Below are 115,343 nucleotides of genomic sequence, written 5' to 3' on the forward strand. Positions count from 1 at the left end.
TCCGATGCTGAACCGTTCCGGGTAAAGCAACGCAAACTGCGTCATCGCGCTTTTCCAATCGTGCCGGGAGCCGGTCCACTTGGCAACGACGTTGCGCAGCGCCAGCCAGATCAGCTTAAGCGCGGCCTCGTCTGACGGGAAGTGACCGCGTGCCTTGATGATCTTCCGAAGCTGCATGTGCAATGACTCGATCGCGTTGGTCGTATAGATAATCTTCCGGATGTCCGGCGCGAACGCGTAAAAGGGGATGACCTGTTCCCAGGCCCGGCGCCAGAGCGCGGCGATCGGCGGGTATTTCGTGCCCCACGGGCCGGCGTCGAAGGCATCCAGCGCCACGGCGGCTGCCTCGGCCGTCGGCGCCCGGTAGACCTCCTTGAGCGCGGCGGCGGCCGCCTTGCGATCTTTCCAGCTCACGAAGTCCAGCGAGTTCCGGATCAAATGCACGATGCAGGTCTGAACCGTCGTTTCAGGGAACACGGAATTGATCGCTTCCGAAGCCCTTCAGGCCGTCGACCACGGCAATCAGAATGTCCTGCACGCCGCGCAGTTTCAGGTCGTTGACGACCCGCAGCCAGAACTTGGCGCCTTCGGTCTGCTCGATCCAGAGACCGAGTACGTCGCGTGTGCCATCGCGGCGCACGCCTAGCGCCAGGTAGATCGCCTTGTTGCGGACCACGCCTTCGTCGCGGATCTTCACGCGCAAGGCGTCGAAGAACACGACCGGATACATCGGCTCGGCGGGCGCTGCTGCCATTCACGCACTTCGTCGATCACCGCGTCGGTCACCGTGCTGATGAAGTCCGGCGATACCTCGATGCCGTACATCTCCAGCAGGAAGCCCTGAATCTCCCGCACGCTCATGCCGCGCGCGTACATCGCGATGATCTTGTCGTCGAACCCGGTGAAGCGCCGCTCGCCCCTGGCAATCAATACCGGATCGAAGGTGCCTTCGCGGTCGCGCGGAATCTCGACGTCGAGCAGGTCGTCGTCAGTTGCAACGCGCTTGCGGCTCGTGCCGTTGCGGTGATTCGTGCTGCCAGCCGGCTTGACTTCGCCCTTCTCGTAGCCCAAGTGGTGGGTCAACTCACCGCCCAGTGCGCGTTCGAAGATCGCCTTCTTGAGCGCGGCAAGCTGCTCGTTGATCGTCGCCCGGTCCAGCGTCCCGGGCACCAGTTGCTTGATCAGTTCCGGGTCAAGGTTCAAGCCCTTGCCCGGTTCTATCGTCACTTCTTCCTTGCGTTTGCGTGGCATAAAGTGGCTCCTTGGCCATCAGTTTATGCCTCACACACAAAAGATCGGATAGGCTCGTTGCTGCCGCAACTTCCCCTTCGAATTGCAGTAAGCGTTGTCAGTCTATCGCTCGTTGCGGTTCACTTGTTCTTTCCTGGGATCGTCCTTGATGGTGTCACTTTGGCGCTCGCCGTTATCGCTCTTCTGCCTTGGCTTCAACCGATATTCAAGACGGTCAAGCTGCCTGGTGGAATTGAGATAACGCTTCAGGACATGAAGCAAGAGATCCAAGCCGCTGTTGGCGCCGCACAAAGCGCCGAGCGAAAGGCTGATCTCGCGGTTTCAGGAATCGTCAATCCTCACAGCGTTAAGTCCGATGCAGCATCCCCGGGCACACATCCACTGGATACACTTGCGCGACGCTACGAAGATATTCGCGCGACCATGAACAGCGGGCCTGCGCGAACAGCTTCGATGACGGCGATTGTTCGCGAGATGGTTGAATTCGCCGGCGAAGTGCCAGATGAGACGATTCCTGAATTGCTACGGTCCGCGAAGGCAGGCGATCGTCTGGCTGCATACGCGTCGCTCTACGGACGCCCGCGCCCGTTGCTTGTAGAAGCTTTGGTCTCAAGCGTAACGTCCCGCGAGGATAAGCCTTTTGGGCAGTACTGGGGCCTGCAAGCCATTGGCCGAAACCTGCCAAGTACAGCTCGAGACATTCCTGATAGCGTAGTTCAGGACCTATCCGCCTTTGCGAGCAGGGTACCCCCAGGCACGGACCGTGATCACGAGGTGCAAAGGCTACTCGTCCAAATACGTGGGAGGTAGCCAATGCGCCCTAGTAGGTCGATCGATACGGACGTCCTATCGGCAGGCTTCGCCTGCCTACTGTTCGCCGGTCGAGCCTATCCGAACTTTTGTGTGCTCGGCGAGTCGACAACGGAAGGGTAATGGTTTTCTCGTTACGTGTACTTGTCCCCAGCAGCTTTACAGAGGTCAATGCAGCGCTTGATCCAGCTTTCATACCAGTACCAGGCGCCTTCTACCTGCACGCCATACCCTTTGCTCGGATTTTTTGCGTCTTCGCTCCTCCACATGTTTACGTGGTCCGGCTGCACTCGGAATTTTTGAAAGCCGGCCTTGCGAATTTCTTCGACAACCCGAGTTGGGAGATACTTCGCGCGCTCCACGTCCTTCTTGACCCAGTACTCCTTGTCGATCGTTTTGGCGAGCTCGGAATTGGGGTCAATAAATTCGATCACTCGATCCGCTTGTCCGGCCTTGTTCACTAGTTTCTTCTTGAACAGTAGACGATATGAGAACCTGGGGTTGTTGTATTCGTCGTGTGTGAGCGCGGCATCAAATTCCGCGACATAAGCTCGAAGTTTCTCTGGAACTTGGCCGTGCGCTGACGTACCGGAAACCTGCTCTTCGGACAACTCGATAAACTGTATGCTGTACGTAAGATACGAGTCGAGCCCATATCGTTTGCCGAACAGCTTCTTTACATACTCGTTGTAGTTCAGCGAGCAAGCTTGGTAGCGTCCACTGAGGAAGTTGTCGAGCGATCTGGTCATCTGATGTTCGATTTCGTGACGAAGTCCAACGAGAAATCGAAGATTGTTAGCAGTATCTTTATCGATCGGGGATGCCTTTTCGTTCAGGCAGCGCTCAAGCTCCCAGTATTTGAATGCTCCGCGTTTTGTTCGGTCGAATTTACGTCTGGCTCCTTCCCGGGTGAAGTATCGGTACTCAACTCTTTTTCGTCGATAGTGCGCGTGCAAAAGATATGTCCATGCAATAACCATTAGTACGATAAATGTTTCTGATTTAAATGAAACGTGAGGGTCGTTAAAGACACGAATTGCACAAAGCGCCGCCTCACGCGATTTCGCGAGGAGCTCCAGTGCCAAGGACCCTACTGTTCGATTGCGCGTGCTCATGAGGTCAGCAGACAACGATCGATTCTAATAGAATTTTGGGGGCTGCCGTTTACCCTTGAATTTGAGGTGCCACCCTGCTTTCAGACAGCGAATCACAGTATCCGTCTAAGAACCTCCGTCCCCCTCATTCTGATCACTTCGACTACGTAATGTGCAATATCCGGGACGCCATGATCAACTACCAGCTCTGCCACTGGCTTTAAAGGCATCCCTGAACGACCGACTGGATAATCCGAAATGCGTCGAAAAGTGTTCGTGCCGCGCGGGTGTGGCATGGGCCAAGTGTTCCCTGAATTCATGTGGCAAAGCCAGATCTGATTCGCATACTCGCTAATGAGCGGTGCCGAATCGATGACGAGAACGTCGTGTTCCAATGTACGGTAATCCCTAGCATTGAGAAGACCGAGGAGGCGTGTCTTCGTCGCCCAAAAAAATACCTTGGCATTGATGATACGATACCAGTCCTCGGGGGTAATGCCATCTTGCAATGCCGTTATGAGCCGTGCGCGGGGCATTGGCTTCTGATCACGAAGTACAATGCTGTCCGGATGATTGAGGATCACCTCCATCTTAACCGGACGCTGTTGGCTTTCATATCTTACTCGATCTGCTCCTACCACTCCGAAGTGATCCAGCACTGCGCTTGTGCTCAGCAATCCATGCCTTCTTATGCTTTCCCACGTGTCTCGTTCAGCCATATGATAGAGGCGCGGATATTGATCAATCAGCTTAGATATTTGCATATGTTGTCATCAAGCACGGGAGAGGGTCGTCCAATTGCGACGGTCGATTAGCGAACGCAAATCGTCTACACCGTCCTCCTGGCGCGGAAAGCGGGTATTTATAAGTGAAACAGGTGCCTGCGAAACACGCTCGAGCTCTTCGACAAACTTGATGGTCTCTTGCGTCAGTTGTTCAAACCGCCGCGCATTTCGGTTGCTGGCGTGGATATAGTCCGCAAACGTCAGCACAATATCTGTCGGCGCATTAAGGGCACAGGCTCTGCGGAACTGGTCCCATTCAAACCAACCGACACGACGCTTTCGTTTGGTGGTCGAGGTCTTTTCGGCGCTATGCAACGCAGCGGCATCAAGTTCCGCGTATTTCGCAATGGCGTCGAACGACGTCTCATGTTTGAGTGGACCCGAAGTGTGCCCTTCATTGCCGTCCGGGTCGCCCACCCGAATGGGCATCGGACGGATCACCATCAGAATTTTGCGCACGCGGCTCGGTGAGATGCCAGCTTCCGCGAGGCAACCGGCAACGTTGGTATCGCGCGAGGTCACATAAGGGTATGTGCCATGAAAGAGACTCAGTCCACTACCTTGGGTACCTTCGAGTAGGATAGATTGCCGTTTCCGGTAGGCTTCTTCCAAGCGATCGGCGGTTGCGCCGTGGTAATTACCAGGTACACCGACATAAGGCGCGAGTGCGGGGACGTCCCGTGCCATACGAAAATGAGATCTGCCACGACTAACGATACGCCGAGCTGTTGCAGCACCGCTGCCGCTGCCAGTCGACGCAATAGTCGAGACGAGATGTCGACCTTCACTCTCGACATCCTCGTCCTCGATAATCGTCGCCTGTGGATCGATAAACAATCGGTCCGGGCCAATGTTGCAGTCGCGGATCTCATCGAATAGACCTTTGAGACGAATGGTCATACCTGGACCAAGAAGCAAGCGAGAATCCACATCGCGAGCCCCAGAGGGCAAATGATGATATGTATAAGGTCCGTTCGTGCTGGCTACAGTATGTCCTGCGTTTGGCCCCCCGACCCGCACCATTACGTCATATTCGCGAGCGAGATACGAAACTACATTTCCCTTGCCCTCACTGCCATACTGACCACCGATCAACACGTCGACGCACCGAATATCAGGCGGAGTGAACAAATGTAAGCGGGCGGCGACGCGAATTAAGGTATCTTGGGCATCGGAACGAGTCGTGTAGATGCGGACATCGGCATCGTTCTTGAATGCGGCAATGTCCTTCTCATCTTTTAGGCGATCTATTTCATCATACGAGAGAGCATTCGTCTTTGGCGCCTTCCTTTTGGCGTACCGCTCCTGCAACGTTTCCTTACTTGCGTATAGATGGACATGAATGAGGTTTTCCCCAAATACTCGCCGAAATTGAGCTACTTGCGAAGGGCTACCGACATGGTCCACGACCACTGACTTAGTCGAGTCCAGACCTTCGAGTACGCCAAGCGTGGCATCCAGCAGCCACCTTGAATCGGTGGCTTCATCTGCTTCCTGTCCCCGTGCTGTCAATGTTTCCCCTTCATTTGCATCGACTTCGGTATTGCAAAAGTCGACCGATACCTGCCTAGCACGGACAACGCAGAACTGAAATTCCTGTTCAAGTAGATCGGCAAGTCCTGTCTTGCCGCTACAGGGCTTCCCGCTAATGACGACAATTTGACGGTTACTCATGCGTTACCCCCAACCAGGCGTCGATAATCCGAGCAGCGATGTCGCTTGCACTAATCACGGTGGTATCAAATATTGCATCTGCCATCGCGCCAAGTGACCGAGCGACAATTTCGTTGGGATGTGTAATCGCGGTAACGTAGGGCGCATCGCCTGGTGCGACTCCAACTGCATAGCGCTCGCGCAGAACATCCTCAGACGCAGAGAGATGGATATGTCTGACAACTTGTCCGAAGTGGGCGCGGAAGTGCTCGATCTGGCGAGGCTTGCGAACCGCATCAAAAAGCCAATTCTCGACTGAAGGGTTTGCTGCTATAGCCGGAATGGCGACCGAGTCAACAACCCATGCAAAGTCCGTTTCGATGTCGAGCTGGTCACCCGTTTCTTGTAACCACGAGCGCACATCCAAAACGGCGCCCCGCGTGCCACAAGCCCGCAAATATCCGCCGCTACTGATTCCTGAAAAGTCGTAATTTTTTTTCAGTGCATGAGCAACGGAACTCTTGCCGGCGCGCATGGCTCCGCTCAGTAGCAGTAATCGCTTAACCATCATTGCAGCCCCCGTGTCGCAACGAACAGCATGTTGGTTGCAGACCTGATATTTGTCACAGATTCTGCGATCGATTTATAAGCTTATAAATTTACATATTATCTACCGTTGCAAAATTAGTGCCTTATATCGATTTTATGAATTTCAATTCGAAAGCATTGGCGATGCATCAATGTGCGCGCGCAAAGCAGCCCGCCATCGAATATACGACGTTCTCTCCGGCGATGGGTTCTCTCCACGCAGTGGTGTCGCAAATCAGTTTCTGATGCCCCCGTAGACATCGCTTGGCGAATATTTATCCAGACTATATGGCAAATATTTTCCAATGGTTAGGCAAATTCGGATAGGGAATTCATCATTATCGATAACCCTGCTTTGCCCCTCTCAATCATCGACCGCAGATTTTCAAGTCGATAGTGCGCCACTAGCGTGGCGGTTGGCTCTTGGTCAATCGGTGATAATTTTCAGAAATCCCGTGAACCCGCCGTTCTTTCTTTGATATCAAGCGCATCAAAGGTCCAAAGCAGCCGCTGAGGCACCACCACGTTCACTTGCGAAATCCAGCCGCCGCTTACTGAGACGAACCGCCGTCTGAAGGTCCGAGCGACGTTACCGACGAATGACACTTGCTGTCCGAACTCGGACAGACGCTCCCGCAGCACCGCTCGGACGGTCCGTCCCCGGTTGCTGCCGACGCGCAACCCAATGCCCCCTGCGAATCACCTAAACTACAGAACCAACGGCCCCGGCCATTCCCACTCGGCCATCCCGTCGGTTCCCCGTCATGGCGCACATCTTCTTCTCGGCCTCGATTCAGCGACACATCGCAACGCCCGAGCGCGAGATCGACGCGCGCACGCTTGGCGAAGTGCTCGAAGCCGTGTTCGCCGAACAACCCCGACTGCGCGGCTACATCCTCGACGACCAAGGCGTGCTGCGCGCGCATCTCGCCGTGTTTGTCGACGGCCAGCGGATTCGTGACCGGCAACGTTTGTCCGACGCGCTCGGCAAGGAAAGCCGGGTCTACGTCGTACAGGCTTTGTCAGGCGGCTAAGGGGAGCCATCGTTACCCGAAGACGAAGAGGCACGCGAATGAACGATCGATTGCTTGTCGCGACCCGCAAGGGACTGTTCGTTCTGCACGCAGACGGCAAGGGCGGCTGGATGCTCGGCGACCCGTATTTCGTCGGCGAGCCGGTGAGCATGGTGCTGCCCGACCCGCGCGACGGATCGCTGTACGCCGCGCTCAACCTCGGCCACTTCGGCGTGAAGCTGCATCGCCGGCGCGCGGGCATGGCGGATTGGGATGAGTGTGCCGTCCCCGTGTACCCGCCGCAGCCCCCCGACGAAGCGCGTACCGATGGCAATGCGAACGCGAGCACGACCGCAAATGCGGATGCGGACAACGCAAGCGGCACCGCCGCCCCCGTGCCCCCATCACCCCCCTGGACGCTCCAGCAAATCTGGTCGCTCGAAACCGGCGGCCCGGACGAGCCGGGCGTTCTATGGGCCGGCACGATCCCCGGCGGGCTCTTCCGTTCCGACGACGGCGGCGACACGTGGACGCTCAACCGCGCGCTATGGGATCGCCCCGAGCGCCGCGAATGGTTCGGCGGCGGCTACGACGCGCCGGGCATCCATTCCGTGATGGTCGATCCGCGCGACAGCCGGCACGTGTCGATCGGCGTGTCGTGCGGCGGCGTCTGGCAGACGGAAGACGGCGGCGCGACCTGGCGCGTGAGCGCCGACGGCATGGAAGCCGACTACATGCCACCGGAGCGGCGGGGCGACGCCAACGTGCAGGACCCGCACCGCGTCGTGCAATGCGCGGCCAACCCGGACGTGCTGTGGACGCAGCATCACTGCGCGATCTTCCGCTCGACTGACGGTGCGGCGCATTGGCAGCGAATCGACGCGCAGCCGTCGAGCTTCGGCTTCGCGGTCGCCGTGCACCCGTGCGAGCCGGACACCGCATGGTTCGTGCCCGCCGTGAAAGACGCGTGCCGGATTCCGGTGAACGGCCAGTTCGTGGTCACGCGCACCCGCGACGGCGGCCGCACGTTCGAGCGTTTCTCCGACGGATTGCCACCGGCGCCGGCGTATGACCTCGTGTATCGGCACGGGCTCGCGGTGGACGAATCCGGCACGCGCCTCGCGATGGGATCGACCACCGGCGCGCTATGGACGTCCGGCGACGGCGGCGAAAGCTGGCAGTTGATTTCCGCGCATCTGCCGCCGGTTTATTGCGTGCGGTTCGGATGAGGGCGGGCGGGTGAACGCGTTGACGGCTGAATTGGCGCTTCATCGCCGCCGCAGGTTGACGCGACGTCGCCCGGCCATGTTGACGCCATCGTCGCCCGCCACCTAACATCACACAAAACGATCAGGAGCATTCGAACATGAGAGCGGCCCTTGTCATCGTAGCAGGCAGTCGGCGCATGGTCCGGTAGCGGCACCAGGCCGGTACCCCGTGCGCCCCCGACTCGGTCGGGGGTTTTTTTTGTCCGCAGCGACCTTGCTTTCGATCGACGATGCCGACCACTCTCGAATCCTCGCCACCCAAGCTCGCCACACTGATCCTGCTGTGCGCGGTATCGGTGCTGCCCGTGAGCCTGTTCCTGCCGTCGCTGCCGAACATCGCTCGCACGTTCGCTACCGACTATGCGCTCGTCAGCCTGTCGCTCGCGGGATACGCGGCCGTCGCGGCAACGCTCGAACTGGTCATGGGGCCGTTGTCGGATCGCTTCGGGCGGCGGCCGATCGTGCTGGCCGGCCTCGCGGTCTTCGTCGTCGGGTCGGTCGGCTGCGCGCTGGCCACCGACATCCGGATTTTCCTGGCTTGCCGGGTGCTTCAGGCGGGCATTACGTCGGGCTATCCGATATCGATGGCCGTGATCCGGGACACGGCCGGCCACGAGCGGGCGGCGAGCCGGATCGGCTATGCCGCGATGGCGGCGGCGATCGCCCCGATGCTCGGTCCCATGGTGGGCGGCGCGCTGGACGAAGCGTGCGGCTGGCGCGCGAGCTTCTGGTTTCTCGCGGTAGCCGGCACCGCGCTGTTCGCGTGGTGCTGGCGCGACCTCCGCGAGACCAACTTGAATCCGTCGGACACGTTGAGGCGGCAGGTCCGTGCGTATCCGGCGCTGCTCCGCGCACGTCGCTTCTGGGCCTATGCGTCGTGCATGGCGTTCTCGACGGGCACCTTCTATGCATTCCTGGCCGGTGCGCCGCTGGCCGCGAAAGTGGTATTCGGCATCCCGCCGGCGACGATCGGCTTCTACATGGGAAGCGTCACGGTCGGATTCATGTTCGGCAGTTTTCTGTCCGGCCGGCACGCAGGTCGCTTCTCGAGCGCGACGATCATCGTCACGGGGCGCATCATCGCGTGTGCCGGCCCGCTGATCGGTCTCGCGCTGTACTTCTGCGGCGTACGGCACGTCTTTGCGTTGTTCGGACCGTGCATGCTGGTCGGCGTGGGCAACGGTCTGACGAATCCGTGCGCCCATGCCGGCGTGCTGTCGGTGCGGCCCGACCTCGCGGGAAGTGCCTCCGGCCTCGCCGGCGCGATGACCATCGCGGGCGGCGCCGCGCTGTCGTCGGCGACGGGCGCGGTGCTGACCGACGGCAATGCGGCTGGTGCGTCGCTCGGCATGATGCTGGCGTCGTCCACGCTCGCGTTGCTGGCTGCGGCGTATGCGCGTTCGCTGGATGCGCGCGACGGCCCTCGATGATTCCTGGCGATTCGCGCGCCCGCTCGGGGCGGCCGGCTTCGGCCGGGATTCAAGCGGGCGCATCGGCGCACGTGGCGCTTACGCCTTCGCCCCCACCACAAACTCGAACTGTGCAACCCCATCGACCCCGCCGGTCACGCGGTCCCCCGGCTGCAGCGCGCCGACGCCCGCCGGCGTGCCGGTGAAGATCAGGTCGCCGGCCTTCAGCTCGACCGCGCGCGATACCGCCGCGATGACGTCAGGCACCGGCCAGATCATGTCGGCGAGGTCGCCTTGCTGTCGGGTTTCGCCGTTGACCGCGAGCCAGATGCGGCCCGCCGCCGGATGGCCGGTCGCGGCGGCCGGCCGCAGCGCGGTCACCGGCCCCGACGCGTCGAAGCCTTTCGCCCAGTCCCACGGCCGGCTCAGCTTCTTTGCGTCGGCCTGAAGGTCGCGGCGCGTCAGGTCGACGCCGACGCCGTAGCCCCACACGTGCGACAGCGCGTCGGCGGGGGCGATCGCGCGTCCGCCGCGGCCGATCGCGACCACGAGCTCGATTTCATGGTGCAGGTCGTTCGTCAGCGGCGGATACGGGACGGCGCCGGCCGCGGGCACGATCGCATCGGCCGGCTTCGTGAAGAAGAACGGCGGCTCGCGGGTCGGATCGGCGCCCATCTCGCGCGCGTGCTCGGCGTAGTTGCGGCCGACGCAGAACACGCGGCGCAGCGGAAAGCGTGCGGACGACTGGTCGACTGCGACGGAAGGACGCTCGGGAGCGTCGATGACGTATTCGGACATCGGGTGGCCTCGTTCGGGTTGAAGACGGAGCCGGCGCACACGTCGCGCGGCGGCCGGCATGCGTGAACGATACCCGACGCGCGCCGCGCGGGATGTGACGCAACTGCGTTTTTCCGGGACAAAACTACGCGTCGCCGTCCGGCAGCGTGGCGTTCGCGTCGCGATACGCCTTCGGCGACACGCCGACCCGCGCGCGGAACCGCCGCGCGAAATACCCCTCGTCGCGGAAGCCGACCGCGCGCGCGATCTCGGCGATGCGCCGGCTGGTATGCGCGAGCAGCGACTGCGCGAGCGCGATGCGGCGCTCGGTCACGAGATCGGTGAACGTGCTGCCGGTTTCCTTGCGGATCAGGTGCGCGAGATAGTTCGGCGACAGGAACGCGGCCTCGGCGGTGGCGGCGAGGGTCAGGTCTTCGCGGGTCAGGTTCGCGCGCACGTGGCGCAGCACGCGCGCGAGCGCGTCGCGCCGGCCCGCGCGGTGCGCGCCGCGCTGCGCGAGCTTGTCGAGCGCGCCGGCGTACTGCGTGCAGACGAGCCCGATCAGCTGCAGCAGGTAGCCGCGCAGCAGCGTCGTCGAGCCGAACGTGCGGACGCGGTCGGCGTCGATCATGCACAGCGCGAGACGGCGCGCCTCGTCGAACGCGTCGCCGGTGAGGATGAAATCCAGATGCTCCTGGAAGCGGAACGGCGTCAGCTCGGGAAAGCGGTGCGCGGGCACGTCCTCGAGGTCGAGCGGATCGACGTCGAGATCGGCGCGCAGGAACGCCTGGCTGAAGTTGATCACGATGAAGTGCGCGCCTTCCGGATGCGGAATCAGGTGCTCGCGGTACGGCAGCACGAACGCGAGCGCGCCGCGCGGAAACGGCCGCGTGACGCCGCCGATCCGCTGCTCGGTGTCGCCGCCGAGGTTGAACTGGATCTGGAAGTACGCGTGCCGGTGCGGCTCGGTGATCGCCTGGCGCGACGCCTGGTCGCGGATGTAGAAATCGAGCCGGTCGCTGCGTTCGGGCATCCCGTACAGGCGCGGCGGGGCGGAGGAGGACATGACGGATTCGGCGATTCGTGACGCGGATGAAGCCGCGATGGTACAGCGAATGGCGCACGGCCGGAATCCTGGCCGGCGGGAGCCGGCGAGGGTTCCGGCGGATTCGGGCGACCGCCGGCTGACTTGTACGACAGGCCCCGCGCGCGTCAGATCGGAAAGCTGAACTGAACCCAGAGCTTCTCGCCCTGCGGCCGGTTGCGCACCGCGAACTCGTGCTGGAACTTCACGACGACGCCGGACGCCGGTCCCCACATGTAGCGCAATTGCGGTCCGATCGCGACGGCTTGGCCGCGAAAGCCGTCGGATGCGACCTTGATGCCGTCCTGCGTATCGTCGGTGTACTGTTTCAGAAACGTGCCCTGGACGCCGAGCTGCAGGCGCGGCGTGACCGAATAGCCGATCAGGTAGTCGAGCACCGCGACCGCGCCGGAGTGGTAATGCGTCGCATGGTTCGGCGAATTCAGTTCGAGCACGGTCGTCGTCGAGATTTCCCAGTCGCGATGCGGGGACCACGTGGTGCTCAGGTACGGCAGGAACGCATAGGTGTTCAATCCGGTGTTCGCGATCCGGTTGGGCGCGTACGCGCCGCTCGGCACTGCGAACGACGGCGAGAAGAATGCGAAGAAGGTCTTCGACGCATTCACGTAGTTGATCATCAGCGGCTCGAGGATCACGTCGCCGAGCGAGGTCCGGTTGCCGGCGCCGCCCGGCGTCGACAGGTGCAGGTGCACGATCGGCACGATCGCGCTGCTCGAGATCGAGAACGGTCCGAGCGTCGCGTCCCATGTGTGGACGACGCGCGGCGTTTCCGCGACGACGCTCAGGTGGAAGCCGGGCACCGCGTTGCCGCCGTCCGGGCCGGCGAACTTGCTTGACGCGTAGTACAGCGAATAATTGAAATACTGCGTATGGCCAGGGGGCGGCAGCAGGCCGTTCAGCACCGTGTTGACGCCGAACGGGTAGCTGATCTGGCCGTTTTCGGTGGCCGCGGCGGGCGTGGCGATCGCGCAGGCGATCAGGGACGCGCCGAGGGCGCGCGGGAAGGTGAATCTCATGACGTCTCCAGACCGTGTCTTCGTTTGTTGTCGTGTGCGTAACCAGCGGCACACGGGGGCCGGTTCGTTCGGGTGCGCCGCTGCGCGCAGCGGGAAGCGAACGAGGCGAGACGAAATGTAGAGCGTGCGATGAACGCGAAAAAGTTGGCCGGCGGGAGAACAGTTCTCCGTCGCGCGGAGGAATGCGCGGCGGCGTCACGCCAGACGCATCCCCCGCGCGCTCATCGCCCGACTTCCATCCACTTCCGCGCGAGGCCGAGGCGTTCGAAGCGCTCGATCAGGAATTCGGTGAACACGCGGATCTTCGCCGGTTGATGGCGGCGGCTCTGGTACGCGATGTTGACGGTGAGCGTCGGCAACTGCCAGTCGCCGAGCACCGGCACGAGCTTGCCGGCGACGATGTCGCCGTGAATGATGTAGAGCGGCTGGATCAGGATGCCGAGCCCGGCGAGCGCCGCCGCGCGGATCACCTGTCCCTCGTTCGCGTCGAGCACGCCCTTGATCGCGACCGACTGTTTCTTCGCGCCGCGCCGGAAATGCAGCACATTGGGATCGTTCGCGAGGTTGTAGACGAGCAGCGCGTGGTCGCACAGCGCGTCGGGGGTGGCCGGCGCGCCGTGCTTCGCCAGGTAGCCGGGCGAAGCGGCCAGCACGCGCCGCGTCTCCGCGAGCCTGCGCACCGTGATGCCGGAATCGGCCTCATGCTCGCGCGTGCGGATCGCGACGTCGATGCCCGCTTCGATGAAATCCGGGTAGCGGTTCGCCGCGATGATCTGCACGCTCAGGTTCGGATAGCGCTTGTGGAATTCGGGCAGCGCGGGCGCGATGTAGATCGACGCGAACGACACCGACGCGGTCACGCGCAGCGTGCCGGCCGGATTGACGCTCGCCTCGTTGACCGCGGCGTCCGCTTCGGACAGCTCGGTCAGGATCGCGACGCAGCGCCGGTGATACTCGCGCCCGGCGTCGGTCAGCCACAGGCGGCGCGTGGTCCGCTCGACGAGCCGCGCGGACAGGCGCTCCTCCAGCGCGTTCAGGCAGCGGCTCGCCGCCGCGCTCGACATGCCGAGCCGCTCGGCGGCTTTCGACAGGCTGCCGAGCTCGGCGACCTGTACGAAGAATTCAATTTGCGTCCACTTGTCCATGACTTCGATTTCTCCGCGCAGCGGAGAACAAAACTCCGCTGGCAGGTCTTTTTTCCTGAAAAAGAAGGAATTAATGTTACGCCAACATGTGTTCGAACAACACCCGGAGACAACCCAGATGCGCAATCTCAACGAAGACACGATTACGCAGGCGGTGATCGCGTCGCTGGCCGGCTGCCGCGACGAGCGGCTGCGCACGATCATGACGAGCCTCGTCCAGCACGTGCATTCGTTCGCCCGCGAGACGAAGCTGACGGAAGCCGAATGGGAGGCCGCGATCCGCTTCCTGACGGCCGTCGGCCACATCACCGACGACAAGCGCCAGGAGTTCATCCTGCTGTCCGACGTGCTCGGGCTGTCGACGCTCGTCACCGCGCAGAATCACGCGAAGCCGGACGGCTGCACGGAAGCGACCGTGTTCGGCCCGTTCTATGTCGAAGGCAGCCCCGAGTACGGCCAGTTCGACGATATCGCCAACGGCGCATGCGGCGAGCCGTGCTTCGTCAACGGCCACGTGCGCTCGCTCGACGGCACGCCGGTCGCGCATGCGCTGCTCGAGGTCTGGCAGGCCGATCAGGACGGGCATTACGACGTGCAGATGCCGGCTGGCGACGACGGGTCGATCGCCCATCGCGCGCGCGGCCGGCTGCGCGCCGACGCGAACGGGCGCTTCGCGTTCCGCTCGATCCTCGCCGAGCCGTATCCGATTCCGCACGACGGCCCGGTCGGCGCGTTGCTCGAATCGCTCGGCCGTCATCCGTGGCGGCCCGCGCACCTGCATTTCATGATTCAGGCGCCCGGCTACGAAACCCTGATCACGCACGTATTCCGCGCCGGCGACCGCTATCTCGACTCCGACGCCGTGTTCGGCGTGCGCTCGACGCTGGTGGCCGACTGGGTCCGGCATGCGCCGGGCAGCGCGCCGGACGGCTCGCGCGTCGATACGCCGTATTACACGCTCGACTTCGATTTCGTGCTGAACCGGGCGGGGCGCGGCGCATGATCCGGCACATCGTGATGTGGAAGGTGGCAGGCGAAACCGGCGGCGAGCGCGCGCAGGCGAAAGCGCGGGTGAAGGCCGCGTTCGAGGGCCTGCGCGGACGGATTCCGGGGATGACGCACGTCGAGGTGGGCGCGGATGTCAGCGGGGCTGATTACGCGTGCGATCTCGTGCTCGTCACGGAGTTCGACTCGCGCGAAGCGCTCGCCGGGTATGCGACGCATCCGGAGCATGCACGCGTGCGCGAGGAACTGGCGGGCCTGCGCATCGCGCGCCACCAGGTCGATTACGTGACGGAATGACGAAAGACATCATGCAGACGATCATGGATTTCATCTATCAGGCGCGACCGGCGCGCGTGATTTTCGGCGCGGGCAGCCTGCGCCATCTCGAACGCGAAGTGCTGGAGCTGGGGGCGCAGCGCGCGCTCGTGCTCTGCACGCCGGAGCAGCGCCCGCTTGCGCAGGCGGTTGCCGACCGGCTCGGCGCGCGCGCGGCGGGCCTCTATGATCGCGCGACGATGCACGTGCCGGTCGAGATCGCCCGCGACGCGCGCGCATTCGCGAACGCTTGCGACGCGGATTGCGCGATCGCGATCGGCGGCGGTTCGACGGTCGGGCTCGGCAAGGCGATCGCGCTCGAAAGCAGCCTGCCGATCCTCGCGATTCCGACCACGTATGCGGGCAGCGAAATGACGCCGATCTACGGCGTGACCGACGGCGGCATCAAGCGCACCGGCACCGATGCGCGCGTGCTGCCGAAGACGGTGATCTACGACCCCGAATTGACCGTGACGCTGCCCGTCGAGCTGTCGGTGACGAGCGGCATCAACGCGATCGCGCACGCGGCCGAAGGCCTGTATGCGAACAATGCGAACCCGGTGATGAGCCTGATCGCGGAAGAAGGCATTCGCGCGCTCGCGCACGGCCTGCCGGGCGTGCGGCGCGACCCGGCCGACCTCGGTGCGCGCGGCGACGCGCTGTACGGCGCGTGGCTGTGCGGGATGGTGCTCGGCAACGTCGGCATGGCGTTGCATCACAAGCTGTGCCACACGCTCGGCGGCAGCTTCAACCTGCCGCATGCGCAGACGCACGCCGTCGTGCTGCCGCATGCGCTCGCCTACAACGCCGCGCATGCGCCCGACGCGATGGCGCGGATCGCGCGCGCGATTGGCGCAAGCGGCGCGGACGATGCGGCGCGCGGCCTCTACGCGCTCGCGCGCGACAACGGCGCGCCGGTCGCGCTGAGCGCGCTCGGCATGCGGGAAGCCGATCTCGACCGCGCCGCCGACCTCGCCGCGGCGAATCCGTACTGGAATCCGCGGCCGATCGAGCGGCACGCGCTGCGCGCGCTGCTGCAGGATGCGTTCGACGGCGCGCCGCCCGGCACGCATGCGCAATGACACAAGACCCGCCATCCGAGCGGGGAACGCACAACCGATCCATACCCATACCAGGAGACAGAAGATGGAGCCCGATCTGAACCAGGGCGGCGAACGCGCCGCCGAGCACTACGACGTGGCGATCGTCGGATACGGTCCGACCGGACTCGTCGCGGCGTCGATGCTCGGCCGCGCGGGCTACCGGGTCGTGGTGGTCGAGCGCTGGCCGACGCCGTACGGCCTGCCGCGTCTCACGCACATCGATGGCGAAACCGCGCGCATCGTGCAGGCGAGCGGCGACGTCGATCGCGCGCTGCGCAGCGCGAAGGCGGTCGACACGTATCACTATCGCGACGCGCGCGGCGACCTGCTGCTCGAACTGAACTGGACCGGCCGCGCATGCGGCTACCCCGCGCACATCTCGATCTACCAGCCCGACATCGAGGATGCGATCGATGCGCGGACGGCCGCCTATTCGAACGTCACCGTGCTGCGCGGCTGGGAAGTCGAGACGCTGAAACAGGGCGACGACGGCGTCGTGCTGTCCGCGCATCCGCGGCGCTGCGCGCAGGACGCGCAATGGACCGCGCCGCCGCGCACGTTCCAGGTCAGGTACGTGATCGGCGCGGACGGCGCGAACAGCTTCGTGCGCCGCACGCTCGGCATCGAGCGCACCGATTACGGCCACAACGAGCGCTGGCTGAACCTCGACTCGGAGAACCGGCGCGATCTCGGCGACGCCTGTTCGCGCACGACGATTTTCTGCGACCCGGCGCGTGCCACCATGCACATGCCGATCGGCACGAAGCGCACGCGCTTCGAGTTGCGCGTGCTGCCGCACGAGTCGACGTCGGACTGGGAAACGGAGGAAGCCGGCTGGCGCTGGCTCGAGGCGCACTATGGATTCGGGCCGGACGACCTGACGCTGCTGCGCCATGTCGTCTACACGTTCGAGACGCGGATGGCCGACCGCTGGCGCGACGATCGCGTGCTGCTCGCGGGCGACGCGGCGCACTCGATGATGCCGTACATGGGACAGGGCGCGTGCTCGGGCATGCGCGACGGGATCAACCTCGCGTGGAAGCTCGACCTCGTGTTGAGCGGGCGTGCGTCGCCCGCGCTGCTGGATACGTACGAGGCCGAGCGCCGGCCGCACGTGAACGCGATCATGCAGATGTCGCTGTTCCTCGGCCAGGTCGTCAACGAAGACGATCCGGCGAAAGTGGCCGAGCGCGATGCGGCATTCCGCGCGGGCAGCGTGCCGCCGATGCCGCCGTTCCCGAAGGTCGAGCAGGGCGTCGTGCACCGCGAGGCGGACGGCGCGCTGCTGCCGTCGACCGGTGCGCTCGCGCCGCAAGGCCGCGTGCGCCAGGGCGCGGCGGAGGGGCGGCTCGACGACGTCGTCGGCTACGGGTTCCAGCTCGTCGCGCGCGACCATCCGGCGCAGCATCTCGACGCCGTCCAGCGCGCATTCCTCGAACGGCTCGGCTGCCATCTCGCGGTGCTGTCGGACGATTCGGGCGCGCGCGATGCGATCGTCGATCTCGACGGCGACCAGCGCGCGTTCATGGACGCGCACGGAATGCATGCGTACCTCAGCCGGCCCGATTTCGTCGTCTTCGGCTCGGTCGCCGACCCGCGGGATCTCGGCGCGCTGGTCGACGATCTGCGCGACAAGCTGCACTGGCGCGTAGCGTCCGCCACGCCGAACGCGGCGCAGGCGTCGTGAGAGGGCGCGAACGATGACGGACAACCTTTCTTCCTTCACCCTGGCGCTGCAGCGCGCGATGCCGCTGACGCGGCTGCTCGACTGCAGGATGGACTATGCGGACGCGACGGCGCTGCACGCGCGGACGGCCGCCGGCGAGCCGTGGGACGCGGCCGCGGAAGCGCTCGCCGACGCGCAGCTCGCGCGCGCCGCTCAGGCGGCCGACGCCGGGCACCTGACGACGGCGGCGGAGGCGCAGGCGATGGCGATCGCCGGCCTGCTGTTCGCGCAGATGGCGTTCAACGACGACGTGCCGCGCAAGCGGCAACTGTATGCGCGCATGAGCGACGCGGCCCGCCGCCTCGCGGACTGGGCGGACCAGCGGATCGAACGCGTCGAGCTGCCGTTCGCCGGCGCGAACCTGATCGGCTGGCTCGTCCGGCCGCCGGCGGCCACGGTGCGCGGCACGGTCGTGGTGTTCGGCGGGCAGAGCGGCTGGGGCTTCGCGTACTGGCCGATCGCCCGTGCGCTCGCGGTGCGCGGCGTCGCGACGCTGCTCGCCGAGGGGCCCGGACAGGGCGAAACCCGGCTCGAGCAGCGGATTCATGTCGACGTCGATGTGGCCGCCGCGTACCGGCGCTTCGTCGACCGGATCGCCGACGATGCGTCGCTCGGCCCGATCGGCATCTGGGGGAACAGCGTCGGCGGATTGTGGGCGGCGTCCACCGCCGCGTCGGACCCCCGGATTGCCGCGTGCTGCGTGAACGGCGCGCTCGCCGCGCCGACGCTGCTGCCGTTCCGCACGTTCGTCGAGCAGGCCGCCGCGATGCTCGGCAACCGGGACCCGGACGCGATCTCGGCGAACTTCGAGCGGATGCGTTTCCAGCCGCGGCGCGACCGGATCGCGTGCCCGCTGCTGGTGCTGCATGGCGGCGAGGATCCGCTGGTCCGGATCGACGACCAGCAGCCGTTTCTCGATGCGGCGACGTCAGGCGACGCGACGCTCAGGATCTGGCCAGACGGCGAGCATACGATCTACAACCATTCGGCCGAGCGGACCGCGTTCGTGTGCGACTGGTTCGTCGAACGCCTGACGCGTGCCGGGGCGGTGCGCCGGTGATTGCGCAGCGGCGCGGCGGTCACGCGACGGGCGCGGCCGCGTCCGGGAAGAACCCGAGGTAGCGGAACGCCCGGGCGTCGTCGACCGCGCTCGCTGTCAACCCGGCGGCAGCGCCCGTCGACGCGAGCGCATCCACCGTCGCCGCGCGATTGGACAGCAGGGTCCATTGCGCGCCCGCGTCGTCCGCCTCGACCGCGGCCGGCGCCGCTCGCACACCGTTCAGCGCGGCGAGCAGCGCGTCCGGCGCCGGCGCATGGATCACGAAGCCCTCGTTCGCGATCGCCGCCGTAGCCACGCCGAGCGCCGCACACACGTGCGCGCGCAGCGGCGCCTCGGCCACGTTCGCTGCGCGCGACCGCTCGATGTCGCGCCGCGTGACGTCGTCGACGATCATGCCGCCGCGCAGCAGCGGCGTCGTCTGCCATGCGTCGGGCGGACAACTCTTGCCTTCCGGCGACAACTCGACGAACGAATTGATTTCGGCCGGATAGATCCGGCACACGAGCGGCCGTTCGTCGTAGATCCCGCAGCGCATGTCGGCGCGCAGGTTCGGGCACGGCCCCGCGTAACACGCGGTGAGCAAGGTCGTCACGCGCACCGGCAGCGCGCCGCTGAGCGCGGGCGTCGAGCGGGCCCGCTTGTGCGCGGCGAGTGCGTTGTCCGGCTCGGGTTCGACCGGCCACGGGATCGCGTCGCACAGCAGTTCCACGCGGCCGCCGCGTTGCAGCCACGCGATCGCTTCGTCGATGGTCAGCAGGAGGCGCAGGTCATGGCAGCACTTGCCGCAGGACGTGCACGCAAAATCGATGTCGTTCACTCAGGGTTCCTGGTCGGATTCGGGGTTGGGGTCACGGCTCGACGAGAGCGGCAACCCGGCGGCGCAGTTCCGGCACGACGTCGGCGTCGAACCACGGATGGTGCTTGAACCATCCCGTGTTGCGCGGCGACGGATGCGGCAGCGGCAGCACCGCCGGGCCGTAGTCGCGCCACGCGCGCACGGTGTCCGTCAGCGTCGCCTTGCGCGTGTCGCGCAGGAAATGCCGCTGCGCGTACTGGCCGACCAGCAGCGTCAGGCGGATCGCCGGCAGTTCGGCGAGCAGGCGGTCGAGCCACAGCGGCGCGCATTCGGGGCGCGGCGGGTTGTCGCCGCTCGCGCCGCGGCCCGGATAGCAGAAGCCCATCGGCACGATCGCGAAGCGCGATGCGTCGTAGAACGTGTCGGCGTCGACGCCGAGCCAGTCGCGCAGCCGCTTGCCGCTTGCGTCGTCCCACGGGATGCCGCTCGCATGCACGCGCGCGCCGGGCGCCTGCCCGACGATCAGGATGCGGGCGTCGCGGTGCGCGCGCAGCACGGGGCGCGGGCCGAGCGGCAGCTCGGCTTCGCACACGCGGCACGCGCGGATTTCGGCAAGCAGCGCGTCGAGCGGCGCGTGCGGTCGGTTCGGCATCGGGGGTATGCGTTGCGGGGGATGCGGTTTTGCGGCGAGTCGCGCGCGGATCGGATTCTAATTGGGAACCGGGGCGGGCGCGCGGCACGCGCGCCGTTCATGGAACCCATTCGGGGGACTTACCCCGAACGCCTGGCTCAGTCGGCGCGCGTCGCGCCCATTTCGGCGACGGCTGCATCATACATCGCGGTTTGCGCGACCGCAGCAACGCGCGCCCGGTCGTCGTCCTGCGCGCCGTCGCGCATGCCCCAGCGCCGGTACTGCGACAGGAACCACAGGCCGTCGTCGGCGCACGGCCGGTTCACCGTGCCGTTCGCATGAAACGCGACCGGCAGCGGCGGCGCGGCGAACGGCCCCGCGCCGTAGTCGCCGAGCAGGCGCGGCGCGATCAGCGCGGCCGGCACGCCGATCGCGTCCGGCGACGCGAGCCAGTCCGCGGCTTCGCTGCGGTGCGCGGGGCTGTCGAGCCACGCGCACGCGTCGACGAGCGTGCGGATCAGCGCGCGCGCGGTGTTCGGATACAGCTCGGTGAAATCGCGCCGGCACGCGAGCGCCTTTTCCGGATGATCGGGCCAGACTTCGCTCGTCACGGCGACGGTCCGGCCCGCGCGGCACGCCTGGGCGACTGCATGCCACGGCTCGCCCGCGCAAAAGCCGTCGAGCTCGCCGTTCGCGAGCGCGGCGACCATCTCGGGCGGCGGGATCACGACGCTGCGAATCTCGCGCATCGGATCGACGCCGTGCGACGCGAGCCAGTGATAGAGCCACATCGCGTGCGTGCCGGTCGGGAAGGTCTGTGCGAACACGGGCGGGCGGCCGAGCGTCGCGAGCGCGTCGCGCAGGTTGCCGCGCGCGCGGAACGCGTCGGCGAGCGGCCCGGAGAACGTGATCGCCTGGCCGTTGCGGTTCAGCACCATCAGCACGGCCATGTCGGCCTGCGGGCTGCCGATGCCGAGCTGCATCCCGCAGACGAGGCCGTACAGCGCATGCGCGGCGTCGAGCTCGCCGGACAGCAGCTTGTCGCGCACCGCGGCCCACGACGGCTGGCGGCTCAGTTCGAGCGTGAGGCCGTGGCGCGCGCCGAGGCCGAGGCGCTGCGCGACGATCAGCGGGGCGGCGTCGCTCAGTGCGACGAAGCCGAGACGGAGATGCGCGCGTTCCGGCGCGGCGGCGGTCGAAGAGGTCATGGCGGTGACGGTCATGGTTGCGGGTCGGCTGCGAGCACCTGGCGCGCGGCGTCGACGATGCGGATGCCCTGGTCCATCGCGCGCTTGCGCAGGGTCGCGTACGCATCGTGCTCGGACAGGTGGCGGCGGTCCATCAGCAGGCGTTTCGCGCGATCGATCAGCTTGCGGTCGGCGAGTTCGCGCTCGACGTCGGCGAGCCGCTGGCGCAGCGCTTCGTCGTGCGAGAAGCGGGCGAGCGCGACTTCGAGGATCGGTGCAAGCCGCTCGGCCGACAGCCCTTCGACGAGATACGCGCTGACCCCCGCGCCGACCGCTGCGCGGATCAGCGTCTGGTTGGCGTCGTGGCTGAACATCAGCACCGGGCGGGGCGCGGTCGCGTTCATCACCGCGAGCTGCTCGAGCGTGTCGCGCGACGGCGATTCGGTGTCGATGATCACGACGTCGGGCCGCTGCGCCTCGACGACGGCCGGCAGCCGCGCCGGCGTCGCCACTTCGTTCAGCATCTCGTAGCCGAGGCGCGCGAGCGCGTCGCGCAGGTCGCCGATCGGTTTCTGCGTATCGGTGACGAGCAGCACGCGCAGCCTGGCAGGTGTAGCGGACGCACTCATGATGCAAGCCGACGAAACAGGAGAGCGGCGTCCCGGCGGGACTTCCGTCGGCCGCCGCGCGGGCGGCCGACGCTTTCAATATAGATCGGCGGCATGGGCCGCATTGCGCGCCGCATCCTACGCCGCGCGCCGGGCGGCGGACTCGGCATCGGCGCTGGCATCGACATCGCTCGCTCCCGTGCCCGCGCCCGCCGCGGCTTCGCCGAGCGCCGCGCCGACCAGGATCACCGCCGGGCTGCCGAGCCCGGCCTGCGCGACGCCTTGGGCCAGCGCGCCGAGCGTGCCGGTCCAGCGGCGCTCGGCGGGCGTGCCCGCCCATTGCACGGCCGCGGCCGGCGTCGACGCGGGCAGCGCGGCGAGCAGGCCGGCGGCGATCCGCTCGATGCGGGTCATGCCCATGTAGATCGCGAGCGTGGTGCCGGTTGCCGCAACGCGCGGCCAGTCGGGTTCGCCGTGGTCCTGCAGGTGCGCGGTGACGAACGTGACGCCCTGGCAGTGGTCGCGATGCGTGAGCGACACGCCGAGGCTCGCGGCCGCCGCGAAGCCCGACGAGATGCCGTTGACGATCTCGACCGGAATCGCCGCGTCGCGCAGCGTCTTCAGTTCCTCGCCGGCGCGGCCGAACAGCAGCGCCTCGCCGCCCTTGACGCGCACGACGTGCGCGCCGCGCAGCGCGTAGCGGCGCATCAGCCGCTCGATGAACGCCTGCGGCGTCGAGCGGCAGCCGCCGCGCTTGCCGACGCGCACGACGCGCGCCTGGGGCGCGAGCGTGACGATCTCCGGGTTGACCAGGTCGTCGAGCAGCAGCACGTCGGCGGCGGCGAGCGCCTTCACGGCCTTCAGCGTGAGCAGGTCGAGATCGCCGGGGCCGGCGCCGAGCAGGGTGACCTTGCCAGTCGTCATGATGAATTCCAGTGCCACGCGCGCGTGGCGGTCAAGTGTGCGAAGCGGGTCCCGCTACGGTTCCGATGCGGTCACCCGCATGCGCATGCGCGCGCGCGTCGAAGCGACAACGGCATCCGCCCGTGCGTTCGGCACGGAGGGACGCCGTTGTCCTGATGCGTCCCCGTCCGTGACGGCGGGCGCGCGCGTTGCGAGTACCGCACATCGGCGCCGTTGCCGATGTCTTCCGACGTTTCAGCAATATCCGGGCCAGCCTTTGAACGCGGCGTGTTGCGCATCGCACCCCGCCGCGCATGGCCGCCGGAGGCGCATGCGGGCCGCGTGCGCGCACGCCGGTGCAATGCCGCAAGCCCGTGCGCCATTCACCACAAGCGTGCACCGCGATGCCGCACGGCGACAGTGCTGCGTCGCACCACAACTGTGCCTCGCTGCATCACGACGCGTCGCTGATCTGGCGCAAACGCGGGTCGGGAACCGCTTGAACACGCCGCAAGCCGTCATACGATGGGATTGAGCCCGGGTTGGCACGGCGCTTGCGTTATATCGATCGAGTCAATCAACGACGATTGGCCCGCAGCACCGATTACCGACATGCCCGGCAACGGGCTCCCTGGGCAACGGCGTCCTTCGCATCGGGTCTCGACACGAGACCGGGTTCGCAGGACGCCGTTTTTGTTTGGTGAATGAGATATGTCCGACAAGGCTACCCGCATCGATCTCTTCAGTTTCGGCAGCGCGCCGATGCGCGCGTTCCATCTGACGTGGATGGCGTTTTTCGTCTGCTTCTTCGCATGGTTCGCGTGTGCGCCGCTGATGCCGCTGATCGCGCGCGAATTCCACCTGAGCGCCGCGCAGGTGGCGAACATCAACATCGCCGCGGTCGCCGCGACGATCGTCGTGCGGCTGGTCGTCGGCCCCTTGTGCGACCGATTCGGCCCGCGCCGCGTCTATGCGGGGCTGCTCGCGATCGGCGCGATTCCGGTGATCGCGGTCGCGTTCAGCCATGACTACCTGACGTTCCTGATCTGCCGGCTCGGCATCGGCGCGGTCGGCGCGAGCTTCGTGATCACGCAGTACCACACGTCGGTGATGTTCGCGCCGAACGTCGTCGGCACCGCGAACGCGACGTCGGCCGGCTGGGGCAACGCCGGCGCGGGCGCGGCGCAGGCGTGCCTGCCGCTGCTCGTCGCGGCCGCGATGCTGCTCGGCTTCGGCGACACGTCCGCGTGGCGCGTCGCGCTCGTCGTGCCGGGCATCGCGATGCTCGTGATGGCGTGGGTCTACTGGCGCTACACGCAGGACTGCCCGCAAGGCGACTTCATCGCGCTGCGCAAAGCGGGCGTGACGATCGACAGCGGCAAGAAGGGCGGCTGGGCGAGCTTCTTCGCGGCGTGCGCGAACTATCGCGTGTGGATGCTGTTCGTCACGTACGGCGCGTGCTTCGGCGTCGAGGTGTTCATCCACAACATCGCCGCGCTGTACTACGTCGATCACTTCCACCTGTCGCTGAAGGACGCGGGGCTCGCCGCCGGGCTGTTCGGCCTGCTCGCGCTGTTCGCCCGCGCGCTCGGCGGCTGGCTGTCGGACAAGGTCGCCGCGCGCCGCAGCCTCGACGTGCGCGCGATGCTGCTGTGCGCGCTGATCGTCGGCGAAGGGCTCGGCCTGATCTGGTTCTCGCATGCGGACAGCATCGGGGTCGCGCTGGCCGCGATGCTGACCTTCGGCCTCTTCACGCACATGGCCTGCGGTGCGACCTACGCGCTCGTGCCGTTCATCGACCGCAAGGCGCTCGGCGGCGTCGCGGGCATCGTCGGCGCGGGCGGCAACGTGGGCGCGGTCGCGGCGGGCTTCCTGCTGAAGGGCGTCGGCGACGTGCAGCACACGCTGAGCCTGCTCGGGCTCGTCGTCACCGCGTCGGCGCTGTGCGCGATGGCGGTGCGCTTCAGCGAAGAACACAAGGCCCGCGAGGCGGCGCTGCGCGAACGCGCGCTGGCCGCGAGCGGCGTCGCGAACTGATTGAACGTCCGAGGATAACCATCATGAAACTCATCGTCATCGGTCACGGCATGGTCGGTCACAAGCTGCTCGAGTGCGTCGCGGCGGAACCCGTCGGCGCGCTGCAGGTGACCGTGCTCGGCGAGGAGCCGCGCCCCGCGTACGATCGCGTGCACCTGTCCGAATTCTTCTCGGGGAAGTCGGCGGACGACCTGTCGCTCGTCGCGCCGGGCTTCTTCGAGCAGCACCCGCAGTTCGACCTGCGCCTGAACGCGCAGGTCGCGTCGATCGACCGCGACGCGCATACGGTCACGCTGGCGTCGGGCGAAACGCTCGCCTACGACAAGCTCGTGCTGGCGACCGGCTCGCGGCCGTTCGTGCCGCCGGTGCCGGGCCGCGAGCGCGCGGACTGCTTCGTGTACCGCACGATCGAGGACCTCGAAGCGATGCAGGCGTGCGGCGCGCACGCGAAGCGCGGCGTCGTGGTCGGCGGCGGGCTGCTCGGCCTCGAATGCGCGAAGGCGCTGCGCGACCTGGGGCTCGATACGCACGTCGTCGAATTCGCGCCGCGCCTGATGGCCGTGCAGGTCGACGACGGCGGCGGCCGGATGCTGCGCGCGAAGATCGAAGCGCTCGGCGTGACGGTGCACACCGGCAGGAACACGCTCGAGATCGTCGACGGCGAGGAAGGCACGCACCGGATGAAGTTCGCCGACGGCTCGCACCTCGACACCGACATGATCGTGTTCTCGGCCGGCATCCGCGCGCGCGACGAGCTGGCGCGCGCGTGCGGGCTCGACCTCGGCCCGCGCGGCGGCGTCGCGATCGACGACGGCTGCCGCACGAGCGACCCGGACATCTACGCGATCGGCGAATGCGCGGCGTGGAACGGCATGGTGTACGGCCTCGTCGCGCCGGGCTACGACATGGCGCGCGTGGTGGCGAAGCAGCTGGCGGGCGTTGCCGCGGCGTTCGCCGGCGCGGACCTGAGCACGAAGCTGAAGCTGATGGGGGTCGACGTCGCGAGCATCGGCGACGCGCACGGCGCGACGGCCGGCAGCCGCACCTACCAGTACGCCGACGAGCGCAAGCAGGTGTACAAGAAGCTCGTCGTGTCCGACTGCGGCAAGTTCCTGCAAGGCGCGGTGATGGTCGGCGACGCGGCCGAATACGGCACGCTGCTGCAGATGATGCTGAACCGCATCGAGCTGCCCGAGTCGCCGGAATTCCTGATCCTGCCGTCGTCGGACGGCGCGGCGAAGCCGGTGCTCGGCGTCGACGCGCTGCCGGCGCTCGCGCAGATCTGCTCGTGCAACAACGTGTCGAAGTCGCAGATCTGCGCGGCGGTCGGCGACGGCGCGACGAGCATCGCCGCGATGAAGTCGTGCACCGGCGCGGGCACGTCGTGCGGCGGCTGCGTGCCGCTCGTCACGCAGATCATGAAGGCCGAGATGAAGAAGCAGGGCCTCGCGGTCAACAACCATATTTGCGAACACTTCCCGTATTCGCGCCAGGAGCTGTTCCACCTGATCCGCGTCGAGCGCATCCAGACCTTCGGCGCGCTGCTCGCGAAGCATGGCCACGGCCTCGGCTGCGACATCTGCAAGCCGGCGGTCGCGGGCATCCTCGCGTCGTGCTTCAACGAGTTCGTGCTGAAGAAGGAGCACGCGGCGCTGCAGGACTCGAACGACTACTACCTCGCGAACATCCAGCGCGACGGCACGTACTCCGTCGTGCCGCGCATGCCGGGCGGCGAGGTGACGCCGGAAGGGCTGATCGCGGTCGGCCAGGTCGCGAAGAAATACGGCCTCTATACGAAGATCACGGGCGGCCAGCGGGTCGACCTGTTCGGCGCGCGCGTCGAGCAGCTGCCGCTGATCTGGGAGGAGCTGATCGCCGCGGGCTTCGAGTCGGGGCACGCGTACGGCAAGTCGCTGCGCACCGTGAAGTCGTGCGTCGGCTCGACGTGGTGCCGCTACGGCGTCGACGATTCGGTCGGCCTCGCGATCGACCTCGAGAACCGCTACAAGGGCCTGCGCGCGCCGCACAAGCTGAAGTTCGGCGTGTCGGGCTGCACCCGCGAATGCGCGGAAGCGCAGGGCAAGGACGTCGGCATCATCGCGACCGAGAAGGGCTGGAACCTGTACGTGTGCGGCAACGGCGGGATGAAGCCGCGCCACGCGGAGCTGCTCGCGGCCGACCTCGACCGCGCCACGCTGGTCCGCTACGTCGACCGCTTCCTGATGTTCTACATCCGCACCGCGGACCGGCTGCAGCGCACGAGCGTATGGCGCGACAACCTCGAAGGCGGGCTCGACTACCTGATCGACGTCGTCGTCAACGACAAGCTCGGGCTCGCGGCCGAACTCGAGGCCGACATGCAGCACGTGGTCGACACCTACGAATGCGAATGGAAGAAGGCCGTCACCGATCCGGACACGCGCAAGCGCTTCCGTCACTTCGTGAACAGCGACGCGCCGGACGCGAACATCGCATTCGTCGAGACGCGCGGCCAGATCCGCCCCGCGACGCCCGACGAGCGCATGCGCGGCAAGCCCGTCGAGATTCCGGTGGTGGTCGAAACCGTCTGAGCGGCAGTTATCGTCACAGTCATCGTCAGCAAGGAGAACGCCATGAGCAACGATCGTATTCCCGTGTCCTGGACCCCCGTGTGCGCGCTCGACGAGATCGTGCCGAACACCGGCGTATGCGCGCTCGTCAACGGCGAGCAGGTTGCCGTGTTCCACGTCGCGCATGCGGACGGCGGCGTGTTCGCGATCGGCAACGTCGATCCGGCGTCGCACGCGGCGGTGATGTCGCGCGGGCTGATCGGCAATCTCGGCGAGCGGATCGTCGTCGCGTCGCCGCTGTACAAGCATCACTTCGACCTGCGCACCGGCGAATGCCTCGAAGTGCCGGAGCAGTCGGTGAGCACCTATCCGTCGCGCGTCGAAGACGGCTTCGTGTGGGTCGCGGGCTGACGGACACGGAGCGAACATGACCGCCACGAACGTGAAGAGCGTGTGCCCGTACTGCGGCGTCGGCTGCGGGATGGTGCTGCACGTCGAGGACGGCGAGGTCGTCAAGGTGTCCGGCGACCCCGACCATCCGACCAACTTCGGGCGGCTCTGCACGAAGGGTTCGTCGGCGCACGTCGCGCTGCGGCAGTCCGGGCGGCTCGAAGGCGCGTTCGTGCGCCGCGCGCGCGACGACGACCTCGTGCCGCTGCCGGTGCGCGACGCGATCGGCGAAACCGGGCGCCGCCTGCGCGCGGTGCTCGATGCGCACGGCCCGGACGCGCTGTCGTTCTACGTGTCCGGCCAGATGTCGATCGAGGCGCAGTACCTGATCAACAAGCTCGCGAAGGGCTTCGTCGGCACCAACCAGATCGAGTCGAACTCGCGGCTGTGCATGGCGAGCGCAAGCAGCGGCTACAAGCTGTCGCTCGGCGCGGACGGCCCGCCCGGGTCGTACGAGGATTTCGATCGCGCGGACCTGTTCTTCGTGATCGGCGCGAACATGGCGGACTGCCACCCGATCCTGTTCCTGCGGATGATGGACCGCGTGAAGGCCGGCGCGAAGCTGATCGTCGTCGATCCGCGCCGTACCGGCACCGCGGACAAGGCGGACCTGTACCTGCCGATCCGCGCCGGCACCGATCTCGCGCTGATGAACGGCCTGCTGCATCTGCTGCACGCGAACGGCAAGACCGACGCCGCGTTCATCGCCCAGTTCACCGAAGGGTGGGACGCGATGCCGACGTTCCTCGCCGACTATACGCCGGAGAAGGTCGCGGAGATCACCGGGCTGGCCGAAGCCGATATCCGGCTCGCCGCGCAGTGGATCGGCGACGCGCCGGAGTGGATGAGCTGCTGGACGATGGGGCTCAACCAGAGCACCCACGGCGTGTGGAACACCAATGCGATTTGCAACCTGCACCTGGCGACCGGCAAGCTGTGCCGGCCCGGCAGCGGGCCGTTCTCGCTGACCGGCCAGCCGAACGCGATGGGCGGGCGCGAGATGGGCTACATGGGGCCGGGGCTGCCGGGCCAGCGCTCGGTGCTGTCGGACACGGACCGTCAGTTCGTCGAGGACGTGTGGCAGGTGCCGCGCGGCACGCTGCGCACCGACACCGGCAACGGCACCGTCGACCTGTTCGAACGGATGGCGGCCGGCGACATCAAGGCGTGCTGGATCATCTGCACGAACCCCGTCGCGACGGTCCCGAACCGGCAGAACGCGATCGCCGGCCTGCAGGCGGCCGAGCTCGTGATCGCGCAGGACGCGTTCCTCGACACCGAAACCAACCGCTACGCGGACATCCTGCTGCCGGGCGCGCTGTGGGCCGAGGGCGAAGGCGTGATGGTCAACTCCGAGCGCAACCTGACGCTGATGCGGCAGGCGATCGAGCCGCCCGGCGAGGCGCTGCCGGACTGGCAAATCGTCGCCGGGGTCGCGCGCGCGATGGGGTTCGGCGACGCGTTCGACTACGCGTCGGCCGCCGACGTGTTCGACGAGATCGTCCGCTTCTCGAATCCGGCGACCGGCTACGACCTGCGCGGCGCGAGCCATGCGGCGCTCGCCGATGCGCCGCTGCAGTGGCCGTGCGCGCCGGGCCTGGTGCGCGACCGCAATCCGGTTCGCTACCTGAACGACGGCGTGAGCCAGACGCTGCGCACGGCGGCGGACGGCGGCGTTCCGCGCCTCGCGTTTCCGACCGCGTCGGGCAAGGCGCAGTTCTTCGCGCGGCCGCACGCCGCGCCGGCCGAGCTGCCCGACCGAGAATTCCCGATCGTGCTGAACACCGGGCGGCTGCAGCACCAGTGGCACACGATGACGAAGACGGGCAAGGTCGCGATGCTCAACAAGCTGAACCCGCGCCCGTTCGTCGAACTTCATCCGGACGACGCGCGCGCGCTCGGCATCGCCGCGAAGGACAGCGTCGAGATCCGCTCGCGGCGCGGGCGCGCGGTGCTGCCGGCGGTCGTGACCGACCGCGTGCAGCCCGGCAACTGCTTCGCGCCGATGCACTGGAACGACGTGTACGGAGACGAGCTGTGCATCAACGCGGTCACGAGCGACGCGATCGACCCGGTTTCGCAGCAACCTGAACTGAAATACTGCGCGGTCGCGCTGAGCCCGGTCGCCGCGGCGAGCGCCGCGCACGCGGACGACGACACCCGGCTGCGCGGCACGGCCGACGCGCCCGCCCGGCCGGAGCCGGCCGACGCGCACGGCGCCCCTGCGTTCGAGGAACTCGACATGGCTGACATCGATACTTTCGCCGCCGCGCTCGGCATTGCCGACACGGCGCCGCCGGCGCTCTCCGATGCGGAGCGCCAGTACGTCGCGGGCTTCGTCAGCGGCATGCGCAGCGACGCGGGCCGCCGCGCGGGCGGCGTGCCCGTGCTGCCGGCGAGCGCGCCGCTCGCCGCGCCGACGCGCCGGTGGCTCGACGGGATGCTCGCCGGGCTGTTCAGCCGCGCGCTGCCCGCGCGGGGCGAGCCGTCCGCGGCGCCCGCGGGCGCGCGCGCCGACGCCGATGCGGCCGCGCCGGGCGGCGTGCGGATCGTGCGCACGCGGCCGAAGGTCGTGCTGCTGTGGGCGTCGCAGACCGGCAACATCGAATCGCTGACCGAGGATTACGCGACGCAGCTGATGAACGCGGGCTTCGAGATCCGCACGACCTGCATGTCCGACTACCCGCTCGCGTCGCTCGCGAAGGCGCAATACGTGCTGCTGATGACGAGCACGTTCGGCGACGGCGATCCGCCCGACAACGGCAGCGAGTTCTGGGACGCGCTGCGGGCCGAAGGCGCCGCGCGCCTCGACGGCGTGCACTTCGCGGTGCTCGGGTTCGGCGATCGCAACTACGACCAGTTCTGCGGCCACGGCCGCCAGCTCGACGCGCGCCTTGCCGAGCTGGGCGCGAAGCGGCTGTCGCCGCGCGTCGACTGCGACGTCGAATTCCAGGCCGACGCCGACCACTGGCTCGAGCGCGTCGTCGCGCGCATCAAGGAAGAGGACGCGGCGCTGCACGCGGTGCCGGCGGAAGGCATGATCCCGTCGGGCGCGCTGCCGACCAAGGCGCATCCGGCGCCGTCGCGGCTCGTCGCGAACCTGTGCCTGAATCACGCGGGCGCGGCGAAGGACACGCGCTACGTGTCGCTGTCGACCGACGGCGCGAACCTCGAATACGAAGCCGGCGACGCGCTCGGCGTGTGGCCGACCAACTGCCCGGCGCTGGTGGACGAGCTGCTCGACATCACCGCGCTGAAGGCCGACACGCCGGTGACGGTCGGCGGCGTCGGCGAAGTGCGGCTCGGCGACGCGCTCGCGCGCCACTTCGACATCACGCGTCCGCATCCGGATACGCTCGCGCTCATCGCCGCGCGCAGCGCGAACGGCGCGCTCGGCGCGCTGCTCGCCGACGAGCGCAAGGCCGACCTGAAGCACTGGCTGTGGGGGCAGCAGCTTGCCGACGTGCTGCACGAATACCCGGTCGAGCTGTCGGGCGCGGAGCTCGTCGGCATGCTCAAGCGCATGCAGCCGCGCCTGTACTCGATCGCGTCGAGCCCGAAGGCGCATCGCGACGAGATCCACCTGACGGTGTCCGCGGTGCGCTTCCACAACGGCCGGCGCGCGCGCAAGGGCGTCGCGTCGACGTTCCTCGCGGATCGCGCGGAAGACGGCCGCGTGCCGGTGTTCGTGCAGAAGTCCGCGCATTTCCGGCCGCCGGCGAGCGGCGACGCGCCGATCGTGATGGTCGGCCCCGGCACCGGCATCGCGCCGTTCCGCGGCTTCCTGCACGAGCGCCAGGCGCGCGGCGCGCGCGGCCGCAACTGGCTGTTCTTCGGCGAGCAGCATGCGCAGACCGATTTCTATTACCGCGACGAGCTGACCGCGATGCGCGACAGCGGCTTCCTGACGCGGCTCGACGTCGCGTTCTCGCGCGACCAGGCGGAGAAGGTCTACGTGCAGGACCGGATGCGCGAGCGCGGCGCCGAATTGTTCGCGTGGCTGGAGGAGGGCGCGCACTTCTACGTGTGCGGCGACGCGGCGCGGATGGCGAAGGACGTCGACGCGATGCTGAAGGCGGTGGTCGCCGCGCACGGCGGGATGTCGGACGACAAGGCGAGCGAGTATGTCGCGCGGCTGGCGAAGGAGCGGCGTTACGTGCGGGACGTGTACTGATCCTGGCGGGTCAACGGAAGAAGAGCTCCCGCATGCCGAAGGTGTGATGCGCTTCGGCAGCCATCAGCACCATCAGCACCAGCAGGCACAGGGGCGGTATCAGGATGGCGTACACCAGCGCCAGCCGCTCCCACATCATGTGCATGAAAATCGACACGATCAGCCCGGCCTTGGCGAGCATGAGCACGACGATCAGCGCCCAGCGCAGCAGGCCCTGCACGCGGAAGTAATCCACCAGGTACGACATCGTGCTCAGTACGAACAGCAGGGCCCAGATCTTCAGGTAGACGCCGATCGGATGCTGCTGGCCGTGCGCGGCGTCGGGTCGGTGGGCGGGATCGGTGTGGTCCATGGCTTGCCTCACCACAAATAGAACAGCGCAAAGATGAATACCCACACCAGGTCGACGAAGTGCCAGTACAAGCCGGCGATCTCGACGATCTGGAAGTTGCCGTGCTCGGTGAACCCCGGCCGCAGGATCTTGCGTGCGATCAGCAGCAGGTAGATCACGCCGCAGGTCACGTGAAAGCCGTGGAACCCGGTGATCATGAAGAAGCACGCGCCAAACTGCGCCGCGCCCATCGGGTTGCCCCAGGGGCGGATACCTTCATGGACGATCAGCTTGGTCCATTCGAGGGCCTGCATCGACACGAAGCTCGCGCCCAGCAGCGCGGTCGCCAGCAACAGCGCGGCGGCGCGCGTTGCGTTGCGCCGGTAGCCGAAGTTGACGGCCATCGCCATGGTGCCGCTGCTGGTGATCAGGATGAACGTCATGATGGCGATCAGCAGCAGGGGCACATCCACGCCGCCCACCGTGAGCCCGAACACCTTGGAAGGGTCGGGCCACGGCGCCGTGGTCGAGATGCGCACCGTCATGTAGCCGATCAGGAAGCTGCTGAAGATGAAGGTGTCCGACAGCAGGAAGATCCACATCATCGCCTTGCCCCACGGCACCTTGAAGGCTTCGCGGTCGGCCGACCAGTCCGTGACGATGCCGCGCCACCCGTCAGGCCCGGCGTCGGTGGGCGTGGCGGCGGATTCGGTGGGCAGCGTGGGCGTGGTCATGGCGCGGCTCCATACAGCGGCCCGCAGATGGCGGCGACGAACTCGGGGGTGATCCACCACATCGCCGCCAGCAGCACGAGCCAGACAGCCAGCAGGAAATGCCAGTAGATCGCGCACAGCGCGATGGCGCGCTGGGCCCGGAACGGGTCCGCGCGCCGGAGATGCGCGATCGTCACGGCCCAGGCCGCCAGCCCGCCCAGCACATGCAACCCGTGCAGGCCGGTGAGCAGGTAGAGGAAGCTGTTGGACGGGTTGACGGTGACGGTTTGCCCGGCCGCCGACAGCATGCGCCACGCGGTCAGCTGCCCGATCACGAACACGGCCGCCAGCACGCCGCCGGACACCAGCCATGCCGCGCGGTGCAAGGTCAACTGCCGGGCGCGCTGCATGGCGATGCTTGCCAGCGCCAGCGCGCCGGTGTTCCACCACAGCAGCGCCGGATGCGGGATCGGCTGCCAGTCGGGCTCGCGCATGCGCATTGCATAGGCGAGCAGCAGCAGTGAAAACAGGGTCGTCGCCACCGCGATGAAGACGATCAGGCCGATGCGGCTTGCATTCGGCAGGACCGGCGGCGTGCCGGGAGCGAAGGAGCGGGGCAGGGTGGTCATTCGCGTGCCTCGCCGGGTTGAAGCGTCGGGTGGGCCGGTTCAGGCGCCGTCGCAGGCGGCTGGTTCTGCGGGACGAAGTCTTCCTCTTGTCCCGGCGGGCTGTATTCGTACGCCCAGCGGTAGACGACGGGCGGCGCGGCGCCCCAGTTGCCGTGCACGGGCGGCGTCTGCGGCGTCTGCCACTCCAGCGTGGTGGCCCGCCACGGGTTGCCGTCGGCACGCTTGCCGCGTACCAGGCTCCACGCCAGGTTGTACAGGAACAGCAGCTGCGCCACCGCAACGATCAGCGCAATGACGGTGATGAACGTGTTGAGCGTCTGCGCCGAAGGTGGAATGAAGCTGTAGCCCTCGTACGCGTAATACCGCCGCGGCATGCCCAGGATGCCGAGATAGTGCATCGGGAAGTAGATCGCATAGGTGCCGATGAAGGTGAACCAGAAGTGCGCGCGCCCGAGCGTGTCGTCGAGCATGCGGCCCGTCACCTTCGGATACCAGTGGTAGATGCCGCCGAACACCACCAGGATCGGCGACACGGCCATCACCATATGGAAGTGCGCGACCACGAAGTACGTGTTCGACAGCGGAATGTCCACGCTCACGTTGCCGAGGTAGAGCCCGGTCAGCCCGCCCAGGACGAAGGTGCTGACGAAGCCGATGGCAAACAGCATCGGCACGGTCAGGTGGATGTCGCCGCGCCACAGCGTCAGCACCCAGTTGTAGACCTTGAGGGCGGTCGGGACGGCGATGATGAGCGTGGTGGTGGCAAAGAAGAAGCCGAAGTACGGATTCATGCCGGCGATGAACATGTGGTGCGCCCAGACCACGAAGCTCAGCACGCCGATGATGATGATGGCCCACACCATCATCCTGTAGCCGAAGATGTTCTTGCGCGCGTGCGTGCTGATGAGGTCCGACACGATGCCGAAGGCCGGCAGCGCGACGATGTAGACCTCCGGATGCCCGAAGAACCAGAACAGGTGCTGGAACAGCAGCGGGCTGCCGCCGGCCTGCTTGAGCGTCTGTCCCATCGACACCACGGCCGGCATGAAGAAGCTGGTGCCGAGCGTCTTGTCGAGCAGCATCATCACCGCGGACACGAACAGCGCCGGAAACGCCAGCAGCGCCATGATGGTCGCGATGAAGATGCCCCACACCGTGAGCGGCATGCGCATGAGCGTCATGCCGCGCGTGCGCGCCTGCAGCGTGGTGGTGACGTAGTTCAGGCCGCCCATCGTCGCCGCGATGATGAAGATCGCCAGCGACACCAGCATCAGCACGATGCCCCATTCCACGCCCGGCGTGCCCGGCAGGATGGCCTGGGGCGGATACAGCGTCCAGCCCGCGCCGGTCGGCCCGCCCGGCACGAAGAAGCTCGCCGTCAGCACCAGCACGGCCAGCAGGTAGACCCAGTAGCTCAGCATGTTGAGAAACGGGAACACCATGTCGCGGGCGCCCAGCATCAGCGGGATCAGGTAGTTGCCGAAGCCGCCCAGGAACAGCGCCGTCAGCAGGTAGATCACCATGATCATCCCGTGCATGGTGACGAACTGGTAGTAGTGGTTGGCGTCGATGAAACTGAACTTGCCCGGAAAGCCGAGCTGCAACCGCATCAGGTCCGACAACACCAGGCCGACCAGGCCGATGGCGATGGCCGTCAGCGAATACTGCACGGCGATGACCTTGTGGTCCTGGCTCCAGACGTAGCGGGTCCAGAAGCTTTGCGGAACGTGGTCGGTGTGCGCGTAGGACATTGCGTCTGCTCCGCTAGTTGGCTGCGCTGCCGGCGGCCGGGCCGCCTTGCGATTCGATGTAGGCCACCAGCGCGGTCAGCTCCTGCTCGCTCAGGTCGAAGTGCGGCATGATGGGTGCGAAGCCCTTCACGACGCGGGCCGTCGGGTCGCGGATGAACGCGCGCAGGTAGGCTTCGTCGACCTTCGCGGTGCTGCCGTCGGCCATCGTTTCGGTCTTGCCGTACAGGCCCTTCCAGGTGGGGCCCACGCGCGGACTGCCGTCCACGCTATGGCAGGCGACGCAGCCCTTGGCCGCCGCGAGCGTCCTGCCCTGGTCGGCAAGCGCCTGGGCGCCGCCGCCGGTGGCGGCGGCGGCCTGCACCTTGGCCTGCTGCCGCTGCGCGAACGTGCTCTGCTGCGCCAGCCAGCGCGAGAACGATGCCTCGTCTTCCACCACCACCACGCCGCGCATGTTGGCGTGCCCGAGGCCGCAAAGCTGCGCGCACAGGATGTCGTAACGCCCGGCCTTGGTCGGCGTGAACCAGAAGGTGGTCACCATGCCGGGCACCATGTTCATGCGCGCGCGGAACGGCGGGACGTAGAAGTCATGCAGCACGTCGCGCGACCGTGTCAGGACCTGGATCGGCCGGTTGAGCGGCAGGTGCACCTCGGGCGTCTCGATCAGGTAGTTGTCGCGGCCGTTCGGGTCGCCGGGGTTCAGGCCGAAGGGGTTGTCGTTGCTGATGTAGCGCACGTCCGTCGTGCCCAGCTTGCCGCCGGGGCCGGCAAAGCGGAAGCGCCATTGCCATTGCTGGCCGAGCACTTCCATCTTCAGCACGTTGGGCGGCGGCCGTATGTAGTCCGCATAGACGAAGAGCCCCGGTGCCAGCAACGCCGCGACGCCGACAGCGGTCAGGCCGATCAGCCACCATTCCAGCCGCTTGTTGTGCGGCTCGTAAGCCGCCCGATGACCCCCGCGGTGGCGGTAGCGCACCAGTGCGATCACGATGAACAGGTTGATCGCGATGAAGAGCGCGCCGGTAATGACGATCGTGATCGTCAGCATGTCGTCCATGCGCACCCAGTTCGACGCGATCGGCGTGATCCACCAGGGACTGGCAAAGTGAAACCCCACCGCCAATACGATGATCAGGATCAGGGCAATCGCAAGCGCCATAGGCCGCCTCGTTGCGAGTCACTCGCTGGAGCCGCCGACAAAGCGCTCCTGGCGTCGTTGTGCCGCCTGGTCGTACTTTCGCTGCTGTCTGCGCCGGCACGTGCGCCAGGCCGCTTCGCCGAGTGTTGTATGCGGCCCTAGAGAAAAGGTAGACCTCTCCTCTGCATCGTGCAAGGCAGCGCAAGGGGGAAGCGCGCCCCATATACGGAGCGCGCGAATGGAGGCGTTACTTGCCGCGATGCAGCGCAACACGGCGCGTCACTGCATCGCGTCCTGCCTGCGCCGCGCCAGCATGCCGTAGGCGATGGCGGTGACCACGCCGAACAGCAGGTTGGCCAACAAGGGTCCGGATCCCCGCTCCGAGACGAACCACGGGAACACCGCTGTCATCACATGGAAGTTCCACACATACGCGACGATCCCGAAGGCCACCCCGACGAGCGCCTCCATGCCGACGCTCGAATCGAAGCGGAACGGCGCGATGATCGCCGCGAGAATCATCCCCATGACGGCGCCGAGCACGTAGTGCAGCACCAGCGCCGTCGCCACGATGCCGATGCTGAAGTGCGACATCTGCTCGAGCGCGCTGCGACCCATCACCATCGCCGCGATCTTGTGGGTCGGTTGCCACGGGCTTTCATACAGCACCATGGTCGACCAGAAGAATTCCAGCACGATCACCAGGGCGCCACCCGCGAGACCGGCCACGGCAGCGGCGAGCCAGTCGGGCACGCGCCGTTCCCAATGGTGTGATTGAATGTGCAGTTCCATACGACCTCCTTGCTGGCGGTTCAAATCAGCATCCGGGTACGGAAAGCGCCGCTTGCCTGGCTTCGGCGCCACTCGCGTCAAAAATGCGTCCCTTATCCGATTCAGAATGGCAGATATGGGTGCCAACGCAAGGTACAAAAACCCCGCCCGTCATTCATCCGACGAAAAAATCGCGCCGGTTCCCGGTATGATGCGCATCTCGCACATGCCGGTCGCCTGATTTTTATATCGCGTTCCGACGAACGGCCTGTCCGGCGCGGATCCATCCGACGCGAAAGAATTTGTAATAATGATTCTGTATACTTGTAATTTCTGAATCAGGCGCCGCCGATCGGCACATCGGCGGGCCGCCCACGCAGAACAACCAGATTCGCCGCCGTCCGGTCCACCCGGCGCCGCGGCACGCTACGCACCACCGCCAATAATTTATGTCTTCCCGCCACCCTGGCTCACCCAGCCGTGCCGCGGCAATGTTCGGCCGCGTCTCGGCACTGCTGCGCAACGAGCGCATGCTGTCGCCGCTGCTTGCGCTCGGCATCGGGCTGCTGTTGATCGTGGTCTTCCAGCACCTGTCGGCGTCCGTCGATTACCGGTCGGTGATCCGCCAGCTGCGCCACATGTCGGCCGCCGAATGGGGCGCGTCGCTCGGCGCGACGGCCCTCAGCTATCTCGCGCTCGTCGCCCGCGACGCGGTCGGCCTGCGCTACGTCGCGGCCAAGGTGCCGCGCGCGGCGCTGTGGATCGGCGCGATCGCCGGCTCGGCGCTCGGCAACGCGACCGGCTTCGGCGCGCTGACGGGCGGCGCGGTGCGCGCGCGCGTCTATGGCGTGTCCGGCGTCACGCCCGCCCAGATCGGCCGCATGACGGTGTTCACGAGCGGCACGCTCGCGCTCGCGCTGGTGCTGATGACCGCCGTCGGCATGGTCTGCGAGCCGCAGACGCTGGCCGCGATGCTGCACGTCGCGCCCGGCGCGCTCACCTGGGGCGGCGCCGCGCTGCTCGCGGTGATGGCGGCGCTGACCGCCGCCTGCGGGCGCGTCGCGCGTCCGGTCGAGACCCGCTTCAAGTGGCTCGGGTTCGATATCCCGGCGCGGCGCGATCTCGTTGCGCAGGTCGTCTACGCGGTGCTCGACGTGGTCGCGGCCGGCCTGACGCTGTGGGTGCTGCTGCCCGCCGCGCCGGTCGGCTTCGCGAGCTTCATCACGATCTACGCGGCCGCGCTGCTGCTCGGCATGATCGGCCATACGCCGGGCGGGATCGGCGTGTTCGAGGCGGCGATGGTCTTCACGCTCGGCCGCGACGTGCCCGCGCACGAGATGGTCGCCGCGCTGATCGCGTATCGCGCGATCTACTTCGGCGTGCCGTTCGTGCTGTCGGCCGGCCTGCTCGCCGGCTTCGAGGGCCGCGCGCTGCGCCGGCGCCTCGTGACGCGGCAGGCCGCGCGCGTGTCGCAGCTCGCGCCGCTGTTCCTCAGCCTCGTGACGTTCGCCACCGGCACGATGCTCGTGATCTCGAGCGCGACGCCGGCGTTCTGGCACCGGATCGCGATCCTGCGCGGCATCGTGCCGCTGTGGGTGCTCGAAGGTTCGCAGGTGATCTGCAGCGTGCTCGGCGTCGCGCTGCTGTTCGTCGCGCGCGGGCTGCTGCGCCGGCTCGACGCCGCATGGTGGATGACCTTCGCGCTGACGCTCGCGAGCCTCGCGCTGTCGCTCGCGAAGGGGCTCGCGTTCGTCGAGGCCGGCGTGCTCGGCACGCTGCTGGTGCTGCTGCTCGTCAGCCGCCGGCGCTTCAATCGCCATTCGTCGCTGTTCGCGGAGCGCTTCACGATCGGCTGGTTCGTGTCGGTCGCGATGGTGCTGATGCTCGCGGTGTGGGTGCTGTGCTTCGCGTTCCGCGACGTGCCGTACACGCGCGAGCTGTGGTCGCACTTCTCGTTCGATGCGCGCGCGCCGCGGGCGCTGCGCGCGACGCTCGCCGCGGGCGTGTTCGTCGCGATGTTCGCGCTGTGGCAGATGCTGCGGCCGGCGGCGGGCCGTTTCGTGAAGCCGGCGCCGCAGGACCTGCTCGACGCCGAGCGGATCATCCGCGCGCAGGAATGCAGCGATGCCGGCCTGGCGCTGATGGGCGACAAGAGCTTCCTGTTTTCGGAGTCGCGCGAGGCGTTCCTGATGTACGCGAAGCACGGCCGCACGTGGGCCGCGCTGCACGACCCGGTCGGCCCGCGCAGCGAATGGCCGGCGCTGATCGGCAAGTTCATCGCGCTCGCGCACAAGCACGGCGGCCGCGCGGCGTTCTACCAGGTGCGCGCGAACGCGCTGCCGCTGTACCTCGACGCGGGGCTCACGCTGATGAAGCTCGGCGAGGAAGCGCACGTCGCGCTCGACGAGTTCGACCTGAAGGGTTCGCACCGCTCGCACCTGCGCTATGCGCTGCGCCGCGGCGACAAGGATGCGCTGACCGTCGAGGTGATCGCGCCGAACGACGTGCCGGCCGTGCTGCCCGCGCTGCGCGGGATTTCCGACGGCTGGCTCGACAGCCGCGACGCGCGCGAGAAGAGCTTCTCGGTCGCGGCGTTCCATGACGGCTATCTCGCGACGCAGTCGGTGATGCTGGTGCGCCAGGCCGACAAGCCGATCGCGTTCGTCACGTTCATGACGACCGACCTCAACACCGAGGCGACAGTCGGCGTGATGCGCCATCTGCCGGAGGCGTCGCCGTACGCGATGGAGTACCTGTTCACGCAGCTCGCGCTGCACCTGAAGGAAGCGGGCTTCCGCAGGCTGAGCCTCGGCATCGCGCCGTTCTCGGGGATGGGCGCGGCGAAGATGCCGTCGCCGTGGCACCGGGTCGGGCTGATGGTGTGGCGTTTCGGCGGCCGTTTCTATAATTTCCGCGGCTTGCGCGCGTTCAAGAGCAAGTTCGAGCCGCATTGGGAGCCGCGTTATCTCGCGGCTTCGGGCTCGGTCGGCGTGTTCGTCACGCTGGCGGATCTGTCTTTGCTGGCGGGAGGTCGGCGTTCATGATGCTGAAGAAGGGAATCGCACGGGCGGTGGTCGCCTGCGCGGGAATGATGCTGGCCGGCGGCGCGTTCGCGACGCAGCCGGCGGCGGTGAAGGTGCAGACCGTGTCCGGCGGCCGCTACGGCCCGGTTAGCGTGACGAAGCCGAATGGTCCGATGCGCGGCTTCGTCGTGATGTTCTCGCAAGGCAGCGGCTGGAGCGCGGCCGACCAGCAGGCCGCCGACGCGCTCGCGAAGGCCGGCGCGATGACGGTCGGCGTGGATGCCGAGCGGTACGCGGCGAACCTGGCCGCGACGCAGGAGACTTGCCACCATCTCGACGGCGACGCCGAGGCCGTCAGCCACCAGCTTGAACGGCTCGCGCAGTCGTCGCGCTATTACGCGCCGATCGTCGCGGGTGTCGGGCAGGGTGGCGCGATCGCGAAGCAGATCCTGTCGATGGCGCCGGAGAACACGATTGCCGGCATGGTGTCGGTCGAGCCGGCGCCGAAGCTCGATCCGCGCTTCAAGCCGTGCCCGCCCGATCCGACGATCGTGCGCCGCGCGATGCCGGGCTTCGTCGAAACCGCGGCGGCGGGCGATGCCGCGAAGCTCGTCGCGCTCGTGAAGCCGCATCTGCGCGACGGGACGGCCGACGAGCTCGACGTGTCGGACCTGCCGCTGATCGAGCTGCCGGCCAAGGGGGGCAGCAACCTGCTCGCGATCGTGATTTCCGGCGACGGCGGCTGGCGCGATCTCGACAAGACGATCGCCGAGGCGCTGCAGCGCGACGGCGTGTCGGTCGTCGGCATCGACGCGCTGCGCTATTTCTGGAGCGAGAAGCCGCCCGCGCAGACGAGCCGCGATCTCGCGCGCGTGATGCGCACCTACATGGCGCGCTGGAACGCGACGAGCGTCGCGCTGGTCGGCTACTCGTTCGGCGCGGACGTGATGCCGTTCGCGTACAACCGGCTGCCGGCCGCGTTGCGCGACAAGGTGTCGGTGATGTCGCTGCTCGGCTTCGCGCCGGCGGCGGACTTCCAGATTCGCGTGACGGGCTGGCTCGGGATGCCGGCGAGCGACAAGGCGCTGAAGGTCGCGCCGGAGATCGCGAAGGTGCCGCCGGGCATCGTGCAGTGCTTCTACGGCGAGCAGGAGAAGGAGACGATGTGCCCGGTGATCGCGAACACGGGCATCCAGGTGATCAAGACGCAGGGCGAGCATCACTTCGGCCGCGACTATGTCGCGCTCGAGAAGCAGATTCTCGCGGCGTTCAAGAAGCAGGTGGCGGGCAACTAGCCACTCGCCATGCCGGCGGGACGCATGCGCGTCCCGCCGGTCGGCGTTCGGGATCGGGGCACGCTAGAGCGCCGGGTCGAGCGGCGTGATCCGGGCCAGCATCAACGTGTACTCTTCCGCCGCAATCTGGCGGAATTTCATTTTCACGACCGCTTGCGCCTGCTCCTGCGGTAACGCCGGGTCGGCTTTGGCAAACAGGAGGGTGGCGGCTGCCGCAACGATGGCTTCGGGGGCATCGAGCCGCGGCGCTTGGGGCGCTACACCGGGCGGTACGGGCGGCGGCACGACGGGCGCTGCCCCCCCGGCCGGCGCTTCGGGCTGCGACGTGCCGTTGAGCGCCTGCACGAGCAGGTAGATCGGCACGACGTCCGCCAGGCCGATCGGCAGCAAGTTCGACGCGTTCGGACCGAAATGCCGGCGCACGATCGCTTGCGAGCCTAGCCGCAGCGTGAAGCGAAACGGAAATCCGGTGCGGATCGACAGCGTGACGGGATCGGCCGCGGCCATCTGCTCGATCGACGTGATGCCTTCCGCGTGCAGCGAGGCGGTCACGGACTTCGTGACGCCGCTCAGGTTGAGCAGTTCGTCCGGCGGGTCTTCCTTCTTTTCAAGCTCGGTCACGTTTTTCGCGGCGAGTCGGCGAATCACCTTCATGATTTCCTCGATCGGCAGGATCGTCAGCGTGAACGCGATCAAGACATGCGGCGGGTTGCCGAGCGACGGCGCATAGGTCGCGACGAGTGCGAGCGGTATCGCGAGGAACAGGCGCAGCGAATACCAGTACACGTCGGACGCATTGAGCGCGCGACGCCGGATGCCCAGCACGGAATCGCTGGAGACGTACATCATCGCGCCGGCGATCGAGGCAACGATCACCGACGCGGTGAGCCCGCAAATGCTGGTCGCCTTGTCCGGCGACAGGCAGTCGCCCTGCGTGCAGACCCACGCCGCGATAGCCGTGATCGCGTAAGTCACCGCGAGCAGAATGAGAAACGGCGGCACGAACGCCCACAGGCCGTACTGCTCGTGGTAGATGTTCGCGAACAGGCGGTCGCCCAGCGCCGGCCAGCGTTGCGAGAAGGTGTTCAGGCGCTCGCTGTCGCCGCCCGCCGTCGGCGGTGCGCCGCCCTGTTGCTCCGCGAACTGGATCGTCTGCAGCAGCCATTTCGACCAGAAACGCTTCAGGTAGGCGTCGAGCGCATTGTTCTTGAGGCTGTTCTGGAATTCGTCATAGCGCGCATACCAGCCAAGGCACAGGAACGCGATGAGCGGAGCGCCTACCAGCACGGTGGCGATCGCGCTGACCAGGATGATCGCCCATGGCCACTGGAGCGCCAGAAACCACGTGCGAAAGCTTTCCCAGCTTTCCCAGTTGATCGGTCGATTGGTCGCAAGCGTCGCGATCACGATACCGGCCACGTTGATGAGAATCAGATAGAGACTCAACAAATACGCCCGGCCGCGCGCCGTCTGGTGACTCATTTGCACCGGGGGCCGCTTCAGCAGCGGGATTTCAAACGGGTTCGAGGTAGCCATGTGCATGCTCGCGAGTGATCGCGTCCGTTTCCGCGCGCGACCGGGCGAGCGGAAGGCGGACAAGAGTCACGTACCGCCGGCGCTTGGCGGGACGCGTTGCCTTGCTTCGATGGAGCGAATCAGGAAAGAGACCGCGGAATCAGCCCGGCGGGGCAAGCAGATGCTTTGACGCGCGCACCGGCGGAATGCCGGATGCGCATGCCGGCACGCGCGATCCGTCTCGGAGCGGAGCGCATGCGGCGGTGTTCGATACGCCGAGAGACGATGACTTGTCCATGGCGAGTCCCCTGGTTGGAATGAATTTGTAAGACGTGGTTATCTTGACGGGCATGCGCGCGATAGGCGTGTCTTTATGCGAATCGACCGGGATTCGCCGCGCGTTTGATCCGTAGAGTCCAAGCTAGGTCACGCACCGGGAATGTCAAGCAATGCGAGAATCGAATGCGGGATTGTGCTGATATTGCCGGGTAATGACAGGGCTGGCCTGAGGAATGCTGTCGCGGCGTCTGAATCCTCGGTTCCGGCGCGCGCACGACGGCTAATCGTCCGACATGTCGTTCCGTCGCGAAGTCGGCGCCACCGATCGCGCATCGCGCTGATAGAAGCCGGAAAAACGTTCGAGCTGGCGCCGCGCGTCTTCCGGATCGGCGTCCGCGCCGAGCACCGCGCTCGAGAAGCCGGTGCGCTCCATCAGCAGCACCTGGTCGATCAGCACGTCGCCGGTCGCACGCAGGTCGCCCGCAAACCCGAAGCGCTTGCGCAGCAGGTACGCCTGGCTGTACGCGCGGCCGTCGGTGAACGCCGGGAACTGCAGGTCGATGCGCGTCGCTTGCGCGATCTGCGCGGCATGCGGTTCCAATTCGTCGTCGTTCGTGATCGTCAGCGTCGCGTCGCGCGTTTCGTCATCGTGTTCGGCCGGCGTCAGCAGCCGGATGCGTTGGGGTGCGTTCAATTGGCGTGCGCTCATCATGCGTTCGCGACGAGATGCCGCGCCTGGTTGGCGGCGGCCTTGAAGGGTTCGGGGCCGATGCGGCGCACCGTGTCGATGAATGGCTCGCTGCGGCCGCCGACGTCGCGCCGCGCGTCGAGATAGGTCGCGACGAGCGCGTCGACGACGTCGACGATCTCGTCCGCGGAGAACGACGGGCCGATCACCTTGCCCGGCTGCGCCGGGCCGCTCGCGGCCGAGCCGTCGGAGCCGCCGAGCGTCACCTGGTACCACTCGGCGCCGTCCTTGTCGACGCCGAGGATGCCGATGTGGCCGCTGTGGTGATGGCCGCACGAGTTGATGCAGCCGCTGATGTGCAGGTCGATGTCGCCGACGTCGTGCAGCAGGTCGAGATCCTGGAAGCGCTCGGCGATCGCATCGGCGATCGGGATCGAGCGCGCGTTCGCCAGCGCGCAGAAGTCGCCGCCCGGGCACGCGATCATGTCGGTCAAGAGGCCGATGTTCGCGCTCGCGAGGCCGGCCGCGCGCGCGTCTTCCCACAGCAGGAACAGATCGTCGACATGCACCCAAGGCAGCACCGTGTTCTGCGCATGCGTGACGCGCGCCTCGCCGGCCGAGTAGCGCTCGGCGAGATCGGCGAGCGCGTCGAGCTGGTCCGGCGACGCGTCGCCGGGCGCCTGCAGGCGCCGCTTGAACGACAGCGTGACGATCCGCAGCGCCGGGTCCTGGTGCGCGGCGACGTTGCGCGCGAGCCAGCGCGCGAAGGCCGGATGCCGGTTCGCGTGTGCGGCGACGCGTGCGTTCGCGTCGCGCAGGTCGACGCTGCGCGGCGGGCGCGACGGCGGCACGAAGCACGCGGCGATGCGGTCGAACTCGGCCTGCGGAATCGTATGCGGGCCGCCGTCATGCTCGACGATCTGGCGGAACTCCGCTTCGACGTCGTCGATGTAGCGCTGCCCCTCGGTCTTCACGAGGATCTTGATGCGCGCCTTGTACTTGTTGTCGCGGCGGCCGTAGCGGTTGTACACGCGCACGATCGCCTCGATGTAGTTCATCACGTGCCGCCACGGCAGGAACGCGCGCAACAGCGTCGCGGTCATCGGCGTGCGGCCCATCCCGCCGCCGACGCTCACGCGAAAGCCCAGTTCCCCCGCGTCGTCGCGCACGAGCTTCAGGCCGACGTCGTGCCAGTCGGTCGCCGCGCGGTCCTCGGCCGCGCCGGTGATCGCGATCTTGAACTTGCGCGGCAGGAACGCGAACTCGGGATGCAGCGTCGTCCATTGCCGCATCACTTCGGCGAACGGGCGCGGATCGGCGATCTCGTCCGGCGCGACGCCCGCGCGCTCGTCGCACGAGATGTTGCGGATGCAGTTGCCGCTCGTCTGGATGCCGTGCATGTCGACGGTCGCGAGCAGGTCCATCACGTCGGCCGCTTTCGATAGCGGAATCCAGTTGAATTGCACGTTGGTGCGCGTCGTGAAGTGCGCGTTGCGGGTCGGCAGGCGCGTCGTGCCGAGCAGGGCCTGTGCGTCGCAGGCGGCGCGGTAGGTCGCCGCGTCGGGCACGTCGTAGTCGCGCGCGATCCGGGCGAGCACGCGCAGCTGGGCGCTCGAGAGCTCGCCGTAGGGCACGGCGGCGCGCAGCATCGGCGCGTGGCGCTGCACGTACCAGCCGTTCTGCAGGCGCAGCGGCCGGAACGCGTCTTCGCTCAGCGCGCCGCGCTGCCAGCGTTCGAGCTGGTCGCGAAACTGGGCCGCGCGGCTGCGGACGAGCGCGCGGTCGAATACCGTATATCGATACATGACGTCGGATGCGTGGAAAGCGGCGACGCTCGCCGCTCGTGGGGGAAGGCGCGACGGGCGTTGCGCTACGGAAGGACAGGGTAGGGAAGGCGGGGCGGGCGAACAAGCAGCAGATGCGGGCGCAATCGGCGCAGCAGATGATGGCGGCGCGCTCAACCCGCCTTGCGCACCGGCGGCTGCGCCACCAGCTCGCCCAGCACGCGGATCGCGCGCTCGATCTCGCGGCTCCACGGATGGCCGAAATTCACGCGCACGCAGCGCTCGAAGCCGTGCGCCGCGGAAAACAGCGGCCCCGGCGCAAAGCTGATCCCGCGCGCGATCGCCTGCCGATGCAGTTCCATCGCGTCGATCGCCTGGGGAAATTCGAGCCACAGAAAATACCCGCCTTCGGGCCGCACCCATTCGACGCCCGCGGGCAGCCAGCGCCGCAGCGCGTCGTCCATCCGGTCGAGCTGCCCTTGCAGCGCGCCGCGCAGCTTGCGCAGATGGCGGTCATAGCCGCCGTGCTCGAGATAGTTCGCGATGCCGGCCTGCGCGGGAATGCTCGCCGACAGCGTCGTCATCAGCTTGAGCCGCTGCACCTTCTCCGCGTATCGGCCCGCGGCCGCCCAGCCGATCCGGTAGCCGGGCGCGAGCGTCTTCGAGAACGAGCTGCAGTGCATCACGAGGCCGTGCTTGTCGAACGCGCGCGCGGGCAGCGGATAGTCGGGGCCGAAGTGCAGTTCGCCATAGACGTCGTCCTCGATCAGCGGCACGTCGCGCGCCGCGAGCAGCTCGACGAGCGCGCGCTTTTTCTCCGCCGTCAGCGTGACGCCGGTCGGGTTCTGGAAATTCGTCATGAACCAGCACGCGCGCACGTTGTGCCGGTCGAGCGCGTTCTCGAGCGCGACGAGGTCGAGCCCGGTGCGCGGGTCGACCGGAATCTCGACGGCCCGCAGGTCGAGCCGCTCGATCGCCTGCAGCGCCGCGTAGAAGCCCGGCGCCTCGACGGCCACCACGTCGCCGGGCCGCGTGACGGCCATCAGGCACAGGTTCAGCGCTTCGAGCGCGCCGTTCGTGACGACGATCTCGTCGACCGGCTGCGACACGCCCATCGCGAGATAGCGCAGCGCGATCTGCCGGCGCAACTGCTCGTTGCCGGGCGGCAGGTCGACCACCGTGCTCCACGGGCTGACGAGGCGCGTCGCCTGCGCGATCGACTTCGCGAGGCGCGGCAGCGGAAACAGCTGCGGCGCCGGAAACGCGGAGCCCAGCGGCACGATGCCGGGCTGCGTCGCGGCGTCGAGCACCGAGAACACGAGGTCGCTGATGTCGACCTTGCGCGTCGCGGCGGCGCGGGGCGCGCGCCGCTTCGCGCTCGGGCGCGCGCCCGGCGCGACGTAGTAGCCGGAGCGCTCGCGTGCGCGGATCAGCCCCCACTGTTCGAGCAGGTAATACGCGCGAAACACCGTCGACTGGCTGACGCCGTGCTGCGCGATGATCTGGCGCAGCGACGGCAGGCGCGTGCCGACCGCGAGGTTGCCGTTGCGGATCTCGTCGGCGATCGTGTGGGCGAGGGTTTCGTAGCGTTTCATCGAACAGGACAGGAGCCGGGTGCGGCAAGCGGGCTCATTGTCCAATGGCCGTCGGCAAAAGGAAAGCTTGTCCGGCCGCCGGACCTGCGTTCAGGCCGCGCTCGGCTCGACGTTGCGCGCCGCGGTCCCGCCGCGCACGAGCGGCAGCGGCTCGACCTTGCCGACGACGAACAGGTACGACAGCGCGCCGACGATGCACAGCGCCCCCGCCACGGCGAGCGGCACGACGAACGAGCCCTTCGTGAGCGACAGCATCACGCCGGTGAACGTCGTGATGAAGATGCCCGCGAGATTGCCCGCGAAGTTCTGGATGCCGCCGATCGACGCGACGTGCGCGGGCGTCGGCGCGACTTCGCCGACGAGCGTCCACACGTTCGCGCCGGCGAACGACAGGCTCGCATACGCGAGCGCGAACAGCGCGAGGCAGGCCCACACGTTGTCGACGAACGCCGACAGCGCGATCGACGACGACAGCAGCATGCCGAGCACGAGGCAGGTCTTGCGTGCGGCGGTCGCGCTCCAGCCGCGCCGGAACAGGCTGTCCGACACGTAGCCGCCGAGCCAGCCGCCGGGGATCGCGAGCAGCGCGGGCAGCATCCCCCAGGTGCCGAGCGACGCGAGCGAGAAGCCGCGCGATTGCAGCAGATAGCTCGGGAACCACGTAATGAAGAAATAGATCGCGAAGTTCAGGCAGAACAGGCCGATCATCATTCCCCAGATGGTCCGGTAGCGGAACAGGTCGAGCCACGCTATCTTCGCGCCGTCGGCCGCGGACGTGGCGGCCGGTGTGCCGCGCTGCGCGAGCAGCGCGTCGACCGCCTCGGGCGCGATCGCGCGGTAGCGTTCCGGGTCGCGGTAGATGAACCACCACGCGAGCGCCCACACGATGCCGATGCCGCCCGTGATCACGAACGAGCCGCGCCAGCCGACGAGCGAGATCAGCCACGCGACGAGCGGCAGCGACAGCGCGGAGCCGACCCGCGAGCCGCTGTCGAAGATGCTGCTCGCGAGCCCGCGCTCGCTGCGCGGGAACCAGTTGAACGCGACCTTCGCGAACGACGGGATCGCGGCCGCCTCGCCGACGCCGAGCATCAGCCGCACGCCGACGAGCTGCGCAAGGCCGCGCGCGGCGCCGGTCGCCATCGTGAACAGCGACCACCAGCCGACCGCGAGCGCGAGGCTCACGCGCACGCCGACCTTGTCGATGAACCAGCCGGCGGGCAGTTGCAGGAACGCGTAGGTCCAGAAGAACGCGCTCAGCACGAGCCCCATGCCGACCGCGTCGAGGCCGAGCTCCGCGCGAATGCTCGGCGCGGCGATCGCGAGGTTCGCGCGGTCGATGAAGTTGATGACGTTGGCGAGGAAGCACATGAGGATCATGGCCCATCGGATGCGTGGCATGGGAGGTCTCCGCGCGGAAATGGCGTGACGGGACGCCGGCGATCCGCTGCGCCGGCGCCCTCGGGCGAGCGGGTCAGTGCGGTTGGCGCTCGAGCTTGTCCATTGCTTCCCACAGGCCGTTCAGGTACACGGCGCCGAGCGCGCGGTCGTAGAGCCCGTAGCCGGGCTTGCCGGTCTCGCCCCAGATCATGCGGCCGTGGTCCGGGCGCACGTAGCCGGTGAAGCCCGTGTCGTGATACGCCTTCACGATCGCGGCGATGTCGAGCGAGCCGCAGCTCGACAGGTGCGCGGTTTCCTCGAAGTCGCCGTTCGCTTCCACCTTGACGTTGCGGATGTGCGCGAAGTGGATGCGTCCCATCCCGCCGAATTCGCGCACCAGCGCCTCGACGTCGTTCCGCGGCCCCGCGCCGAGCGAGCCCGAGCAGAGCGTCAGCCCGTTCGCGGGCGTGTCGACGATGCGCACGATCCGCGCGAGGTCGTCGCGGTTCTTCACGATGCGCGGCAACCCGAAGATCGGTCGAGGCGGGTCGTCCGGATGGATCGCCATCTTCACGCCGGCTTCCTCGGCGACCGGGATGATCGCCTTCAGGAAGTATTCGAGGTTTGCCCACAGCGCCGCTTCGTCGATCTCGCGATACTCGGCGAGCAGCGCCTGCAACTGGTCGGGCCGGTAGCTCGAATCCCAGCCCGGCAGCGCGATGCCCTGGTTCGGATCGATCCGGTCGACCGCATCGGTGCTGAATGCGAGGCAGGTCGAGCCGTCGTCGAGCGTCTTCGACAGCTCGGTGCGGGTCCAGTCGAACACGGGCATGAAGTTGTAGCAGACGACCCGGATGCCGGCCGCGCCGAGATGGCGGATGGTCCGCTGGTAGTTTTCGATCAGGCGGTCGCGGCCCGGCTTGCCGAGCTTGATATCTTCGTGCACCGGCACCGACTCGACGACCTCGAAGCGCAGGCCGGCCCGCTCGATCGTCGCCTTCAGCGCGTCGATCCGCTGCGCGGGCCAGACCTCGCCGACCGGCTCGTCGTAGATCGCGGACACGATGTGCGTCACGCCCGGAATCTGCCGGATGTACTGCAGCGAGACCGGATCGGACTCGCCATACCAACGGAAAGACATCTTCACTGGATCGGCTCCTTGCTGGCGGTGATGTTCGCGCATCATGATTGGTATGCCAGTTTGGCGGAATAGTGGTTTACCAGTTGCTCGCGGGCGCGATGGCGCAACCGGGCGATCGGATGGGGCCGGGCCGGACCGGCGTACGGCGCCGGTGGAAATTGGTGTACCATTTTCGCGATCCGGCGCCGTGGGTGGCGGCGGCAAGCCTGTTGCGAGTGTTCGATGACCGATTTATCCAACCTGCCCGGCAACCGCGACGCGGACGCCGCGGACCGCTCCTACATTGGCCTCGCGCGGCAGATTCACGCGATGATCGCGGCCGGCGCGGTCGAGGCGGGCGCGCGGCTGCCGTCGGAGCGCAGCCTGGCCGACCGGTTCGGCGTCAGCCGCACGCAGGTGCGCGAGGCGATCATTGCGCTCGAGGTGCAGGGGATCGTCGAGGTGCGGGTCGGGTCGGGCATCTACGTGTGCGCCGACGATGCGGCGCGGCCCGTGACGTTCGAGGTGCCGCGCGGCCCGGGGCCGATCGAGACGCTGCGCGCGCGCGGGCTGATCGAAGCGGAGATCGCCTCGCTCGCGGCGACCGAGCGCAAGGACGCCGATCTCGACCGCCTGTTCATTGCCCTCACGACGATGCGCGAGCAGATGGACGACAAGGCCGCGTACGATGCGGCGGATCGCCAGTTTCATCTGCGCATCGCCGAATCCACTGGCAATACGGTGCTGCTGCACATGGTCACCGCGATGTGGGACTGCGCGCGCAGCGATCCGCTGTGGGACAAGATCGAGGAGCATTTCCATTCGCAGGCATTGCGCGCGGCGTCGCAGGAGGATCACCAGCGGATCTTCGCGGCGATCATGGCGCGCGATGCGGACGGCGCGCGCGACGCGATGCGCGCGCATCTGTCGCGCGTGATCGCGGAGTTCACGCAGGCGTGGCGTTGAGGTCGGCTCGCGCGACGGGCGATTGCCTAAAGAAAAGAAGCAATTCGCACACGCGCTGCCGATTGATATGTCGACGGCAAGGATGCGATCCGTATGAAGGATGCGCGTTCAATCGCATCGCACACGCCGTCGTGCAATCAAAATGAAGCGGTCAAATTTTCCTGCAGACAATCGTCGCGATCGATTTCGATTCGCTTGCGAGCACAACGAATCAGGATATCGAATTAAATCTGTATCGCGAATCATTCCATCTTCCCGAAAATAATCCGTAAAAATGAATCCGCATGCGGCGAGTGCTTATTGCGTGGGGATTCTTTTTATGGTCTTGTAGCAAGCTCAAGCTATCGCATCGACTAGATAAAAAAGGACAGTCGAATGCAGCCAGGTGGTGCGGACACAGTCCGATTGTTCAGGGGAATCGGCGCATGTTGGCGCGGGGTCAACGTGGCGTGGTGCACGATTCTCGTCATCTTGACGTTGGGGTTGGCGTGCCCGGCGGGCATTGCCGCGCCGGAGTCCGCAAACGAAAACGTGTTGCGCGTGCTCGCGTGGCCGGGTTACGCGGACAACGACGTCGTCAGCGCTTTCGAAACGCGCTTCCATGCTCGTGTCGAAGTGACGCTCGTCGATTCCGACGAAGCGTTATGGTCGCGGATGCATAGCGCGTCGCCGCCCCCTTATGACGTGCTCGCGGCGAACACCGCCGAGATCCAGCGCTATGCGCGCGACAACCTGCTCGCGCCGCTCGATCTGTCGCGGATACCGAACCGGCGGCTGCAACTGCCGAACTTCCAGCACGTCGTGAACATCGGCGGGCTCACGCGCGGCGCCGCGACATACGGGATTCCGTTCACGTATTCATCAATGGGGCTGATCTACGACCGCAAGCAGATTCCGGTCGCGCCGCATTCGATGCTCGAGCTGTGGAATTCGCGCTATCGGGGCAAGGTGCTCGACTTCAACAGCGCGCAGCACAATTTCTCGTTCACCGCGCTGGCGCTCGGCTATGCCGATCCGTTCCACCTGTCGCCGGCGCAGACGCGCATCGTCACGCGCAAGCTGATCGACCTGCGCCGCAACCTGCTCACCTACTACACGCTGCCGGAGGAGGCGACCGCGCTGTTCGTCCGGCATCGCGCGGCGCTGATGTTCGGCAACTACGGCACGCAGCAGGTCGAACTGCTGCGCCGCGCCGGCGCGGATGTCGGCTACGTGATCCCGGACGAAGGCGCGCTCGCATGGCTCGACTGCTGGGCGATGACGCGCGGCGTCGAGCATCCGGAGCTGGCGCTCGCGTGGATCAACTACATGCTCGAGCCCGCGATCGGCACGCTGCTCACGCAGCGCCAGGGACTGGCGAACACGCTCACGCCGCCGCCGGAACTCGACGCGGGCCGGCAGCATCTGGTGTGGATCCAGCCCGTCGAGGACATCGGGCGCCGCGAGGCGCTGTGGGGCCGCATCGTGTCGGGCGACCGGCCGGAGCGTTTCGGCAAATGATGAAGCTCGGCCTCACGTCGAAGCTGTCGGTGCTGCTTGCGTGCATCGGCGTCGTCGCGTCCGGTGCGACCGGCTATTACACGTATCGCGCGAATCGCGCGATGCTCGTGCAGGAAGCGCAGCACAGCCTGCTGATGTCGACGCAGCTGCTGGGGCAGCGTTTCACCGCCGCGCTCGGCGACGTCGCCGACGACGCGCTGGTGCTCGCGACGATGCCGTCGTCGCCGGCCGTCGCAAGCGGCAACGAGGCGGGCGACCTGCATACGGGCGCTGTGCGGGCGGGCGCCGCGCAGCGCCTGCGGCTCGAGCAGGTGTACTACAGTTTCATGACGCATCATCCGGAATACATGCAGATCCGCCTGATCGCGCGCGCGAACTACGGGCTCGAAAGGATCCGCGTCGATCGCGACGAACGCGGCGTCGTCGTGCTGCCGGCGAGCGCGTTGCAGGAGAAAGGGCAGTTCTCCTACGTGTTCGATACGCTCGCGACCGCGCCGGGGCACGTCTACCTGTCGCCGATCGCGATCAACCACGAGACCGGTTCGCATGCGGCCGAGGGGCAGCCGATCCTGCGCGTCGGCACGCCGGTCGTCGATGCGCTCGGCGAGACGGTCGGCGCGCTCGTGATCGACATCGACCTGGCGCGCGTGTTTACGCGGCTCGAGCGCGACCTGCCGGAAAGCTATCTCGTGTACCTCGCGAACGAGTGGGGGGATTTCCTGGTCCATCCCGATCCCGCGCAGATGTTCGGCTTCGATCGCGGGCGGCGCGTGCTGATGCAGGACAGCTTCCCGGTCACGCGGCCGCTGTTCGACGAGGCGCAGACGAACGCGACGATCAACGGCCTCGCGGATCCCGAGCAGGCAACCGGGCAGATGCTCGCGTTCGCGCGCACGCCGTTCAGCCGTGGCGAAGGCAACCGCTTCGTCGTGCTCGGGCTCGCCCGGCCGCTGTCGGACGTGCTGGCGCCGGCCGGCATGCTCGGCGAGCGGATCGTGCGGATGGTGCTGATCTCGAGCGTGCTCGCGGTGATCCTGGCGATCCTGTTCGCGCGCGCGATCACGCGGCCGCTGCAGGTGCTCGCGCGCGCGGCGATGCACGTGTTCGACGATCCCGCGTCCGAGCGGCTGCCGGTCGGGCGCTCGGACGAGATCGGCATTCTCGCGCGCTGCTTCGACTGCATGCGCGTCGAGATCCGCACGCAGGTGACGATGCTGCGGGCGAAGCAGCAGGAGCTCACCCATCTCGCCGGGCACGACATGCTCACGGGCCTGCCGAACCGCATGCTGTTCATGGAGCGGCTCGACGGCGCGATCCGCCACGCGGCGTCGACGAACGAAGGGCTCGCGGTGATGTTCGTCGATCTCGACCGCTTCAAGCAGATCAACGATCAGCTCGGGCATTCGGCCGGCGACCGCACGCTCGTCGCGGTCGCGAAGCGCCTGAACCTGGTGCTGCGCAGCGGTGACATGGCCGCGCGGCTCGGCGGCGACGAGTTCATCGTGCTGATCGCCGGGGTGCGCTCGCCGGAGCTGGTCGGCGACATCGCGTCGCGCATCCAGATCGTGATGGCCGAGGAGCTGGAGTTCGGCGAGCGGCGCATGGCGGTGGGCGCGAGCATCGGCGTCAGCGAGTATCCGGTCGACGGCGCGTCGGCCGAGGAACTGCTGGTCAAGGCGGATGCCGCGATGTACGCGGCGAAGGCGTCGGCGCAGTGCGCGTACGTGCGCTACCAGGAGCTGGTCGCCGGCGTGCGCGCGGACGACGCGCGGCATGCGTCTTCGTAGGCGTCGCCCGTGCGACGAGCCCGTCGCTGGACGGGCTCGTCGCGGGAGCGGGGGCCGCGCGCCGGGCGCGCAGCGTCGGACTTAGTGGCCGAAGTAGACCGAGTCGCGCGGATTGCGCGCGTTGATCGCCGGAGCGCCGCCCTGGACGACCGGCCCGGCCTGCGCGCCGTAGCCGGTGCTGTCGGCGCCCTGCACGCGGGCTTGCGCGGCCAGGATGTCGTCCGGGTAGTGCGGGCTCGCCACGCTCGGCTTGTAGCCGGCCTGCTCGAGCCGGACCAGGTCGTTGCGCACTTGCGCGCGGGTCACGGTGCTTTGCGCGAATGCGCCGAACGAGGCGGACAGGGCGGTGGCGGCAACGACTGCGGTGATGAGCGATTTCATGATGACCTCCGATGTTTGTTTGGCTTTCCGCGTTCGACACCATGTCGTAAGCGGTTGAGTACATCGTAGGCGTCGGGAAACCTAGGGTAAACGTGGATTTCGGCGAAAGATAATTACGCCCAAGTCAATAATTTTGCGAAAAATGCCGTCTGTCCCTAATGATTTGGGCGCGTTTTGCAATGAATTGTGGTGGGCGGCGCGACCGGGGTGACGCAGCGGGTCAGACGCTGTCGGCGTCGTCGATTTCCTTGCGCTCGCGGCGCTCCTCGTTGCCGCGGCGCGCCCGCAGGCGCTGGCGCGACAGCACGGCGATCACCTGCTGGGTGGGGGCGCCGGAAGGGAGTTCGTTGCGGATGAGGTCGGCCACCATCGGCAGGCCCGCGCGCTGCCGGCGCAGCGCCTTCGCGATTGCCCGGCGGCATTCGTCCCCGTGGCAATCCCATTCGTCGCGGATTCTCTGGCAATAACGGCATGTGTCCATGGCGGACAGTCTAACGCGTCTTGCGTTGCCGATCCTTTGGAAAACAAGGGGTTGGGAATCCGCGACGTAGCGCCAGCAAGGGGGCTCGGGCGCAATGTGCTCCGCTGCGCTCATGCTCCCAGCTCGGGCTGGCGCGTGTCCGGCGGCACGGCGAGGGTGTCGGCGGCCGCTTGCGGCGTTTTCGCGTCTTCGCGCTTTTCAACGAGATGCATCGCCAGCGCGGTGATCGTCAGCAACGCGAACGCGGCGGGGCCCGTCATCGCGGCATGGCTGATCTGCAGCAGGTATCCCGCTGCGGCAAGCATGATGCCGAGCACCACGGCGGCCCGCGTGCGCCGGCGCAACCAGCGTTCGAGCCCGACGAACGCCATCGCGAAAAATGCCGCCCACGACCCGGTCAGGCTGATGAACGACCCGACACCGCCCGTCCAGCGGTCGACCCAGAAGTTGTTCAGCAGCGTCGCGATGGCCGTGTGCTGGTCCGGCGTCATCTGCGCGGCGATCTGCAGCAGGCGGCCGAGCCCGATGCCGCCGACCGCGTCGAGCACCGTGTAGGCAACCAGGAAAACGAAGGTCGACAGGCGCGCCAGCCAGGCGATCGGGCCCGGATCGTCGCCGACGAGCAGCCAGAGCCCGATGCAGACGAGCACGACGCACGGCGTCTGGATCATGTGCAGCGCAAACCACCAGGCGGGGCCGAAATACGCCAGCGCGTCGTGGTTGTGATCGTATTCGGGCTTCGACAGGTAATCGAACATGCCGGGGTCATGGGTGAACCCGGCAGGATGAAACAGCTCGATCGTCGCCAGCACGAGCGGCGCGACGAAAAGACACAGCCACCACAGCACGGCCCGGGTTGTCCGGTTCATGTTCGGCTCCTGAATGGCTCATGAATCGCATCGACGACGAACCGCGCGCGGCGCGCAGGCCAGCACGTATGCGATATCGGTCAAGGGATGAAAATGATCGAACGAACGGTATTTTCCATTCGCTCTCAGTCAGCATAGGATACGCGCAGGCGAATGTTAAGAAGTAATCTCGCGTCGATATCGGAATGCTATATGACCTTGAAATTCACCACTTTATTTTCCGGTGCGATTGGGATGTTTGTTATAAGCGACGCGTGAACGCTCCAGTCTTCCCCAATGGTGAGCGATGGATATTCTGTTTTCCATTCGCCATCGGCATCAATCGTCACTTTCCATTCGCCACCCGTCATGATTTTTCCCGCTTTCATGAGGCGAACCTGAACCTTGTGATCGACAGGGCCCGAGCCCCGGATGCGAAGCGGCCCTGGAGGAAGGATCTCGTTCTCCGCGGGATGTGCGATTTCAAAAGGTTTAGACATTTCTGGCTCCGGTCTGGTTGTCAATGAAGTGCTGGACTGCCGCATATATTCACTGCTGATTCAGTATTGTTGCCAGGGGGAATTTTGGCAAGCAAGCTGCCTGATTTGTCAGGTGCGCCGTTGTGTTTATTCGGAGGATTTTTAATGGAAGGGGATGTTTATTTCGTATTTCGGAATGGATTGTTTATCAATGCCTGCATGATCGGGTGGCGCATTCCATGTTTGGAAATCGACCTGGCGACATGCGTTGCCGCAAGACGCGGAAACCATTCGCCACGTCGGCCGCCGGCGGGTTGCGCGCATGATGCCGCGCTACCCGCATGCCGCTTGCTTACCGTTCGCGGCGCTTCTTGCTCATCACGATCGTCTCGAACAGCGCGTATTGCGCGGTCGGCTGCTGGTCCGCGCCCGGCGCGTGGTAGTAGCGCATCGTGATCGTCGTGTCGCCGCCCGGCGTGCCCGGATCGTGGTCGAACACCGCGATCCCGTAGCCGGTGCCCGTATCGCGGCGCGCGGACCAGATCGCGTCCTCGAGCGCGTCGGCCGGCTTGCGCACGAACGTGTTCGGCGCCGCGCCCGGCACCGGCCGGTTCGGCTTCGTGAACACCTTCGCCTGCGCGAAGCCCGTCGCGGGGTTTTCGCCGTACACGTCGAGCGGCGCGCTGGTGCCGCCGCCGCCGAGGATCAGGTGGATCGTCCCGTGGCTCGTGTCGAACGTCGCGCGCGCCGGATCGGCCGTCACGGCCGGACGCGGCTGCAGCGTGTCGACCACTTCGCCCGTCGCGGCGTCGATGCCCGCGCGGTGGTTGCAGCCGCGCACCGGGTAGCTGCGCTCGTAGTCGTGATCGTGGCCGCACAGCACGAGATCGACGCCGTAGCGGTCGAACAGCGGCAGCCACGCTTCGCGGATGCCCTTGTCCGAGCCGTTGCCGGTCTTCGACGAGCTCAGCGCGTCCTGGTGCATCTGCACGACGATCCAGTCGACGTCGTCGTCCTTCGACGCGTGGTGCAGCGTGCGTTCGAGCCAGCGGGTCTGCTCGCCGCGGCTGTAGCCGCGGATGTAGAACGACGTGCCCGGCTCGATCGGCGGATGACCGGTGCTCGCCGCCGGCACGAGCGGGTTCGGGCCGGCGACGAACGCGCCCGCGTCCTGGTAGACGACGTCGTCCGCATCGAGCGAGATGAACAGCACCGAGCTCACGTGGAAGCTGTACCAGCGGCCCGGAAAGTGCGTGCCGTTCTCGGGCAGCGCGTAGCGCGCGAGATACGAATCGAAGCCCTGCGGGCCGTTGTTGAACTCGACCTCGTGGTTGCCGGGGCACGGCATCCACGGGCGATTCGCGGCCGACGTCTGGTTGTTGTTGCCGAAGTCGCGCCACACCTCGGGCTGGTGCGCCGGGTTCAGGTTCGCGTAGCACAGGTCGCCGTTCAGCAGATGGAACAGCGGCTGGAATTGCTCGACCGCCTGCACCGCGAAGCGGCTTTGCGGCGATGACAGCACCCATGCGCCGTTCGGCGTCGCGAGATCGCCGTAGCTCGTGAAGCGGAACGGCGCGCGGCCGCGTGGCGCGGTCGCGAAGCTTGCGGTGAACGGTTGTGCGGCGTTGCTGTCGTTGTCGGCCGTGAGCACGTACTGGTAGCGGGTGCCCGGCTTCAGGCCGTGCACGCGCGCGTGATAGGTGAACACCGTCTCGCCGTTGAGGCCGTCCGTGTACAGGCGCTGCACGCCGTGCACGACGCGCGGATGCTCGCCGTCGGCGCTGATCCGCGCGCGCGGATTGACCGCGGGCGCGAGCGACGCCCACGAGATCACGACTTCCGACGCGGGGTCGCTGCCCCACGTCAGGTGGATCTGCTCGGGCGTGCCGTCCGGGCTCGACGCGGCGGCCTTGCCGGCTGCCGCGAGGCCGCCCGCCGCGGTCGCGAGGCCGGACACGCCGGCGAGTTTCAGGAAGCCGCGGCGCGATACGGCGGCGACCGGTTCGTTTTGGTGATCGGGGGCGTTGTCCTGGTTCGACATGGTCGGGATTCTCGGTGAAAGGAGCACGAGGACGCGAAGCGGCACAGTCCGGCGCAACACGGGCAGGCGCATGCGTGGGCCGGAAACGAGCGGGATCCCGGCGACACGCATTGTTGACGGGGAGTTTTGCCGGGGTGTGACAGTGGAGGGGCGGCATTCGGCGTTCGGCGGGTGACGCATCCCCGTGTGCGCGCTTGGCAAATTATTTGCCGGCGTGGCGACGGATTTTCCGGCCTCTGCCGTTTAACGCTGCAACGGTCATTTCCGGCCGGCGTGAATCGCTTCGGAGCTTCCCGATGAAACTCGCCACTCCGCTGCGGCTGGCCGCAGCCTGCATTGCCGGGCTGGCCGGCTGCGTCGTCGTGCCGGCGTGTCCGGTCCATTACCGGCCCGCGCCGGTCGTCGTATATTGATCGCGCCGGTGGCCGGCCGTGCGGGAACGCACGAGCGGGCCGCCGGCGTGCGTTCGACAGGGTCGACATGCCGCCCGAGCTGGCTGCTGGCGAAAGCGATGCGCGCGATGCCTCGGCGATGCGCGCCCGGTCAGTTGCACGGCGCCGCGTCGAAGTGGCGACACTCATGCAAGGAGAGCACGACGATGAGCATTGGCTGGACGGCGGGCCAGCCCGCCGGACCGTCGCGGCACCGGCGGTGCGCGACGCAGCGGGGCGGCGTGCGTTGAGCGAGCGCGATCCGGACGCGGAACTCGTGACGCGGGTCGGCGCGCGCGATCCGTCGGCCGTGCGTGCGCTCGTCGCGCGCAAGCTGCCGCGGCTGCTTGCGCTCGCGACGCGGCTGCTCGGCGACCACGCGGAAGCCGAGGACGTCGCGCAGGAAACCTTCGTGCGGATCTGGAAGCAGGCGCCGCGGTGGCGCGAAGGCGAGGCCCGATTCGATACGTGGGTGCATCGCGTCGTGCTGAACCTGTGCTACGACCGGCTGCGCGGCCGGCGCGAGGAGCCGGCCGACGAATTGCCCGACCTTCCCGATCCGCAGCCGGAACCGGCGGTGCAGGCCGAGCACCGGGTGCGCGACGAACGCGTGCGGCAGGCGCTTGCCGCGCTGCCGGCCCGGCAGCGGGAGGCGCTCGTGCTCCATTACTATCAGGAGATGTCGAACATGGAAGCGGCCAACCTGATGGGCATCACCGTCGACGCGCTGGAAAGCCTGCTCGCGCGCGCGAGGCGCAACCTGCGCGCGCAGCTGGCCGGCGACCACCCAAGCGAGGACTAGCGATGACACCTGAACGATTTCGCGACATTGTCGCCGCGTACGGCGCCCACGCGCGACGCTGGCCGCACGACGAGCGCGCGGACGCCGAAGCGTGGATGCGCGCGCATCCCGGCGAGGCCGCTGCGGTGCTAGCCGAAGCGGCCGAGCTCGATGCGTGGCTTGCGCTAGACGCGGTTGCGGCACCTGCGCCGGCGCTCGTCGAGCGCGTCGTCGCGACGGCGCCCGCGCCACGGCGGACGCGGCGGCGCGGACGGGGCTGGTGGTCCGGCGCGGCGTTCGCGGGCGTCGGGATCGCGGGCGCGCTCGCGGGCGCGGTCGCCGTGTCGATGCTGATGCTCGGCAGCCCGCCGCCGTCGCACGAAGCCGGCTACCTGACGACGAGTTTCGGCGGACCCAGCGCCGACTGGAGCGATCAATGAACGAACGTTCGTGGAAACGCGCGTTCGTCGGCTCGGCCGTGCTGAACGTGTTCATGCTCGGTGGGATCGTCGGCGGCACGTATCAGTGGATGACGACGCACCGCGACGCGCACGCGGCAGGCACGCCTGCTGGTCAGAACACTGCGCTGCGCTTCGCTGCGGACGAACTGTCGTGGATGCGCCAGCGCGAGTTCGCCGCCGCGCTGAAGCAGGCGCGCCAGGACGGCCGCGATCTCGCGCAGCAAGGGCGCGACGGGAGGTTGATGGTGCTGGACCTGCTCGCCGCGCCGCAGATCGATCGTCCTGCGATCGATGCGGCGCTGGCGCGCACGCGGGCGTCTGACAGTGCGTTGCGCGCGCAGGTCGAGGGCAGCGTTGTTGATTTCGCGGCGACGCTGACGCCGGATGAGCGGGCGAAGTTTGTCGATGGGTTGAAGCGCAGCGGGAATTGGCGGTTGCCGGGGCAGCAGAAGAAGCAGGAGGGGCGGGGGAGTCGGTGAAGGGGCGGTACGGAGCCGGGCGCGGCATATACGGCAAGCCGCTCCGAAAAAATGGTTCATTGCGGATGAGCGGGGGACGCGAGACAGGCCATCCGAGTTCGGCCAGGAGTCGCCGCACAGCGAGCGCGGAAACCCGACGTTTCAACGACTGCACTACATCCGGAAGCTGACGGACGAGTTACGGACACAATTCGGCCATTTTCCGAAGATGGTCGGCGTGACCTGCGGCGGAATTTTGTGACCAATCAGGCAGTGAGTCTCGCGTCGATATTATCGGAATCCAGCGAGGTTCGACGGACCGTAGCGCGTCGGGTGCAGCGATGTGTTAGATGGCATCCTATTTGGCGAGAGTGGCTGCAAGCTTGCCCAGCACCTCCCCGATGGGATTTGCGAAGCCAGGCCCGAAACTTTGAGATGCGTCGGCGACGAAGCAGTGCAACATAGGAAAATCGGCAAGCGCGTTGGTGCCAGGGGCATCTAGAAGTAGGCCAGATTTGTTCTCCCACTCCGATATCAGGGCGCCAAGATACTTCTCTGCAGCGGAAACCCGCTTCAGAAGTTCGTCATGTCCAGGGTAAGCGAGCTTATTCCCGTCTATGAGACGGACGAACGATTCCAGCCGCAGTTGGGCCTCATTGAGCTTCGGGAGCAGCTCTAGGTAGCGTTGCTTTAGGACATGTGCCGATGGGCCCGAATAGACCGGACGAATGGCTTCGGCACGAAGGGACCGCCTTATCGCTTTTACGTCGTTGTAGGCCGTGATGAGATCTGCAAGCATAATTCGGCGCATAGCGCGCTCTGCGTCACGGCGTTCTTTCTGTCTGTTGAGTTCGTTGATTGCGAACGGCGCGAAGACCCCGAACAGGCCAGTGCCGACGAGAGTAGCGATGACCTTGAATACGTCAGCATCCAAGCCAAAGGGAATCCCCTTGCCCACCAGCGAAAGAGTGCCAACGACGCCGAGAAGTAGCGCTACGTATCCAGCCACGTACCACTTTGCCCGGGTCATGCGGATGCTCCAGATTAATGCCATCTAACAGTATTTCTACGGACAGTGGTGTCCGCGTAACAATTGATATCGATAAGAGGATTTATAGACTCCAACCGCTTGGCATGCAAAGGCATTGTCAAGAAAGTGCCCGTAGCTGCAATCAATCATCCTCACGAGCAGCCTGATGCTCCCTTCTCGCTCAGTCCAATGGCAGCAACAAGTTGCTAAGCAGACGCTACTTGGTCAAAGGGGCAAGTGGCCGCTGCGGGTCGAAAACGGCCGGCTGCATCCGTCGGTAATCGGCCAAGAGGAGCCTTTCAAACATCCCACAAAGTCGACATCGGAACGGCCGCTTCACTTCGGAACCCGGGCAACGAGCGGCCACCCATGCTGAGGCGGTCGGTCGTCAATTGATGGCCTCAGCCGTTCGCCGCAAATTGCCCATCCCCACCGGTACATGAGACGGGGCATCATCGCAGCTTCTTTATCGCTGCTTCTCGAATCGGCGGGCGAACCGTTTCTGTGGTTCGAATCGGCGGCCGAACTGTTTCTGTGGTAACCCAGGCCCGTAGTTCGGCGGATTTCCAAAGCCCTCGGGCGGTTGCGGGCTCGGTTGCGAGCCATCGGCATCAAGTGCGCTCAATTGAGGTAATTCACATACGTGAACTTCGATCTGATCTGATTCGGTGTTGCGGCGCTTAACGAAGAAGAAGCCAGCTGCGCCGAACCCAAGCATACCAATCTGGAAGTCGCCATTTGCGTCCTCACTTTGCGGGAAGCAAGTAGCGGTGTGAACCCAGAACTCCTTATACCCAGACTGTGGGGACAAGACATGTAATTCAACCATGTTGGAGTCGGTATTTCTCCGCTTGATGAAAGCGAGTGCGTCGAGAAATACAAACGAGAAATCGCCGTTCTGATCCTCACTTTGCGCGAGCGCGGTATCCGCGTGCAGTGTGAACTCTTGATACCCAGATTTTGCGGAGAGAACGTGTAACTCAATCGTGCCGCTGTCGGTGTTTCTACGTTTGATGAAAACGAGATCGCGCGTCCCATCGCCGTTGAAGTCCGCGATCGCAAAATCGCCATTCTGGTCCTCATTTTGTGAGAGTGGAGTAGGCGTATGCAGCAGGAAATCCTGGTACCCCGAATTTCCAGACAGGACATGAACTTCGATCGTGTTGCTATCAGTATTTCTCCGCTTGATGAAAAATAAGTCAGGACGGTATGCGTTATCATTGAATATGCCTAAGTAAAAGTCACCGTTTTGATCCTCCTGTTGCGATAACGCAGTCGCAGTGTGCAGGCCGAAACCTTGGTAGAGGGTTCTGGCTGAAAGTTCATGGATTTCAATTGTATTGCTTTCGGTATTCCTGCGCTTAAAGAATACGAGATCACTGGCCCACCCGAGCTCAAAGTTGATTACCGAAAAATCGCCATTATTGTCCTCGGCCTGCACAAGCGGCGTTGCAATGTCGACGAATGCCATGGTTGCCTCCTTGCATTCCATTAAACTAGTATGCCTCCGGAAATCGCGTTACTTCCCGCCACCTCGACAAACGAGCATGCACGTGCAAGCAGTGTCTACGCTTTGATGCGCCGGGAGAATCCCGGTGGGGATATCCCGGCGTCTTCGCCGATGGGACTTGTTCCGCGGCCGCGTTACGGCTTCGGCGCTAGCACGAAGCCCACCGGCCGCGGGTTACTATCATAGTTCGCGATCCGGTTCCAGCCGTCGGTCGCCAGAGAGGCGACGTAGAGGTCTTCCGCGAAGCCAGCGACATCGCACACGGTTCCGTCGGGTTCCGTTAGCAGGCTGAGAACGCTCATAGTCACCGTCGCCGGGTCGGTCGCCGCGTTCACCTGCCGCCCGGATGTGGTCGGCGGTGTCAACGGCGTTACGCCTCGAGACAGCCGATAGGAGAAGGTCGCGAAGTTGTCCGGCTGCGCGGCGGTGTACTGAATGGTAACCGTGCCGGATGGTTCCCCGGTGCCCCGCGTGTAGCGCAGGACTCCGCAATCATCGGCCCCATGACCGTCGAGCTGCGGATTTGCCAGCGAACCCGAGGTGGGCCGGTTGTCCACGTGCAAGGTCATGATGAAACTGTTAGCGCTCACCAGTCCGAGCGTGGCGGCGTCGGCCGTATGAATGGTGCCGTCGGGATCGACCGTGGTCGGCACGAAGTACCCGATACCGGCGGCAGCGACGTCCACGGGGTTGCCGGTGGAATCGAACAAATCGAGCTTGAGCTGATACTGGCCCGGCGTGGAAAGACCACTGGTATCGAAAACTGCGTTGGCGAGGTCCACCGGCGGATTCGGGAACGCCCAGTCACCCTCGAGTGGGAGCTCGGGTGGGATCTCGAAGAGGTTTGGGACACCGTTCACAACCTGCGGGCCGAGATTGTAGACAGATGTCACGAGGGTCGTCCCGACAAAGTGATTGAACTTGCGGCTGACTGCGCCTGTGAGGGGCGTGAACGACCCGCTTAGTCCATGGCGATAGGAAATTTGATAGTACGTCGCCTTGTTCAATGCTCGCAGCGAGCTGTCGAATTCCACGCGGGGATATATGGCATCCCCGCTCGGGTTGCCGAACGGCGAATCGAGGCCGGCGCCATAAAGATTTGCGGCCAAGCCGATGTTGGTGCTGTTCGTGACGCCACTCAGTAGTGTGCTGGTTCCATAGATGCCGTTCAACTGTACATTGCCGATGGCGCGGAACAGCACGTAGTTCTCGGGCGCATCCACGGGTGGGCACGGCGTGCACAGGGGTGCAAGAATGCTGTCGGTGTACAGCTCCACTTCGGTGCCGCACTGGTAGTTCCAGTAAGTGAAGCAGCTGACCGGTGTCGGATCGTAGATGTAAATCGGGAAGCCGAAGAAGTTGACGGTCGCAGTAAAGTACAGGTTGACGGATTCATAGCAGCTCAGGATTACGAAGGTCTGGAAGCGGCCGCAGCGGTCCGTCGTGGCGGTGGCGATCAGCCGCGTGAACACCAAAGGCGGGAAGAGCAGACAGATGATGAATCGAATGATCGACTCGTCGACGGTGGTGAGCGCCTGCCGCAGCGATACGATGTCACCGGTTTGGGCCACCGCGCGGAGGCTCAATAGCTCGGGCGACGAGGGCGTGAAGTGCTCGGTTGTACCGACAGGCCGGGCGACTGCCAACTGGCCTAGGCGCGCCAAGGCGACGGGGCCGGGGGTGGGCGGATTCGGTCCGGGCGGCAGCGGCTGCGGATTCAGCAGAAACTGACGGACTTTTTCGAGGTCAACGTCGGAGATCTTGGAGAGGATGAGGAAGATCGGCTCGACCTCCCAGATCTGGATCTCGGCACCGCAGACCGGATAATCCACGGGCAGGCCCGCGCTGAACAGGCGCTTGAGCAGCGTGCCTTGCACGAAGCAAAAGCGAATCCAGCATAACCAGATCTGCGAGGGAATCTCAAAGACGGCCTGCAGGCCTTTCGACTTTACGCTGACCTTCAGGAACTGCTCCTGCGCTCCTCTGCGCGTCAGGTCGGAAACCGTTGCCTGCCGCTCCTTTACTTCCGGCCCAACGACCACGCGGATTTCGCGCGGGCTTTGGCCTGTCGGAATCGTCAGCGTCGCGGTTCCATTTTCGTCGACTGTGGTCTGGGTGATTAAGTGCCCAGTCCCAGTGAATGCATAGGCCACCGTTTTCGGCGGTTTTTCGCCTTTCGGAGACTCTTGAAGCTTGACCTTGACTTGAATCGAAGCATCGGCCGGCGCTGCCCCACTTTCTATTTCTGACATATCGACCTCTTACGATTAAATGATTTTTCTCGAGCATACGTAATTCTGGAGAACAGTAATCAAGCTGAATGTAAAGCTGCATTTGTCCCGTGGACTCGATGGCAAGGTATTTCGGTGAAATCATGCAAACTTAACAAGCGCACCGTGGCGAAGATCGTGACTGCGGCACCCCTGTTGCACTTGACTTGCCTTCTCGGAAGAGCCTCCTCGCTCGCCGAGTTGAACAGGTGCGCTCTGGTTTGAGTTCCTCGTCGTCGAGCACGGCTAGCGCAGACGATAGCCAGGCACACACCGCAATTCGTCCACCCGACAGCCGACCGCAATATTCCCGAATGTGAATTACTTCGGCGTCTCGTACAATTCGCTAGAGGCTCGGAGGGTGCGCACAAATTGCGCCTAAAACCTGTCAAAAACCCGTCAAATTAATTTCGTTTGTTATCAAGCCAAGGCTCGCCGACTTCCCGGATTGACTGTCCGGTTCAATTGAATTTAGGCTAGAACGCTTTTTTTATTAAATCTAATCGTGTTAACCATTACCTGAATTGGCACGCGATAAGCGTGTTCGCGCAAAGCGAGAATAACGTTAGAAGACGTAGCAGCGCCCTGCGGAATATATGGAGGCAATACTTCTGTATCCGTCAGCTCATCCCGTCTTGAACGCACGTCGGCGCCAGATGACCATGAGGTTCGACAACGCCGAGCTTCAGGGAATGAACGCGGCGCAGCGCGCAAGGGCAATTACGCATCTTGCAAGCCTGCTGATACAGTCCGCCGCCGGCGCCACCCAGAATGAGTGTGACGATGACGACAACGAAGGTCGATGACCCGCCTCACGAAGGTGGAATGGCCGTTTCGCGTTGGAAGCTGCCATGGCGCTCGTGTCGGACCGAAGGACTGATGTGGGTTGGTTTGATCCAGTTGCGGACCACCGCGACGGTAGCCGTCCGCAATCGCCAAGCGCCCCTCGCCCGTCGACATCCAATCCCGCCTACGCCATTCAATCGTCGTCGCCATTCGACTCGCGCCGAACCACAAGCTCCCTGAATCCGGTATCGGCATCGAGTTCGCGCGAAAAACGATATTCCGGAAGAAGGGCGAGCAGTATCTCGGCGGTCGTACGAACCGTGCATCCACTCGCGACATGACCGCCGAACACTTGACCGCCTGCGTCGGAGACGGATGCGTGCAAGTGCGCGCCATCGGGGGATACCGACCCGGCCAACGTCAATATTTCAAGATCGCCGCGCAGCGTCACGGGTACTTCGGCACCTGCGAATCGCAATTGCGCGATGCTGAGGCTCCCGATGCCTTGGAGGACGAACGCCGCGGGCCACTTGCGCTGACGCAGCGCGTCCTCGATGGAACCGCGCAAATCGTCGCCGGGAGAAAGGCGCAGCGGATAGGCTTGCATGCTCGGTAACCTGTTCGAGAATCGCGATTTCGACCAAGGTTACGTCCCGGCAACGCCTCCGACAAGTGACTATTGCGCGCCGGCATTTGACGCTGACTCGACGCCGGCGCGACCGACGGAACCGAGCGCACCGGCTTCGGAGGGAAGAATTGGCAAACGCCGTTTCCTCCCCCGTTGGCCCGTTGTAGCAGGTCGCATACCTCGGCGACCTGCCCAGGTTCGGCGCGAAATTCACGCGCCAACCTAAAACGCCTTCAGGAGCTTCCCGCCATCCGGCGTGCCCAATCCGGTGCAGCAGTCCCATCCCTTTTCAGCTCGATAAAAGCCGTTATTGCCCTTCGTGACGTCGTTAAGAACACCGGAAGCGCAGTTTTTGTAGAGGTACGGATTCATGAAGCCGACCGGGGTGCCGATGCCCTGGTTGATTCTGGCGACGAGTGCAGACCAGAGCGGGGCGACCGCGCTGGTGCCGCCGATCGGTTGAGGATCTCCTTGCAGTTGCGGGACGATGACGCCGGTCATCGGATCGCCGTCTCCGGAAACGTCGGGGATGCCGCGACCAATGACATGCCCCGGATTGACCGAGGGCGGCACGTTCGCCCCTTGCTGATAGTCCGGCACCGGAAAGAGATCGCTGACACCGCCGCCGCCGGCGCTGCCCGGGCCGTCATTCCATACGGTTTCGTGTATCTTGCCGGGCGTGCCCACCAATCTGGTTCCACCGCAGCCGGTGACCCAAGGGCTGCTCGCCGGAAAGTCCGCATGGGCAAGAGAATCGCGTTCCCCGTCCGATGAGCCGTTATCGCCCGACGCGCAAAGTATCGTCATGCCTTTGAGCGCGGCGAACTGGAACGTCTGATTGACGTGGGCGATTGCTCCATTCGACCAGATCGACTGGGGATCGGCGGAGAGATCGGTCTCCGCATTGCCGTAGCTGCAAGAGATGATCGTCGGTCCGTGATCCTGGACGATCCGATTGATGACGTTCACCCAACCCTGCTCGGTGAATTCCGAAAAGTACACAACGATCTGCGCGCCGGGTGCGAGCGAGCCAATCATGGTGAGATCGAGCATGATCTCACCGCTCACGTCGTTCGGATCACTCGGATCCGGCTTGTTTCCCGGCCCCTGCACGACGACCGTGGAGATGCTGGGCAACGTCAGGTTCAGTTTGTCTTTGAAGAATGCTTGCAGGATGGCCTCGTCGAATCCTCCTCCCACGATCGTTCCCGTGTCGCCGACTGCGCCATTGAAGGCAAGAACCGCGATGGTCTGGCCGGTGCCGTCGTAAGCCTTCGGAAAGTTGTACAGGTCCACGAAATCGGTCGGCAGAAACGGGCGCGGTGACGCGATCGACCTGCCGAGTGCCGGTGCCAGCGCCTTGCGAAGATAGGAATAGCCGACGCGACGGTTATCCAGTCCGAACACGCCCTGGATCTTGTCGCGCAGGTGGGAGGGGACGCTCAACGGGCCGCTTCGACCGCGGTAAGTGTCTGTTTTGTGCTGCCAGATGGACAGGTGCGTATCGAAGGCTTCCTGGAACTTGCCGATGGGACCTCGCGCGATCACCGAGCGCCGGCATTCTGGCCGGGTGTCGATCTGAAGGCCGCTGCTTTCAATGAACTCATGGATTTGCGCCATGCTGTCGGGGTCGACCGACATGAGTTCGTTGACCTGATTCTCGGTCATGTACTTCCGCGATTTTGGCGGATCCCGAGAAAATTCGGCAGGATCGGGCAGGTTCGCCTCGTGAAGCCGGAGCGCGCCGTAGATCGTGACATCGATGACCTTGTCGGGGTCGGCGTCGCGAGCGATCGACGCACCGGCCATCGCCATGCGAGTACTTCCAGGTAGATGAACCTTATTGCCAGCCATTGTCATTCTCCACTAACGGGTTAACGGGCCCGCGAGCCATCGCTGATGTCCCGCGGGAACTGACTTGCGCTTTGCGACTTGCCGGATTCGGGAGGCGCCCGGAGCGCTTGCCGTGGATGACTTGTGTTGGTTGGCTGCGCTTAATGTGCTCCGCTCGCGATTCTGTCGATCATCGCCTTGACGGCTTTCATCTGATTTCCCGTCTTGGTGGCAAAGTTCGGATCGTCGTAAGCAAACCAGTCCCAGCAACCATTGGGATTGTTCAACGTCTCCGGATCGCCTTGGCCGACAAACAGCTGTGGGTAGAGCACGATGATGTTGTTGGTATCCGCCCACCGGTTGTAGCCGGTATTCCTGACGTACGTCGTGCCGAAAGTGGTTCCGCCTTCCGAAAAGGTGGGGTACTGCAAGCACCCGTGGAACACGACGTGCAGCCTGCAAGCTTGCCCGTTGGCGCAATTGGCGGGCACGTAGATCCAGCCCGTATCGGCCATGCTGTGCTGACGGGGGGTGTCGATGAACTCGCTCTGGTCAAACTCGATAAAGCGTTGATCGTCGAGGCTGCCGGTGTTCCTGGGATTCAGGGGGCCGTAGATCCACTTCAGCAACTCGCCCGATGCGTCGAAGTGGCAGTTGTTAATGAACGGATTGCCCTTGAAATTACAGGTATTCCCAAAGAAATCCGTGGGCATCGCATGTTCGGCCGGGACATTCTTGACGAACTTGATATTGGATGCACCGATGAAGTGCCGATAATAGGTCTGCAGGTCGTTCATCACGGACTGCTTGACGACTGAATCCTGACTGCCCGAGAACATCCAGATCTTCTGGTTGGCCAGATTGGCGGTCGAATCGATCGCCTGGCTGCGCGCATTCGCGTCCGTTATCCGGATCAGGGTGGGAATGTCGGTCGGCATGAAGGCATTCATGCAGGCAATCATGGCGATGACCAGGCTTCCCTGGGAACACGCGTAGGGGCCACCGGCGATGATGCCTGCGCCTTTCACGACCGACGAGTAGGCAACGTCGAATTGAACCGCCATGAATCCACCTGAAGACAGGCCCGAAACCGACGTTTGCTTGATATCGACGTTGAACGCGGGCAGCTTGGCAACTTGAGCGCCGAGCGGCACGGACTGAGCCAAACCCGCGACCAGACCGCCTATACACAAGGCCCGCCGAAAGACTGTGCAATGCGACATGTCTCGCTTCCTTGGGTGATGTGACACATCCACGCACGGCGTGGGCTGATGGGGCGTGACATCGCCTCAACACGTCACTGGGTGTTTGGCTCTTTCGCGGAAAGCCGCGCAATCAACAGGCGCGCAAGTTCACGGGAGCGGGCACGCAAGAGGGGCGTCGCTTGAGGAGCGAACGACGCCGCCCAAATAGGCACCATGGGGCGGCAGTTCAGTGGTCCGGCTAAAGTCTCTTATTCTGAGGATTCCGTGATTGGAATTAAGATTAGTGGCTGCGTTTGGTCAATATGGTTGGTATTTTCCCGGGTGGGGCGAAGATGGTTTTGGGCACATGTCTTGCGCATGATGAGTAATTGAAACGTTTGCGGTCTATATGTGCCGGATCATCATTTATGGCGGCATTGAAAAAATGATGCACCATTGATAAGCAGGCCGCAAATACTGACATTTTTATTTCTTGCGCTTTTCAAGTTTCTGCCGAGCCGGCCAAACGGCATCGGGGCTCGGGCGACACCACCGCCGACCTGCGAGCAACAAAAAAACCTGTTGGCGCACGACGGATTTCCGGCCACCCACCGTTAAACATGGGTACGCACCGCGAGACTCCCGTCATGGACCACCCCAACGACGCTACCCCGGCCGCCATTGCACTGAACCGCTTCGGTCTCGGCGCGCGCGCCGACGACCCGTTGCCCGCCGACCCGAAAGCGTCGCTGCTTGCGCAGTTTTCCCGCTACGAAGCGTTGCCGGCCGCATGGGCCGGCGAACCCGACGCCGTCGCGCTCGCCACCCGCTTCGCCGGTGCGCGCGACGCGATGACCGCCAACGACCCGGCCACCAAACGCGCGACCGAACAGTCGATCCGCCGCGCCGGCTACGACGCCTATCGCAGCGCCGTCTCCGCGCGCGTGACCAGCGCGCTGACCACACCCGCGCCGTTCATCGAACGCCTCGTCCACTTCTGGTCGAACCATTTCGCGGTTTCGATCGACAAAGGCCCCGTATCCGCCTATGCCGGCGCATTCGAGCGCGACGCAATCCGCCCGCACGTGCTCGGCCGCTTCGAGGACATGCTCGTCGCCGTCGAGCAGCACCCGGCGATGCAGTTGTTTCTCGACCAGGCGCGCTCGGTCGGCCCCGACAGTCCGGCGGCACTCCGTGCCGAAGCACGCAACCCCACGAACCGACGCGGGCTCAACGAAAACCTCGCACGCGAGATCATGGAGCTCCACACGCTCGGCGTGCGGACCGGCTACACACAGAACGACGTCACCGAATTCGCGCGCGCGCTGACCGGCTGGAGCATTGCCGGCGGTCGCGGCCCGCAGCCCGGCGACGCCGCACCCGGCGCATTCGTATTCCGTCCGAAGCTGCACGAACCCGGCGCGCGCACCGTAATGGGCCGCACCTACGACCAGCCGGGCGAAGCCCAGGCGCGCGCGATCCTGCAGGACCTCGCGCATGCGCCCGCGACCAGCCGGCACATCGCATTCCAGCTCGCCCGTCATTTCGTCGCCGACACTCCGCCGCCCGCGCTCACCGAACGGCTCGCTCACGCATTCGACTCAAGCGGCGGCGACCTGCCGACCGTCTATCGCGCACTCATCGACGCCGCCGACGCGTGGTCGCCCGTCAACCGCAAGTTCAAGACGCCGTGGGAGTGGGCGGTGTCATCGCTGCGCGGGCTCGGCTGGCGCGATGCAGGCGACCTGAAACCCGCACCGATGATGACGCAGCTCGGCCAGCCGATATGGCGGCCCGGATCACCTGCCGGCTACGACGACGTCGCGGCCGGCTGGGCCGCGCCCGATGCACTCGTGCGCCGCGTCGAGATCGCACAGCGCCTCGCCGCGCGCACCGGCGACGGCCTCGACCCACGCACGCTGGGCAACACGCTGCTCGCCGGCTCGATGAGCACCCCGACCGCGACCGCGCTGTCGCGCGCCGAAAGCGTGACCACCGCGCTCGCGCTGCTGATCGTGTCGCCCGACTTCCAACGGAGATAGAACATGGCCTTGTCCCGCCGCCGCTTCCTCAACGTTGCCGCCGCCGGCGCCGGCGCGATCCTCGTCGCGCCGCAGATCGTCTTCGCGAACGTCGCGACCGACCGGCGTTTCGTGTTCGTGATCCAGCGCGGCGCGGCCGACGGTCTCAACATCGTCGTGCCGTATGCGGAGCCCGCGTACGCGGGATTGCGCGGCGCGCTGGCGATCGACGCATCGGCGGCGACGCGGCTCGACGGCACGTTCGCGCTGCATCCGTCGCTCGCGCAGACCGCGCAGATGTACCGCGACGGACAGGCGCTGTTCGTCCACGCGATCGCGTCGCCGTATCGCGACCGCTCGCACTTCGACGGCCAGAACGTGCTCGAGACGGGCGGCCGCGCGCCGTACCAGGTGAAGGACGGCTGGCTCAACCGGCTCGCGGGGATGCTGCCGGCCACTCGCGAACGGGCGCTCGCGCTTGCGCCGACCGTGCCGCTCGCGTTGCGCGGAGCGGTGCAGGCGGCGTCGTACGCGCCGTCGGGGCTGCCCGCCGCGCCGGACGACCTGCTGACGCGCGTGTCGTCGCTATACGACGTGGACCCGCAGCTCGGCCCGTTATGGCAGGCGGCGATGGCCGCGCGCGGTCTCGCGGGCGACGCCGGCGCGCGGCAGGACCCGGCGAGCGTCGGCCGGCTGGCCGCGACGTTCCTCGCGCGCGACGACGGTCCGCGGATCGCGATGATCGAAACCGGTGGCTGGGATACGCACAGCGCGCAGAACGCGCGGCTCGCCAACCAGCTGAAGGCGCTCGACACGTTGCTCGCGGCGCTGCGCGACGGCCTCGGGCCGGCGTGGCGGCAGACCACCGTGCTGGTGGCGACGGAGTTCGGCCGCACGGCCGCCGCGAACGGCACGGGCGGCACCGATCACGGCCAGGCGTCGGTCGCGATGCTCGCGGGCGGCGCGGTGGCGGGCGGGCGCGTGCTCGCCGACTGGCCGGGGCTGGGTCCGGGCGATCTGTACGAAGGCCGCGACCTGAAGCCGACCGCATCGCTCGACGCACTGATCGCGGGCGCCGCGGCGGAAAGCCTGCGGCTCGACCCTGCGCGCACCGCGTCGGTGCTGTTCGCGCAAGGCGCCGCGCCGCGGCCGATCACGGGCCTGCTGCGCGAATCCGCATGACGCGGCGCGTACCGGCGCGCTCGCGGCCGTCGTCGAAGTCATGTCGCCGCAGCCCGCGCCTGGCTACCACCGGGCGAAAGGGTATTGCCGGCGGGCCGGCAATACCCGGAAGACGTGCCGCGGCAAAGGCGGATTGGGGGCGCCGGAATTCGAACGCTGACGGTCGTGCCATCCGGGCCGGCCGCGCGCCGCTCCCGAACCGCTTCCTTGAAAAGGCCCCGATTAGGCTCTAGTGTTATACACACTGCGCACCCGCTTCTGTCCCCGCTGGATGACGGCGACGACGGGTGCCGCGATCATGCCGGCGTGCCGCGCGCATGATCGTCCAGCGTGACGTTGTTGCTTCCACGACGAGCCGAACGAGGACGCCGGTGATGGTTCGCATGGCCCTGCTCATCGCCGTATTGATCGTGCCTTGCCTGCGATGGAGCGCGCCGGCGTGGGCGGCAGGTCCGGCCACCGCCCCGGCGCCGGATACGATGGAGGCGCGCGTGATGGGCTGCGCCGCCTGCCACGGCGCGCACGGAGAAGGCACCGACAACGACTACTTCCCGCGGCTCGCCGGCAAGCCTGCCGGCTACCTGTACCGGCAACTGCGCGCGTTTCGCGACGGCGGGCGCAAGTATCCGCCGATGAACTACCTGCTCGCGTACCTGCCCGACGCGTACCTGCGCCAGATCGCCGACTATTTCGCTGCGCAGCATCCGCCGTTTCCGCCGCCCGCGGCGCCCGCCGTCGATGCGCAGACGCTCGCGCACGGCCAGGCGCTCGTCATCGACGGCGAGCGTGCGCGCGGCGTGCCCGCATGCGCGACGTGCCACGGCCGCGAGCTGACCGGCATGGCGCCCGCGATCCCCGGGCTGGTCGGGCTGCACGCGACGTACATCAGCGCGCAGCTCGGCGCGTGGCGCTACGGCACGCGGCGGGCGTCGGCGCCGGATTGCATGCACGACATCGCGACGCGGCTCTCCGAGCGCGACATCACCGCGGTCGCCGCGTGGCTCGCCGCACAACCTGCGCCGGCGAACCCGGCGCCGGCCGCCGAAGACCGCTCGAGGTTGCCGCTCGCCTGCGGCAGCGTGTCCAACTAGCCGGAGACGCGCCGTGACCCGCCCGCGATTCCTCGCCACGTTCGCGATCCTGCTGGCCGGCGTCACGATGTCGCTGGCTGGTGCGCAAGCCGCGGATTCCGCGGTGCCGACCGACCACGCGCAACGGCTCGCGCGCGGCGAGTACCTGGCCCGCGCCGGCGACTGCGTCGCGTGCCACACGGTGCCGGCGGGCAAGCTGTTCGGCGGCGGCCGGCCGATGCAGACGCCGTTCGGCACGCTGTATTCGTCGAACATTTCGTCGGACAAGGAAACGGGCATCGGCGGCTGGAGCGCGGACGACTTCTATCGCGTGATGCACGAAGGCAAGTCGCGCGACGGCTCGTATCTGTATCCGGCAATGCCGTTCGGGTCATACACGAAGGTGACGCGGGCCGATTCCGACGCGATCTTCGCGTACCTGCTGTCGACGCCGCCGATCCGCCTGCCGAACCGGCCGCACGAGCTGCGCTTCCCGTTCAACCAGCGCCAGCTGCTGCTCGGCTGGCGCACGCTGTACTTCCGCGAGGGCGAGTTCAAGCCCGATCCCGCGCAATCCGCCGAATGGAATCGCGGCGCCTACCTGGTCGAAGGGCTCGGCCATTGCACGATGTGCCACACCGAGATCAACGCGCTCGGCGGCAACACGCGCTCGAAGGAGTACCAGGGCGGCCTGATTCCGCTGCAGGACTGGTATGCGCCGTCGCTGACGTCGAACCGCGAGGCCGGGCTCGGCGAATGGAGCATCGGCGACATCGTCGACCTGCTGAATGCGGGCGTGTCGAATCGGGGCGCGGTGTACGGCCCGATGGCGGAAGTCGTCTACGACAGCTTCCAGTACCTGAACGAGGACGACGTGCGCGCGGTCGCGGTCTACCTGAAATCGCTGCCCGGCCGCTCCGGCGAGGCCGACACGGGGACGCCGCCGCCGCTCGTGACCGAGGAGACCAACCGTCTCGCGCCGCTCGGCAGGAAGATCTACGAAGCGCAATGCGCGCTGTGCCACGCGAAGGAAGGGCAGGGCATGCCGCCGCATTTCCCGCCGCTCGCGAACAACCAGTCGATCCAGATGACGTCCGCGGTGAATCCGATCCGCATGGTGCTGAACGGCGGCTACGCGCCGGGCACGCGCAAGAACCCGATGCCGTATGGCATGCCGCCGTTCGCGCAGTTGCTGTCGGACGAGGAGGTCGCGGCGGTCGTCACCTACATCCGCACCGCATGGGGCAACCACGGCAAGCCGGTCAGCGCGAAGGAAGTCAACGCGCTGCGCTCGGCGCCGATCTTCTGAGGACACGATCATGCATTCACCCGCGTCGCACGACGGCGCTCCCGATCAGGAAAGCGAACGCGTCGACGAGATCGTGCGGCGCGGCCCGCGCGGCGCGCTCGCGCTGGCCGGCACCGCGACGGCGATCGTCGTCGCGCTCTGGTTCGCGTTCTATTTCCTGGTGTTCCTGCCGCGCGGCGTCATCCAGTAACGCGGATCGTCATGGCGAATTCATCCGTTCAGAACCCGCCGGACTCCGCCGACGTCGCCGCCCGCGTCGAGCGGCGCTGGGCGGCCGTGATGCTGGGCATCGTCGTGGTGTTCGTGTGCGTGGTGATCTTCACCGGCCTGCATTGGGCGATGATGCCGCCGTCGCGCGTCGAGACGATCCGGCCGGAGTCGCTGCACGTGGCCGGCGAGTTCGTCGAAAGCAATCTCGGCAGCGCGCTCGAGCCGGACGGCTCGGTGACGGTGCGCATCGTCGCGCAGCAGTACTCGTTCACGCCGCAGTGCGTGCTGGTGCCGGCCGACACGCCGATCACGTTCCGCGCGACGAGCGCGGACGTCGTGCACGGGTTCCTCGTGACCGACACGAACATCAACTCGATGGTGGAGCCCGGCTACATCGCGACGTTCCGCACGCGCTTTGCCGAACCCGCCGATCACCTGATGCCGTGCCACGAATATTGCGGCACCGGCCACCAGGGCATGTGGGCGCACGTGAAAGTCATCGACAAGGCCGCGTTCCAGCAGTTGGCCGCCCAATCGCGGAGACTGAGCTGTGTTAAATAGCAAACGCCTCGTGCTCGCGCATTTCTGGCTCGCGTTCATCACGTTCGGCGTCGCGCTGCCGCTCGGCGCGTGGCAGATGATCGTGCGCAGTCCGCTGCATGCCTGGCTGCGCGATCCCGAGCTCTATTACCGGTCCGTGACCGAGCACGGCACGGTGATGGGCTACGTGTTTCCGACGCTGATCGCGATGGGGTTCGGCTACGCGGTGACCGAGCTGGCGCTCAAGCGCCCGCTGGTCGGCGCGCGCTGGGCGTGGGGCGGGCTCGCGCTGGTCGCGCTCGGTGCGGTGGCGGCGAGCGTGCCGGTCGCGATGGGGCGTGCGTCGGTGCTGTATACGTTCTATCCGCCGATGATCGGCAACGTGTTCTATTACATCGGCGTCGTGCTGGTCGTGGTCGGCTCGTGGGTGTGGGTCGCGCTGATGTCGATCAATCTTGCCGCGTGGAAGCGCGACCATCGCGGCGAGACGGTGCCGCTCGCGATGTTCGCGAGCGTCGCGGGCGCGTACCTGTGGGGCTGGACCGCGGTGGGCGCGGCGCTCGAGGTGATCTTCCAGATCCTGCCGGTGGCGCTGGGCCTCAGGACGACCATCGACGCGGGGCTCGCCCGCATCTTCTTCTCGTGGACGCTGCACGCGATCGTCTATTTCTGGCTGATGCCCGCGTATATCGCGTACTACACGATCATTCCGCGCGCGATCGGCGGGCGGCTGTACAGCGACGCGATGGCGCGCATCTCGTTCATCCTGTTCCTCGTCGTGTCGATGCCGATCGGCCTGCATCACCTGTTCGTCGATCCGCAGGTCGGCGCGGGCTTCAAGTTCCTGCAGTCGGTGTTCACGTCGCTGGTCGCGGTGCCGACGCTGCTCACGGTGTTCACGATCAGCGCATCGGTCGAGATCGCCGCGCGGCTGCGCGGCGGCAAGGGCGCGTTCGGCTGGCTCAAGGCGCTGCCGTGGGACAACCCGCAGATGCTCGCGCTGGCGTTCTCGTTCGTGATGCTCGGCTTCGGCGGCGCCGGCGGCCTGATCAACATGAGCTACCAGCTCGACGCGACGGTTCACAACACGCAGTGGATCACCGGGCATTTCCACCTGATCTTCGCGGGGGCGATCGTCACGATGTACTTCGCGATCGCGTACGACCTGTGGCCGCACCTGACCGGGCGCGCGCTGACCAACCGGCGCCTGATGCGCTGGCAGCTGTGGCTGTGGTTCATCGGCATGATCGTCACGACGTTCCCGTGGCACTGGGTCGGCATCCTCGGCATGCCCCGCCGGATGGCCTATTACGACTATGGCGATCCGGCGATCGCGGCGCAGGCGGTGTGGGTCGCATTGTCGGCGGTCGGCGGGCTGATCCTCGTCGCGTCGGCGGTGCTGTTCTTCATCGTGCTGGTCCAGGGGCATCGCGCGCCGCGCAGCGAGCCCGACGCGTACCGCTTCAGCACGCCGGTGCACGAGACGCCGGCCATGCCCGTCGCGCTGAACGGCTTCGCGCTGTGGCTCACGCTGATGATCGGCCTCACGATCGTCAACTACGGCTATCCGATCGTGCAGCTGATGGCGCGCGACGACACGTCGGTTCCCGCCATCGCGGTCGGAGCGCGGCGATGAGCGACGAACGCCTGTTCTCGTTGCGCAACCCGTGGTTCCGCGTCAGCGTCGGCGCCGTGATCGGCGTCGCGCTCGTGTCCGCGGCGATCGGGTTCGTATGGCTGCCGTCGGCGCAGCCCGACGCGCAGTTCCGGGGCGTCTGGAACGCGATCTGCAGCGCCGCCGGCGTGCCGCGCAAATGGCTCGCGGGCAGCGACAGCGCGGTGACGCCCGCCTATCCGGTCAGCCGCGTCGAAGTGACGCCGCAATTGCTGGCGAACGCGACACCGCTGTCGATCGGCCGCGGCGCGACGCTGTCGTTGCGCTGCACGATGTGCCACGGCGAGAAGGGGATGAGCCAGGCGAACTCGCCGAACCTGGCCGGGCAGTATGCGATCGCCGTGTACAAGCAGATGCAGGATTTCGCGAGCGGCGCGCGGCAGAACGCGGTGATGTCGCCGATGGTGCGCGGGCTCAGCGACCAGGACATGCGCGACCTGGCCGCGTACTACGCATCGCTGCCGCGTCCGGCATCGACGCATACGGGCGATGCGGTCGCGCCGGACATCGTCGCGCGCGGCGCGCCGCTGCGCAACGTTCCGGCCTGCGCCGCGTGCCACGGCGGCATCGATCACCAGACGGGCAGCCCGTGGCTCGACGGCTTGCCGGCCGCCTATACGAAAGCGCAGCTGCTCGACTTCGCGAGCGGCGCGCGTCGCAACGACACGTCCGAACAGATGCGCAACATCGCGCGCAACATGACGCCGGACGAAATCGCGGCGGCGGCGGACTGGTATGCGGGCGTGACGCGCTAGGTCACCACTCGATCCGGTGCTTCTCCTCGGTCTCCCGGTGCCGCACGTCGTCGTCCGCGTGCAGGTACTGGCTCGTCGTGGTCAGCGACACGTGGCCGAGGTTGTCGCGCACGATGCGCAGGTCGAGCCGGCCGTCGGCCATGTGCGAGCCCGCGCTGTGCCGCAGCCAGTGCGCGGACGCCTGTTCGAGCACGCGCGCCTGCTGTTCGCCCGCGTCGCCTTGCGCGCGCAGCCGGTCGGCCGCGTGCCGGAATACGCTTTTCACGATCGCATGCAGCGCCGCGCGCGTGAGCGGCTTGCGCGCGTGGCCGACCGGCAGCACGAGCGGCGTGTCCTCGTCGGGGCCCGGCAACGCGGGCAGCTCATGCGCGCGCCGGTAGCGCGCGAGCTCGGCCATCATCTCGTCGGTGGCCGGCACGAGCCGCTGCTTGCCGCCCTTGCCGGTCACGTCGAGCCACCAGCGGTCGCGCCCTTCGCCGTCGCGCCGGCAGAAGAACCCGCCCATCGTGTTGTCGGCGGCTTCGGTGATCCGCAGCCCGCCGAGATACAGCAGCGTAAACAGCCAGCGCGCGCGGTCGTAGTGAAAGCACGCGCGCGCATCGTCGCGCGGCATCGCGTCGATCGCGTCCTTGACCGACTGCCACAGCGCGGGCCCGAGATGGCGCGTGACGCGCGGCGCGGGCTTGCGCATGCGCTGCCGCGACAGCGACAACGGATTGCCGGCGAGGTAGCCGGCCTCTACGAGCCACGCGAACATCACGTTCAGGATCACCATCGCCTGCCGCTGGCTGGCCGGCGACAGCGGCCCGTAGAACGGCCGCCAGCGCGGATCGCCGCGCGGATGCTTGCGGCCGCCGCTCGCGCACCAGACGTCGGCCGGCGCGGGCGCGAGCAGGAACTGCCGGTAGACGAGCAGATCCTCGTGCGTGAGCGACGACAGCGGCTTGCCGCACGCGATCACGGCCCACAGCAGCAGGCGCTCGGCTTCCTTCCGGTAGTTCTGGAACGTGGTCGGCGTGTCGACGAAGCGCGCGAGCCAGGCGCGCACCGCGTCGAGATCGTTGGTCGCGGCGATCTGCGCGTGACCCGCGCGCGAGCGGTTGGCGCCGGCGCGTCCGTCGAGCGCGGCCGGCACGGTCAGCGCGTCGATCGGCAGCGGGCGCAGCGCGGAATCGGTGGGGACGGGCGTGGTCATGGAAATCCGGTCTATTCCGCCGTCGTGCCGCCCGGCATTCGGCTCGCGGGTCCGCGCTGCGGCGCGGGCAGGCCGATCCGCCGGAACACGAACGCGGACAGCAGCGTGATCGCGCCGACGCACACGAAGGCCAGCATGAACCCGCTCGCGGCCGAGCCCAGGCGTGCGGCGAACAGGTTCACGAGCCCGCCGCCGATCGACACGCCGAGCCCCATCGCGAGCATCTGCATCATCGTGAACAGGCTGTTGCCGCTGGCGGCGTCCGCGTGCGACAGATCCTTGAGCGTCACGCTGTTCATCGCCGCGAACTGCATCGAATTGGCCGCGCCGAACACGACGAGCAGCGCGCCTTCCAGCAGCGGCGACGACTGCCCGGACACGAGCGCGAACCCGGCGATGGTCACGCCGATGATCACCGTGTTGACGACGAGGAACGCCGGGTAGCCGTAGCGCTTCACGAGCGGCGCGATCCGGTTCTTCGCGAGCACGCCCGCGATCGCGGCGGGCAGCAGCATCAGGCCCGAACGCATCGGCGTGTAGCCGAGCTGCACCTGCATCAGCAGCGGCAGCATGAACGGCACCGCGCTCGAGCCGATCCGGCACAGCAGGTTGCCGAGCAGCCCCGCGCCGAAGTTCGGCTCGTGGAACAGCGCGAGCCTGAACAAGGGCCGCGCGCGCCGGCGCGCGTACGGAAGGTAGGCGAGCGCGGCGGCGACGCCGAGCGCCGCGCAGCCCGCCGACCACGCGGCGTGGTGCGCTTGCGCGGGCGGATCGACCGCGAGCGACAGCAGGATCATCGCGGCCGACAGCAGCGCGCAGCCGATGAAATCGAACGGCGGCGGCTGCGTCGCGTGATCGTGCCGCAGATAGCGTTGCACGGCGACGAAGCCGACCGCGCCGACGGGGGCGTTGATCAGGAAGATCCAGTGCCACGACACGGCCTCCGACAGCCAGCCGCCCAGCGTCGGCCCGAAGATCGGGCCGAGCTGCCCGCCGATCGACACGAACGCGAGCGCCGACACGTACTGTTCGCCGGGCACGCCGCGCAGGACCGACAGCCTGCCGATCGGCAGCAGCATCGAGCCGCCGACGCCCTGCAGCGCCCGCGCGACGACGAGCTGGTCGAGGCTGCGGGCGGCCGCGCAGCACACCGAGCCGAGCACGAACAGCACGATCGCGGCCGACAGCACGCGGCGCGTGCCGAAGCGGTCGGCGAGCCAGCCGGACGCGGGCGTGAGCATCGCCATCGTCAGCGTATAGACGACCACCACCGGCTGCATCGCGAGCGGCGACGCGTGCAGGCTTTGCGCAATCGACGGCAAGGCGGTGTTGACGATGGTCGTGTCGAGCGTCTGCATGAAGAATGCGGACGCGACGATCCAGAGCAGGGCGGGATGTGATGTGGTGCGGGTCATGACGGGGATTCTTTGACGCGCGGCCGCGCCATCTGAAAGCATTTTGTCGGCTTTTGGCGGCGTGGCCGGAAGAGCGTGCCACGAGCGATGTTAGCGGGTTGCAGGGTCATCGTGAAGACGTCTGAAGGTTGGCGCGCTCGATCGGCCGGGCGGCAAGCGGCAATTTCTCCGGACATACCCGGGCAAGTCGACTCACGGTCGCAAGCTATCATTCGAGAGGGAGGCTGTCGCCAAACCGTTGCTGTTCGACGTCTTCACGTGGGCTTAAGTCTGCGCTGCCTAGAATCCGCTTGATCGCCGCTCCTCCCGACGCGCGACCCGTTCATCACAGAGGACTCCCATGAAAGTGACATTCATCGCGCTTGCCCTGGCCGTTCCCGCTCGCACGGCATTGGCCCGATGCACGGGCCCCGCATCGAAGGTGAAGGTCAAGCCGGCCAAGGGCATCCAGTGATCTGGCCGAACGCCTGGCGCGTGTCCGCGCTGTTCGTGCGCGAATGGGTCGACCGTCCCGCCGCGGTGGGGGCGCTGTGCCCCAGCTCGCCGCGTCTCGCTTGCGAGATCGCGTCCGCGGTGCCGGCCGGCGACGGGCTCGTGATCGAGCTCGGCGGAGGAACCGGCGCGGTGACGCGCGCTTTGCTGGAGCACGGCATCGCCACCGAGCGACTCGTGGTGGTCGAGCGCTCGCACGTGTTCGCACGACACCTGCACGCGCGGTTTCCTGGCGTGACGATCGCGCACGGCGACGCCGCGGAACTCGATCGCTTGCTGCCGCCCGATACCCGGGTCGACGCGATCGTGTCGTGCCTGCCGCTGCGATCGCTGCCGCGTCAGGTGGTGTCGACCATCGTCGGGCAATGCCACCGCGCGCTGTCCGGTGACGGCGTCATGATTCAGTTCACCTACGACTTGCGGTCGCCGGCTTACCGTCCATCCCGATACCCGGGTTTCGTCGTCACGCGGAGCCCTATCGTCTGGAGAAACATCCCGCCCGCGCGAATCGACGTGATGCGCAAGCAGGACTGCTAGAACCGCACGGAAGCGCGACCCGGCGCGGGCCCTTTGCCCCGGCTTGGGGCAGATATCTTTCAACAATCCTTCTTTTCCTTCCAGATCGCATTCACGGTCGCGTCACACTGGCCCCCTATCATCCTTTCATTCAGAAAGCATTCAGGTAGGGGAAGCCGAAAACATGAAGCGAACGAGACTGGCGGCGCTGCTGTGTGCAAGCGCCTTGGTGCTGGCAGGCTGCGGCAGCGACGACGGGCCGACGAGCGCGACGGCCGCGCGCAACGTGATCTTTTTCCTTGGCGACGGCATGGGCCTCACGACGCTGACGGCCGCCAGGATCTACGCGGTCGGCGAGGACGGCGAGCTGACGCTCGATACGTTGCCCGAAACCGCGTTCGTGAAGACCTACTCGAACGATGCGCAGGTGACCGACAGCGCGCCGTCGATGTCCGCGTACATGACGGGCGTGAAGACCAACAACGAAGTGATCTCGATGACGCCCGATACGAAGGCGTTCGAGCCGAGCTCGAATCTCACCGGCAACTGCGGCGCGAACAACGGCAAGCCGGCGCCGACGCTGCTCGAGATCGCGAAGGCCAAAGGCATGGCGACGGGCGTCGTGACGACGACGCGCGTCACCCACGCGACGCCTGCCGCGACCTATGCGCACGTGTGCCATCGTGACGCGGAAAACGACATCGCCGCGCAGCTCGTGCCGGGCGGCTCGGGCTACAACGCCGCGCTCGGCGACGGGGTCGACGTCGTGCTCGGCGGCGGTTCCCAATTCTTCGCGCCGAAGGACGGCGGCGGCAAGCGCAGCGACGGCCGCAATCTGCTCGATGAACTGAAGGCAAAGGGCTACGCGGTCGCGCGGAATCGCGAGGATCTGCTGGCCGCCGACGCGACGAAGAGCGGCAAGCTCGTCGGCCTGTTCGCGTCGAGTCACATGAGCTACGACCTCGATCGCACCGCGACGAAGGAGCCGAGCCTCGCCGACATGACGACGCGTGCGCTCGACGTGCTGCAGACGAACGCGAACGGCTATTTCCTGATGGTCGAAGGCGGCCGCATCGACCACGCGCTGCACGACACCAACGCGAAGCGCGCGCTGCAGGACACGGTCGCGTTCGACAACGCGATCAAGGCGGCGCTCGACAAGGTACGCAAGACCGACCCGGATCTGCGCAATACGTTGATCGTCGTGACGGCCGACCACGACCACACGCTGGTGCTGAACGGCTACGCGGCGCGCACCGGCAAGACCGAAACGGGCAAGCCGGGCGTGCTCGGCGTGCTGCGCAGCTATCAGACGGGCTCGATCGCGAAGGACGCCGACGGCGCGCCTTACACGATCATCGGCTTCGGCAACGGCGAGAACCGCGTGCAGGGCAGCCGCGCGGGCACGAACCTCACCGACGCGGTGACCGGCGCGAACGACTACCGCCAGGAAGCGGTCGTGCGGATGGACAAGGGCAGCGAAACCCATGGCGGCACCGACGTGTTCCTCGGTGCGATCGGCCGGGGCGCCGACAACTTTCACGGCGTGATCGAGAACAACAAGGTCTTCGAGCTGGTGCGCAGCGCGGTGCAGCTGTAAGCGCGGTCTCTACAGGTACAGGGGAAAACAGGATGTCGACTATCAAGCGCATCGCAATGGCGACGCTTGCCGCTGCGGGTTTCGCGGGCGGCCCGCTGGGGCAGGCGGCGCATGCCGCCGGCCAGGCGCAGAACGTGATTTTCTTCCTCGGCGACGGCATGGGGCCGACGACCGTGACGGCGAGCCGAATCTACAAGGTCGGCGAGTCGGGGCAGCTGACGATGGAAAAGCTCGCGCGCACGGCGCGCGTCAAGACCTTTTCGAACGATGCCCAGACGACGGACAGCGCACCGTCAATGGCCGCGTACATGACGGGCGTCAAGATGAACAACGAAGTGCTGTCGATGTCGTCCGACACGCGCGCCGTCGCGCCCGGCACCGATGCGAACGGCAACCGGACGGTCAATAACTGCGCGCCGGGCAACGGCAAGCCGGTCGCCACGCTGCTGGAGCTGGCCAAGGCGCGCGGCAAGGCCGTCGGCGCGATCACGACGACCGAGCTCACGCACGCGACGCCCGCCGCAACCTATTCGCACATTTGCCATCGCGACGCGCAGTTCGATATCGCCGCGCAGGCGGCGCCGGGCGGCGCCGGCTACAACGCGGCGCTTGGCGACGGCGTCGACGTGCTGATGGGCGGCGGCCGCAATCACTGGACGCCGTTCGATCTCGCCGCCAACAAGCGCGGGCGGGCGGACGGGCGCAATCTGCTCGACGAGATGAAGGCGAAAGGCTACGTGGTCGTCGCAACGAAGGATCAGCTGGCGCAGGCAGGTGGCGGCAAGCTGATCGGTCTCTTCAGTTCGACGAGCCATCTCGAATATGAGCTCGATCGCGTCGCGGGCAAAGGCGAGGGCGCGACGCAACCGAGCCTGGCCGAGATGACGTCGAAGGCGATCGACCTGCTGTCGAAGAATGCGAACGGCTATTTCCTGATGGTCGAAGGCGGCCGCATCGACCATGCGCTGCACGGCACCAACGCGAAGCGTGCGCTCGAGGACACGGCTGCATTCGATGACGCGATTCGCGTCGCGCTGTCGAAGGTCGATTTGTCGAACACGCTGATCGTCGTGACGGCCGACCATGACCATACGATGACGATCAACGGCTATTCGAAACGCGGCAATCCGATCCTCGACATCAGCCGCAGCTATCGCGACGGCCAGCCGAGCAAGGACGCGGACGGCAACACGTACACGACGCTCGTGTTCGGCAACGGCGCGAACCGTCCGAACGTGCGCGCGCCGGTGGATTCGGCGACGGCGCTCGACAGCGCGTATCTGCAGGAAGTCGGCGTGCGGACGGGCAGCGCCGGCTCCGAGACGCACGGCGGCGGCGACGTGATGCTGTTCGCCGACGGTGCGGGCGCGAAGGCGTTCAAGGGCACGATCGACAACACGAAGGTGTTCGGTCTCGTGAGGTCCGCGTTCGGGTTCTGACCGACGCGCTTCATGGCAGACAGGGACGAGCGATGAAACGAAGCATCGGTGTGATCGCGTGCTGGTTCGCGGTATCGCCCGCATTCGCGGCCGGCGAGCTTGACGCCGTGCTGCTGCACGAAAGCAGTACGGTGACCGCGGACGGCGTGACCCGTACCGTGACGTATCGCGAACGGATGGTGCGGCGCGACGGGCATGTCTGGGTCGAGCGCGTGCGTCCCGTTGCGGCCGCAAGCGGCGGGCGCGACGACGACCACGGCCACGACCCTGGTCACGTTCACCCGGATGCGAGACGCGGTGGCGTGCGGCAGGCCGCGACGCATGCCGGACACAAGCACTTCGACTTCCAGGCTGCGGCGCGGCACGTGACGTACGACGGGAAGACGGTGCGGATCGAGTATGTCGACGCGGCGGACAGGACCGTCGTGCGGGTGCCGCCGGCGGAGTACGAAACGACCGGCTTCGACGGCTCGTGGGACAACGCGTACTACATCACGCCGCCGTCGCAGCTGAAGCGGCTCGGTGTCGCGAGGTCCGGCAACGCGCCCGGTACCCGCTGGTACGAACAGACGATCGATACGCCCGGTGCGCGTGGCGTGAACCGGATACTTTGGAGCGAGCGGCTGCAGGCCCCGCTCACGGTCGAGTATCGAAGCGCCGACGGCCGTGTCGCGCGCAAGCTGACGTTGACGCAGGTTCCTGCCGCGCGTGGCGACGGCCTGCCGTGGCAAACGCTTGAAACCTACGCGCACAAGGAGTACGCGGATTACCTGGATTGACGAATCGCGGCATAACGATAGGTGAATTGCTTGGTTCGGAATCGCCGTCGGCGGTCGTATCGTGTGCGAACCGATCCGAACCAGGGAGCATGCAACGATGAGTCGAGATGTGCTGTTTCTGCTGGAGCCGGGCTTCAGCGATCCGAAGCATCCGGGTGAGCGTTTCGTCTGTCCGCACGGGCTGTCGATCGAGGGGTTGCTCGCGAGCGACCCGGCGCGCGCCGCGTCGCTCGACGTGAAGCGCGTCGGCTTCGCGCGGCCGCGCCACGACGTGATCGCCGCGCTCGACGACGCGCATCAGGGCCTGCCGGCGCTGGTGCTCGGCCGCGGCCAGCCGGCGCCGCCGGACGCGCTGGCGCTCGGCGACGTGCGCTACTTCACCGACCCGCGCCGCATCCTCGAACTGCTCGCGCAGCGGCATGGCTTTCCGAAGGTGCATTGACGGCGGATCGCCGCGAAGCCGACGCTGATCACGCGTGGCGTGCCGCACGGAATCGGCCGACGGTCACAACACCGAATTGCGCCAGTAGATCAGGATGTCGTAATACCAGCCCAGCGTATTGCTGCCTTGCCACGACAGGACGGTGTTCCAGTTCGCCTGATCGTGGGCGCTCCACACATAGACGGTTTCCAGCTCATTGTCCTGCGGCGAGTTGGGGTAACGCTGATGGATCTGGCTGTATTGCGTGATCTGGCCGTGTTCGACTTCCAGCGACGCATTGGCGGCCGCAACCAGGTTCACGTTGCGAATCTGGCGGTAGATCGTATCGAGCTGCGTATCCGACACCTTGAAATAGCCGGCGCCGAAGTCGTTGCCGAACGAGTGGTCGACCGCCGGATAGCCGCCGACGCCCACCGCCGTCTCCTCCTGAAACTCGCGCGCGGCGCCCGCGCGTATCGCTTCGCTGCCTTCGCGCCGGCCGCCGGGCAGCGCATAGTTGTCGGCGCCGTTCAGTGCCTGGCCGTTCCGGACAATACTGCCGGCGTGCGTCGCGGAGTTGTAGAAGAAGTAGCCCTTCTTGAGCTTCCAGCCAAGCAGGAAGCGTCCCGTTCCCGTGTAAAGCACCGCATAGACCTGCATGATGTTGCTCCTCGGAAAATGAGGGAGTGCGCCTGCCTTCCCTCGGGTCTGGATCGATGCAGTCGTGCCGCTTGCATCGCACCGTTGGCCGCCTGCCTGGATCAAGCGGATTCGGTCGGAATCACGACGCCCCGTTTGGTGAGCAAAAGCACCGAGTTCCGGTAGACGTACAGGATCAGGTCGTCGTCGATCGAGTAGCCTGCCGGAATCGGGATGGTGTAATCGGTCCGTCGGGGCTCGGGTTGGATCGTGTCGTTGAACACGGCGGAAAACCTGTTCTCCCCCATGCCGAACGTGCCCGGCGGCTCGCCGTAACGGGACCGCGTGACGATGACGAAATACGGCGCATACGTCACGGGGTTCATCGGCCGCGCGGGCGTCTTGACGAGCGAGTCGTTCACGAGGTAAGTCGCGCTCGACGCGCTCACGTTGGCGATATAGACCTTGCCCGTCATACGATCCGCCGATTACGTCTGCTGCCGGAACGTCGCGGTCTGCTGGCCGCCGCCGGGCGCATGCACGAGTTCGACGACGATGCCGTGATGCGACGGGTCGGAGATGTTGTAGGTATTGCCGACAACCAGGTTCTTGTTGGGATAAGGCGCGATGCCCGGGACGAGATACTGGGTGGGCGGGCCGGCATTCACCTGGATATTGTTGCCGGTCGCAACGACTTTGAAGCCCGGGACTTCCTTCACGGTGGTGGCCATGATCGTCTCTCCATCCAACTGGTCGAGGCTGGGATGGGCGGCCTCGATACGCCCGAAATCCGGTGGGAGCGCCTCGCGCAGCCGCAGGCTCATGCAGGCGGCCACCAGCCGTCCGGCACGGTGACGGCCAGATCCGGCGCGAGCACGATCGGCACCTGCGCGCCGGCGACGTTGGCGAACAGCGTCACGTCGAGATGAAGCAGCGCAACCTGGGTGGACGGCTTGACGATGCCGAACCAGCGCTCGCAATCCGCCGCCAGTTGCGCGGCCAGTTGCGGCAGGCCGATCGCGCGTACGGAAGGCGCAGCGGCGTTGTCGCTCGCGAGTTCCACGTCGGCGGCCAGCAGCACCGGAAGATCGCTCCACAAACCCTTTCCGCCGCCCGCGGGAGCGCCGATCCGGTAGCTGTGCGCAACGGCGATCCTCAGGAGGCGCTCCTTCACGGCTGCGCTGGTCGCCGCGGCGAGCGGCGCGAGGGCGTTTGCGAGCGCGTCGGCCAGCGTGGCGCCGGATGGAAAGGTGTGGGCCGGCACGGTGATGACCGGCACCACCGGCGACGCGAACGACACGTCCGGCGTCTGGTAGACGAGATCCGGATTCGTCTTGACGCCATCGACGCCGGACAGGTTGGCGTTGCGAACGATCCGCCACGACGAATGCCCGGTCTGGCGCGTGGCGACATCGAGGCCGGGCCATGTGAATTCGAGGGTGCCGGTGGCCGCATCGGGCAGCGGCGCGTAATCGTAGCTTGCCGTGAACCAGCAGCCGGTATCGTCAGGCGACGCGCTGCCGGCGGGCGTGACGGCGCCGTGCGTCTTGCCGTTGATCGTCGGCCAGACGATGTCCGACGCGTCGCATCGACCGTCCTTGAGCACGCCTTGCGCGAACAGCCGCACGGTTTTCCGTTCGTCGAACGCATGCGAGAAGTTCAGCATGTACGCATTGCGCATCGGCTTCACCGACTCGGCGGCGGCCCGCGCCGGCAAGCGCGGCAGCGCCACGCCGGCGCAGGCGGCGATGCCGCGGAACGCCGCCCAGGCGTGCGTCACGCGCTGCACCTGCTCCAGCGTCGCGGCGATGACCTGATTCGGCGTCGGCGCCTTGGCTTGCAGCCCGAACGCAGTCTCCGGCAGCGCGAGCACATGAGGCCGCAACACGGGCCAGGCTGTCACGAACGACGCCAGCGCTTCGAACACGGCTTCGATGGTGCCGGTTGCGGTCAGCGGCTTTGCGTCGGACCCGCCGCTGATCGGCAAGTTGTAGGTCACCGTCACCCAGAGCTCGTCTTGCGCGTCCTGCTCCGCGTGCACGAGCGTCGCCGAATAATCCCATTGCAGCCGCATGTCCTGCGGCTCGCCGAAGCCGGTCACGGCCGCTTGTCCGGCACGCTGCCGCTGCAGCACGGGCGATGCGGGAAACGCGCGCATGGGGACGGGCGCGTCGATCTCGCCGAACGGCATCGGCATCTCGCGAACGAAGCGCAGCCATTGCGACGGGGTATAGCCGAACGACGACTCCGCGTTGTCGATCAGGTGTTCGACGAAGCCCGCGCCGTACTTCAGGTCGAGATGCAGGCTGCTTTCGCTGCCGGGCCGGGTGGCCGTCACGATGAAATTGAGCAAGCCGGGATTGGCCGGCGTGCTCGCCACGACGGGCAGCTTTGCGTTCGTCAGCGTGCAGTCGCCCGCGGGCCCGTTCAGCGCGCTGCTGGCCTCGATGCTGCCGAACATGCGCGGTGGCGCCGAGCCCGGTTCCGTCGTGCCCGCCACGGCGATGTCGGCGGGCACCTGGACGATCGACGAGATCGCATAGGCGGTCGACAGCGCGGCAAGGACGCTTTGCTCGAACTGGTCCTGCGCCGCCGCCAGATCGCCGTCGGACAGCGCCGGAAACACCGGCGCGACGCCGCGCGCCAGCGCTTGCGCGATGCAGGCCTTCAGCGCCATCAGCGTGCGATAGGACGTCCCGTCGAGCGCGGCAATGGCCGCCGCGTTGGCGGGCGCGAGGATTTCGTCGAACGCGGACAGGAAGACCTGGGCCCAGGCGTCGATATCGACGCCGGTGAAGGTCTGGGTCGCGTAGGTCGGCTCGAGCGTCGAACTGTAGCTCGGCACGCTGGCCGGTCCGGCCATGAGCTTCGTGTTGAGCGGCAGCAGCGTGAAATAGTGCGCCGCGTTCGCGCGGAACCTCACGTCGATCCCGTTCGTCGCGCTCCAGCGCATGCCCCAGAGCGACGCGCCGCCCTCCGCCGCGGACAGGTTCGCCGCATCGGCGCGTACGGCAAGCCGCGCCGTGCCCCCGGCGCCATCGAAGCCCGCAAAGGTCGCTTCGAACTGGCGGGCGAACCAGGCCAGGCCGACGTCCTCGACCGGCGGCGCGCCGCTCGCCGCGGCGCGGCGTTGCGCGCGAGCCGTCCCTTGCGCCGGCGGATCCAGGTCGGCGGCCAGCGCCATCGCGACGGACACGGCGCGCGGCATGCCGGCGCGCGCCTGTGGATCGACCAGTTCGGGCGGCCGCGCAAAGGTCAGGGCGACCGTTACCGCGAAGAGGTTGTCGGTCCGCCGGGCGAGGTCGGTCTTGTCGATCGCGACCGGCAGTGTCAGCGGCACGACGCTCGGGGTTCCGCCGTCTAGCGCGCGTTTCAGCTCGGTGACGGCGTCGCCCGCAAACCTGGCGAGCGCTTGCTTGATCTCCGCGCCGTTGCCGACCACGCCGCCGTTCGAAGGCAGCACGGATTGCGTCAGCGTCACCGACGTGTGCGGATCGTCGAGCTGCGCAACGACGGTCGCATACTTGCCGAGCGCGGCCCGGACCTGCTGGCGGGCACGATCCGCGTCCGTCGGCGCGGCGCCCGCGGCCAGGCCATGCACCCGCACGTGGGCCAGCGCCGGATCGGTGCGGATCACGAGCGCAGGGTCGAACGTGAACGACAGGCTCAACCGGCCGGGCTCGAAACGGTACGCGCAGCGCACGCCGGGCCACTCCATCGGCGCCAGCAACGCGTCGTTGTAGCGCACCGCGAATCCGGTCGTGAAGGTATCGGCGGCGCTCTCGAGCGCGTTTCCGAACACGTCGTTGACCCGAAACACCAGATTCGGCTCGCCGCCGATTGCCGCGTACGGGTTCGGCGTCGCGCCCGCGCCGCCGTCGACGAAGCGGTAGACGGGCACCACCTGCCGGTACGTTTGCTGGTCGGCGTCGAAGCTTTCGGGACGCGCGTCGTCACCGGCGTCCTGTCCGGAGCTGTCGGACGACGGGCTCAGCGCGAGGCTCCAGAGCGAATGGCCGAAGCGCACCGGACTGCCCGACGTCGCGCCGCCGACCCTGAACTGCATCAGGTGGTAGAGCGCGGCGATCCATTCCTCGTCGTACAGTCCGCCGCCGTCGCGCGCCAGCCTTGCGTTGGCGAGCGACCAGTCGGCTTCGAAGCCGATGCAGCCGGGCGGGTAGGAGGGCTGGAACTGCTGCAGCGGCGCGCCCGATGCGTCGGCCACGCCGAGGTAGAGCGTGCCGTCGACGTCGCCCTGCGGCGTGAAGGCGAACGCGTTGTGCCAGCGCTCGAACGCATTCGACGGCGGGAACGTCACCAGCAAGGTGAGCGTCGCCGTATCGCCGTTCGGAATGCCGTCGGTCGGCGCCGTTTGCCCCTTCGGCGTGAAGATGCGCACCGGAAGCGGCCGGCCGGCCGCGTCCGCGTAGCGCAGGAAGTAGCCGCCCGAGTGGGTGACGCTCACTTCCCACGTCAGTTGCAGCAACGCCTCGAGGCGTTGCAGGCTCTGCGGGTCGTCGGGCTTCTGCGGATCGGGAAACAGCGTCGAAGCGGGGCCGAGCGGATCGCCGCCGGCGCGCAACGCACGCAGGTGCAGCGGCGCATGCGCGAGCCCCGGCTCGCTGCTGGTCGACAGGTTGGTCTTCGCGAGCACGACCGGTTGCGTGGGCAACGAGATCGCATCCGACTGGTAACCGGTCGTGGTCGCGTCGTACAGCACCGAAATCGTGGCGCCCGCCAGCGCGTTCGACGCCAGCGCGTCGTGGATGCGCTCGCGCGTCTCGTCGTCCGCGCCGCCGATGCGATAGATGTCGGCGTAGTACGGATTCGCGGGGCCGCCGCGCGCGTCCACGCTGCCGGCGGCCACACGGTTCACGAGATAGATCGGCACCTGGATCATGAGGGCCGGACAGACGCGTTGCGTGCCCGCCGGTTCCGACGTCTGCGGCCGGCCGGTCTGCACGGTGAGCGTCAGCGGCGCGCCCGCCGATTGTCGCAGCACGGCCGGCGGCAGCGGCACGACGAAGCGGGGCGCCTTGTCAGGACTCGTCCACGGCAGGCGTTCGCGCGCCGCATACCAGACCTGCTCGGCGTGAACCGGCGGGATCGCGGCCACCTTGACGTGCGCCGCCAAGGCGAAGCGTTCGCCATCACGGCTCCAGGCCGGACGCGGCACGGGCGGTACGGCTTCAAGCGGCATCTTCGACGTGACGCCGGCGCCGCCGCCGGCGAAGCGAACCGGGCGCGCCGACGCCGGTGCGGCCGACAGCGTCGCCTCGACGACAGCCGGCGGCGCTTTGCCGTCCTGCTTCACGGTGAACTGCTGCCCGTTCAGCGCGTAGCCCGCGGCGATATCGAGCGTCGCCAGATCGACCTTGTCGAACTCGGGCGGCGTCGTCGCCGGGTCGGGAATGCGCATGCCGTTCATCAGGTAACGCGAGGTCATGCCGCCCAACGTACGCGCCATCGCCTTGTCCGGCATGCCGCCGGGCCGGTTGCTCGCGCTCTCCCGGTCGGCCAGGCTGCTCGCCATCTGGCGGCACAAGGTCAGGAAGTAGTCGTCGAAGATGAAGGCCGTGAGCGACGGTCCTTGCGGCGCGTCGCCGCCGGCCGCGGCCGCGACGCCGAAGCGGTGTTCGCCGCGCGCGTCCGGGTTGTCGGTGAGCACGTTCAGCGACAGTTCCGCGAAGTAGGCCTCGACGACCTGCCGGTAGTCCGGGTATGTGCGCGCGTGGCTGGCGAACACGAGCGGTTCGTCATGGCCGGTCCAGCTCATCTGCATCGCATCGAACATCGGAAACAGCGCCCAGTCGCCTTCGTCGGCGGGCGCGGCGAGATCGACCGGATGGATCGTGAACGCGATTTCCGTCGTAAGGAAGCCGTCGAGCTTCCCGCTCCAGTCGGCGGGCGGCAGCGCGCGCCCATGCCCGAGCGCGGCGGCGACCGTGGCCCAGCTGCCGGTGCCGTCCGACCAGGTGCGAAGCAGCCACGACGCGAGCGCCGTGACGAGCTTCTCGAGATTCGTCGGGGGCGCGGCGCTTGCATCGGCCCCCCCGTCGGCGCCCGGCGCGCTCAGGATCAGCGTTGCGATGCCGGCCACCGCGCCGGCGTCGTCGGCATAGACGACGGACGGCTGCAACAGGAACGACAGTGCGATGTCGACCGGCCCGGCAGGCGCTGTTGCGGACCAGGCCGGCCACGCGCGCGGCGCGCCGGCCGCGAGCCGTTCGCGATGCTCGAGCAAGCGCCGCTCGAAGCGCTCGACGCCGAGGTGCGCCCAATCGTTCATGCCCTTGAAGGCGGGATTCAGCGGACCGTCCGGGCTCGCGGGCGTGCCGCCCGTGATTTCGAACGTGGCCGAGATCGTCGTGTGGAAACCGACCGAAATCGTGATGAACAGAATCTTGAGGCGGGCTTGCGCGTCGACGCGCGCCGTGACGTTGATGACCGTGCCGAAGCCGGTTTCGAACGCGATGCCGGCGACTACCGACAGCCGCACGAGGACCGACAGCTTGACGACGCTCAGGTCGACTTCGCCCTGCAACTGCCCGACGATGCCGACCGACGCGGCGAACCAGAAGTAATCGGGCGACCTCGACACGCTGCCGCCGCCGGCGGCGCTGCGCCACGCGAGAACGCCCTGGAAGGTGCCCTGTGCGGTCAGCGAGAGCGACGCCGAGAACGGTCCCGCGCTGATCGAGCGGCCGACGCCGAACCACAGCGCCAGGCCGAAGCTCACGATCGGGTTGTAGCTGACCACGTCGGCGCCGACGTTCGAGCCGAGCGCCTTCAGCGCGTCGGCGCCGCTCGCCGGATTGTCGCCGCTGCGCAGCTTGCCGAAGTAGAAGCCGCAGCCGCCCGTGAAGATGTAGACCTGCACGCCGATCGAATCGTCGCCGAGCGGCCAGCCGACGCTGACCTTGAAATCGCCGTTGGTATAGATCCAGATCCTGAACGACGGCAGCGTCAGCGCGACGGCGCCCAGGTTGATCTGCCGGTAACGCGCCGGCATCGTGAGCGCGCCGTAGTAGACGCCGAGATGCGGCCCGAGCTTCTGATAGAGGATCTCGAGCAGCAGGCCGGCGAACTGATCGATCGAGCAGGTGATTTCGAGCCCGTAGAGCACGGGGTCGTTGAAGACGGCACGAATCTCCCAGCCGCGCACCGCGACGTGCGCCGCGACGAACCAGTCGCGCGACGAATCGTAGTACTGGCCGAGCCGGTCGAGCAGTTGCCGCGGATCGTTGGTCGTGAAGATCGATTCGAGTTCGGCGAACATCACCGCGATCGGATCGTCCTTTGACACGTCGACGGTCGGGCCGAAGCGCTGCCCGAGACCGAAATACTTGACCTGGAAGTTGCTGCCGCCCTGCGACGGCACCGGAAACGGGTAGCTGACGACCGACGTCTTCCCGTCCTCCGGCTGCGGGCCGGCGTCCGGCCCGCCCGCGGTGAGCCGCGCTTCGCGGAAGCGCTCCTGGTCGGCAAACGTCACGCGCGCGCTTACGTCGAGTCCGCCCTTCGACTTGTCGTAGCCGACGATGAGGTCGTAGACGGTAAAGCGCGGCTCGACCGTGACGGGGCCGAACGTGCCGCCCAGCGTGATGCCGTAGGTGTCGCGCTCGTACAGCTTGATGACGAGCTGGACGGCCGGCGCGTCGCCGACCGCGACCGTCAGGTACGGCGCGATCTTCACGTCGAAGATCGCGCTCCAGGGCCATGACGCGCTCAGGTGCGCGATCTGCGCGACGGCGTCGATCTGCAGCATCTTCGCGAGCTGCTCGATGATCGTGCGCAGGCTCAACGGCGCTTGCCCCTGCTTCGGTCCCACCGTGAACTGCGTGGGACCGTCGCCGACGGCGAAGCCGAACTGCAGGCCGAAGCCGTCGCCCGCATCGCTGGCCGCGCGCGCCTGCGCGGCGAGCGCATGCGACGTCGGCAGGTTCAGGGTGGCTTGTACGCCAAGCGTGAATCTCGACATGGGGAGGGCGCGTCAGCCGTTCGTCTTGGGCGGTTCGTTGCTGGCGCCGAACACGGCGCCGTCGATCGTGAGCACGCCGGGGATCAGCGGAATGCCGCCGCCCGTCGGCCAGATCGCGGACATCGCCAGCGTATAGAGCTTCGGCGCGTCCGGCGTGTCGGTGCCGGGGATCTTCACATGGAACTGATCGACACTGACGTCGAGCGTCGTGAGCTTGTCCATGATGGCGCCGAGCGGCGGCGGCAGATCCGTGCCAAGCGGAAGGTCGATGCCGAACTGCTTCTTGAACCAGGCCTGGAAGTCCGTCAGCGTGCCCAGGTCGACCTGCTTCGGCAGCGTGAATTCGATGCCCTTGGTTTTCGCGTTGGCGATGTCGTCGGTCGAGATCGGCACCATCGTGCCATGCAGATTGAAGTTCAGCCCGAAGACGAGGTGCGTGGACGGCGTCTCAGCGACGGTCACGGCGTGGGCTTTGGGCGACGTCGACTTGCTCATGCTTCTTTCTCCTTGATGAGGCGTTGCGGTGGGTCATGAAGGCGGCGGGCGGCGCGCTCGCGCGGCCGGTCAGCACTTGTGCGTCGACGATCGCGTCGAGGATCGCGGCGACCGGATAGGTTTCGGTGCTGGTGGCGACATAGAGCACGCCTGTCGCGGGGTCTTTCCGCACGGTGATCGCAATCGCCCAGAGCGCCGCCAGCGGCGTGCCCGCGGGAAACGCGAGCGGCAGCGTCCAGCCGTAGACGTCGTTCAGCGCCTGCATCAGGGCGCGAACGCTGCGCGCCGCGAGAATCGGGTCGTCGTTCTTCATGACGTCTGTGTGGCGGCAAGGCTCCATCCGAGGTTGCCGCCGGCCGGATTGCTCGCGTCGGCAAACAGGATGAAATCGGTGAGCACCTTGGGCGGCAGCGTGATGCCGAATACGCTGAGCGCCACGTTGTTGAACAGCAGCACGTAGGCGGGCCCCGCCTTCGCGTGCACGAGCCCGAGATTGGCCTGCGTGAACGTCGTCTTCAGGAGACCCTGCAGGCTGAAGCCGAACGCGCCGGCCGTGACCTGCGGCATCTGCACGAACAGCGCGACGCCGTCGTCGTCGGGCGTGAACGTGCTGGCGCCCCAGGCGACGATCAGCGACGCGTCGAGCGACGCATGCGCGTCCGCGAGCGCGCCGAGCGAGCCGAGCGGCAGCGCGAACTGCAGCGCGTATTGCGGCTTCGAGGTGACGTAGGCCGTCTGGCTCGACATCGGCTCGACGCCGCCGCCGCCGGGCACGGTGACGGCGACGCCGGCCAGCGCCGGCACCTGGACCGGCAGCGCGCCGAGCGCCTTGACGTCGATGCCTTGTTCGTTATGCAGGATCGTCTGCAGCTTGAGCGGCAGCATGCGGACGAGCGCGGACTCGCGCTGCGCGGCGCGATTGTCCGCCGCGAGCAGGCTGGAGAAATCCGGCTCGATGACGGGCGGCGCGATGCGCTTGCCGAACGCGTCGAGGTGGCAGGTCATCCTGAACGACAGGCCGCCGAGCTCGATGCCCGCCGTCGCGCTGCCGGGGCTGTCGCGCTCGACGCCGTATGAAAAGAGATCGAGGCCCTGGACCCCGGGAAACGGGTTGGCGGCGAACGCAAGCGCGCCGCTCAACGCGAAGCGCGAGCATATCGTCGATCCCGGGTCGGCCTCGGCCGCCACGTCCTTCGCCGCGAGCGGGACGAGGCTTGCCCCGGTGACGCCGAACGACTCGATCACCCGAATGCGCGAGCCGTCCGGATTGAACAGAAAGGTGCCGTGCTGGCTGCCGTCGAACGTGACCGTGCCGACCTCGCCGCGCCGCTGGTAATGGCCGGCCACCACGACGGTGTCCGGCGGCACGCCGTCGGCGGCGCTCGCGCCGACGAGCGTGACCTCGCGGCCGAACAGCTTGCGGATGGTCATCGCGACCCGGCATCGGAACTGGGTGACCGCCGACTTGCTGATCGTCACCGCGAGCTCCTCGACGGCGAACCCGTAATCGGGCGCCGGATCGCCGGCCTGCGGCAACGCGCGGCCGCGCGGGCGTTCGCCGTCCGCGGGCGCGTGATAGTAGATCACGCCGACCATCGAGCTCTCGCTGATCTGCGGCTGGTCGCCGGCGTCGTGGCTGATCCTGTTCGCCTGGACGCCGAAATGATGGGCGACCAGTTGTCCGTCGATGCCGGCAAACAGGATCTGCAGATCGTTCGGCATGCCGTTGCCGTTGATCGGCGCGTTGAACGCGAGCATGCCGGTCCACGCGGGATCGGCCATCAGGACGCGAAAATCGGCGAACGGGTCGTCGCGATCCTTTCGTGCGTCGTCGGCGATCTTCAGCGCGTCGATCAGCGTTGCCTGGGCGTCGGCGACATCCGGCGGCGCGCCGATGAAATAGTCGACGTCCGGCCAGCTTTCGGGGGTGTGGATCAGATCGGCCAGGCTGAGCGTCGTCGCATACTTGAACACCAGCACGGTGCGCCGCGCGTCGCGGGCGCCGGGCAGGGGCGCGAACTCGAAATTGAAGCCGGCGACCGCCATCGTTCGCGTGATGTCGGGAAACTGATCCCAGTTGTTCAGCACGAGGAAGAGCTGCTCGCGCATCAACGTGCTGGCAAGGCGCGCGTCGACCACGCCGGTGCCGGGGGCGGCGTCGAACGACAGGAACTGGTCCGCGTTGCGCGCCAGCACCAGCGAGCGCCATGTGCCGGCCGCAGGCGCCGGCGCGGCGTGATCAAGCGACGCGCGCGGCGGCGCGTCGTTGAGCTGAACCAGCAGCCCTTGAGGCGTGGACGTTCGCGTACCGGGCAGCGGCGCATCCTGTTCGCCGACGAACACGGGAGGCGCCGGGGCATCGCCGCGGATCAGGCCGCCGCGCGCACAGGCGATGACCTGTTTTTCATAATCGGCGAGGATCGCGCCGTCCTGCACGGTGCCGTCGGCCAGCGCGAATACGCCGCCGTACGGCACGAGCGGAAAGGCCGTCGGCGCGCCATCGGCGTCGCGCGGCTCGAGTGTCGACACCCGCGCCGAGACGGCTGCCGGGTAACGCATTTGCGCGTCCAGCGCGCCGTGGCCGAAGTTGACCGACGCGCCGGGTTGCGCGTAATAGCCGCGCGTCGCGGCGGCGGCGCCGCTGCGAAAACGGACCCACGACGTGCCGAAGGGGCCGTCGAGCAGCGCACGCGCAGCGGCGCCTGCCGGCCGCGCCGCGCGCGCCGCCGTGCCGGCGCCGAACGACGTCGAACAGGCCGGCATCGACGGCAGGAATTCGAGGATGTCGCCGGTCGCCACACGCAGGTACTCGGTCCCGATCGTGCCGCACAGCATCTTCGCCGCGCCGCCGGGCACGGTGAGGGCAAAGGGGCCCACCGGCGCCAGATAGGCGGCCGCCGTGGTATTCGCCGGGCCCGGCCGCGCGGCCGGATAGAGTCCGGCCCGGGCGCCGTTTCGAGGCGCGCTCGGGGTGAGCGTCACCGGGGCGCCCGCAACGGTCAGGCCGACTGGCGATGCGAGTTCGTCGAGCGCCTGCGGCTGGAAGATGAAACGGGTGCGCGCACCGTCCAGCGGCGCGAGCGGGTCCATCTCGCAATCGAAGGCCAGCAGCGGCCAGTCGCTGTCGGGCAGCGCGGGCAGCACGGGATAGCGAAGCTGCCCGAAGCCGGAAGCTGCGTGGACGTCGGGATAGAAGTAGCGCAGTTCGCCGCCCTGGCGCCCGGCCGATTGAGGGTCGTCGGCGAACAGCCCGAACAGGTTGTACGGATCCCAATGCGCGGTGAACGTCAGCGCGCCAGGCGCGGGTGGAGCGAACGAGAGCACGACCTTGTAATCGTCCGGCTGAACCTGCGTGCCTTGCCCGTCGTCGCGCAACAGACCGATGCCGTTGCCTTGCAGGACGGCCAGTGCCGCATCCGCCTGCAGCATCCATTGCGTTCCGGACGGAAACACCAGTTCGACGTTGCCGAACGGCAAGATGCCGTTCGCTCCCGCTACCTGTCCGCTGTCGGGCGACACGTAGAGCAGGGGCACGGACACCGATGCCCACGACTCGGGCGACGCCGACGTGATCCACGCGATGCCGCGCGTGGTGCCGTAAGGCGGCGTCAGCTTCAGCGCTTGCGCGATGCGCTGCGGGGCCGGCGGCAGCGGTTGCGACGAGAACAGAAACAGGCCGGCCTGCTGCCATGCTTGCGCGACGCTCAATTCGCGCGGCGGGCTGCTCGAGTCGGCAGGCAACAGCAGGAACGCCGCATGGGCCGACGCCGGATCGTCGGCATGATCCGGTTGCGCCGTGTAGAGCGCGAAGCCCGCCTCGGAGGCTGTCTGCGTGAAAATCAGTGCTGGCATCTGTTCTATCGGACACCCGATCTCCGGCTAACCGGCGGGCCGCGAAAATCATCGAACGATCGACGTGCACGGGCGTGGCTGCGTCTGCCGCAGCGCGGCATCGTCGCCATCGTTGATATGCACGACTAATGGATCAGGCGAGCCGACCGGCCGGCTGTTGATCGAGACGATCCAGCTACCCGCCCGCGTTCCGCGGCCCGATGGCCGCGGGCGATCGCGCGGGTGCCGGTGGAGCGGCTTGCTAGGCCACGCCGTCTTTCTCCATCTCCGCCATGCTCAGCGTGGTCGTGACGGGTGACGTGTTGATCACGACGCCGCGCGCCGTCAGCAGGATCGCGTCGTTCTGGGTGAGATACAGGATCAGGTCGTCGTCGAGGCTCTGGTCGATCGGAATGCTGACCGTGGCTTTGCCGGTGCGGCTGTCCCACGGAAACACCAGCGCATTGTCGCCGTAGGCGAAGACGGGGCTCGTCGACGGATACTTCGATCGAGCGACCTTGAGGCCGCTCGGCGTATATTGCGGCGGAGTCGGGCCCGCGGACCATCCGGAAATGTTTCCGGCCACGTTGTTGCCGACCAGCAGATTGGTAATGGGCTCGTTGTAGCTGTTGAATACCGTGACGTTGCCTGCCATGAGACACCCCTAGCGGTTGTGGTTGACACAGATTGCCGAACGCCGTTGTCAGTCCCGATTGCTACCTTTTTTCTTGCTTTCAAACAGGTTGGGCATGGCGGGACTCTGCATCGACGCAAGAGGTGACATTGCAGTGACGGCCTTGGTGGCGCCGCTGCATGGCGTGGACGGGAACCCCGATTTACTTATGAATCTTATGGATCATCCGGAAGCAGATGAACTTGTGTGAAAAGAAGCATAAGACAAACATCAGGTGGATACAAACCCAATTTGAAAATTTCCAGCCGTCGCGAATCAACGCGTTTTCATGTCGATTCGCTTTCTTCGCGAGCGTGGGTTTGGCGGATTCCGCGAATCAGTCGCATGCAGGCCGGCGCGGCCGGCTGCATGAGGCCGGCGCAAGGCGGGGGCATCTGTAATTTCAATTGGCGATTCAATTGAACATATTGGCGACAATGGCGGTTTGCCAATAAATGCAAAGCCGCGGTCTGTAGTTATTTAAATGCATATTGAACGGATGGATTTAATTTCGAATTCCTGACGGAGATATTCACTGGTGAATCAAAAAGGTGGCGAGATCGCGGGTGATGATTTCACGTATTGCGTCGACGTCCCGGCGACCCGCATGCGGCCCCGGTGCCGGTCCCGTCCGCGCGAGAAGCCGCATCGGGCACGTCCTGCCCAGGGCAAAGCCGACCCTAAAGCTGTGGGGCGTACCTGCCGTTATCACCGGCTATCGCAAACGTTTGAAGCGCCCGCCATTCTGTTGACATGAGACCGTTGAAGACCGCCATTCGAACCAAGGGCGATCTGCTGCCCATCCCCGCCGCGGAACGGGACAGGATCGCGCTCGAGTGCTATATGGCGTTGTGCACGCTCCGCTCCGGCCGGGGCGATTGCCATACGCTGACCGTGCTGACGCACGCACTCGTCGCGACGCACTTCCTGCTGGAGGCGGGGGTGAGCGACGATCGCGAGCGCCGCGCGACGTTCGACGCGGCCCAGGACGCGATCAACCGGTGCGATCCCGCCGCGGCCGTGGCCGGCGCCTGCGCGCCGGCGAGCGCTGCGGCATCGGACGCGATCGGCGGCCTGCTGGCGGTCTACGATCGCCAGTTGCGGCTTGCGCCGCGCGCGACGGTGGCGCAGGTCGCCGAACGGGTCGACGCGTATTTGGGCAGGTCGCGCGACGCAGCCGGCGGGACGGAGCAGTGCGCGGCGTAGCGCGCGTCGAGACCGGCGCGTGAAGGCGCGCGGCGTGAACGCTCGCAGCCTAGATCCGCGCCAGCGTACTGTGATCGGCTTCGCCGCCGTAGTATTTTTCGAGCGCTTCGACGAACACCGCGTTGTCCGAGGTCGCATGCGCGAACAGCGTGACCGACGAGCGGAATTTCAGATAGTCCGGATAGCCGAAAATCTCCTGGATCGAGCGGCCGTCGACGTGGTTGACGAGCCGCGTGCATTCGCGCAGCCGTTCGCCGAGCACCGGATGCCGAAGATACGCGTCGGCTTCGCTCAGTGACGCGATCGCGTACCGCTGCGCCATGACGCTGTCGCCGAGCCCTTCGACCTGCGGAAAGACGAACCACATCCAGTGACTGCGCTTGCGGCCGCTGCGCAGTTCGTCGCAGACCTGCGCATACACCGGGTCCTGCGCGTCGACAAAGCGCTGAAGGTCATAGGGATCGTCCATGTCTGCCTCCGTCCATCCCGGCGCGGCGAGCCGTGCCGACGTTCATTGTGATCCGGGTCCGGAGGGCATGCAAACGCGTGCCGCGGCCGCGAGCGCTGACGGTGCGGCGTCCCCCGCGTCCCGCCGGATGGCCGCGCGCCGGCGACAGGCGTAGCATGAAGAATCCGGCCAGCCGCGATCCTGGCGGAGGAGCCGTGCACCACGGACCGGTCGCGGCCGGCCGAGCGTGACGGGCCGGCAAAGGAGCCTCGATGCGCCCGCAAGCGACTTCCGCGTCTCGCGTCAGACGTTATGCGATCGCCGCCGCGATCGTCGTCGCCGGCCTGATCGCCGTCGGGCGCGTCACCGGCGTGCTGGTCGACTGGCTGTGGTTTGCGTCGGTCGGCTACGCGGGCGTGTTCTGGACGATCCTGCTCACCCGGCTGCTGCTGTTCGTCGTCGCGTTCGTCGCATCGGCGGCGACGATCGGCGCGTCGGGCCTGCTCGCGCATCGTTACGCGACGCGCATCGAGATCTGGCAAGTGGAAGAGGCGTTGTCGACGCGCGCGGAGGAGGCCGTCAGGGCGCTGGCCGGGCAGGTCCTGGCGCGCATTCCGTGGCGCTTCGTGATTGCGGTGGCCGCGGCCGTGCTGGCGCTGGCGATCGCCGGCAACGAGATGTCGAACTGGCCGATCGCGCTGCGCTTTTTTCATCAGGTGCCGTTCGGCGAACGCGATCCGATCTTCGGCGAGGACATCGGCTTCTACCTGTTCTCGTTGCCGGCGTGGATCGCGGTCAGGAACTGGCTGCTGCAGTTGCTCGTCTGCAGCGCGCTTGTAGCGGGCGCCGTCTACTGGCTGCGCGGCGACCTCGCGCTGCGGGCGCCGAAAGGGATTGCGTCTGCCGCCGCGGTTCACGGTTCGGTGCTGCTGGCGCTCCTGTTCCTGCTGAAAGCGTGGTCGTGGTGGCTGGACCGCTTCCTGCTGCTCTACGACAACAACGACGTCGTGGTCGGCGCCGGCTATACCGATGTCCACGTCGTGCTGCCGGTGCTGTGGCTGCTCATCGTGGTGGCGATCGCGGCGGCTGCCGCGTTGGCGGTCAACCTGCGCCGGCCCGGCTATCGGCTGCCGGCCGCCGCCGCGCTGCTGGTGTTCGGCGGCGGGTTCGTGCTCGCGGTCGTCTATCCCGCGCTGTTCCAGCGCTTCTACGTGAAGCCGAGCGAACTGCAGCTGGAGACGCCATATCTCGCGCACAACATCGCGCTGACGCGGCAGGCCTACGGTCTCACGCAGATCGCGGTCCAGCCGTTCGACGCCGGGCAGGGGCTGAATCCCGCGGCGCTCGAGGCCAATCGCGCGACCATCGACAACATCCGGCTGTGGGACGCGCAGCCGCTGATGGATACCTACGCGCAGCTGCAGGAGATTCGCACCTACTACAAGTTCTTCTCCGTCGATATCGACCGCTATGCGCTCGCGTCCGGCTACCGGCAGGTGATGGTGTCGGCGCGCGAACTGGAACCGGCGATGCTCGCGGGGAACGCGCGGACCTGGGTGAACCTGCACCTGCTGTTCACGCACGGCAACGGCGTCGTGATGTCGCCGGTCACCGAGAAATCCGCGGAAGGCCTGCCTTCGCTCTATCTGCGGGACATTCCGCCCGTCGCCGACGGCGGGCCGGCGATCAGCGAGCCGCGCGTCTATTTCGGCGTAGGCGAGCAGGGCTATGTGATCGTGAAGGGCAGCGTGCCCGAATTCGACTACCCGAAAGGGGATGGCAACGTTTACACGACTTACGGCGGGCGCGACGGCGTCGCGATCGGCGGCATCGCGCGGCGCAGCCTGTTCGCGTGGCAATTCGACGATCCCAACATCCTGCTGACCCGCTACGTCACGCGCGACAGCCGGATCCTGTTTCATCGCAACATCCGCGACCGGATCGGCACGATCGCGCCGTTTCTGTCGCTCGACCACGATCCGTATCCGGTCGTGAGCAATGGGCGCGTGTTCTGGATCCAGGACGCGTACACCACCAGCCGCTGGTTCCCGTATGCGCCGCCGGGCGTCGGCGACGGCGACAACTACATCCGCAACGCGGTCAAGGTGGCGGTCGACGCGTACAACGGCTCGGTCGACTTCTATGTCAGCGATCCGGCCGACCCGCTCGTGCGGACCTGGCAGCGCATCTTCCCCGGCATGTTCAAGCCGCTCGCGGCGATGCCGCAGGACCTTCGGCAGCATGTCCGTTACCCGGAGGACCTGTTCCTGATCCAGGCGAACCTGTACCGCGCCTACCACATGGATGCGCCGGAAGTCTTCTACAACCGCGAGGATCTGTGGCAGTTCCCGCGCGAGCTGAGCGATATCGACGGCGGCGATGCCGCGGGCACGCGGATGGCGCCGTACTACACGATGATGCGCTTGCCGGGCGACACAGGCGCCGAGTTCGTGCTGATGCTGCCGATGGCGCCGAGCCAGCGCGAGAACATGATCGCGTGGCTGGCGGCGCGTTGCGATCCGCCCGAGTACGGCAAGCTGATCGTCTACACGTTCCCGAAGGACAAGCTCGTCTACGGGCCGTTTCAGATCGAGGCGCGCATCCAGCAGAGCACCGAGATCTCGCAGCAGATCTCGCTGTGGAACCAGATGGGCTCGCGCGTGATCCGCGGCCATCTCGTCGTCGTGCCGATCGAAAATTCGATCCTCTACGTTTCCCCGCTCTATCTGCGCGCGGCGTCCGGACAACTGCCGGAACTGAAGCGCGTGATTGCCGCGTATGGCGAGCGCGTCGTGATGGAGGACACGTTGGGCGCGGCGCTCGCGGCGCTGTTCAAGGAGGCCGCGCCGGCGGCCGCGCCACGCCCGGGTGCGGCGGATGCGCGCGCCCGCGAGGCCCTCGCGCGTTACGAGCGCGCGCTCGAGCGGCTGAAAGCGGGCGACTGGGCCGGCTTCGGCGCCGAGCTCGATGCGCTGCGGCCGCTGCTCGAGTCGATGGGGGGCGGGCATGCCGGAACGCGCAAGTGAGCGGCACGCGTCGAACGCGCGATCCGCGCGCCGCCCGGTGCCGGTCTGGGATCTGCCGACGCGGCTGTTTCACTGGCTGACGGTGCTGCTGGTCGCGGCGGCTTATGTGATCGTGCGGCTCAACTGGGTCGACCTGCATGTGCGCGCCGGCGAGACGCTGCTCGCGCTGCTGCTGTTCCGGGTGCTGTGGGGCTGCTTCGGCAGCGAGACGGCGCGGTTTCGCAGTTTTCTCGCGCCGCCCGCGGCCGCGTGCCGGCATCTGCGCCACCTGTTTCGCCGCGAGCCCGATGTCGAGGTCGGGCACAACCCGGCCGGCGGATGGATGGTGCTGCTGTTGCTGGCGTTGCTGCTGGGCGAGACGCTGACCGGGCTCTACGTCTACAACGACATCGCGGCCGTCGGCCCGCTGACCGCATGGGTGCCGGCGCCGGTCGCCAACGCGATCGACGAACTGCACGCGGCGCTGTGGGACGTGCTGCTCGTCGCGGTTGCGCTGCACGTGCTGGCCATCGAGCTCTACGCGGCGGCCAAGGGGCATGACCTGCTGCGCCCGATGCTGACGGGCCGCAAGTTCCTGCCGGCGGAGATTCGCGCGCCGCGGCTGGCGCCGGCGGGACGGGCGCTGCTGTTATTCGTTGCGGCGGCCGTCGCCGTCGGGTTGCTCGCGACGTATCTCTGAGCGGCGGGCGTCAGTTGCCTGTCAGTTTCACTTCGGCGGCACGACCTGGCCGCGGATTTCGCCGGCCGGGTGATCCTTGGTGTGCACGTTGATATACAGGTTGCCGGCCAGGAACGCCTGCGCGTCGGACGGCGACAGCGTCGCCTGGCCGGTGAGCGGGCTCTCGGCCGACATCGCGCCTTTCTGCGACAGCCAGACCTGGGGCGACGCATTCTTGCCGGCCGGCGCCGGGCCGTGGAAGTGTGCCATCGTGGCGGCGCTCGACAGGCCGCTGAAGGCGACCGTCCACTTGACGAGCCGGGTGTCCGGATCGTAGGTCAGGTCGGCCGTGCCCGTGCCTTGGGTCTGGACCGGCGGGACTTCTTGCGCGCCGGCAAGCGGCACGGAAAACGACATCGGCGCCGCCTGCGCGAGCGTCATCGATCCCGCGCACGCGAGCCCGGCGAGCACCATGGAGGCACGCCGCGACATTGAAGTAACCATCTGCTATCTCCGATCCGGTTCCGCCGGGCCGGACGGCGACCCGCCGCCGTCGTTCGACCGGGGCGCGAGCACCGGAAGCAAGAACACGTGGAAAGGGACCAAGCCCGAAAACCATTCTAGGTCAGCCGTTCCGTTTTGCCTGCCGTGCGATGAAGCGTTGCGCGTCCACCCGGCGCGGGGCGGTTCACAGGGCGCCATGGTGGCGCCCTGTGCGTGCGCCGAAGCCCGAGCCGATCAGGTCTGGATCGTGTTCATCACGTTGACCGGCGTGATGAGATCGAACACCACGGTCTCGGGAATCGCGGTGGCGCCCGGATGCGATTTCAGGTAGTTCGCCGTATCCCTGGCCTGCCGCGCGGCAATCGCGTCACCGATCTCCACGACATCCCGGTAGTGCTCGAACACGGCGTCCCGCAGCTTCGGGTTGACGAAGCCGTAGCTGTCCTGCAGGAAGTCGATCGAGGGTTCCAGCACGCCGCGGCCCGGCACCGTTTCGGGGTAGGGGCCCTGGCCGGTCACCGACGCGTTGATCTGCACGTCCATGAAGTTCATGTTGCCGAGCGTCGGATAGGTGGCCTTTTGCGACGGGAGGCAGGCGAGCACGTCGGCCGGCGTCCATTGTGAGGACGGTTTTCCTGCCGGCAGCGGATACATCAGCGTCGACGCGTTCGGCACGAACGCTGCGTGATTGTAGGCGCCGTCGTTGATCACCGTGTGCTGCACCGAGAACTGCCAGATGAACAGCGTGAGCACGTCGTGCAGCACGTCGACCGTCTTGACCTCGGCCGGAAAGCGATGCGCCGCCGTCGTGCCGTCGACATGGTTGAAGGCCGGAATCAGCTTGCCGAAGAAGCGCTGAAGCTGGATATCCGCCGCGATCGCCTGATCGCCGCCGGAGTACTGGATCGAGATGAACGTGCCGACGAACCGCGAAATGGCGTCGTACCACAGGCCGGCGTCGTGAACATACGCGTAGGAGAACGGCGTTTGCTCGACGCCGCGGCGCCTGGCGTCGGCTGGAATGGCGAGATCCAGGAAGCGGAAGCGATCCTTGTCGTAGTACATCTTGTCCTGCAGCTGATAGTTGCCGATCCGCCCGCAGGAGAAAATCAGGTCGTAGACGAAGCCGATGTTGTACACCCCGGGCGTCCCGTTGGCCACGCGGGTTGCCGGGAAGGATTCGGCATAGGGGTCGTAGCCGCTGTTGTAGATGGTCTGCTGGAACTCGACGGTTTTCACCACGTGCGGCCGCAGCAGCTTGAACACGGGGTGTTGCTGGAATGGCTCCGTGGAAAGGGGCGGCGTGTCCGGATTGAACACCTCTTCCGAGAACAGCGCGATTGAGACCATCGCGCAGATCTGATGCGTCAGCAACTGATGAAAGCCCACGTCGTGCAGCGTCTGGCCTGCGCAGTTGGTCTGCATCTTGGCCAGCAGCCACGCATTCCCGGCATTGGCCATGTCCGGCGTGAACAGCTCGCCGCCCTGGTGGAGCTGGATGCCGACCGGCATCAACGCGTGATTGCTGTCGACCGTGAAGAAGACGAGCGGCTTGGCGAGGTAATAGCCCACCGGCGTCACCGTGCAGGCGTCGAGATAGCGCCGGTAGTTGGCTACATACTGCACCGCGCCCGCGCTGCCGAGGCGAGCCGCGTCGACAATGCCCGCCTCCGAAACCAGCCGGTCGAAGTCCGCGGTCGACACCCGCTCGAGCAGGTTCGGCATGAAGCCCGCCAGCTGCTGCCGGGCAAACTCGTCGTCGTCCTTCAGCCAGAATTTCGGCGCCGGGATCGTCTGGAAGTTGTTGCCGTAATAGATGTCCTCCAGCATCTGCACCGCGTTTTCCGTGTTCGGGCTCTTGAGGTTCTGTTTGGCGCGCTGCGCGACATTGTCGTCCCAGGTCGCGTTCAGCATGGCGAGCACCTGCTTGTCCCGGGTGGTGGACTTCATGGATTGCGGCACCGTGTCGTAGTTCGCGATGAACGCGGGCACCTGGCCGTCGAACACGTATTGCTGGCTGCCGTAGATGCTGGCGCCGCCGCCCGGCGGCGTGGATGCTGCGTCGCGGTCCACCAGATTGTAGTCGTAGGCGTACGACATCACGTTGGCCGCGGCCGGGTCGCCTTCGATATCCGGCGCCTGGAACGATCCCCAGGTCTTCTTCATCTGCTCGATCTTCGCGGTCTCGCCGGCATGCAGCAGGATGTTCAGCACCGCGTTGTAGGCCGAATCCAGCGCCCCGACGATCCAGCCGTGATGCACCGAGCAGCATTCCCCGGCGAAGTTCAGGCGGCCGTCGAACTCAGGTGTAAGCAGCGTGGGGTAGAGCTTCTCGAACTGCCCCGGCTTGAACAACGCGAACGCGCCGCCGCCCGCATGCTCGTCCCAGAACCAGGTCTTGGTCGTCACGCCGTCCTCGTAGCCGGCGAAGTACGCGTCGACATCGATTTCGGGATAGAGGTACTGGATGCCCTTCAGGCATTCCTCGATGCGCTCCTTGTCGCCGAGCGCCCCCAGCTTGCGCGCGTCCAGCGCCCAGCAATACACCTGCAGCACGCCCTGGTCCGCCGCATAGCCGTACGACGGATAGATGATCTGCCGGTTGGGGCGGTCGGTCGATGCCGCACCGTAGCCGCCTTCGTGCTCCTGACGCTCGCCCGCTTCGGTCCAGAACTGGCGCTTGAAGGTCAGGAAGGCCTTGAACGAGGCCATGTAGTTGCATTCGCGGATCGCCTGCGCCTTCTCGAAGGAAATGCCTTCGAGCAGGTTCAGCTCCTTCTGGCCGTTCAGATACGCGCCGTTGGGCAGCGTGGTGACGACATACGGATAGGTCCGCTGGTCCGTGCTGCCGTCATCCTTGTTGCGCACCGTGACCCGCATGCCGCCCTGACCGTCGTTCAGGTTCGGTTCATGGCGCAGGGCAGTTACTTCTTGCCGAAGATGCACGCGCTGCCGCCGCTTGCAGGCGACCTGCGAGGTCTGGCCGCGTGACGCGGCATCCGGATATCCGGCGGCGGCGTGCGGCGGCCTGGCATCCGGCGTGAGGTTGGGCGGGTCGTAACGGTAGGGGCCATCCGGTTGCGGCAGCATGCCGACCTGAAGCTGCGCGGTGACGCCGTCGTCCTCCGTGACCGCGTCCTGCAGATCGAGCACCGTCCTGCATGCGTCCGGGAAGCGCTGCATCCCCTGGTCCACCGTCAGCATGTAGATCGCGGGGTCGTCCGGCCGATACGGGTCCTTGCTGCCGCCCCAGTCGTAGACGGCGATCACCATCTCCACGAACGAGACGGAGTACATCCCGCTGCCCACGTTGGTGGTCTCGAGGAAGTTGGCAACGGACCACGGCAGCAGGTCGTTCTTGGCCCCCATGGCCGGATCGTAGTATTCGGCCAGGTCGCCGAGGCGGAACTGAGTGGTCAGGTAATCCCACATCGAATACTGGTCGAACTGCATCAGCAGCTCGAAGCCCTCGGCAAACGACCGGTTGATGGCCTTCAGGAACGGCTCATTCACCTTGTCCAGCACCTTGTTGATCGGCAAGTAGGATGAGAGCGGGGCCTTGGGGTCCTGCTTCGGCGTCACCCAGACCGAAGGCACGTCGCCGCCGCTCGCCACGCCGAAGTTGAAGCTCTCCAGCGACGACTGCTCGAGCGTCGTGGGCGTCGCCATGTTGTTGTAGCGCAGCCGCTGCTGCGGCGAATCGTAATAGAACTTCCGCCAGTACACGGCCTGGTCGTCGAGCCCGTTGCGGGCCAGCACCGCGTTCACCGCCAGGGCCAGCTGCTGCACCGGCAGCATATCGGCCGAAAACTGCGGCAAGCGCATCCCGCCGACTTCGCCATACAAGCCGGCGCGTTGCACGTCATGCGGATCGTAGTCGCGCGAGTACCACGTGTGAATGCGTCCGCCCACGCGGTCCGACGATTCGAACAGCTCGAACTCGATGCCGAGCGACTGCAGGATCAGCCCCGCGAACATGCCCGCGAAACCGCCGCCCACGATCCCGACCTGCGGCGCGTCCGCTTTGGCGGTCAGCCTGTACGCGGCCGCGCCGCGCGTCGCGCGGACTTCGGCAGCCCTCGCGCGCTGTGCTTCGATCGCGGCGCGGTAGTCGGCTCCACGGTTGGCCAGGATCCAGCGCGAGAACGCGGCGCCGAGAGAGCCGTGCTGCCGGGAGAGGCGCCGAGGCGATACGGTCGTGGCATTGAATTGAAGGAAGCTCATGACGGGTCCTCTTTATGGGTGTGGGGACAACTGGTATTCCCATGCTCATGGGCGATGCTTGTCGGTCGTTACGCCGACATTGGAAATCAATTCACAACGCTATCGACGTATAGGCGTCCTTGATCGATGGGGATGCTCGTTTGGCAGGGAGACGCGCGGTGAGGGTGGGGTGCGCGATTACATGCCGGAGCCAAAGGCTGGTCGACCGAAGTCCCCTGAGCGCCCATGCCCGGCGTGTCTTTGCAAACAATGCTGGCCATTTGAAAGTCCCCTTGAAAGGGCTATGTCAATTCGGCAGTCTGGGGGCGAGCCTTTTTAATACAAACAAGGTTTCGGATCATTCAAGCGCGACGGCCGGCCATGCGGTCGTCGGTCAATGCTGCGCAGCCATGCTTTCAAAATATTGTCTTTTTGCTGCTCGGGAATTTCGCGCAATTGGCGCCAGTGCCCACCACTAATATTTGCTTGTTCCAGGAGCCTGAATCCGTTTTTCAGCGGGCGTTCTTTCAAATACTAGTAGGTGAGTATTTGACATGCCACCTGTATTTATCATCAGGATTTCGTCGATATTGGGGGGCGATCGATTTTCAAGTTCGCCGCGTGATGCGCGCCCCCATTGCTGCGCCGACGTCGTGGCTGGCAAGCTCGTGCGTGGCGCCCGGGCGTCACCATGTGCCTGGTATGAAAGTCCGCCCTAGCGGCAATACGCACCACGACGACGTTCGCCATGCAGGCCCGCTGCGCGTCGCTGGATCGTCCGCGCGGCAAACCCGGTTTCTTCCCTGGCGTTTGGCTGCATACAGCGCCGAATCCGCGTGACTCGCGAACGCCTCGATCGATGCAGGATATGCGTTGCGTGCGGTCGCACATCCAGTGCTCACGGTGAAAGACGGCACGGCATCGGGAAATCCGGATAGCCGATTGCGTTCGACTTCGTCGCGAATGGCTTCGGCAACCTTGGCAGCCCCGATTTCGTCGGTGTCTGGCGTAACGCGACAAACGCTTGACATTCAACTTAACTTCAACCCTAGGATTTCGTCGGAAGCGTTTCACATTGTTGCTTTGTGCGCGGTATCGATCGGACCCATGACCCGAAACCGTGCCGACTCATATGAGGAATTGGGAATGTTCAAGCGTTGGTTTTTCAGGCACTGGCTCCTGGCCATCATTGTCTCTGTGTTGACGGGCGGATACGCCTACGCAGCTGATGCCGCTCAGAACGAGGGCGTGTCGCAGCCGGGCAGCAAGATTCTGGTCGTGATGACCAATCACGCCAAGTATCCGTCTCGATCGGATACGACCGGGCTTTGGTTCACCGAGCTGACGCATTTCTACGACGTTGCTCAGGCAGCCGGACTGCAAATGGATTTTGCCAGTCCTGAAGGTGGCGAAGTTCCGATTGACGAGCGCAGCATGAAGTCTTTCTACCTGGACGAAGCGGCGCGCGCGCATTTGGCCGATCCTGCTTTCATGGCGCGATTGAAGACAACTTTGGCGGCCGCCGCCGTCGATCCCTCCAGCTACAAGGCCATCTACTTCACTGGCGGACACGGCACGCTGTGGGACTTTCCGGATAACGCAGCCTTGAAGACCGTCAGTGAGCAGATCTATCGTCAGGGCGGCATCGTCTCGGCTGTTTGCCATGGGGTATCTGCGTTGTTGCCGCTTCAGGACGAGGCAGGGAAGCCGCTCCTCGCGGGAGTGCCCGTTACGGGATTCTCCGATATGGAAGAGACGCTGTCCGGCATGAAGTCCCAGGTGCCCTTCTTTTTGCAGGATTCGCTTGTGAGCCGTGGTGCTCACTACAAGAAGGCATTTCTTCCTTTTACGTCTTATGTCGTCAGTGATGATCGGATCATTACCGGACAAAACCCGCAATCGAGCAAGGAAATCGCCGAGGCGGTGGTCAAGCGACTGAAGGCGATGAATTGATTGGCTGCTGCAATGAATCCGCGCAACGGGGGGTACCGAAAGTGCGATCGTTCGCGGTCCGAGTATCGGGTTGTCAGGTGTAACCGCTTTTCGATTTCCAAAGGAGGCTGTCATGAGCGGTAAAGATGAAGTCGACGTCGTCAGCAAATCCCGTCGTGAACTGATGATCGGAGCCGGTACGGTAGCGGCTGCCTCGATGGCGCTGCCGCTGTTTTCTTCGAGCGGTGCGGCGCGTGCCGCGACACCCAAGCATCCGATACATCCGTCGGCAGGAGATACCGATCGTGGTAACAAGATCGTGACGAAAGACGGTGTCGAGATCTTCTACAAGGACTGGGGCAAAGGCCAGCCGATTGTCTTCAGTCATGGCTGGCCGCTGTCCGCGGATGACTGGGACGCTCAAATGCTGTTCTTCGTCGCGCATGGATATCGCGTGATCGCGCATGATCGCCGCGGGCACGGACGGTCCACGCAAACAGCCGACGGCAACGACATGGATCACTACGCCGCCGACCTGGCGGCCCTGACCGAGGCGCTCGATCTGAAAAGCGCCATCCACATCGGGCACTCGACCGGCGGTGGTGAAGTCGCTGCGTACGTTGCGCGCCACGGCCTGAAGCGAACCGCCAAGATTGTCCTGGTCGGTGCGGTGCCACCGGTCATGGTGAAGAGCGAGCGCAACCTCGGCGGAACCCCGATTGAAGTCTTCGACGGTTTCCGGAGGCAGCTTGCCGCCAACAGGGCGCAGTTCTACCTCGACATTCCGTCGGGGCCGTTTTACGGTTTCAACCGGGCGGGCGCCAAAGTGTCCGAAGGCATCGTTCGCAATTGGTGGCGCCAGGGCATGATGGGTGGAATCAAAGCCCAATACGACTGCATCAAGGCCTTCTCGGAGACGGATTTCACCGAGGACTTGAAGAAGATCGCGCAGCCGGCATTGGTCCTGCACGGCGATGACGATCAAGTGGTGCCGTACAAGGATGCCGGCGTGCTGTCCGCCAGGCTGCTCAAGAACGCCACGCTGAAGATCTATCCGGGCTTTGCCCACGGGATGCTGACGACCAATGCGGATGTCATCAACGAGGACATCCTGAAGTTCATCAAGAGCTGAAAGGGAAGGCGGCCTCTCTGCGGAGAGACCGCCTCTCATGGCCACCAGGGTAGTCCCGCCCGTGCTCATTCTGGCGAATGACCTCGCCGCATTGAACGCCTGCCTGCAAAACATCACGCGACCCGCAACGTGTCGTGGCGGGTCGCGTGACTTTCATCAGCCGGGAAACGAACGGGCAAGCTGCTTAGGCAGTTCGCCCGCATCCGCATTCCGGCGTCGTCGCTCAGGCAAGATCGAAGCGATCGAGATTCATCACCTTGACCCACGCCGCGACGAAGTCGCGAATGAACTTCTTTTCGCCGTCGGCGCTCGCATAGACTTCCGACAGCGCACGCAGCACGGCGTTCGAACCAAACACCAGATCGACGCGCGTACCCGTCCACTTCAGCTCGCCCGTTTGACGGTCACGCCCTTCGAACACGTCAGCCGCCGAGACCGGCTTCCATTCCGTGCTCATGTCGAGCAGGTTGCGGAAGAAGTCGTTGGTCAGCGTTTCGGGCCGGCTGGTGAACACGCCATGTTCATTGCCGGTGTGAACGTTCAGGACACGCAGGCCACCGATGAGCACCGTCATCTCGGGGGCGGTCAGCGTCAGCAATTGCGCCTTGTCGACCAGCAGGGCTTCGGCCGGCACCGCGAACTTGCCCTTGAGGAAGTTGCGGAAGCCGTCGGCGGCCGGTTCGAGCACCGCGAAGGAATGCACATCGGTCTGTTCCTGCGAGGCGTCCGTCCGGCCGGGCGAGAACGGCACACTCACATCATGGCCTGCTTGCTTCGCCGCGTGCTCGATACCGGCGCCGCCAGCCAGCACGATCAGGTCGGCCAGCGAGATCTTCTTGCCACCGAACTGCGTGCCGTTGAACTCGCCCTGGATGCTTTCCAGGACTTTCAGTACCTTCGCCAGCCGCCCGGGCTTGTTGGCTGCCTAGTCTTTCTGCGGTGCGAGGCGGATGCGCGCGCCGTTGGCGCCGCCGCGCTTGTCGGAGCCGCGGAATGTCGAGGCCGACGCCCACGCCCACGCCGTGGACACGAGCTCGGCCACCGAAAGCCCCGAGGCCTGAATCTTCGCCTTGAGCGCGGCAACGTCCTCGCCGTCGACCAGCGGATGATCGACGGCTGGAACCGGGTCTTGCCAGATGAGTTCTTCCGCCGGCACGTCCGGCCCGAGGTAGCGGGCGCGCGGCCCCATGTCGCGGTGCGTGAGCTTGAACCACGCGCGTGCGAACGCATCGGCGAACACGTCGGGGTTGTCCATGAAGTGACGCGAGATCTTCTCGTATGCAGGATCGAAGCGCAGCGAGAGATCGGTGGTCAGCATCGTCGGCAGCAGCTTCTTCGACGGATCGTGCGCGTGCGGAATCGTCGGCTGCGCATTCTTTGCCACCCACTGGTGCGCGCCCGCCGGGCTCTTCGTCAGTTCCCATTCGTAGCCGAACAGGTTCCTGAAAAAGCTCATGCCCCACTTCGTGGGCGTGTCGCTCCACGTGACTTCGAGGCCGCTCGTGATCGTATCCGCGCCTTTGCCGGTGCCAAAACTGTTCTTCCAGCCAAGCCCCTGCTGCTCGAGGCCGGCGGCCTCGGGTTCGGGACCGACGTTGTCGGCCGGACCGGCGCCGTGCGTCTTGCCGAAGGCGTGGCCGCCGGCAATCAGCGCGACGGTTTCTTCGTCGTTCA

The 115,343-nt window shown here is 66.4% G+C and carries 89 protein-coding genes and 3 pseudogenes (2 of these 92 cut by a window edge); 40 read left to right on the forward strand and 52 right to left on the reverse strand.

The features are described 5' to 3' along the window. Positions 1–1,251: pseudogene (locus tag ACFIMZ_RS25665) on the reverse strand (IS256 family transposase); it reaches 6 nt to the left of the window's first position. 57 nt (positions 1,252–1,308) lie between these two features. On the opposite strand from ACFIMZ_RS25665, the gene ACFIMZ_RS25670 reads away from it, so the two are divergent. Continuing rightward, positions 1,309–2,061 carry a hypothetical protein gene (locus ACFIMZ_RS25670; RefSeq protein ID WP_431825085.1) on the forward strand — a complete coding sequence of 251 codons (753 nt, stop codon included), beginning with the start codon at positions 1,309–1,311 and terminating at the stop codon, positions 2,059–2,061. 134 nt (positions 2,062–2,195) lie between these two features. Here ACFIMZ_RS25670 and ACFIMZ_RS25675 read toward each other — a convergent pair whose 3' ends face one another. From ACFIMZ_RS25675 to ACFIMZ_RS25690, 4 genes are all read right to left on the reverse strand, one after another. Beyond that, a complete protein-coding gene (locus tag ACFIMZ_RS25675; protein WP_431825086.1) occupies positions 2,196–3,176 on the reverse strand; it encodes a DUF3644 domain-containing protein in 981 nt (326 codons plus the stop codon). A gap of 92 nt (positions 3,177–3,268) precedes the next feature. After that, complete coding sequence (locus ACFIMZ_RS25680) at positions 3,269–3,919, reverse strand: DUF7002 family protein (protein ID WP_431825087.1); 651 nt, start codon at positions 3,917–3,919, stop codon at positions 3,269–3,271. 9 nt (positions 3,920–3,928) lie between these two features. Beyond that, positions 3,929–5,614, reverse strand: a complete 1,686-nt coding sequence (locus tag ACFIMZ_RS25685) for an adenylosuccinate synthetase (protein WP_431825088.1) — start codon at positions 5,612–5,614, stop codon at positions 3,929–3,931. Next, complete coding sequence (locus ACFIMZ_RS25690) at positions 5,607–6,128, reverse strand: hypothetical protein (RefSeq protein ID WP_431825089.1); 522 nt, start codon at positions 6,126–6,128, stop codon at positions 5,607–5,609. Before ACFIMZ_RS25690 ends, ACFIMZ_RS25685 begins: the two co-directional genes overlap by 8 nt. Positions 6,129–6,945: 817 nt before the next feature. Here ACFIMZ_RS25690 and ACFIMZ_RS25695 point away from each other — a divergent pair. The 3 genes from ACFIMZ_RS25695 (at position 6,946) to ACFIMZ_RS25705 (ending at position 9,892) form a co-directional block, all read left to right on the forward strand. Next, on the forward strand, positions 6,946–7,215 hold the full coding sequence (locus ACFIMZ_RS25695; RefSeq protein WP_431825090.1) for a MoaD/ThiS family protein: 270 nt from the start codon (positions 6,946–6,948) through the stop codon (positions 7,213–7,215). A gap of 38 nt (positions 7,216–7,253) precedes the next feature. Further along, positions 7,254–8,423, forward strand: a complete 1,170-nt coding sequence (locus tag ACFIMZ_RS25700) for a WD40/YVTN/BNR-like repeat-containing protein (protein ID WP_431825091.1) — start codon at positions 7,254–7,256, stop codon at positions 8,421–8,423. A gap of 269 nt (positions 8,424–8,692) precedes the next feature. Beyond that, positions 8,693–9,892: a multidrug effflux MFS transporter gene (locus tag ACFIMZ_RS25705; RefSeq protein WP_431825092.1), complete on the forward strand. Its 1,200-nt coding sequence runs from the start codon at positions 8,693–8,695 to the stop codon at positions 9,890–9,892. A 78-nt stretch (positions 9,893–9,970) separates the two neighbouring features. Here the strand turns inward: ACFIMZ_RS25705 and ACFIMZ_RS25710 are convergent, their stop codons facing one another. The 4 genes from ACFIMZ_RS25710 to ACFIMZ_RS25725 all read right to left on the reverse strand — a co-directional run bounded on the left by ACFIMZ_RS25710 (position 9,971) and on the right by ACFIMZ_RS25725 (position 13,914). Next, positions 9,971–10,669: a fumarylacetoacetate hydrolase family protein gene (locus tag ACFIMZ_RS25710; protein WP_431825093.1), complete on the reverse strand. Its 699-nt coding sequence runs from the start codon at positions 10,667–10,669 to the stop codon at positions 9,971–9,973. A gap of 124 nt (positions 10,670–10,793) precedes the next feature. Beyond that, entirely contained in the window at positions 10,794–11,714 is a 921-nt protein-coding gene (locus tag ACFIMZ_RS25715) for a helix-turn-helix transcriptional regulator (RefSeq protein ID WP_431825094.1), read from the reverse strand. A gap of 146 nt (positions 11,715–11,860) precedes the next feature. Continuing rightward, positions 11,861–12,769, reverse strand: coding sequence for a SphA family protein (locus tag ACFIMZ_RS25720; RefSeq protein WP_431825095.1), 909 nt, complete (start codon positions 12,767–12,769; stop codon positions 11,861–11,863). A gap of 221 nt (positions 12,770–12,990) precedes the next feature. Then, positions 12,991–13,914, reverse strand: a complete 924-nt coding sequence (locus tag ACFIMZ_RS25725; RefSeq protein WP_431825096.1) for a LysR family transcriptional regulator — start codon at positions 13,912–13,914, stop codon at positions 12,991–12,993. A gap of 118 nt (positions 13,915–14,032) precedes the next feature. Between ACFIMZ_RS25725 and ACFIMZ_RS25730 the strand changes: the two genes are divergently transcribed. The 5 genes from ACFIMZ_RS25730 (at position 14,033) to ACFIMZ_RS25750 (ending at position 19,123) form a co-directional block, all read left to right on the forward strand. Continuing rightward, the gene (locus tag ACFIMZ_RS25730) at positions 14,033–14,917 is read left to right on the forward strand and encodes an intradiol ring-cleavage dioxygenase (RefSeq protein ID WP_431825097.1); all 885 of its coding nucleotides are present in this window, start codon (positions 14,033–14,035) and stop codon (positions 14,915–14,917) included. After that, positions 14,914–15,216: a Dabb family protein gene (locus ACFIMZ_RS25735; protein ID WP_431825098.1), complete on the forward strand. Its 303-nt coding sequence runs from the start codon at positions 14,914–14,916 to the stop codon at positions 15,214–15,216. Before ACFIMZ_RS25730 ends, ACFIMZ_RS25735 begins: the two co-directional genes overlap by 4 nt. 23 nt (positions 15,217–15,239) lie before the next feature. Then, positions 15,240–16,316 (forward strand): maleylacetate reductase, encoded by a 1,077-nt coding sequence (locus ACFIMZ_RS25740; protein ID WP_431825362.1) that lies wholly within the window; start codon positions 15,240–15,242, stop codon positions 16,314–16,316. A 64-nt stretch (positions 16,317–16,380) separates the two neighbouring features. Further along, a complete protein-coding gene (locus tag ACFIMZ_RS25745; RefSeq protein ID WP_431825099.1) occupies positions 16,381–18,024 on the forward strand; it encodes a bifunctional 3-(3-hydroxy-phenyl)propionate/3-hydroxycinnamic acid hydroxylase in 1,644 nt (547 codons plus the stop codon). Between the two features lie 13 nt (positions 18,025–18,037). Further along, positions 18,038–19,123, forward strand: coding sequence for an alpha/beta hydrolase family protein (locus ACFIMZ_RS25750; protein ID WP_431825100.1), 1,086 nt, complete (start codon positions 18,038–18,040; stop codon positions 19,121–19,123). A 19-nt stretch (positions 19,124–19,142) separates the two neighbouring features. Here ACFIMZ_RS25750 and ACFIMZ_RS25755 read toward each other — a convergent pair whose 3' ends face one another. From ACFIMZ_RS25755 to cobA, 5 genes are all read right to left on the reverse strand, one after another. After that, positions 19,143–19,940, reverse strand: coding sequence for a YkgJ family cysteine cluster protein (locus tag ACFIMZ_RS25755; RefSeq protein WP_431825101.1), 798 nt, complete (start codon positions 19,938–19,940; stop codon positions 19,143–19,145). 31 nt (positions 19,941–19,971) lie between these two features. Further along, positions 19,972–20,571: a uracil-DNA glycosylase family protein gene (locus ACFIMZ_RS25760; protein ID WP_059752056.1), complete on the reverse strand. Its 600-nt coding sequence runs from the start codon at positions 20,569–20,571 to the stop codon at positions 19,972–19,974. Between the two features lie 137 nt (positions 20,572–20,708). Next, positions 20,709–21,758 carry a CmpA/NrtA family ABC transporter substrate-binding protein gene (locus ACFIMZ_RS25765; protein WP_431825102.1) on the reverse strand — a complete coding sequence of 350 codons (1,050 nt, stop codon included), beginning with the start codon at positions 21,756–21,758 and terminating at the stop codon, positions 20,709–20,711. 11 nt (positions 21,759–21,769) lie between these two features. Beyond that, complete coding sequence (locus ACFIMZ_RS25770; RefSeq protein ID WP_431825103.1) at positions 21,770–22,366, reverse strand: ANTAR domain-containing response regulator; 597 nt, start codon at positions 22,364–22,366, stop codon at positions 21,770–21,772. Between the two features lie 117 nt (positions 22,367–22,483). Further along, positions 22,484–23,269 carry a uroporphyrinogen-III C-methyltransferase gene (gene cobA / locus ACFIMZ_RS25775; RefSeq protein ID WP_431825104.1) on the reverse strand — a complete coding sequence of 262 codons (786 nt, stop codon included), beginning with the start codon at positions 23,267–23,269 and terminating at the stop codon, positions 22,484–22,486. 690 nt (positions 23,270–23,959) lie between these two features. Between cobA and ACFIMZ_RS25780 the strand changes: the two genes are divergently transcribed. Genes ACFIMZ_RS25780 through ACFIMZ_RS25795 form a run of 4 tightly spaced genes read left to right on the forward strand, consistent with a single transcriptional unit; the run spans position 23,960 to position 32,458 of the window. Beyond that, positions 23,960–25,285 (forward strand): MFS transporter, encoded by a 1,326-nt coding sequence (locus ACFIMZ_RS25780; protein ID WP_431825105.1) that lies wholly within the window; start codon positions 23,960–23,962, stop codon positions 25,283–25,285. 23 nt (positions 25,286–25,308) lie between these two features. Next, positions 25,309–27,855, forward strand: a complete 2,547-nt coding sequence (gene nirB / locus ACFIMZ_RS25785; RefSeq protein ID WP_431825106.1) for a nitrite reductase large subunit NirB — start codon at positions 25,309–25,311, stop codon at positions 27,853–27,855. Positions 27,856–27,897: 42 nt separating this feature from the next. After that, positions 27,898–28,245 carry a nitrite reductase small subunit NirD gene (gene nirD, locus ACFIMZ_RS25790; protein WP_042588849.1) on the forward strand — a complete coding sequence of 116 codons (348 nt, stop codon included), beginning with the start codon at positions 27,898–27,900 and terminating at the stop codon, positions 28,243–28,245. A 16-nt stretch (positions 28,246–28,261) separates the two neighbouring features. Further along, the gene (locus tag ACFIMZ_RS25795; protein WP_431825107.1) at positions 28,262–32,458 is read left to right on the forward strand and encodes a molybdopterin-dependent oxidoreductase; all 4,197 of its coding nucleotides are present in this window, start codon (positions 28,262–28,264) and stop codon (positions 32,456–32,458) included. Between the two features lie 10 nt (positions 32,459–32,468). Here the strand turns inward: ACFIMZ_RS25795 and ACFIMZ_RS25800 are convergent, their stop codons facing one another. From ACFIMZ_RS25800 to ACFIMZ_RS25825, 6 genes are all read right to left on the reverse strand, one after another. Then, positions 32,469–32,810 (reverse strand): cytochrome C oxidase subunit IV family protein, encoded by a 342-nt coding sequence (locus tag ACFIMZ_RS25800; RefSeq protein ID WP_431825108.1) that lies wholly within the window; start codon positions 32,808–32,810, stop codon positions 32,469–32,471. Positions 32,811–32,818: 8 nt separating this feature from the next. After that, the gene (locus tag ACFIMZ_RS25805) at positions 32,819–33,523 is read right to left on the reverse strand and encodes a heme-copper oxidase subunit III family protein (protein ID WP_431825109.1); all 705 of its coding nucleotides are present in this window, start codon (positions 33,521–33,523) and stop codon (positions 32,819–32,821) included. Further along, positions 33,520–34,131, reverse strand: a complete 612-nt coding sequence (locus ACFIMZ_RS25810; protein WP_431825110.1) for a cytochrome c oxidase subunit 3 — start codon at positions 34,129–34,131, stop codon at positions 33,520–33,522. The genes ACFIMZ_RS25805 and ACFIMZ_RS25810 overlap by 4 nt, the downstream gene beginning before the upstream one ends. After that, positions 34,128–35,882 (reverse strand): cytochrome c oxidase subunit I, encoded by a 1,755-nt coding sequence (ctaD, locus tag ACFIMZ_RS25815; RefSeq protein WP_431825111.1) that lies wholly within the window; start codon positions 35,880–35,882, stop codon positions 34,128–34,130. Before ctaD ends, ACFIMZ_RS25810 begins: the two co-directional genes overlap by 4 nt. Positions 35,883–35,895: 13 nt before the next feature. Beyond that, complete coding sequence (locus ACFIMZ_RS25820) at positions 35,896–37,038, reverse strand: cytochrome c oxidase subunit II (protein WP_431825112.1); 1,143 nt, start codon at positions 37,036–37,038, stop codon at positions 35,896–35,898. 258 nt (positions 37,039–37,296) lie between these two features. Then, a complete protein-coding gene (locus ACFIMZ_RS25825) occupies positions 37,297–37,809 on the reverse strand; it encodes a hypothetical protein (protein WP_431825113.1) in 513 nt (170 codons plus the stop codon). Between the two features lie 428 nt (positions 37,810–38,237). Between ACFIMZ_RS25825 and mprF the strand changes: the two genes are divergently transcribed. Beyond that, a complete protein-coding gene (gene mprF / locus ACFIMZ_RS25830) occupies positions 38,238–40,832 on the forward strand; it encodes a bifunctional lysylphosphatidylglycerol flippase/synthetase MprF (protein WP_431825114.1) in 2,595 nt (864 codons plus the stop codon). Further along, positions 40,829–42,106, forward strand: a complete 1,278-nt coding sequence (locus ACFIMZ_RS25835; protein ID WP_431825115.1) for a virulence factor family protein — start codon at positions 40,829–40,831, stop codon at positions 42,104–42,106. The genes mprF and ACFIMZ_RS25835 overlap by 4 nt, the downstream gene beginning before the upstream one ends. 63 nt (positions 42,107–42,169) lie before the next feature. Here ACFIMZ_RS25835 and ACFIMZ_RS25840 read toward each other — a convergent pair whose 3' ends face one another. From ACFIMZ_RS25840 to uxuA, 6 genes are all read right to left on the reverse strand, one after another. Beyond that, positions 42,170–43,642 carry a hypothetical protein gene (locus ACFIMZ_RS25840; RefSeq protein WP_431825116.1) on the reverse strand — a complete coding sequence of 491 codons (1,473 nt, stop codon included), beginning with the start codon at positions 43,640–43,642 and terminating at the stop codon, positions 42,170–42,172. 538 nt (positions 43,643–44,180) lie between these two features. Further along, positions 44,181–44,612 carry a DUF934 domain-containing protein gene (locus ACFIMZ_RS25845; protein WP_431825117.1) on the reverse strand — a complete coding sequence of 144 codons (432 nt, stop codon included), beginning with the start codon at positions 44,610–44,612 and terminating at the stop codon, positions 44,181–44,183. Then, positions 44,609–46,393, reverse strand: coding sequence for a nitrite/sulfite reductase (locus tag ACFIMZ_RS25850; RefSeq protein WP_431825118.1), 1,785 nt, complete (start codon positions 46,391–46,393; stop codon positions 44,609–44,611). The genes ACFIMZ_RS25845 and ACFIMZ_RS25850 overlap by 4 nt, the downstream gene beginning before the upstream one ends. A 152-nt stretch (positions 46,394–46,545) precedes the next feature. Then, positions 46,546–47,967 (reverse strand): PLP-dependent aminotransferase family protein, encoded by a 1,422-nt coding sequence (locus ACFIMZ_RS25855; RefSeq protein WP_431825119.1) that lies wholly within the window; start codon positions 47,965–47,967, stop codon positions 46,546–46,548. Positions 47,968–48,057: 90 nt separating this feature from the next. Then, a complete protein-coding gene (locus ACFIMZ_RS25860) occupies positions 48,058–49,368 on the reverse strand; it encodes an MFS transporter (protein ID WP_431825120.1) in 1,311 nt (436 codons plus the stop codon). Positions 49,369–49,441: 73 nt separating this feature from the next. Further along, positions 49,442–50,494 (reverse strand): mannonate dehydratase, encoded by a 1,053-nt coding sequence (gene uxuA / locus ACFIMZ_RS25865; RefSeq protein ID WP_431825121.1) that lies wholly within the window; start codon positions 50,492–50,494, stop codon positions 49,442–49,444. 216 nt (positions 50,495–50,710) lie between these two features. Here uxuA and ACFIMZ_RS25870 point away from each other — a divergent pair, with 216 nt between their 5' ends. From ACFIMZ_RS25870 to ACFIMZ_RS25880, 3 genes are all read left to right on the forward strand, one after another. Next, positions 50,711–51,433 (forward strand): FadR/GntR family transcriptional regulator, encoded by a 723-nt coding sequence (locus ACFIMZ_RS25870; RefSeq protein WP_431825122.1) that lies wholly within the window; start codon positions 50,711–50,713, stop codon positions 51,431–51,433. A 375-nt stretch (positions 51,434–51,808) separates the two neighbouring features. Further along, positions 51,809–52,933 carry an ABC transporter substrate-binding protein gene (locus ACFIMZ_RS25875; protein WP_431825123.1) on the forward strand — a complete coding sequence of 375 codons (1,125 nt, stop codon included), beginning with the start codon at positions 51,809–51,811 and terminating at the stop codon, positions 52,931–52,933. Continuing rightward, positions 52,930–54,720, forward strand: coding sequence for a diguanylate cyclase domain-containing protein (locus tag ACFIMZ_RS25880; protein ID WP_431825124.1), 1,791 nt, complete (start codon positions 52,930–52,932; stop codon positions 54,718–54,720). The genes ACFIMZ_RS25875 and ACFIMZ_RS25880 overlap by 4 nt, the downstream gene beginning before the upstream one ends. Before the next feature lie 81 nt (positions 54,721–54,801). On the opposite strand, the gene ACFIMZ_RS25885 is transcribed toward ACFIMZ_RS25880, so the two are convergent. From ACFIMZ_RS25885 to ACFIMZ_RS25905, 5 genes are all read right to left on the reverse strand, one after another. Then, entirely contained in the window at positions 54,802–55,101 is a 300-nt protein-coding gene (locus ACFIMZ_RS25885) for a DUF4148 domain-containing protein (protein ID WP_431825125.1), read from the reverse strand. A gap of 220 nt (positions 55,102–55,321) precedes the next feature. Next, a complete protein-coding gene (locus ACFIMZ_RS25890) occupies positions 55,322–55,582 on the reverse strand; it encodes a hypothetical protein (protein WP_431825363.1) in 261 nt (86 codons plus the stop codon). Between the two features lie 110 nt (positions 55,583–55,692). Further along, on the reverse strand, positions 55,693–56,451 hold the full coding sequence (locus tag ACFIMZ_RS25895; RefSeq protein WP_431825126.1) for a hypothetical protein: 759 nt from the start codon (positions 56,449–56,451) through the stop codon (positions 55,693–55,695). Between the two features lie 188 nt (positions 56,452–56,639). After that, a complete protein-coding gene (locus tag ACFIMZ_RS25900; protein ID WP_431825127.1) occupies positions 56,640–56,930 on the reverse strand; it encodes a hypothetical protein in 291 nt (96 codons plus the stop codon). A 331-nt stretch (positions 56,931–57,261) separates the two neighbouring features. After that, positions 57,262–58,950 (reverse strand): purple acid phosphatase family protein, encoded by a 1,689-nt coding sequence (locus ACFIMZ_RS25905; protein WP_431825128.1) that lies wholly within the window; start codon positions 58,948–58,950, stop codon positions 57,262–57,264. A 480-nt stretch (positions 58,951–59,430) separates the two neighbouring features. Between ACFIMZ_RS25905 and ACFIMZ_RS25910 the strand changes: the two genes are divergently transcribed. From ACFIMZ_RS25910 to ACFIMZ_RS25920, 3 genes are read left to right on the forward strand one after another with little or no spacing between them, the layout of a single operon-like run. Beyond that, positions 59,431–60,183, forward strand: coding sequence for an RNA polymerase sigma factor (locus tag ACFIMZ_RS25910; RefSeq protein ID WP_431825129.1), 753 nt, complete (start codon positions 59,431–59,433; stop codon positions 60,181–60,183). A gap of 2 nt (positions 60,184–60,185) precedes the next feature. Next, on the forward strand, positions 60,186–60,602 hold the full coding sequence (locus ACFIMZ_RS25915) for a hypothetical protein (protein WP_431825130.1): 417 nt from the start codon (positions 60,186–60,188) through the stop codon (positions 60,600–60,602). Continuing rightward, positions 60,599–61,102, forward strand: coding sequence for a periplasmic heavy metal sensor (locus tag ACFIMZ_RS25920; RefSeq protein ID WP_431825131.1), 504 nt, complete (start codon positions 60,599–60,601; stop codon positions 61,100–61,102). The genes ACFIMZ_RS25915 and ACFIMZ_RS25920 overlap by 4 nt, the downstream gene beginning before the upstream one ends. 337 nt (positions 61,103–61,439) lie before the next feature. Here the strand turns inward: ACFIMZ_RS25920 and ACFIMZ_RS25925 are convergent, their stop codons facing one another. From ACFIMZ_RS25925 to ACFIMZ_RS25935, 3 genes are all read right to left on the reverse strand, one after another. Then, positions 61,440–62,111 (reverse strand): hypothetical protein, encoded by a 672-nt coding sequence (locus tag ACFIMZ_RS25925; RefSeq protein ID WP_431825132.1) that lies wholly within the window; start codon positions 62,109–62,111, stop codon positions 61,440–61,442. Between the two features lie 466 nt (positions 62,112–62,577). Continuing rightward, the gene (locus ACFIMZ_RS25930) at positions 62,578–63,582 is read right to left on the reverse strand and encodes a hypothetical protein (protein WP_431825133.1); all 1,005 of its coding nucleotides are present in this window, start codon (positions 63,580–63,582) and stop codon (positions 62,578–62,580) included. Positions 63,583–63,755: 173 nt separating this feature from the next. Beyond that, positions 63,756–65,873, reverse strand: coding sequence for a hypothetical protein (locus ACFIMZ_RS25935; RefSeq protein WP_431825134.1), 2,118 nt, complete (start codon positions 65,871–65,873; stop codon positions 63,756–63,758). A gap of 680 nt (positions 65,874–66,553) precedes the next feature. Between ACFIMZ_RS25935 and ACFIMZ_RS25940 the strand changes: the two genes are divergently transcribed. Further along, positions 66,554–66,697, forward strand: coding sequence for a hypothetical protein (locus ACFIMZ_RS25940; RefSeq protein ID WP_431825135.1), 144 nt, complete (start codon positions 66,554–66,556; stop codon positions 66,695–66,697). A gap of 173 nt (positions 66,698–66,870) precedes the next feature. On the opposite strand, the gene ACFIMZ_RS25945 is transcribed toward ACFIMZ_RS25940, so the two are convergent. From ACFIMZ_RS25945 to ACFIMZ_RS25955, 3 genes are all read right to left on the reverse strand, one after another. After that, the gene (locus ACFIMZ_RS25945) at positions 66,871–67,284 is read right to left on the reverse strand and encodes a PPC domain-containing DNA-binding protein (protein ID WP_431825136.1); all 414 of its coding nucleotides are present in this window, start codon (positions 67,282–67,284) and stop codon (positions 66,871–66,873) included. A 243-nt stretch (positions 67,285–67,527) separates the two neighbouring features. After that, positions 67,528–69,120 (reverse strand): S53 family peptidase, encoded by a 1,593-nt coding sequence (locus tag ACFIMZ_RS25950; RefSeq protein WP_431825137.1) that lies wholly within the window; start codon positions 69,118–69,120, stop codon positions 67,528–67,530. Positions 69,121–69,299: 179 nt separating this feature from the next. Beyond that, complete coding sequence (locus ACFIMZ_RS25955; RefSeq protein WP_431825138.1) at positions 69,300–70,361, reverse strand: extracellular catalytic domain type 2 short-chain-length polyhydroxyalkanoate depolymerase; 1,062 nt, start codon at positions 70,359–70,361, stop codon at positions 69,300–69,302. Between the two features lie 608 nt (positions 70,362–70,969). On the opposite strand from ACFIMZ_RS25955, the gene ACFIMZ_RS25960 reads away from it, so the two are divergent. The 8 genes from ACFIMZ_RS25960 to ACFIMZ_RS25995 all read left to right on the forward strand — a co-directional run bounded on the left by ACFIMZ_RS25960 (position 70,970) and on the right by ACFIMZ_RS25995 (position 79,084). Further along, entirely contained in the window at positions 70,970–72,364 is a 1,395-nt protein-coding gene (locus ACFIMZ_RS25960; protein WP_431825139.1) for a DUF1800 domain-containing protein, read from the forward strand. A gap of 3 nt (positions 72,365–72,367) precedes the next feature. Continuing rightward, positions 72,368–73,525 carry a DUF1501 domain-containing protein gene (locus ACFIMZ_RS25965; protein WP_431825140.1) on the forward strand — a complete coding sequence of 386 codons (1,158 nt, stop codon included), beginning with the start codon at positions 72,368–72,370 and terminating at the stop codon, positions 73,523–73,525. A 374-nt stretch (positions 73,526–73,899) separates the two neighbouring features. Then, positions 73,900–74,616: a c-type cytochrome gene (locus ACFIMZ_RS25970; protein ID WP_431825141.1), complete on the forward strand. Its 717-nt coding sequence runs from the start codon at positions 73,900–73,902 to the stop codon at positions 74,614–74,616. Between the two features lie 67 nt (positions 74,617–74,683). Further along, complete coding sequence (locus ACFIMZ_RS25975; protein ID WP_431825364.1) at positions 74,684–75,904, forward strand: c-type cytochrome; 1,221 nt, start codon at positions 74,684–74,686, stop codon at positions 75,902–75,904. A 10-nt stretch (positions 75,905–75,914) separates the two neighbouring features. Next, a complete protein-coding gene (locus ACFIMZ_RS25980; protein WP_431825142.1) occupies positions 75,915–76,094 on the forward strand; it encodes a hypothetical protein in 180 nt (59 codons plus the stop codon). Between the two features lie 11 nt (positions 76,095–76,105). Continuing rightward, positions 76,106–76,675 carry a cytochrome C oxidase subunit II gene (locus tag ACFIMZ_RS25985; RefSeq protein WP_431825143.1) on the forward strand — a complete coding sequence of 190 codons (570 nt, stop codon included), beginning with the start codon at positions 76,106–76,108 and terminating at the stop codon, positions 76,673–76,675. After that, a complete protein-coding gene (locus ACFIMZ_RS25990) occupies positions 76,665–78,290 on the forward strand; it encodes a cbb3-type cytochrome c oxidase subunit I (protein WP_431825144.1) in 1,626 nt (541 codons plus the stop codon). Before ACFIMZ_RS25985 ends, ACFIMZ_RS25990 begins: the two co-directional genes overlap by 11 nt. After that, a complete protein-coding gene (locus ACFIMZ_RS25995; protein ID WP_431825145.1) occupies positions 78,287–79,084 on the forward strand; it encodes a c-type cytochrome in 798 nt (265 codons plus the stop codon). The genes ACFIMZ_RS25990 and ACFIMZ_RS25995 overlap by 4 nt, the downstream gene beginning before the upstream one ends. A 1-nt stretch (position 79,085) precedes the next feature. Here the strand turns inward: ACFIMZ_RS25995 and ACFIMZ_RS26000 are convergent, their stop codons facing one another. Together ACFIMZ_RS26000 and mdtD are read right to left on the reverse strand one after the other, a co-directional pair. Continuing rightward, on the reverse strand, positions 79,086–80,279 hold the full coding sequence (locus ACFIMZ_RS26000) for a tyrosine-type recombinase/integrase (protein WP_431825146.1): 1,194 nt from the start codon (positions 80,277–80,279) through the stop codon (positions 79,086–79,088). A gap of 11 nt (positions 80,280–80,290) precedes the next feature. Then, positions 80,291–81,694, reverse strand: a complete 1,404-nt coding sequence (mdtD, locus tag ACFIMZ_RS26005) for a multidrug transporter subunit MdtD (RefSeq protein ID WP_431825147.1) — start codon at positions 81,692–81,694, stop codon at positions 80,291–80,293. A gap of 450 nt (positions 81,695–82,144) precedes the next feature. On the opposite strand from mdtD, the gene ACFIMZ_RS26010 reads away from it, so the two are divergent. From ACFIMZ_RS26010 to ACFIMZ_RS26030, 5 genes are all read left to right on the forward strand, one after another. After that, entirely contained in the window at positions 82,145–82,723 is a 579-nt protein-coding gene (locus ACFIMZ_RS26010; RefSeq protein WP_431825148.1) for a class I SAM-dependent methyltransferase, read from the forward strand. A gap of 163 nt (positions 82,724–82,886) precedes the next feature. Beyond that, positions 82,887–84,302, forward strand: a complete 1,416-nt coding sequence (locus ACFIMZ_RS26015; RefSeq protein WP_431825149.1) for an alkaline phosphatase — start codon at positions 82,887–82,889, stop codon at positions 84,300–84,302. 32 nt (positions 84,303–84,334) lie between these two features. Continuing rightward, complete coding sequence (locus ACFIMZ_RS26020) at positions 84,335–85,741, forward strand: alkaline phosphatase (RefSeq protein ID WP_431825150.1); 1,407 nt, start codon at positions 84,335–84,337, stop codon at positions 85,739–85,741. Positions 85,742–85,773: 32 nt separating this feature from the next. Next, positions 85,774–86,520, forward strand: a complete 747-nt coding sequence (locus ACFIMZ_RS26025) for a hypothetical protein (protein ID WP_431825151.1) — start codon at positions 85,774–85,776, stop codon at positions 86,518–86,520. A 97-nt stretch (positions 86,521–86,617) separates the two neighbouring features. Beyond that, complete coding sequence (locus ACFIMZ_RS26030) at positions 86,618–86,962, forward strand: DUF3088 domain-containing protein (protein WP_431825152.1); 345 nt, start codon at positions 86,618–86,620, stop codon at positions 86,960–86,962. A gap of 63 nt (positions 86,963–87,025) precedes the next feature. On the opposite strand, the gene ACFIMZ_RS26035 is transcribed toward ACFIMZ_RS26030, so the two are convergent. The 8 genes from ACFIMZ_RS26035 to ACFIMZ_RS26070 form a co-directional block, all read right to left on the reverse strand. After that, positions 87,026–87,601, reverse strand: a complete 576-nt coding sequence (locus tag ACFIMZ_RS26035) for an NUDIX hydrolase (RefSeq protein ID WP_431825153.1) — start codon at positions 87,599–87,601, stop codon at positions 87,026–87,028. Positions 87,602–87,702: 101 nt separating this feature from the next. Next, positions 87,703–88,056, reverse strand: coding sequence for a hypothetical protein (locus ACFIMZ_RS26040; RefSeq protein ID WP_431825154.1), 354 nt, complete (start codon positions 88,054–88,056; stop codon positions 87,703–87,705). A gap of 12 nt (positions 88,057–88,068) precedes the next feature. After that, positions 88,069–88,404: a hypothetical protein gene (locus ACFIMZ_RS26045; protein ID WP_431825155.1), complete on the reverse strand. Its 336-nt coding sequence runs from the start codon at positions 88,402–88,404 to the stop codon at positions 88,069–88,071. Beyond that, positions 88,401–95,561 (reverse strand): hypothetical protein, encoded by a 7,161-nt coding sequence (locus ACFIMZ_RS26050; RefSeq protein ID WP_431825156.1) that lies wholly within the window; start codon positions 95,559–95,561, stop codon positions 88,401–88,403. Before ACFIMZ_RS26050 ends, ACFIMZ_RS26045 begins: the two co-directional genes overlap by 4 nt. Before the next feature lie 12 nt (positions 95,562–95,573). Continuing rightward, the gene (locus ACFIMZ_RS26055) at positions 95,574–96,056 is read right to left on the reverse strand and encodes a hypothetical protein (RefSeq protein ID WP_431825157.1); all 483 of its coding nucleotides are present in this window, start codon (positions 96,054–96,056) and stop codon (positions 95,574–95,576) included. Beyond that, positions 96,010–96,369 (reverse strand): hypothetical protein, encoded by a 360-nt coding sequence (locus ACFIMZ_RS26060; RefSeq protein ID WP_431825158.1) that lies wholly within the window; start codon positions 96,367–96,369, stop codon positions 96,010–96,012. The genes ACFIMZ_RS26055 and ACFIMZ_RS26060 overlap by 47 nt, the downstream gene beginning before the upstream one ends. After that, the gene (locus tag ACFIMZ_RS26065; RefSeq protein WP_431825159.1) at positions 96,366–99,908 is read right to left on the reverse strand and encodes a hypothetical protein; all 3,543 of its coding nucleotides are present in this window, start codon (positions 99,906–99,908) and stop codon (positions 96,366–96,368) included. The genes ACFIMZ_RS26060 and ACFIMZ_RS26065 overlap by 4 nt, the downstream gene beginning before the upstream one ends. A 241-nt stretch (positions 99,909–100,149) precedes the next feature. Further along, the gene (locus ACFIMZ_RS26070; RefSeq protein WP_431825160.1) at positions 100,150–100,542 is read right to left on the reverse strand and encodes a hypothetical protein; all 393 of its coding nucleotides are present in this window, start codon (positions 100,540–100,542) and stop codon (positions 100,150–100,152) included. 771 nt (positions 100,543–101,313) lie between these two features. Here ACFIMZ_RS26070 and ACFIMZ_RS26075 point away from each other — a divergent pair. After that, positions 101,314–101,766 (forward strand): hypothetical protein, encoded by a 453-nt coding sequence (locus ACFIMZ_RS26075; RefSeq protein ID WP_431825161.1) that lies wholly within the window; start codon positions 101,314–101,316, stop codon positions 101,764–101,766. Positions 101,767–101,815: 49 nt separating this feature from the next. Here the strand turns inward: ACFIMZ_RS26075 and ACFIMZ_RS26080 are convergent, their stop codons facing one another. Further along, positions 101,816–102,235 carry a DUF1810 domain-containing protein gene (locus ACFIMZ_RS26080; RefSeq protein ID WP_431825162.1) on the reverse strand — a complete coding sequence of 140 codons (420 nt, stop codon included), beginning with the start codon at positions 102,233–102,235 and terminating at the stop codon, positions 101,816–101,818. Positions 102,236–102,486: 251 nt separating this feature from the next. On the opposite strand from ACFIMZ_RS26080, the gene ACFIMZ_RS26085 reads away from it, so the two are divergent. Both ACFIMZ_RS26085 and ACFIMZ_RS26090 read left to right on the forward strand, forming a co-directional pair. Continuing rightward, positions 102,487–105,240, forward strand: a complete 2,754-nt coding sequence (locus ACFIMZ_RS26085; protein WP_431825163.1) for a UPF0182 family membrane protein — start codon at positions 102,487–102,489, stop codon at positions 105,238–105,240. Continuing rightward, entirely contained in the window at positions 105,221–105,919 is a 699-nt protein-coding gene (locus tag ACFIMZ_RS26090; protein ID WP_431825164.1) for a cytochrome b/b6 domain-containing protein, read from the forward strand. The genes ACFIMZ_RS26085 and ACFIMZ_RS26090 overlap by 20 nt, the downstream gene beginning before the upstream one ends. Before the next feature lie 27 nt (positions 105,920–105,946). Here the strand turns inward: ACFIMZ_RS26090 and ACFIMZ_RS26095 are convergent, their stop codons facing one another. The 3 genes and pseudogenes from ACFIMZ_RS26095 to ACFIMZ_RS26105 form a co-directional block, all read right to left on the reverse strand. Then, a complete protein-coding gene (locus ACFIMZ_RS26095) occupies positions 105,947–106,402 on the reverse strand; it encodes a CHRD domain-containing protein (RefSeq protein WP_431825165.1) in 456 nt (151 codons plus the stop codon). A 234-nt stretch (positions 106,403–106,636) separates the two neighbouring features. Continuing rightward, complete coding sequence (locus tag ACFIMZ_RS26100; RefSeq protein WP_431825166.1) at positions 106,637–110,626, reverse strand: FAD-dependent oxidoreductase; 3,990 nt, start codon at positions 110,624–110,626, stop codon at positions 106,637–106,639. A gap of 665 nt (positions 110,627–111,291) precedes the next feature. After that, positions 111,292–111,618, reverse strand: a pseudogene (locus ACFIMZ_RS26105) (GGDEF domain-containing protein); the annotation flags it as partial. Positions 111,619–111,751: 133 nt separating this feature from the next. On the opposite strand from ACFIMZ_RS26105, the gene ACFIMZ_RS26110 reads away from it, so the two are divergent. Both ACFIMZ_RS26110 and ACFIMZ_RS26115 read left to right on the forward strand, forming a co-directional pair. Beyond that, positions 111,752–112,558, forward strand: a complete 807-nt coding sequence (locus ACFIMZ_RS26110) for a type 1 glutamine amidotransferase domain-containing protein (protein WP_431825167.1) — start codon at positions 111,752–111,754, stop codon at positions 112,556–112,558. Between the two features lie 112 nt (positions 112,559–112,670). Beyond that, positions 112,671–113,669, forward strand: coding sequence for an alpha/beta fold hydrolase (locus ACFIMZ_RS26115; protein ID WP_431825168.1), 999 nt, complete (start codon positions 112,671–112,673; stop codon positions 113,667–113,669). Between the two features lie 223 nt (positions 113,670–113,892). Here the strand turns inward: ACFIMZ_RS26115 and katG are convergent. Next, positions 113,893–115,343: pseudogene (gene katG, locus ACFIMZ_RS26120) on the reverse strand (catalase/peroxidase HPI) (it continues 763 nt past the right edge of the window).

The organism is Burkholderia sp. F1, from assembly GCF_050813845.1.
GTDB classification, from domain to species: domain Bacteria; phylum Pseudomonadota; class Gammaproteobacteria; order Burkholderiales; family Burkholderiaceae; genus Burkholderia; species Burkholderia ubonensis.

Coding starts and splice junctions, on each gene's coding strand:
- ACFIMZ_RS26020 (WP_431825150.1), top strand. CDS start 84,335: ATGTCGACTATCAAGCGCATCGCAATGGCGACGCTTGCCGCTGCGGGT.
- ACFIMZ_RS25995 (WP_431825145.1), top strand. CDS start 78,287: ATGAGCGACGAACGCCTGTTCTCGTTGCGCAACCCGTGGTTCCGCGTC.
- ACFIMZ_RS25840 (WP_431825116.1), bottom strand. CDS start 43,642: ATGGCTACCTCGAACCCGTTTGAAATCCCGCTGCTGAAGCGGCCCCCG.
- ACFIMZ_RS26000 (WP_431825146.1), bottom strand. CDS start 80,279: ATGACCACGCCCGTCCCCACCGATTCCGCGCTGCGCCCGCTGCCGATC.
- ACFIMZ_RS25850 (WP_431825118.1), bottom strand. CDS start 46,393: ATGTATCGATATACGGTATTCGACCGCGCGCTCGTCCGCAGCCGCGCG.
- ACFIMZ_RS25935 (WP_431825134.1), bottom strand. CDS start 65,873: ATGTCAGAAATAGAAAGTGGGGCAGCGCCGGCCGATGCTTCGATTCAA.
- ACFIMZ_RS25780 (WP_431825105.1), top strand. CDS start 23,960: ATGTCCGACAAGGCTACCCGCATCGATCTCTTCAGTTTCGGCAGCGCG.
- ACFIMZ_RS25745 (WP_431825099.1), top strand. CDS start 16,381: ATGGAGCCCGATCTGAACCAGGGCGGCGAACGCGCCGCCGAGCACTAC.
- ACFIMZ_RS25985 (WP_431825143.1), top strand. CDS start 76,106: ATGGCGAATTCATCCGTTCAGAACCCGCCGGACTCCGCCGACGTCGCC.
- ACFIMZ_RS25740 (WP_431825362.1), top strand. CDS start 15,240: ATGGATTTCATCTATCAGGCGCGACCGGCGCGCGTGATTTTCGGCGCG.
- ACFIMZ_RS25890 (WP_431825363.1), bottom strand. CDS start 55,582: ATGGACACATGCCGTTATTGCCAGAGAATCCGCGACGAATGGGATTGC.
- ACFIMZ_RS25730 (WP_431825097.1), top strand. CDS start 14,033: ATGCGCAATCTCAACGAAGACACGATTACGCAGGCGGTGATCGCGTCG.
- ACFIMZ_RS26045 (WP_431825155.1), bottom strand. CDS start 88,404: ATGAGCCTGCGGCTGCGCGAGGCGCTCCCACCGGATTTCGGGCGTATC.
- ACFIMZ_RS26110 (WP_431825167.1), top strand. CDS start 111,752: ATGTTCAAGCGTTGGTTTTTCAGGCACTGGCTCCTGGCCATCATTGTC.
- ACFIMZ_RS25835 (WP_431825115.1), top strand. CDS start 40,829: ATGATGCTGAAGAAGGGAATCGCACGGGCGGTGGTCGCCTGCGCGGGA.
- ACFIMZ_RS25905 (WP_431825128.1), bottom strand. CDS start 58,950: ATGTCGAACCAGGACAACGCCCCCGATCACCAAAACGAACCGGTCGCC.
- ACFIMZ_RS25955 (WP_431825138.1), bottom strand. CDS start 70,361: ATGTCGCATTGCACAGTCTTTCGGCGGGCCTTGTGTATAGGCGGTCTG.
- ACFIMZ_RS25880 (WP_431825124.1), top strand. CDS start 52,930: ATGATGAAGCTCGGCCTCACGTCGAAGCTGTCGGTGCTGCTTGCGTGC.
- ACFIMZ_RS26055 (WP_431825157.1), bottom strand. CDS start 96,056: ATGAGCAAGTCGACGTCGCCCAAAGCCCACGCCGTGACCGTCGCTGAG.
- ACFIMZ_RS25710 (WP_431825093.1), bottom strand. CDS start 10,669: ATGTCCGAATACGTCATCGACGCTCCCGAGCGTCCTTCCGTCGCAGTC.
- ACFIMZ_RS26065 (WP_431825159.1), bottom strand. CDS start 99,908: ATGCCAGCACTGATTTTCACGCAGACAGCCTCCGAGGCGGGCTTCGCG.
- ACFIMZ_RS26090 (WP_431825164.1), top strand. CDS start 105,221: ATGCCGGAACGCGCAAGTGAGCGGCACGCGTCGAACGCGCGATCCGCG.
- ACFIMZ_RS25970 (WP_431825141.1), top strand. CDS start 73,900: ATGGTTCGCATGGCCCTGCTCATCGCCGTATTGATCGTGCCTTGCCTG.
- ACFIMZ_RS26035 (WP_431825153.1), bottom strand. CDS start 87,601: ATGCAGGTCTATGCGGTGCTTTACACGGGAACGGGACGCTTCCTGCTT.
- cobA (WP_431825104.1), bottom strand. CDS start 23,269: ATGACGACTGGCAAGGTCACCCTGCTCGGCGCCGGCCCCGGCGATCTC.
- ACFIMZ_RS25765 (WP_431825102.1), bottom strand. CDS start 21,758: ATGACCTCTTCGACCGCCGCCGCGCCGGAACGCGCGCATCTCCGTCTC.
- ACFIMZ_RS25810 (WP_431825110.1), bottom strand. CDS start 34,131: ATGACCACCCTGCCCCGCTCCTTCGCTCCCGGCACGCCGCCGGTCCTG.
- ACFIMZ_RS25685 (WP_431825088.1), bottom strand. CDS start 5,614: ATGAGTAACCGTCAAATTGTCGTCATTAGCGGGAAGCCCTGTAGCGGC.
- ACFIMZ_RS25950 (WP_431825137.1), bottom strand. CDS start 69,120: ATGGCGATGGCCGGTGCGTCGATCGCTCGCGACGCCGACCCCGACAAG.
- ACFIMZ_RS25945 (WP_431825136.1), bottom strand. CDS start 67,284: ATGCAAGCCTATCCGCTGCGCCTTTCTCCCGGCGACGATTTGCGCGGT.
- ACFIMZ_RS25925 (WP_431825132.1), bottom strand. CDS start 62,111: ATGACCCGGGCAAAGTGGTACGTGGCTGGATACGTAGCGCTACTTCTC.
- ACFIMZ_RS25760 (WP_059752056.1), bottom strand. CDS start 20,571: ATGCCGAACCGACCGCACGCGCCGCTCGACGCGCTGCTTGCCGAAATC.
- ACFIMZ_RS25860 (WP_431825120.1), bottom strand. CDS start 49,368: ATGCCACGCATCCGATGGGCCATGATCCTCATGTGCTTCCTCGCCAAC.
- ACFIMZ_RS25975 (WP_431825364.1), top strand. CDS start 74,684: ATGTCGCTGGCTGGTGCGCAAGCCGCGGATTCCGCGGTGCCGACCGAC.
- ACFIMZ_RS25960 (WP_431825139.1), top strand. CDS start 70,970: ATGGACCACCCCAACGACGCTACCCCGGCCGCCATTGCACTGAACCGC.
- ACFIMZ_RS26075 (WP_431825161.1), top strand. CDS start 101,314: ATGAGACCGTTGAAGACCGCCATTCGAACCAAGGGCGATCTGCTGCCC.
- ACFIMZ_RS25820 (WP_431825112.1), bottom strand. CDS start 37,038: ATGGCGCTTGCGATTGCCCTGATCCTGATCATCGTATTGGCGGTGGGG.
- ACFIMZ_RS25725 (WP_431825096.1), bottom strand. CDS start 13,914: ATGGACAAGTGGACGCAAATTGAATTCTTCGTACAGGTCGCCGAGCTC.
- ACFIMZ_RS25885 (WP_431825125.1), bottom strand. CDS start 55,101: ATGAAATCGCTCATCACCGCAGTCGTTGCCGCCACCGCCCTGTCCGCC.
- ACFIMZ_RS25855 (WP_431825119.1), bottom strand. CDS start 47,967: ATGAAACGCTACGAAACCCTCGCCCACACGATCGCCGACGAGATCCGC.
- ACFIMZ_RS26025 (WP_431825151.1), top strand. CDS start 85,774: ATGAAACGAAGCATCGGTGTGATCGCGTGCTGGTTCGCGGTATCGCCC.
- ACFIMZ_RS25680 (WP_431825087.1), bottom strand. CDS start 3,919: ATGCAAATATCTAAGCTGATTGATCAATATCCGCGCCTCTATCATATG.
- ACFIMZ_RS25915 (WP_431825130.1), top strand. CDS start 60,186: ATGACACCTGAACGATTTCGCGACATTGTCGCCGCGTACGGCGCCCAC.
- ACFIMZ_RS26050 (WP_431825156.1), bottom strand. CDS start 95,561: ATGTCGAGATTCACGCTTGGCGTACAAGCCACCCTGAACCTGCCGACG.
- ACFIMZ_RS25965 (WP_431825140.1), top strand. CDS start 72,368: ATGGCCTTGTCCCGCCGCCGCTTCCTCAACGTTGCCGCCGCCGGCGCC.
- ACFIMZ_RS25720 (WP_431825095.1), bottom strand. CDS start 12,769: ATGAGATTCACCTTCCCGCGCGCCCTCGGCGCGTCCCTGATCGCCTGC.
- ACFIMZ_RS25750 (WP_431825100.1), top strand. CDS start 18,038: ATGACGGACAACCTTTCTTCCTTCACCCTGGCGCTGCAGCGCGCGATG.
- ACFIMZ_RS26030 (WP_431825152.1), top strand. CDS start 86,618: ATGAGTCGAGATGTGCTGTTTCTGCTGGAGCCGGGCTTCAGCGATCCG.
- ACFIMZ_RS25675 (WP_431825086.1), bottom strand. CDS start 3,176: ATGAGCACGCGCAATCGAACAGTAGGGTCCTTGGCACTGGAGCTCCTC.
- ACFIMZ_RS26100 (WP_431825166.1), bottom strand. CDS start 110,626: ATGAGCTTCCTTCAATTCAATGCCACGACCGTATCGCCTCGGCGCCTC.
- ACFIMZ_RS25695 (WP_431825090.1), top strand. CDS start 6,946: ATGGCGCACATCTTCTTCTCGGCCTCGATTCAGCGACACATCGCAACG.
- ACFIMZ_RS25805 (WP_431825109.1), bottom strand. CDS start 33,523: ATGACCACGCCCACGCTGCCCACCGAATCCGCCGCCACGCCCACCGAC.
- ctaD (WP_431825111.1), bottom strand. CDS start 35,882: ATGTCCTACGCGCACACCGACCACGTTCCGCAAAGCTTCTGGACCCGC.
- ACFIMZ_RS25770 (WP_431825103.1), bottom strand. CDS start 22,366: ATGAGTGCGTCCGCTACACCTGCCAGGCTGCGCGTGCTGCTCGTCACC.
- nirD (WP_042588849.1), top strand. CDS start 27,898: ATGAGCAACGATCGTATTCCCGTGTCCTGGACCCCCGTGTGCGCGCTC.
- ACFIMZ_RS25875 (WP_431825123.1), top strand. CDS start 51,809: ATGCAGCCAGGTGGTGCGGACACAGTCCGATTGTTCAGGGGAATCGGC.
- ACFIMZ_RS26085 (WP_431825163.1), top strand. CDS start 102,487: ATGCGCCCGCAAGCGACTTCCGCGTCTCGCGTCAGACGTTATGCGATC.
- ACFIMZ_RS25690 (WP_431825089.1), bottom strand. CDS start 6,128: ATGCGCGCCGGCAAGAGTTCCGTTGCTCATGCACTGAAAAAAAATTAC.
- ACFIMZ_RS25800 (WP_431825108.1), bottom strand. CDS start 32,810: ATGGACCACACCGATCCCGCCCACCGACCCGACGCCGCGCACGGCCAG.
- ACFIMZ_RS25825 (WP_431825113.1), bottom strand. CDS start 37,809: ATGGAACTGCACATTCAATCACACCATTGGGAACGGCGCGTGCCCGAC.
- ACFIMZ_RS26070 (WP_431825160.1), bottom strand. CDS start 100,542: ATGGCAGGCAACGTCACGGTATTCAACAGCTACAACGAGCCCATTACC.
- ACFIMZ_RS25940 (WP_431825135.1), top strand. CDS start 66,554: ATGAGGTTCGACAACGCCGAGCTTCAGGGAATGAACGCGGCGCAGCGC.
- ACFIMZ_RS25735 (WP_431825098.1), top strand. CDS start 14,914: ATGATCCGGCACATCGTGATGTGGAAGGTGGCAGGCGAAACCGGCGGC.
- ACFIMZ_RS26095 (WP_431825165.1), bottom strand. CDS start 106,402: ATGGTTACTTCAATGTCGCGGCGTGCCTCCATGGTGCTCGCCGGGCTC.
- ACFIMZ_RS26060 (WP_431825158.1), bottom strand. CDS start 96,369: ATGAAGAACGACGACCCGATTCTCGCGGCGCGCAGCGTTCGCGCCCTG.
- ACFIMZ_RS25920 (WP_431825131.1), top strand. CDS start 60,599: ATGAACGAACGTTCGTGGAAACGCGCGTTCGTCGGCTCGGCCGTGCTG.
- ACFIMZ_RS25700 (WP_431825091.1), top strand. CDS start 7,254: ATGAACGATCGATTGCTTGTCGCGACCCGCAAGGGACTGTTCGTTCTG.
- ACFIMZ_RS25930 (WP_431825133.1), bottom strand. CDS start 63,582: ATGGCATTCGTCGACATTGCAACGCCGCTTGTGCAGGCCGAGGACAAT.
- ACFIMZ_RS25895 (WP_431825126.1), bottom strand. CDS start 56,451: ATGAACCGGACAACCCGGGCCGTGCTGTGGTGGCTGTGTCTTTTCGTC.
- ACFIMZ_RS25705 (WP_431825092.1), top strand. CDS start 8,693: ATGCCGACCACTCTCGAATCCTCGCCACCCAAGCTCGCCACACTGATC.
- ACFIMZ_RS26040 (WP_431825154.1), bottom strand. CDS start 88,056: ATGACGGGCAAGGTCTATATCGCCAACGTGAGCGCGTCGAGCGCGACT.
- ACFIMZ_RS25795 (WP_431825107.1), top strand. CDS start 28,262: ATGACCGCCACGAACGTGAAGAGCGTGTGCCCGTACTGCGGCGTCGGC.
- ACFIMZ_RS25870 (WP_431825122.1), top strand. CDS start 50,711: ATGACCGATTTATCCAACCTGCCCGGCAACCGCGACGCGGACGCCGCG.
- ACFIMZ_RS26115 (WP_431825168.1), top strand. CDS start 112,671: ATGAGCGGTAAAGATGAAGTCGACGTCGTCAGCAAATCCCGTCGTGAA.
- ACFIMZ_RS25910 (WP_431825129.1), top strand. CDS start 59,431: ATGCCGCCCGAGCTGGCTGCTGGCGAAAGCGATGCGCGCGATGCCTCG.
- mdtD (WP_431825147.1), bottom strand. CDS start 81,694: ATGACCCGCACCACATCACATCCCGCCCTGCTCTGGATCGTCGCGTCC.
- ACFIMZ_RS26015 (WP_431825149.1), top strand. CDS start 82,887: ATGAAGCGAACGAGACTGGCGGCGCTGCTGTGTGCAAGCGCCTTGGTG.
- ACFIMZ_RS26080 (WP_431825162.1), bottom strand. CDS start 102,235: ATGGACGATCCCTATGACCTTCAGCGCTTTGTCGACGCGCAGGACCCG.
- ACFIMZ_RS25900 (WP_431825127.1), bottom strand. CDS start 56,930: ATGTCTAAACCTTTTGAAATCGCACATCCCGCGGAGAACGAGATCCTT.
- ACFIMZ_RS25980 (WP_431825142.1), top strand. CDS start 75,915: ATGCATTCACCCGCGTCGCACGACGGCGCTCCCGATCAGGAAAGCGAA.
- ACFIMZ_RS25845 (WP_431825117.1), bottom strand. CDS start 44,612: ATGATGAGCGCACGCCAATTGAACGCACCCCAACGCATCCGGCTGCTG.
- mprF (WP_431825114.1), top strand. CDS start 38,238: ATGTCTTCCCGCCACCCTGGCTCACCCAGCCGTGCCGCGGCAATGTTC.
- ACFIMZ_RS25715 (WP_431825094.1), bottom strand. CDS start 11,714: ATGTCCTCCTCCGCCCCGCCGCGCCTGTACGGGATGCCCGAACGCAGC.
- nirB (WP_431825106.1), top strand. CDS start 25,309: ATGAAACTCATCGTCATCGGTCACGGCATGGTCGGTCACAAGCTGCTC.